At 63.2% G+C, this 115,343-nt stretch carries 106 protein-coding genes, 1 tRNA gene and 3 rRNA genes (1 of these 110 cut by a window edge); 34 read left to right on the top strand and 76 right to left on the bottom strand.

Annotated elements, in window-relative coordinates; all coding sequences use genetic code 11:
• The 18 genes from hflX to AB1384_01945 form a co-directional block, all read left to right on the top strand.
• Positions 1-485: the 3' portion of a GTPase HflX gene (gene hflX / locus AB1384_02030; protein ID MEW6553050.1), read on the top strand. Its footprint begins 814 nt before the window's first position; only the last 485 of its 1,299 coding nucleotides appear in the window; its start codon lies off the left edge, out of view; its stop codon occupies positions 483-485.
• A gap of 184 nt (positions 486-669) precedes the next feature.
• The gene (locus tag AB1384_02025) at positions 670-2,748 is read left to right on the top strand and encodes a diguanylate cyclase (GenBank protein ID MEW6553049.1); all 2,079 of its coding nucleotides are present in this window, start codon (positions 670-672) and stop codon (positions 2,746-2,748) included.
• Positions 2,749-2,854: 106 nt separating this feature from the next.
• Positions 2,855-2,932 (top strand) — tRNA-Pro (locus AB1384_02020).
• Positions 2,933-2,999: 67 nt separating this feature from the next.
• Positions 3,000-3,614 carry a CDP-diacylglycerol--glycerol-3-phosphate 3-phosphatidyltransferase gene (gene pgsA, locus AB1384_02015; GenBank protein MEW6553048.1) on the top strand — a complete coding sequence of 205 codons (615 nt, stop codon included), beginning with the start codon at positions 3,000-3,002 and terminating at the stop codon, positions 3,612-3,614.
• A 101-nt stretch (positions 3,615-3,715) separates the two neighbouring features.
• On the top strand, positions 3,716-4,399 hold the full coding sequence (locus AB1384_02010) for an MBL fold metallo-hydrolase (GenBank protein ID MEW6553047.1): 684 nt from the start codon (positions 3,716-3,718) through the stop codon (positions 4,397-4,399).
• Between the two features lie 20 nt (positions 4,400-4,419).
• Positions 4,420-6,918, top strand: a complete 2,499-nt coding sequence (locus tag AB1384_02005) for a sugar phosphate nucleotidyltransferase (protein ID MEW6553046.1) — start codon at positions 4,420-4,422, stop codon at positions 6,916-6,918.
• A gap of 19 nt (positions 6,919-6,937) precedes the next feature.
• Positions 6,938-7,471 carry an isochorismatase family cysteine hydrolase gene (locus AB1384_02000; protein MEW6553045.1) on the top strand — a complete coding sequence of 178 codons (534 nt, stop codon included), beginning with the start codon at positions 6,938-6,940 and terminating at the stop codon, positions 7,469-7,471.
• Positions 7,468-8,316, top strand: coding sequence for a biotin/lipoate A/B protein ligase family protein (locus AB1384_01995; GenBank protein MEW6553044.1), 849 nt, complete (start codon positions 7,468-7,470; stop codon positions 8,314-8,316). Before AB1384_02000 ends, AB1384_01995 begins: the two co-directional genes overlap by 4 nt.
• Positions 8,317-8,418: 102 nt before the next feature.
• A complete protein-coding gene (locus tag AB1384_01990) occupies positions 8,419-8,727 on the top strand; it encodes a hypothetical protein (protein MEW6553043.1) in 309 nt (102 codons plus the stop codon).
• Positions 8,728-8,881: 154 nt separating this feature from the next.
• The gene (locus AB1384_01985) at positions 8,882-9,355 is read left to right on the top strand and encodes an FHA domain-containing protein (protein ID MEW6553042.1); all 474 of its coding nucleotides are present in this window, start codon (positions 8,882-8,884) and stop codon (positions 9,353-9,355) included.
• A gap of 12 nt (positions 9,356-9,367) precedes the next feature.
• Positions 9,368-10,099: a MerR family transcriptional regulator gene (locus tag AB1384_01980; GenBank protein ID MEW6553041.1), complete on the top strand. Its 732-nt coding sequence runs from the start codon at positions 9,368-9,370 to the stop codon at positions 10,097-10,099.
• 70 nt (positions 10,100-10,169) lie between these two features.
• A complete protein-coding gene (gene mgtE, locus AB1384_01975; GenBank protein MEW6553040.1) occupies positions 10,170-11,966 on the top strand; it encodes a magnesium transporter in 1,797 nt (598 codons plus the stop codon).
• Positions 11,967-12,069: 103 nt separating this feature from the next.
• Complete coding sequence (locus tag AB1384_01970) at positions 12,070-13,479, top strand: D-alanyl-D-alanine carboxypeptidase family protein (protein ID MEW6553039.1); 1,410 nt, start codon at positions 12,070-12,072, stop codon at positions 13,477-13,479.
• Between the two features lie 30 nt (positions 13,480-13,509).
• Entirely contained in the window at positions 13,510-14,055 is a 546-nt protein-coding gene (gene hpt, locus AB1384_01965) for a hypoxanthine phosphoribosyltransferase (protein MEW6553038.1), read from the top strand.
• 146 nt (positions 14,056-14,201) lie between these two features.
• Positions 14,202-14,672, top strand: coding sequence for a bifunctional nuclease family protein (locus AB1384_01960; protein MEW6553037.1), 471 nt, complete (start codon positions 14,202-14,204; stop codon positions 14,670-14,672).
• A gap of 140 nt (positions 14,673-14,812) precedes the next feature.
• Positions 14,813-15,868 carry a potassium channel protein gene (locus tag AB1384_01955; protein MEW6553036.1) on the top strand — a complete coding sequence of 352 codons (1,056 nt, stop codon included), beginning with the start codon at positions 14,813-14,815 and terminating at the stop codon, positions 15,866-15,868.
• A 119-nt stretch (positions 15,869-15,987) separates the two neighbouring features.
• A complete protein-coding gene (locus AB1384_01950; protein ID MEW6553035.1) occupies positions 15,988-17,010 on the top strand; it encodes an RlpA-like double-psi beta-barrel domain-containing protein in 1,023 nt (340 codons plus the stop codon).
• A gap of 51 nt (positions 17,011-17,061) precedes the next feature.
• Positions 17,062-17,427: a hypothetical protein gene (locus tag AB1384_01945; protein MEW6553034.1), complete on the top strand. Its 366-nt coding sequence runs from the start codon at positions 17,062-17,064 to the stop codon at positions 17,425-17,427.
• Positions 17,428-17,516: 89 nt separating this feature from the next.
• Here the strand turns inward: AB1384_01945 and AB1384_01940 are convergent, their stop codons facing one another.
• Complete coding sequence (locus tag AB1384_01940) at positions 17,517-18,212, bottom strand: helix-turn-helix domain-containing protein (protein MEW6553033.1); 696 nt, start codon at positions 18,210-18,212, stop codon at positions 17,517-17,519.
• A gap of 90 nt (positions 18,213-18,302) precedes the next feature.
• Between AB1384_01940 and AB1384_01935 the strand changes: the two genes are divergently transcribed.
• From AB1384_01935 to AB1384_01910, 6 genes are all read left to right on the top strand, one after another.
• Positions 18,303-18,599 carry a hypothetical protein gene (locus tag AB1384_01935; protein ID MEW6553032.1) on the top strand — a complete coding sequence of 99 codons (297 nt, stop codon included), beginning with the start codon at positions 18,303-18,305 and terminating at the stop codon, positions 18,597-18,599.
• A 93-nt stretch (positions 18,600-18,692) separates the two neighbouring features.
• Entirely contained in the window at positions 18,693-18,911 is a 219-nt protein-coding gene (locus AB1384_01930; protein ID MEW6553031.1) for a DUF1858 domain-containing protein, read from the top strand.
• A 176-nt stretch (positions 18,912-19,087) separates the two neighbouring features.
• On the top strand, positions 19,088-19,846 hold the full coding sequence (locus AB1384_01925) for a glycerophosphodiester phosphodiesterase (protein ID MEW6553030.1): 759 nt from the start codon (positions 19,088-19,090) through the stop codon (positions 19,844-19,846).
• 23 nt (positions 19,847-19,869) lie between these two features.
• Positions 19,870-20,967: a GAF domain-containing protein gene (locus tag AB1384_01920; GenBank protein ID MEW6553029.1), complete on the top strand. Its 1,098-nt coding sequence runs from the start codon at positions 19,870-19,872 to the stop codon at positions 20,965-20,967.
• 571 nt (positions 20,968-21,538) lie between these two features.
• Entirely contained in the window at positions 21,539-23,260 is a 1,722-nt protein-coding gene (locus AB1384_01915) for an AMP-binding protein (protein MEW6553028.1), read from the top strand.
• Between the two features lie 575 nt (positions 23,261-23,835).
• Positions 23,836-24,894, top strand: coding sequence for a hypothetical protein (locus AB1384_01910; GenBank protein MEW6553027.1), 1,059 nt, complete (start codon positions 23,836-23,838; stop codon positions 24,892-24,894).
• Between the two features lie 120 nt (positions 24,895-25,014).
• On the opposite strand, the gene AB1384_01905 is transcribed toward AB1384_01910, so the two are convergent.
• From AB1384_01905 to cmk, 21 genes are all read right to left on the bottom strand, one after another.
• The gene (locus AB1384_01905) at positions 25,015-25,431 is read right to left on the bottom strand and encodes a Zn-ribbon domain-containing OB-fold protein (protein MEW6553026.1); all 417 of its coding nucleotides are present in this window, start codon (positions 25,429-25,431) and stop codon (positions 25,015-25,017) included.
• Between the two features lie 4 nt (positions 25,432-25,435).
• Positions 25,436-26,701, bottom strand: coding sequence for a hypothetical protein (locus tag AB1384_01900; protein ID MEW6553025.1), 1,266 nt, complete (start codon positions 26,699-26,701; stop codon positions 25,436-25,438).
• A gap of 91 nt (positions 26,702-26,792) precedes the next feature.
• Positions 26,793-27,200 (bottom strand): cobalamin-dependent protein, encoded by a 408-nt coding sequence (locus tag AB1384_01895; GenBank protein MEW6553024.1) that lies wholly within the window; start codon positions 27,198-27,200, stop codon positions 26,793-26,795.
• Between the two features lie 15 nt (positions 27,201-27,215).
• Positions 27,216-28,889: a methylmalonyl-CoA mutase family protein gene (locus AB1384_01890; protein MEW6553023.1), complete on the bottom strand. Its 1,674-nt coding sequence runs from the start codon at positions 28,887-28,889 to the stop codon at positions 27,216-27,218.
• A 76-nt stretch (positions 28,890-28,965) separates the two neighbouring features.
• On the bottom strand, positions 28,966-30,105 hold the full coding sequence (locus tag AB1384_01885; GenBank protein MEW6553022.1) for an acyl-CoA dehydrogenase family protein: 1,140 nt from the start codon (positions 30,103-30,105) through the stop codon (positions 28,966-28,968).
• A gap of 81 nt (positions 30,106-30,186) precedes the next feature.
• A complete protein-coding gene (locus tag AB1384_01880; GenBank protein ID MEW6553021.1) occupies positions 30,187-30,945 on the bottom strand; it encodes a 3-oxoacyl-ACP reductase family protein in 759 nt (252 codons plus the stop codon).
• 37 nt (positions 30,946-30,982) lie between these two features.
• Positions 30,983-31,405, bottom strand: coding sequence for a PaaI family thioesterase (locus tag AB1384_01875; protein MEW6553020.1), 423 nt, complete (start codon positions 31,403-31,405; stop codon positions 30,983-30,985).
• A 215-nt stretch (positions 31,406-31,620) separates the two neighbouring features.
• Positions 31,621-32,271, bottom strand: a complete 651-nt coding sequence (locus AB1384_01870; protein ID MEW6553019.1) for a TetR/AcrR family transcriptional regulator — start codon at positions 32,269-32,271, stop codon at positions 31,621-31,623.
• Positions 32,272-32,295: 24 nt separating this feature from the next.
• Complete coding sequence (locus AB1384_01865) at positions 32,296-32,886, bottom strand: PadR family transcriptional regulator (protein ID MEW6553018.1); 591 nt, start codon at positions 32,884-32,886, stop codon at positions 32,296-32,298.
• Positions 32,887-32,998: 112 nt separating this feature from the next.
• Positions 32,999-33,631, bottom strand: a complete 633-nt coding sequence (locus tag AB1384_01860; protein ID MEW6553017.1) for a DUF3786 domain-containing protein — start codon at positions 33,629-33,631, stop codon at positions 32,999-33,001.
• Between the two features lie 33 nt (positions 33,632-33,664).
• Entirely contained in the window at positions 33,665-33,880 is a 216-nt protein-coding gene (locus tag AB1384_01855) for a hypothetical protein (protein MEW6553016.1), read from the bottom strand.
• A gap of 117 nt (positions 33,881-33,997) precedes the next feature.
• Positions 33,998-34,717 (bottom strand): anaerobic ribonucleoside-triphosphate reductase activating protein, encoded by a 720-nt coding sequence (locus tag AB1384_01850; protein ID MEW6553015.1) that lies wholly within the window; start codon positions 34,715-34,717, stop codon positions 33,998-34,000.
• Positions 34,718-34,719: 2 nt separating this feature from the next.
• Positions 34,720-34,965 carry a hypothetical protein gene (locus AB1384_01845; protein ID MEW6553014.1) on the bottom strand — a complete coding sequence of 82 codons (246 nt, stop codon included), beginning with the start codon at positions 34,963-34,965 and terminating at the stop codon, positions 34,720-34,722.
• Positions 34,940-37,723, bottom strand: coding sequence for an anaerobic ribonucleoside-triphosphate reductase (nrdD, locus tag AB1384_01840; GenBank protein ID MEW6553013.1), 2,784 nt, complete (start codon positions 37,721-37,723; stop codon positions 34,940-34,942). The genes AB1384_01845 and nrdD overlap by 26 nt, the downstream gene beginning before the upstream one ends.
• A 57-nt stretch (positions 37,724-37,780) precedes the next feature.
• On the bottom strand, positions 37,781-38,245 hold the full coding sequence (gene nrdR / locus AB1384_01835; GenBank protein MEW6553012.1) for a transcriptional regulator NrdR: 465 nt from the start codon (positions 38,243-38,245) through the stop codon (positions 37,781-37,783).
• A 201-nt stretch (positions 38,246-38,446) separates the two neighbouring features.
• A complete protein-coding gene (locus tag AB1384_01830) occupies positions 38,447-39,124 on the bottom strand; it encodes an LmeA family phospholipid-binding protein (protein MEW6553011.1) in 678 nt (225 codons plus the stop codon).
• Positions 39,125-39,443: 319 nt separating this feature from the next.
• Positions 39,444-40,481 (bottom strand): NAD(P)H-dependent glycerol-3-phosphate dehydrogenase, encoded by a 1,038-nt coding sequence (locus tag AB1384_01825; GenBank protein ID MEW6553010.1) that lies wholly within the window; start codon positions 40,479-40,481, stop codon positions 39,444-39,446.
• Complete coding sequence (gene plsY / locus AB1384_01820; protein MEW6553009.1) at positions 40,481-41,113, bottom strand: glycerol-3-phosphate 1-O-acyltransferase PlsY; 633 nt, start codon at positions 41,111-41,113, stop codon at positions 40,481-40,483. The genes AB1384_01825 and plsY overlap by 1 nt, the downstream gene beginning before the upstream one ends.
• A gap of 94 nt (positions 41,114-41,207) precedes the next feature.
• The gene (der, locus tag AB1384_01815; protein ID MEW6553008.1) at positions 41,208-42,551 is read right to left on the bottom strand and encodes a ribosome biogenesis GTPase Der; all 1,344 of its coding nucleotides are present in this window, start codon (positions 42,549-42,551) and stop codon (positions 41,208-41,210) included.
• The gene (locus AB1384_01810) at positions 42,551-43,885 is read right to left on the bottom strand and encodes a DUF512 domain-containing protein (GenBank protein ID MEW6553007.1); all 1,335 of its coding nucleotides are present in this window, start codon (positions 43,883-43,885) and stop codon (positions 42,551-42,553) included. Before AB1384_01810 ends, der begins: the two co-directional genes overlap by 1 nt.
• Positions 43,882-44,592 (bottom strand): (d)CMP kinase, encoded by a 711-nt coding sequence (gene cmk / locus AB1384_01805; GenBank protein ID MEW6553006.1) that lies wholly within the window; start codon positions 44,590-44,592, stop codon positions 43,882-43,884. Before cmk ends, AB1384_01810 begins: the two co-directional genes overlap by 4 nt.
• 57 nt (positions 44,593-44,649) lie before the next feature.
• Here cmk and AB1384_01800 point away from each other — a divergent pair, with 57 nt between their 5' ends.
• Positions 44,650-45,459, top strand: a complete 810-nt coding sequence (locus AB1384_01800; protein ID MEW6553005.1) for an SDR family oxidoreductase — start codon at positions 44,650-44,652, stop codon at positions 45,457-45,459.
• Between the two features lie 7 nt (positions 45,460-45,466).
• Here the strand turns inward: AB1384_01800 and aroA are convergent, their stop codons facing one another.
• From aroA to AB1384_01660, 28 genes are all read right to left on the bottom strand, one after another.
• Positions 45,467-46,750, bottom strand: coding sequence for a 3-phosphoshikimate 1-carboxyvinyltransferase (gene aroA / locus AB1384_01795; GenBank protein ID MEW6553004.1), 1,284 nt, complete (start codon positions 46,748-46,750; stop codon positions 45,467-45,469).
• A gap of 51 nt (positions 46,751-46,801) precedes the next feature.
• Positions 46,802-47,929, bottom strand: a complete 1,128-nt coding sequence (locus tag AB1384_01790) for a prephenate dehydrogenase (protein MEW6553003.1) — start codon at positions 47,927-47,929, stop codon at positions 46,802-46,804.
• Positions 47,930-47,957: 28 nt separating this feature from the next.
• Positions 47,958-48,968: a 3-deoxy-7-phosphoheptulonate synthase gene (gene aroF, locus AB1384_01785; GenBank protein ID MEW6553002.1), complete on the bottom strand. Its 1,011-nt coding sequence runs from the start codon at positions 48,966-48,968 to the stop codon at positions 47,958-47,960.
• Between the two features lie 202 nt (positions 48,969-49,170).
• A complete protein-coding gene (aroH, locus tag AB1384_01780) occupies positions 49,171-49,533 on the bottom strand; it encodes a chorismate mutase (protein MEW6553001.1) in 363 nt (120 codons plus the stop codon).
• A gap of 75 nt (positions 49,534-49,608) precedes the next feature.
• Positions 49,609-50,337 (bottom strand): pseudouridine synthase, encoded by a 729-nt coding sequence (locus AB1384_01775; GenBank protein ID MEW6553000.1) that lies wholly within the window; start codon positions 50,335-50,337, stop codon positions 49,609-49,611.
• Positions 50,338-50,356: 19 nt separating this feature from the next.
• Positions 50,357-51,157, bottom strand: coding sequence for an SMC-Scp complex subunit ScpB (gene scpB, locus AB1384_01770; GenBank protein ID MEW6552999.1), 801 nt, complete (start codon positions 51,155-51,157; stop codon positions 50,357-50,359).
• Positions 51,147-51,881 (bottom strand): segregation/condensation protein A, encoded by a 735-nt coding sequence (locus tag AB1384_01765; GenBank protein ID MEW6552998.1) that lies wholly within the window; start codon positions 51,879-51,881, stop codon positions 51,147-51,149. The genes scpB and AB1384_01765 overlap by 11 nt, the downstream gene beginning before the upstream one ends.
• 11 nt (positions 51,882-51,892) lie before the next feature.
• Positions 51,893-52,873 (bottom strand): tryptophan--tRNA ligase, encoded by a 981-nt coding sequence (gene trpS / locus AB1384_01760; protein ID MEW6552997.1) that lies wholly within the window; start codon positions 52,871-52,873, stop codon positions 51,893-51,895.
• Between the two features lie 106 nt (positions 52,874-52,979).
• Entirely contained in the window at positions 52,980-53,522 is a 543-nt protein-coding gene (locus tag AB1384_01755; GenBank protein ID MEW6552996.1) for a hypothetical protein, read from the bottom strand.
• A gap of 12 nt (positions 53,523-53,534) precedes the next feature.
• Positions 53,535-54,179, bottom strand: coding sequence for a site-2 protease family protein (locus AB1384_01750; protein MEW6552995.1), 645 nt, complete (start codon positions 54,177-54,179; stop codon positions 53,535-53,537).
• A gap of 4 nt (positions 54,180-54,183) precedes the next feature.
• Positions 54,184-56,814, bottom strand: coding sequence for a CBS domain-containing protein (locus tag AB1384_01745; protein ID MEW6552994.1), 2,631 nt, complete (start codon positions 56,812-56,814; stop codon positions 54,184-54,186).
• Between the two features lie 28 nt (positions 56,815-56,842).
• Complete coding sequence (locus AB1384_01740) at positions 56,843-57,805, bottom strand: hypothetical protein (protein MEW6552993.1); 963 nt, start codon at positions 57,803-57,805, stop codon at positions 56,843-56,845.
• A gap of 330 nt (positions 57,806-58,135) precedes the next feature.
• Complete coding sequence (locus AB1384_01735) at positions 58,136-59,488, bottom strand: radical SAM protein (GenBank protein ID MEW6552992.1); 1,353 nt, start codon at positions 59,486-59,488, stop codon at positions 58,136-58,138.
• Between the two features lie 264 nt (positions 59,489-59,752).
• The gene (xerD, locus tag AB1384_01730) at positions 59,753-60,667 is read right to left on the bottom strand and encodes a site-specific tyrosine recombinase XerD (protein ID MEW6552991.1); all 915 of its coding nucleotides are present in this window, start codon (positions 60,665-60,667) and stop codon (positions 59,753-59,755) included.
• 27 nt (positions 60,668-60,694) lie between these two features.
• Complete coding sequence (gene ald / locus AB1384_01725; GenBank protein MEW6552990.1) at positions 60,695-61,852, bottom strand: alanine dehydrogenase; 1,158 nt, start codon at positions 61,850-61,852, stop codon at positions 60,695-60,697.
• A gap of 22 nt (positions 61,853-61,874) precedes the next feature.
• Positions 61,875-62,429, bottom strand: a complete 555-nt coding sequence (locus AB1384_01720; protein ID MEW6552989.1) for an NUDIX hydrolase — start codon at positions 62,427-62,429, stop codon at positions 61,875-61,877.
• A complete protein-coding gene (locus AB1384_01715) occupies positions 62,426-63,553 on the bottom strand; it encodes a M20/M25/M40 family metallo-hydrolase (GenBank protein MEW6552988.1) in 1,128 nt (375 codons plus the stop codon). Before AB1384_01715 ends, AB1384_01720 begins: the two co-directional genes overlap by 4 nt.
• 133 nt (positions 63,554-63,686) lie before the next feature.
• Entirely contained in the window at positions 63,687-65,327 is a 1,641-nt protein-coding gene (locus AB1384_01710) for a CTP synthase (GenBank protein ID MEW6552987.1), read from the bottom strand.
• A 277-nt stretch (positions 65,328-65,604) separates the two neighbouring features.
• A complete protein-coding gene (locus AB1384_01705) occupies positions 65,605-66,540 on the bottom strand; it encodes a HAMP domain-containing protein (GenBank protein ID MEW6552986.1) in 936 nt (311 codons plus the stop codon).
• 170 nt (positions 66,541-66,710) lie between these two features.
• A complete protein-coding gene (locus tag AB1384_01700) occupies positions 66,711-67,535 on the bottom strand; it encodes a metal ABC transporter permease (GenBank protein MEW6552985.1) in 825 nt (274 codons plus the stop codon).
• Between the two features lies 1 nt (position 67,536).
• Positions 67,537-68,352, bottom strand: a complete 816-nt coding sequence (locus AB1384_01695) for a metal ABC transporter ATP-binding protein (protein ID MEW6552984.1) — start codon at positions 68,350-68,352, stop codon at positions 67,537-67,539.
• Positions 68,349-69,272 carry a metal ABC transporter substrate-binding protein gene (locus AB1384_01690; GenBank protein MEW6552983.1) on the bottom strand — a complete coding sequence of 308 codons (924 nt, stop codon included), beginning with the start codon at positions 69,270-69,272 and terminating at the stop codon, positions 68,349-68,351. Before AB1384_01690 ends, AB1384_01695 begins: the two co-directional genes overlap by 4 nt.
• A gap of 83 nt (positions 69,273-69,355) precedes the next feature.
• Positions 69,356-69,790 carry a Fur family transcriptional regulator gene (locus AB1384_01685; GenBank protein MEW6552982.1) on the bottom strand — a complete coding sequence of 145 codons (435 nt, stop codon included), beginning with the start codon at positions 69,788-69,790 and terminating at the stop codon, positions 69,356-69,358.
• A 101-nt stretch (positions 69,791-69,891) separates the two neighbouring features.
• Positions 69,892-71,595, bottom strand: a complete 1,704-nt coding sequence (recN, locus tag AB1384_01680) for a DNA repair protein RecN (protein ID MEW6552981.1) — start codon at positions 71,593-71,595, stop codon at positions 69,892-69,894.
• Between the two features lie 31 nt (positions 71,596-71,626).
• On the bottom strand, positions 71,627-72,499 hold the full coding sequence (locus AB1384_01675) for an NAD(+)/NADH kinase (protein MEW6552980.1): 873 nt from the start codon (positions 72,497-72,499) through the stop codon (positions 71,627-71,629).
• Positions 72,484-73,281 carry a TlyA family RNA methyltransferase gene (locus AB1384_01670; protein MEW6552979.1) on the bottom strand — a complete coding sequence of 266 codons (798 nt, stop codon included), beginning with the start codon at positions 73,279-73,281 and terminating at the stop codon, positions 72,484-72,486. Before AB1384_01670 ends, AB1384_01675 begins: the two co-directional genes overlap by 16 nt.
• Positions 73,282-75,177 carry a 1-deoxy-D-xylulose-5-phosphate synthase gene (dxs, locus tag AB1384_01665; GenBank protein ID MEW6552978.1) on the bottom strand — a complete coding sequence of 632 codons (1,896 nt, stop codon included), beginning with the start codon at positions 75,175-75,177 and terminating at the stop codon, positions 73,282-73,284.
• Entirely contained in the window at positions 75,177-75,338 is a 162-nt protein-coding gene (locus AB1384_01660) for a hypothetical protein (GenBank protein MEW6552977.1), read from the bottom strand. The genes dxs and AB1384_01660 overlap by 1 nt, the downstream gene beginning before the upstream one ends.
• Before the next feature lie 266 nt (positions 75,339-75,604).
• On the opposite strand from AB1384_01660, the gene AB1384_01655 reads away from it, so the two are divergent.
• On the top strand, positions 75,605-76,849 hold the full coding sequence (locus tag AB1384_01655) for a M28 family peptidase (GenBank protein ID MEW6552976.1): 1,245 nt from the start codon (positions 75,605-75,607) through the stop codon (positions 76,847-76,849).
• A gap of 49 nt (positions 76,850-76,898) precedes the next feature.
• Here AB1384_01655 and AB1384_01650 read toward each other — a convergent pair whose 3' ends face one another.
• From AB1384_01650 to AB1384_01620, 7 genes are all read right to left on the bottom strand, one after another.
• Positions 76,899-77,285: a hypothetical protein gene (locus AB1384_01650; GenBank protein ID MEW6552975.1), complete on the bottom strand. Its 387-nt coding sequence runs from the start codon at positions 77,283-77,285 to the stop codon at positions 76,899-76,901.
• A 161-nt stretch (positions 77,286-77,446) separates the two neighbouring features.
• Complete coding sequence (locus AB1384_01645; GenBank protein MEW6552974.1) at positions 77,447-77,866, bottom strand: secondary thiamine-phosphate synthase enzyme YjbQ; 420 nt, start codon at positions 77,864-77,866, stop codon at positions 77,447-77,449.
• A gap of 23 nt (positions 77,867-77,889) precedes the next feature.
• Complete coding sequence (locus tag AB1384_01640) at positions 77,890-78,321, bottom strand: ACT domain-containing protein (GenBank protein MEW6552973.1); 432 nt, start codon at positions 78,319-78,321, stop codon at positions 77,890-77,892.
• Positions 78,322-78,332: 11 nt separating this feature from the next.
• A complete protein-coding gene (locus tag AB1384_01635; protein MEW6552972.1) occupies positions 78,333-79,631 on the bottom strand; it encodes a phenylacetate--CoA ligase in 1,299 nt (432 codons plus the stop codon).
• An 84-nt stretch (positions 79,632-79,715) separates the two neighbouring features.
• Positions 79,716-80,174 carry a hypothetical protein gene (locus AB1384_01630; GenBank protein ID MEW6552971.1) on the bottom strand — a complete coding sequence of 153 codons (459 nt, stop codon included), beginning with the start codon at positions 80,172-80,174 and terminating at the stop codon, positions 79,716-79,718.
• Between the two features lie 64 nt (positions 80,175-80,238).
• Complete coding sequence (locus AB1384_01625) at positions 80,239-81,933, bottom strand: ABC transporter permease (GenBank protein ID MEW6552970.1); 1,695 nt, start codon at positions 81,931-81,933, stop codon at positions 80,239-80,241.
• On the bottom strand, positions 81,930-82,841 hold the full coding sequence (locus AB1384_01620; protein MEW6552969.1) for an ABC transporter ATP-binding protein: 912 nt from the start codon (positions 82,839-82,841) through the stop codon (positions 81,930-81,932). Before AB1384_01620 ends, AB1384_01625 begins: the two co-directional genes overlap by 4 nt.
• A 253-nt stretch (positions 82,842-83,094) precedes the next feature.
• Here AB1384_01620 and AB1384_01615 point away from each other — a divergent pair, with 253 nt between their 5' ends.
• Positions 83,095-84,114: a peptidoglycan DD-metalloendopeptidase family protein gene (locus AB1384_01615; GenBank protein ID MEW6552968.1), complete on the top strand. Its 1,020-nt coding sequence runs from the start codon at positions 83,095-83,097 to the stop codon at positions 84,112-84,114.
• Positions 84,115-84,261: 147 nt separating this feature from the next.
• Positions 84,262-86,001 (top strand): phosphoenolpyruvate carboxykinase, encoded by a 1,740-nt coding sequence (locus AB1384_01610; GenBank protein MEW6552967.1) that lies wholly within the window; start codon positions 84,262-84,264, stop codon positions 85,999-86,001.
• Here AB1384_01610 and AB1384_01605 read toward each other — a convergent pair.
• From AB1384_01605 to AB1384_01560, 10 genes are all read right to left on the bottom strand, one after another.
• The gene (locus tag AB1384_01605; protein ID MEW6552966.1) at positions 85,998-86,768 is read right to left on the bottom strand and encodes a rhomboid family intramembrane serine protease; all 771 of its coding nucleotides are present in this window, start codon (positions 86,766-86,768) and stop codon (positions 85,998-86,000) included. The two genes, AB1384_01610 and AB1384_01605, sit on opposite strands and share 4 nt — an antisense overlap.
• 11 nt (positions 86,769-86,779) lie before the next feature.
• Positions 86,780-87,502: a class I SAM-dependent methyltransferase gene (locus tag AB1384_01600; GenBank protein MEW6552965.1), complete on the bottom strand. Its 723-nt coding sequence runs from the start codon at positions 87,500-87,502 to the stop codon at positions 86,780-86,782.
• Positions 87,499-88,305, bottom strand: coding sequence for an HAD-IIA family hydrolase (locus AB1384_01595; protein ID MEW6552964.1), 807 nt, complete (start codon positions 88,303-88,305; stop codon positions 87,499-87,501). The genes AB1384_01600 and AB1384_01595 overlap by 4 nt, the downstream gene beginning before the upstream one ends.
• The gene (locus tag AB1384_01590) at positions 88,295-88,690 is read right to left on the bottom strand and encodes a tetratricopeptide repeat protein (protein MEW6552963.1); all 396 of its coding nucleotides are present in this window, start codon (positions 88,688-88,690) and stop codon (positions 88,295-88,297) included. Before AB1384_01590 ends, AB1384_01595 begins: the two co-directional genes overlap by 11 nt.
• A 3-nt stretch (positions 88,691-88,693) precedes the next feature.
• Positions 88,694-89,761 (bottom strand): hypothetical protein, encoded by a 1,068-nt coding sequence (locus AB1384_01585; protein ID MEW6552962.1) that lies wholly within the window; start codon positions 89,759-89,761, stop codon positions 88,694-88,696.
• Between the two features lie 45 nt (positions 89,762-89,806).
• Complete coding sequence (locus AB1384_01580; GenBank protein ID MEW6552961.1) at positions 89,807-91,330, bottom strand: radical SAM protein; 1,524 nt, start codon at positions 91,328-91,330, stop codon at positions 89,807-89,809.
• A gap of 189 nt (positions 91,331-91,519) precedes the next feature.
• Positions 91,520-92,692 (bottom strand): FAD-dependent oxidoreductase, encoded by a 1,173-nt coding sequence (locus AB1384_01575; protein MEW6552960.1) that lies wholly within the window; start codon positions 92,690-92,692, stop codon positions 91,520-91,522.
• A complete protein-coding gene (locus tag AB1384_01570; protein MEW6552959.1) occupies positions 92,685-93,443 on the bottom strand; it encodes a 4Fe-4S binding protein in 759 nt (252 codons plus the stop codon). Before AB1384_01570 ends, AB1384_01575 begins: the two co-directional genes overlap by 8 nt.
• 21 nt (positions 93,444-93,464) lie before the next feature.
• Entirely contained in the window at positions 93,465-94,538 is a 1,074-nt protein-coding gene (locus AB1384_01565) for an FAD-dependent oxidoreductase (GenBank protein ID MEW6552958.1), read from the bottom strand.
• A complete protein-coding gene (locus AB1384_01560) occupies positions 94,535-94,843 on the bottom strand; it encodes a (2Fe-2S)-binding protein (protein MEW6552957.1) in 309 nt (102 codons plus the stop codon). Before AB1384_01560 ends, AB1384_01565 begins: the two co-directional genes overlap by 4 nt.
• A gap of 138 nt (positions 94,844-94,981) precedes the next feature.
• On the opposite strand from AB1384_01560, the gene AB1384_01555 reads away from it, so the two are divergent.
• Positions 94,982-95,482 (top strand): DUF6125 family protein, encoded by a 501-nt coding sequence (locus AB1384_01555; GenBank protein ID MEW6552956.1) that lies wholly within the window; start codon positions 94,982-94,984, stop codon positions 95,480-95,482.
• Here the strand turns inward: AB1384_01555 and AB1384_01550 are convergent.
• Entirely contained in the window at positions 95,472-96,401 is a 930-nt protein-coding gene (locus tag AB1384_01550) for a MerR family transcriptional regulator (GenBank protein MEW6552955.1), read from the bottom strand. The genes AB1384_01555 and AB1384_01550 overlap by 11 nt on opposite strands.
• Positions 96,402-96,466: 65 nt before the next feature.
• Positions 96,467-97,768 (bottom strand): DUF1015 domain-containing protein, encoded by a 1,302-nt coding sequence (locus AB1384_01545; protein MEW6552954.1) that lies wholly within the window; start codon positions 97,766-97,768, stop codon positions 96,467-96,469.
• Between the two features lie 457 nt (positions 97,769-98,225).
• On the opposite strand from AB1384_01545, the gene AB1384_01540 reads away from it, so the two are divergent.
• Both AB1384_01540 and AB1384_01535 read left to right on the top strand, forming a co-directional pair.
• A complete protein-coding gene (locus tag AB1384_01540) occupies positions 98,226-98,678 on the top strand; it encodes a MerR family transcriptional regulator (protein MEW6552953.1) in 453 nt (150 codons plus the stop codon).
• Between the two features lie 180 nt (positions 98,679-98,858).
• Positions 98,859-100,574 (top strand): TIGR04190 family B12-binding domain/radical SAM domain protein, encoded by a 1,716-nt coding sequence (locus tag AB1384_01535; GenBank protein MEW6552952.1) that lies wholly within the window; start codon positions 98,859-98,861, stop codon positions 100,572-100,574.
• Positions 100,575-101,011: 437 nt separating this feature from the next.
• Here AB1384_01535 and AB1384_01530 read toward each other — a convergent pair whose 3' ends face one another.
• Positions 101,012-101,275 carry a zinc ribbon domain-containing protein gene (locus AB1384_01530; GenBank protein MEW6552951.1) on the bottom strand — a complete coding sequence of 88 codons (264 nt, stop codon included), beginning with the start codon at positions 101,273-101,275 and terminating at the stop codon, positions 101,012-101,014.
• 227 nt (positions 101,276-101,502) lie between these two features.
• On the opposite strand from AB1384_01530, the gene AB1384_01525 reads away from it, so the two are divergent.
• Complete coding sequence (locus tag AB1384_01525) at positions 101,503-102,291, top strand: enoyl-CoA hydratase/isomerase family protein (GenBank protein ID MEW6552950.1); 789 nt, start codon at positions 101,503-101,505, stop codon at positions 102,289-102,291.
• Here AB1384_01525 and AB1384_01520 read toward each other — a convergent pair.
• Positions 102,288-103,490, bottom strand: coding sequence for a tetratricopeptide repeat protein (locus AB1384_01520; GenBank protein MEW6552949.1), 1,203 nt, complete (start codon positions 103,488-103,490; stop codon positions 102,288-102,290). The genes AB1384_01525 and AB1384_01520 overlap by 4 nt on opposite strands.
• A 152-nt stretch (positions 103,491-103,642) precedes the next feature.
• Here AB1384_01520 and AB1384_01515 point away from each other — a divergent pair, with 152 nt between their 5' ends.
• Positions 103,643-103,843: a DUF2892 domain-containing protein gene (locus tag AB1384_01515; protein ID MEW6552948.1), complete on the top strand. Its 201-nt coding sequence runs from the start codon at positions 103,643-103,645 to the stop codon at positions 103,841-103,843.
• Positions 103,844-104,089: 246 nt separating this feature from the next.
• Here AB1384_01515 and rrf read toward each other — a convergent pair.
• The 5 genes from rrf to tyrS form a co-directional block, all read right to left on the bottom strand.
• A 5S ribosomal RNA gene (gene rrf / locus AB1384_01510) occupies positions 104,090-104,205 on the bottom strand.
• Positions 104,206-104,278: 73 nt separating this feature from the next.
• Positions 104,279-108,309: ribosomal RNA gene (locus AB1384_01505) — 23S ribosomal RNA — on the bottom strand.
• A gap of 158 nt (positions 108,310-108,467) precedes the next feature.
• On the bottom strand, positions 108,468-108,881 hold the full coding sequence (locus AB1384_01500; protein ID MEW6552947.1) for a hypothetical protein: 414 nt from the start codon (positions 108,879-108,881) through the stop codon (positions 108,468-108,470).
• Between the two features lie 437 nt (positions 108,882-109,318).
• Positions 109,319-110,865, bottom strand: a 16S ribosomal RNA gene (locus AB1384_01495).
• Together the 16S, 23S and 5S rRNA genes form the textbook arrangement of a ribosomal RNA operon.
• Before the next feature lie 381 nt (positions 110,866-111,246).
• Positions 111,247-112,482 carry a tyrosine--tRNA ligase gene (gene tyrS, locus AB1384_01490; GenBank protein MEW6552946.1) on the bottom strand — a complete coding sequence of 412 codons (1,236 nt, stop codon included), beginning with the start codon at positions 112,480-112,482 and terminating at the stop codon, positions 111,247-111,249.
• Between the two features lie 268 nt (positions 112,483-112,750).
• Here tyrS and AB1384_01485 point away from each other — a divergent pair, with 268 nt between their 5' ends.
• The gene (locus AB1384_01485) at positions 112,751-115,180 is read left to right on the top strand and encodes a PBP1A family penicillin-binding protein (GenBank protein ID MEW6552945.1); all 2,430 of its coding nucleotides are present in this window, start codon (positions 112,751-112,753) and stop codon (positions 115,178-115,180) included.
• Positions 115,181-115,343: the final 163 nt, after the last annotated feature.

Here is a 115,343-nt window from a genome sequence, read left to right as displayed (position 1 = left end):
ACCAGCTCATCGAGGCCTTCAAGTCGACCCTGGAGGAGGTCCGGGAAGCCGACGTACTCCTGCACGTGATCGACGCCTCATCGCCCGACTTGAAGCGAAAAATAGATGCCACGGGCGAGGTGCTGGAGGAGCTCGGCGCCAGCGACATCCCGACCATCTATGTCCTCAACAAGGCCGACCTGGTGCCGGCGGGTGAGCGCGAGCGCCTTGCCAGGCTGCTGCACCGGGGGGTCTTCACTTCTGCTGTCAGCGGCGAGGGCCTGCCCGACCTGCTGGAGAGGATGTCTGCGCACCTGTCGTCATCCCGCGTGGTGCGCGCCGTTATCCCGCATCACGAGGGAGAGTTGCTGGCCTTCATCTACAGGGTCGGGCAAGTCCTGGAGATAGAGTCCGACGAGGAAGGCCACCATATCACCGCCGATATTCCCGCCGGGGCGCTGCACCGGCTCGCGCCTTACGCCGACACCGCGAAGGACCGCGATTAAGGCCGGCCCCGTTCTCCGCCCTTGCCCGTATACGCCATACCCCACGCGCTCGCACCCGGGGATTGGCTGTAATAGCGGTTGATAATATGATGTAGTAAGCCCGGAGCGGGTCTCCAGGAAGATGAAGAAGCCGACCCGGCGGGTTGCGGCGCCAGCTTGTGGTCTTCTCGAGGACGGGCAGGGGATGATATACGAAACCGATCTCGACAAGTCGGAGACGCGCGGCACGCGCATGCGGGAACTGCTGCTACGGGCGATATTCGCGTTGTTGCTGCTGTCCATCACCCAGCTGGTGCACCTGGATATCTCCCTGGGAGGGGAAGTCGATTTCGTCCCGCTCTACATCCTCATGGCCGCCTACTTCATCTACGCCATCGTCTGCTATTCCTTCCACGATCACCTGAGCCTCAGGGGGCCGTACGCATGGCTGGTGGCCATTGGCGACATCTTCTTCCTCAGCGCCACCATCTATTTCTGTGGAGGGGTGGAGAGCTACACCTTCCTCTTCCTGGGCGCCGTCCCACTCATCGGCGGCATCTATGACGGGTACCGCGGCGCAGCCTACGCATGCGTCCTCTGCCTGGCGGGGTACACCGCCGTAGTGCTCCTGGACAGCCAGACTCCCCCCGGCTACAACCTCTCCCAGGCCCTGCTGGTGCGGTACTCATATATAGTCGGGGCCACCCTCATCAACATCTTCATCGTGGACTTGATCCTCAAGGACCGTTACCGCCTCAGGATCTTCTACGAGATAAGCAAGAGCTCCAGTAAGAGCCCTGCCCTCTATAACGTGCTCAAGGAGATCACCCAGCGCATGGCCGAGGTCCTCAAGGCGGAAGTGGCCATGGTGTTTCTGTACAACGAGGCCGCTTACACCCTCGATGCCCAACAGCCCTCGCTGGGCCTCGATTACATCAGCACCTCGCAGCTGCGGATGAGCCTGTCCGATCCCGGCGTGCTCTCCGACTGCTTTCTCAGGGCCAAGCCGGTGCTGGTGACGCGGCGCCACTCCGGCGAGATAAAGATCCTGCCTTTCGCCCCCGATTACAACGTCTTCGACCTCGTGGCCTGCCCCCTGGTAGCAAGGGGGAAGAGCATCGGCATCATCGTGCTGGCCAACAAGCTGGACCGCCTGGGGTTCAGGCAGAGCGACCTCGAACTGACGGCGCTCCTGGCCCCACATATCTCGGTCTTCCTGGACAACGCCCTGCTCTACCGCCGCAGCGAGGAGAAGGTCGCCCAGTTGACCAGCCTCATCAGGGTCGTCGATGCCATCAGCACCGTGTCCGGCCTCGACCAGCTATATAACCTGGCCCTGGACGTCATCCGCGGCCTGTTCGCGGTGGAGAAGGCGCTAATAAACATTATCAACCACAAGACGGAACTCATGGAGACGGTGCGCAGCTTCGGTTACAGCGAGGAATACATGGCCCGCCACCTCAGCCACCCCTTCGAGACCGTCAGCGGGTGCTTCGTATTGCGCCACGACGCCACCTACCTGAGCACCGACGTGAGCAACGATTCCCGCTGCCCCAACATGCTGGTGGACCCGGAGACACGTTCGGTGTTATGTGTGCCCATACGCTCCGGCAAGAAGGTCTACGGCATCCTGCACATGGCCAGCCGTTATCACAACGCCTTCGACGAGGAGGACGCCACCCTGGCCAACGCCATCGGCGAGCAGATCGGCCTGGCGGTGGAGAGCGCCCAGCTCTTCGAGGAGATCAACCGCCTGGCCATCACCGACGAACTCACCGGCCTTTACAACATCAGGTACCTCAGGAGGGTGATGTCGGAGGAGGTAAAGCGGTCGATACGTTACGGCCGCCCCCTCTCCTTCATCATGCTCGACATCGATTTCTTCAAGATATATAACGACCAGCACGGCCATCCCCGCGGCGACGAGGTGCTGCGCATCCTCTCGGGGCTGCTGCAGCAGAACACGCGCGACGTCGACACCGTCTTCCGCTACGGCGGAGAGGAGTTCTCGGTGATCATCCCCGAGGTGGGCAGGCAGGAAGCATACCACATGGCCGAGCGTATCAGGCGCGTCATCCAGGAGCACCTCTTCCCTTACGAGGAGGACCAGCCGGGGGGCAACCTCACCGTCAGCATCGGGGTCGCCAACCTCCCCGACGATGCCCGTGAGGGCGACGAGCTCATCGACATGGCCGACCGTGCCCTCTACCGCGCGAAGCAGAGCGGGCGCAACCGCGTCAACCTCTACGATCCCGCGGAGGACAATGGGTCTGCCGGATCCTGAATCACCGGGGTAGCACGGGGTAGCCGAGTCGTAACCGAGTCGTAACCGAGTCGTTGCAAAGGTCGTTTGCGGTCTATAGAATTAGAAACCTGGAAGCAGAGACTTACGGGATGTGGCGCAGCTTGGTTAGCGCGCTTGACTGGGGGTCAAGAGGTCGCCGGTTCAAATCCGGCCATCCCGACCAGGCCACAGGGGCGGGATAGACCTTCCGCCCTTTTTCGTATAAGGGCCGGCAGGAAAGGAGTCACGCTTTGATCAAGAGGAATATAGCCAATTTCTTCACCTGCCTGCGCATCATCCTCATACCGGTGGTACTGTGGCTCATATCCATCATGTCCAAAGAGACGGTGGACGCCGCCCACTACTGGGCGGTGGGCGTGTTCATCTTCGCCGCCTCCACCGACTTCATCGACGGGCAGATAGCGCGCCGCACGAACACCATCTCCGAGTTCGGCAAGCTCGTCGACCCGCTGGCTGACCGCCTCCTGGTAATCTCCGTGCTCATCGCCCTGATGTGGCGCGGTTTTCTCCCAATCTGGATGGGCGTGCTCATCGTGGCCAGAGACGTGCTGATGCTCGCCGGAGCGCCGCTCATCGGGATACGGGACAAGGAGGCGCGGGAGAAGCTGGCCGTGCACTGGACGGGCAAGGCGGCCACCGCCCTCCTCTTCGTGGCCATCTGCCTGTTCATCGCCTGGAACCTGCCCGAGGCCGCGGGAGGAGCTTTCTTCGACAAGGTCGATCCCATCGGTTTCGTGGTCTTCTGCGCGGGTATCGTCTTCTCGTACGTCAGCGGTTTCATCTACATCCGGCGGGGAATAAAGTCATTAAAGGCCGGCGGCACCGAGAGCGGCGAGGAGGGCTAGCTGCCGTTCCGTACGCCGGTGTTGCCCGGGCGGTATTCGCATGAATGGGGGACTGGTCCGGGCGGGCGGCGGCTGAAAACCATAGCTCAGGAGGTGAGACCATGTCCTCTCGCTACACCGAGGAGCAGGACCTGACGCGGGCGGTGCGGGTCAGCTGGCTGGGCCACGCCATGTTCATGCTGGAGGATGGCGCCGGGCACCGGCTGGTCACGGACCCGTACGCCGACTACGTCGGTTACCCCCTCCCCAATGTGGCCGCCGATATCGTGCTCGTCAGCCACGACCATGCCGACCACTCCAACATCGGCCTGGTCAAGGGAGACCCGCTGGTGGTGCGCGACCCCTCGCCCCGCGAAGTCGGCGGTGTGCGCATATCCGGCTTCCCGACCTATCACGACTCCCAGGGAGGCGCCGAGAGAGGGGCGAACATCGTCTACCGCTGGGAGATGCAGGGATTGACCTTCGTGCACCTGGGCGACCTCGGCCATCTTCCAGACAGCGGGCTGGCACGGGAGCTGGCGGGGGCCGATGTCATCTTCGTCCCGGTGGGGGGGTTCTTCACCCTCGCGCCGGATGAGGCCGCGCGGGTGGTAAAGGACCTGGAGCCGCATATTGCCATACCCATGCACTTCCGCAACGACGCCTGCTCCTTTCCCATCGAGACGGAGGGGCCCTTCGTCTCGCATTTCGAAACCGTCGAGAGGGTGGGGAAGGTACCCGTGCACCTCTCCCCTGACGACCTGCCCGAGGCGACCCTCATACTGGTCATGGACTACCTGGCGTGAGCGGCGAGGAAGGTCCGGGCATGAAAGCGGTGATCATGGCGGGAGGGCAGGGCACACGCCTGCGGCCCCTCACCAGCAACCAGCCCAAGCCCATGCTTCCCGTGGTCAACCGCCCGATGATGGAGCACATCGTCAACCTGCTCACGCGCTACGGCTTCACGGAGATGATCGTGACCCTGCAGTTCCTGCCCACGCTCATCAGCAACTATTTCGGCGACGGCGGGGACTGGGGCGCCTCCATAACCTATTCCACCGAGTTCGTGCCCCTGGGGACCGCGGGGAGCGTCAAGAACAGCGCCGCCTTCATCGACGGCACCTTCCTGGTCATCAGCGGCGATGCCCTCACCGACATAGACCTCACCAAGGTGGTCGATTTCCACCGCCATAACGGGGCCATGGCCACCCTGACCCTGGTGCCGGTGGACAACCCGCTGGAGTTCGGCATCGTGGTCACCGACTCGGGCGGGCGCATCGAGCGCTTCCTCGAGAAGCCCAACTGGGGGCAGGTCTTCAGCGACACCATCAACACCGGCATATACGTGCTCGAGCCGGAGGTGCTCGACCTCGTACCCGACGGCCAGTCCTTCGATTTCTCCAAGGACCTCTTCCCCATGCTGCTCGCGCGGGGAGAGCCCCTTTACGGCTATGTCGCCGACGGCTACTGGTGCGATATCGGCAATTTCGAGCAATACATCGCCGCGCACAAGGACATCCTTGACCGCAAGGTGCTCATTGACCCCCCGGGTTTCCGTATCGCGGAGAACGTATGGATGGGTGAGGGGGTGGACGTGGAGGACACCGCGGAGATCAGGGGTCCCGTGGTCCTCGGCAACCACTGCAAGATCGAGAAGGGCGCCGTGATCAGAGAGTACACCACCCTGGGCCACAACGTGGTGGTCAAGCAGGACTCTTTCGTACACCGCGCCCTCATCTACGACAACTCCTACATCGGCGCTAACTCCCATCTCAGGGGCTGCGTGGTAGGGAAGAACTGTGATCTCAAGGGCAACGTCCGTCTCGAGGAGGGCGTGGTGGTCGGGGACGAGTGCCTTATAGGGGAGAATGCCCTCGTCAATCACGACGTCAAGATCTATCCCTTCAAGACGGTGGAGACGGGCGCCACCGTGAACACCAGCATAGTCTGGGAGTCCAAGGGGCTGCGCACGCTCTTCGGCAAGAAGGCAGTCTCGGGGATCATGAACATAGACATCACGCCGGAACAGGCCCTGCGTATCGCCATGGCCTACGGCTCCGGCCTGCTCCTGGGCTCCACCGTGGTGACCTCCCGCGACGCTTCACGCGCCGCCCGCACCGTCAAGAGGGCGATCATCGCCGGCCTCAATGCCTGCGGCGTCAACGCGGCCGACCTAGAGGTATCGCCATCACCGGTGAACCGCTTCGCCATCGGCGTCGAGAGGGCCATGGGCGGGATCGACGTGCGCATCTCCGCCTTCGACCCCCAGTCCATCGAGATACGTTTCTTCGACGAGCTGGGAATCGACATCTCGGAGGCGAGGCAGCGGGACATCGAGAAGGTCTATTACCAGGCCAATTTCAGGCGGGCCTTCATGGGTGAGATCGGGGCGATCCATTTCCCTCCGCGCGTCTTGGAGATGTATACGACCTCGCTCCTGGCCGAGCTGGACCTGGAGCGGCTCAACCGGCGGCGTTTCCGTATGGCCGTGGACTACGCCTTCGGGAGCACCAGTATCATAATGCCCCAGGTCTTCGGCAAGATGGGCTGCGACGTCCTCAGTCTCAACAGCTTTACCGACGAAAAGAAGGTCACCCTTAACCAGGACGAGCTCAACGCCGCCCTCAGGAACCTCTCGCATATCGTCAAGACCTCAGACGCCGAGCTGGGAGTGCTCATGGACAACGCGGGGGAGAGGTTGTACCTCCTGGACGACCTGGGGAGGCAGGTACACCCCCAAGCGGCCCTCATGCTCTTCGTGAAGCTGCTGTGCGAGACCGGGCGCGGGGGGAAGATAGCCGTGCCGGTGAGCATGACATCCCAGATCGAAGAGATCGCCGCCAGGTGCGGTAACGAGGTCATCCGAACCAAGGTCAGCCGCGGCGAACTCATGCGGGCCTCACTGGAGGAAGGGGTGATATTCGCCGGCGCGGGCAGCGGAGGGTTCATCTTCCCCTCCTTTCTCCCGACCTACGACGCCATGGCCAGCACAGCCATCCTCCTCGATAGCCTGAGCCTGCGCGACGTCCCGCTGTCGGAGCTGGTGGATGGCCTGCCGGCCGTCCACATGCTCTCGGTGGAGATCCCGGCCTCATGGGAACAGAAGGGCCTGATCATGCGCCGCCTGGTGGAGGAGCTGAGCGAGGGCAGCCTGGAGCTGATCGACGGCATCAAGGTCTTTCTGGACGGAGGGGCATGGCTGCTCGTCCTGCCCGACCCCGACGAACCCTCGCTGCATCTCATCTGTGAGGCGGAAAATGACACCCGCGCCGCCCTCATCATCGGCGATTTCACCAGGAAGATAGCGGACATCGCGGGGGGATGAAGGGAGAGGAGTGGAAAAGATGACCGTTGCTTTCGAGCCCGAGAGCGCTCTGCTCATCATCGACATGCTGAACGATTTCATCGAGGAGGGAGGGGCCCTGGTGGTACCTGGCGCCAGGAGGATCGTTCCGCGCCTCCAGGTGATCCTCGCCGCGGCCAGGGACCGGGATATCCCGGTCATTTACGTGACCGACAGCCACCGTGAGGACGACCATGAGTTCCGCTACTGGCCGGCGCATGCCGTGTCCGACACCTGGGGTGGAGCGGTCGTGGACGACCTGCGGCCCCGGCAGGGAGATTACATCGTACCCAAGCGCAGGTACAGCGCCTTTTTCGGCACCGACCTGGACAATTACCTGCGCGAGATGGGGGTGCGCAAGCTTTACCTTGCAGGTGTCCTCACCAATATCTGCGTCTACGCCACCGCCCTGGACGCTTCCATGCGCAACTACGGCGTCGCGGTCTTCACCGACGGCGTGGCCTCGTTGAGCGAGGAGACCGACCGTTTCATCTTCCAGCAACTGGAAGAGGTCCTGCACGCGGAGCTGCTTTGAGCGGGAAGTCCGGGATAACGTCCGTGCCCTGGCGCCTTCTTCCCTCGCCGCCAGCGAGTGGCGCAAGGAACATGGCCCTGGACCAGGCCCTGCTAGAGTCCGCGGTCCGCGACGGTTTCCGCCCCACCCTGCGTTTTTACCGCTGGTCTCCGGCCGCCCTCTCCCTGGGACGCTTTCAGTCCGTGGACGATGTCGACCTGGAGGCATGCGCCGCCAAGGGGATCGATGTCGTGCGCAGGCCCACCGGTGGCAAGAGCATCCTCCACTCGGGCGATTTCACCTACAGTATCGTCTTTCCGCCCGGAAGCGGTATGCCGGACGGCGTGGTGGATGCCTATCGCGTCATCTGCAGAGGTATCCTGCGCGCCCTCGAGATCCTGGGCATCGACGCCGACGTCCTGACCCGCGAGGGCGACGACTACCGCTCCGCCGGCGGGGCCTGCTTCGCCGCCAGCACCCGGGCCGACCTGGAATGCGCCGGCCGCAAGCTGTGTGGAAGCGCACAGGTGCGCCGCCACGGTGCGATACTCCAGCATGGCTCCATCCTCCTCGAGGACCACTCGGAGCTGCTCTACGAGCTGCTCAGGTTCGCCGATGATGAGAACAGGGGAAGGCAGCTGCGTAACTTCCGGTCGCGTTGCATGTCACTGGACGAGACCGGCTGCCGCCGCTCCTGGTCGGAGGTGGCGGACGCGTTCCGGCGGGGGTTCGCGGATGCCTTCCAGGCCGTGCTGGAGGAAGGGGGCCTCTCGGCGGAAGAGGGAAAGCGCGCGGACGACCTAACCGGGGCCTATCTCTCACCGCAGTGGCTGTATAACCCCGAATCACGGGCGTTTCCCCGATGACCGGCACGGGTCCCCGCCGGGAACATTAGGTCTTATAGCCATGTGGATATTCTGTTAGAATCAACTTGGAATCAATTCCCGGACATAAGGAGGGTTTTACGGATGGGCGGTAAGAAGGGCAAGGCTCAGGAAGTTCCTCCACATGAAGTTTACATTGACTACAGCAGCAAGAACGACGAGGAGCTCCGCGGCATCCTCGAGGAGCTGCTGAAAGAGGAGAGCAAGGTCTCTTACCAGCGCAGGGTGCTGCATGGAAAGATCGATATTCTCCGTGCCGAGCTGGTGAGGAGGAAGAAGAACGACCTCAAGGACGGCAAGACCATCATCAGCGATGAGGACATCGCCAGACTGAGCGAGATACTGGCCAGCGAGGCCATGGGCATCAACCGCAGCGATCCCACCGCAGATTGACTCGTATATAACCCTAAATGTAAGCCTTCTCTTTAAAATTGATACGATGCATTATATTATGGTTAGCAGGTTCTCGTTTTCGAGAAGACTCCAATCAGCAGGCATGCGGGGGCCGCATAAGCCAGCAGAATGATGCCGGAAGGAGGCATGGGCCGTGTTCTGCACCAAGTGTGGGCATTTCAACCCGGAGAACAGCGTCTTCTGCGCCCGGTGCGGGATCCGCTTCGAGGCGGAGGGAGGACACGGCGAGACCACGGTGGGGCTTCCAGCCGTCGAGAGCGAGATCGAGGAGGAGATCGAGGTCTCGCTTCCCATCGAGTTCCCGGAGGAGGGCGGCGCCATCCTGGTGATCAAGAAGGGGCCGGATGCCGGCATGCGGTTCGCCCTAAACCGCGACCTCATCAGCATCGGCAGGCACCCCGAGAGCGACATATTCCTCGACGATATCACGGTGTCCCGGCGTCACGCCGAGATCCGCCGCGAGGGTGGCGCCTATTCGCTGCTGGACACGGGCTCTCTCAACGGCACTTACCTCAACCGCGAGCGTATAGAGGCATCGCCCCTGGCGGATGGAGACGAGATACAGATCGGCAAATTCCGCCTGCTCTTCTTCTCGGGAAGCGGATGAGGAGGGGGGCTAATGCACGACCAGAAAGACAAGATGAGCATCGGGGACCTGCTGAAGTCCCTGAAGGACGAGTTCCCGGACCTCACCATCTCCAAGGTCAGGTTCCTGGAGAGCGAGGGGCTGATCGAGCCGGAAAGGACGCCCTCCGGGTACCGCAAGTTCAGCCAGGCCGATGCCCAACGCCTGCGCTTCATCCTTAAACTGCAGCGGGAGAAGTACCTTCCCCTAAAGGTGATCCGCGAGAAGATCGACGAGCTGGAGAGCGGCAAGACCCGCGCCGGCAACCTGGTCCCAGGCATGCTCGGTTCCCTGGAGGTCGGCGAGGACCTGGCGGCTTACGACGACTCCGTCCTCCTGCGTGACGAGGTAAAACAGGTGTTGGACATCGAGCTGTCCTTCGTCGCCACCCTCGAGGAGTTCGGCCTCATCTGCGCGCACGACGGCGACGACGGCCCCTTTTTCGACAAAGAGGACGTGAAGATACTCCGCATCGCCAGGGAGTTCTCCCGTTACGGTCTCGAGCCGCGCCATATGCGCATGTACGAAAACCTTACCGACCGCGAGGCCATGGCCTTCGAGCAGATCATAACTCCCGCGCTGAAGTCCAAGGACCCCGAGGCCAGGCGCAAGGCGCTGGACAACCTGCTCCAGCTGGTGAACCTCTCGAGGGAGCTGAAGGATCTCCTGCTCAAGAACCGGGTGAAGGAGTATTTCCTCAAGTCAAACCAACCCGTGCCTTTCTAGCAGGACGAGTCGACCCCGACCTCGCCGCCGCCGATCCGGACCCGTGCGGTGAGGCCGCGTGGAGGTGCAGATGATCTTCTTCTCGGATCTCCAGGAGCGCAAGGTGCTGGACGCCTCGGGCCGCGTGTCCGGCAGGTTGCACGATATCGGAATGGACTTTCCGGGCAACCTGCCGCAGAGCGAATACCTGGTCCTGTCCCGCTCACGCCGCGGCCGCCGGGAAACCGTGGCAGTGCCCTGGGAATGGGTGACCTCCCTGGGCCCCCCCGAGGTCAGGCTCGACCGCGATCGCGACGAGATCTGGAAGAGCGAGCTGCCTCAGACGGGGTTGCTGCTGGGGCGCAACCTCCTCGACCGCCAGATCGTCGACCTCTACGGCAACAAGGTGGTCAGGGTGAACGATCTGCGCCTGGCCGAGTTCGACTCGGCCTTGCGCCTGACCGGAGTGGACGTGAGCCAGAGGGCGCTGCTGCGCCGCCTCGGCCTGGAGAAGACAGCGGTGCGGGCGGCACGGCTCCTGGGCGGGAACCTCCCGGAGAAGACCATTCCCTGGAACTACGTGGCGCCCCTGGAGGTGCAACGGCCGGACCTGAAGCTGACGGTAACGGAATCACAGCTGAGCGAGCTGCACCCCACCGACATCGCCGATATCATCGAGCAGCTCGAGCCCCAGTACCGCGAGAGACTGCTGGACCTGCTCGGGGCGTTCATGGCCGCTGAGTCCCTCTCGGAGGTGGAGCCAGGCATGCAGGCCGACGTCATCGAGGACCTCTCGGAGACAAAGGCCTCAAACCTGCTCGAGATCATGCCCCCGGACGAGGCCACCGATATCCTGGCCCTCCTCCCCAGGGACAAGGCCGAGCGCCTGCTGAACATCATGGGGGTACGCGAGGCCGGTGTCATCCGTGAGCTCCTCGGCTACGAGGAGGAAAGCGCGGGCGGCCGCATGACCCCCGAGTTCCTCTCGGTACCTAGTACTTTCACCGCGCAGGAGACCATGGAGTACCTCCGCCGTAACGCCCCGGACGCAGAGACCTCGTACTACATCTACGTCGAGGACAGCGAGGGCCGCCTCAAGGGCGTGATCTCCCTGCGCGACCTGTTGAGGTCGCCGCCCGGGGAGAGCGTGGAGGAGTTCATGCACCGCGACGTCATCTCGGTCAACGTCTCTGAGGACCAGGAGACCGTCGCCGACGTCATGAGCCGTTACAACTTCCTCGCCCTTCCCGTGATTGACGACGAGAACTCCATCCGGGGCATCATCACCGTCGATGACATGATCGACGTTATCCGCGAGGAGGCCATCGAGGACCTCTCCCATATCGGGGGCCTGGAGCTGGTGGAGACGGGGGCTTCGCCGTCGCTGCGCACCCGCCTGCCCTCCGTCTTCATCACTCTACTGGGCGGGCTGGCGGCCGCCCTGCTCATATCGGCCTTCGAGGACCGCCTGATCCCCCTCATCACCCTCGTCTTCTACCTGCCCCTGGTGCTGAGGGCGGCACAGGACATCGGCATCGTCTCCCAAGCCGTGGTCATCGAGGAGATCGGGGGCAAGGAGCTGAGCGCCCGGGAGATCCTCAAGCTGGCCTGGAGAGAGCTGCGGGTCGTCTTCATCATCTCGCTGGGCCTGGCGGTCCTGGGGGGCGTGGTGGCCGCTCTCTGGGAGGACTACCTGCGCTTCGGCCTGACTATCGGCCTCACGCTCCTCATCACCGTGGTCCTGGGTACTGTGATCGGCATCTGCCTGCCGCTGATATCCCGCCGCGTCAAGGGCGAGTTGCGCTACACCCAGGCACGGTTTTCTACGCTCTTCATAGGCCTTGCCGCCCTGGCCATCTACCTCGGGATGGCCACGACGCTGCTCTGAGGGAACGGGCCCCGCAAGGGACGGCGCCCGCCGCCGCGCCCCGTTCCATGCATTACCTCGGGTTAATGACCATCCCCGCCTCCATCTGCTAAACTCCTCTTTGATGAACGAGATAGACCAGCCAGACAGCCCGCAAACCGCCGCGCCTCGCCGGGCACTGACGGACGAGGAGAGGCGCGTCCTCCTCGAGAAGAGGATAAAGGAGCTGCGCAGGAGGAAGAAACGTGACCTTCGCAGGTCGAACCGGCCGCTCCGCATCACCACCGCCGTCTTTCTCCTGGTCTTCCTCGCGCTCTTCGTCGTATCCGGCATCTATACCCTGGCCGCGAGCGGGGAGAGCGAGCGTTACCTCGCCAGCGTGCTTCCCGCCTCCAACCTTCCGGGCTGGGAGGGACTCCTGCTGGAGACGGAGGACGTGCGGGTGCCCGCGATCAGCGCGGCGGCGGCGATCCTGGTCGACCCCGCCACCGACGACGTGCTCTTCGAGCACAACGCCGACCAACCCCTCCCCATGGCTTCCACCACCAAGGTGATGACCGCGGTTGTGGTCCTGGAGAACGCCTCCTTGCAAGAGAGCGTTACCGTCAGCGCCTACGCGGGAGCGGTGGGGGAATCGTCGGCCTGGCTTGACGCCGGTGAGGTGCTCACGGTGGAGCAGCTCCTCTACGCCCTGCTGCTGCAGTCCGCCAACGACGCCGCCGTGGCCCTCGCGGAACACGTCGGAGGCAGCGAGGGGGCGTTCGTGGAGATGATGAACGAGAAGGCACGCGATATGGGGCTTGGCCACACCTCCTTCGCCAACCCCCACGGGCTGGACGCGCCCAACCACTACACCTCGGCGCGGGACCTGGCGGCCATCACCTGCTACGCCATGGATATCGCCGAGTACAGGAGGATCGCAGAGACCACGACCTACGAGCTGCCCTGGCCCGGTCACCCCTTCCCCCGCGTCCTGGAGAACCACAACAAACTGCTCAAGACCTACCCGGGCACCACGGGGGGCAAGACCGGCTATACGGCGGGCGCGGGCAAGTGCCTGGTGGCATCGTCACAGAGAGAAGGCCGGGAGCTGGTCTCCGTCATCCTCAACGGCGGCGACGGTTACTGGGACCAGACAACGGCCCTCATGGACTACGGCTATGACTACTTCACGCCGGTTGAGTACGCCTATAGCGGCCAGCCCCTGGCCCGGGTGGAGGTGGGCGATTTCCCGCGGCGCGAGGTCGACGCCACGTGCCTGGAAGACCTCGTTTTCACGGTGCGCAGGGACCGCCTCGAGGGCTACGAGGAGGCCACGGTGAACAGCCTGGAGTGGGTGGCCTACCCCGTCGCGGAAGGCCAGGAGATGGGGCAATTGGTCATCGCGGCAGGCACGCCCCACGAGTCCGAGGAAGCACTGGTCGCCAGCGAGGCCAGGCGAACGCCCAATCTCGCGGTGCGCATCCTCGCGTTCATCGCGGCGGTATTCGGGACCTTGTGGGCCGGGATAAAATGGATCATACCGGGCCTGTAGGTCCGTGACCCGACAGGGAGGTGTAACGGTTTGCGCCCCGAGGGGTTCGAGCGGGTCGTCTTCAGCGCGGAGGAGATAGCGTCTCGCGTGCGTGAAATGGGAGCGCAGATAACCGCGGAGCTGCGCCAGGAACCCGGCGACGTCCTGGCGGTGGTGGGCATGCTAAAAGGGGGTTTCGTTTTCCTCGCCGACCTCCTGCGCGCCGTCGACATCGACCTCAGCGTGGATTTCATGGCCATATCCAGCTACCGGGAATCCACCCCTTCATCCAGCGGCGTGCGTATCGTGAAAGACCTCTCGGAGAGCATCCTCGGCCGTGACGTGCTCATCGTGGAGGACATAATCGACACCGGCTTGACCCTCAGTTATATCCTGCGCAACCTCAGGGAGCGCAGTCCCCGCACCATCAGGGTCTGCACCCTCCTTAACCGAACGGTGAGCCGCATCGCCCCGCTGCACATCGATTACAGCGGCTTCGAGGTAGGGGAGGACTACCTGGTTGGATACGGGCTGGACCATCTCCAGAAATGGAGAAACCTGCGCTATATCTGCTCGGTCAGCGGCGTGGTGGCATGAAACAGCCGGCCGGAAGCGGCCCCGCGAAGCCGGTGTTCGCCGTCAGTGAACTTCGCGCGCGGCTCGGGTAAAATAGAATCGAGGCTGATTGACAGACGATAGAGGGTACTATAGTTTAGCCTTGAAGTCGGAAGGGTGTGATGGTCATGGTCGAGCTGACACTGATAGGAGTACGGGTGGAGCTTCCCGCCAACCAGCCCATCGTCCTCCTCAAGGAGAAGACGGGAGACCGCTTTCTGCCCATCTGGATCGGTGCCTTCGAGGCCACTGCCATCGCCTTCGCCCTGCAGGGCATCGAGACGGCCCGCCCCATGACCCACGACCTCATGAAGAACATCATGGACCAGCTCGGCATCACAATGAAGAGCGTCGTCATCTGCGACCTGCGCGAGGGCACCTTCTTCGCGGATATCACCATGGACTACGGCGGCAAGCCCTTCAAGATCGACGCCAGGCCCAGCGACGCCATCGCCCTGGCGGTGCGGACCGGCGTGTCCATCTTCTCGGACGAGCACGTGCTCAATGAGGCCAGCGTCTTCATCCAGACCGAGGACGAGGACGAGATCGAGCGTTTCCGCGATTTCCTCAAAGACGCCAAGCCCGAGGATTTCATGTAGCTGATGCGGCCCGGGCCGGCGGCGGCGCCAGGGGTTGCCTCCTTCCCCCACCCCGGGGCATGGATTATAGCTAGCGGCAGTCAAGTACGATACTATTCTTGATGACCGGTGGCTTGTCCGATGGAAAGGGAAGGAAGGGTTTGACAAGAGACCGCCTCAGAAACCTCGAGAAGGCCGGCCTGCTCCTGATCTCGATCATCGTGATCGGCATCGCCGGTTACATGCTCATCGAAGGCGCCAGTTTCCTCGACTCCCTGTACATGGTGATCATCACCATCACCACCATCGGCTATGGTGAGGTATTTCCCCTGGGGACCGGCGGGGAGGTCTTCACCCTGTTCATTATCATCGCCGGAGTGGGAACCGTAGGCTATACCCTGGTCAGTACGGTAGAATTCATGGTGGAGAACAGCCTTTCCGGCTTGATGGAGAGGAGAAAGATGCGCAAGGATATCGAATCCATGATCGGCCACTATATATTATGCGGATACGGCAGGGTCGGCCAGCACATCGCCGATGACCTCAAGGACGCCGGCGCCAACTTCGTCGTCATCGAAAAGGACCCGGTGGCGGCGGAGAAGGCCGAGGGGCTCGGGTTCCTGGTCATCAGGGACGACGCCACCAGCGACGAGTGCCTCAAGGCGGCCGGGATAGAGAGCGCCAAGGGACTGGTCTCCGCCCTGTCCGGCGACGCGGAGAACCTCTATATCACCCTTACCGCCCGCGAGCTCTGCCCGCACCTCTTTATCGTCAGCCGCTCGGACAGCGAGGAATCCGAGCCCAAGCTGCGGCGCGCCGGGGCGGACAGGGTGATATCGCCCCACTCCATCGGAGGCAGGCGCATGGCGGCCATGCTCTTAAAACCCACGGTCTGGGACTACCTGGACCTAGTCACCAGGGGGCAGTACATAGAGTTCAACATCGAGAACCTCGAGTGGCGTATTGACGACGTGGAGGTCCAGGCCAACTCCTACCTGGACGGGAAGTCCATCGACGAGGCCAAGATATACTCCATCTCGGGAGCGCTGGTGCTGGCGGTGAAGAAACGTGGCCTCGGGTTCAACACCAAGCCCGCGAAGGATACCCGCCTCGACCCGGGCGACTATATCGTCGCCATCGGCACCGTAGACCAGCTGGCCAAGCTCGAGCAGGTAGCCACGTCGAAGGCCTGGTCCCAGGGCGGACGTTACACCTAGAAAAGTCCTTTCCCTCAACCTTACATCTAACTCGTGCCGGTAAACCTGTGCTTCATGTAGATGTATTTTGATATTATTGTGGGTGTCGAGACCGTCGTCGGGAAGAGAAGATCGTGGTGATGACTTTGGCCGACCGGGTGCGCGGAATCACGCTTACAGCCATCTTGGCGCCAGTGATCCTCTCCTGCCTGCTGTTTCCCGCCCTTGCGCCCGCCCAGGGTGAATCCGCAACGCTCTCAGACGAAGCCGACCGACTCTCCTACGAGGTCCTGGAGCTCAAGGCCCGCCTGCGTACGGCGCAGGGCAACCGCGACGCCATGCTCGCGGAACTGGCGGGGCTCGACACCGCCATCGCTTCCTCGGAAATGGAGATCGCCGGCCTCAACGAGGAACTCGAGGCCTGCCAGCAGGCCTATGACCTCTCGCTGCGCGCCCTCTACAAGCGTGGTACGGTGAGCGAGATGGAGGTCATCCTCGGAGCGCGTGAACTCGAAGAATTGTGGGAAGACAACGCCTACTTCGACCGCATAATGCAGTCGGACATAGACACCCTCGAACGCCTGAAGTCCAAACTGAACGAGGTGGACCTCAAGAGGCGAGAGCTGCGTGACCAGTACGCCCAGAGGAAACGCATGGCCGAGGCCCTGGATACGGAGGGCCTGGAGGCCAGGATAAGCGAACTGCAGGCCCGCCTGAGCGAGGTGGACGCGAGCCTCCGCTCCCTGGGCGACGGCGGGACCTCGCGCAACGCTCCCTCCGGACCTGCCCAGGGGTGGACGGTCCCGGCGCCGGGTGAGCTGCTGGAGCGGGTCCCGGTGATGCCGCCCCTCTCCGACTTCGAGCGCACCGGGATGGTCTTCTCCGGATACACCACGTGCTACGGAGAGGAGTTCGATGGCAACCCCACCGCGAGCGGGGTCATCTTCCATATGTACGACTATACCTGCGCCCACCGCACGTTCCCCTTCGGGACCTGGCTCCTGGTCACCTTCAGGGGCAGACAGACCATCGTCCAGGTCAACGACCGGGGGCCCTTCGTGCCCGGTCGCGTTCTGGACCTCTCCTACGGCTCGGCCCAGAGCATCGGCCTCGATGGAGTGCAGTGGACCGATTTCGAGATACTCGTCCCCAGGGAGAGATGAGGCGGGCGGTTTCCGGTAAGAGTTGTCACGGCGAGAGACGGTGGAGCCCTGATGCAGGGAACGGAATACCGGCGTTGGGATGAGGTGCGCTTTGCCCACCGCAGCGAACAGGAGTTCGCGCGCCTGCTCGACTTCTACGACATCAGGTGGCTGTACGAGCCGACGAGCTTCGATATCGAGTGGGACAAGAAGGGCAACGCGGTCTCGAAGTTCACCCCCGATTTCTTCCTTCCCGAGTATGACCTCTTCATCGAGATCACGACCATGAACCAGAAGCTGGTAACAAAGAAGAACCGCAAGATACGACGGCTGAAGGAGCTGTATCCCGAGGTAAAGTGCAAGATATTCTACCGCAAGGATTACCAGCACTTGCTCCTCAAGTACGACATCAACCTCGACGAGCATCCGGCTTCCTGAGGGCGGGGACAGAAGGCCTCGGCGGGCTTCAGGCACCCTGAGGGCACGTATGGCGTGGTGGGGGAGGGGAGAGGCCCGACCCGAACCCGTCACTCCGGTCCGTCGTCACGCATGACGAAGACGCAGCTCTCTCCGGTGGCCTCCAGGATGAACCGGCCGCCCAGGCTCAAGAAACCCTCCTCCATACGGCGGTGTATCTCGCATACAAGGCCGGGGTAATTGCGGGAGAACTCACCGAAGGGGCAGGTTATAAACCTGGCCTCCACGTCGCCGCCGGCCAGGTGCTTGAGGGTCGCCTTATGGCCCCTCCTCTCTATCTCCTGCGACCAGGCTTCGGCGACTTCGCGCATGCCCGCTCCGCGCTTGATGAAGGCCAGGGGAGAGGAGTGGGTGACCGCCTCCTCGCGGCCGCGCGCATAGGCTTCGTCCCCCATGCGCAGGGCCAGCGAGGCGCCTCCGTCCGCCAAGCCCCCGGCCAGCACCTCGGCCAGGAGTTTGTACCTGCGCGGGGGCAGGTTGAGGTCGAGCTCCTCACCGCTGGCATCGTATAGATGGGCCGGGCGGCCCCCCCTTGCGCCACGCTGGCGTACGATCCTGAGCAGGCCTCCCTTGACCAGCTTGTCCAGGTGCATCCTGGCGGCGTTGGCGTGCAGCCCGAAGAAGTCTGCGACCTCACGCACGGAGAGCGGGGAGTCCGAGCGCAGGACATATTCCATGATCTCACGGCGGGTCGGGTCCGCAAGAGCTGTGGATACCTGGGCGATCTGATCGCTGTAAGTCTTCATCAGCCTTCCGTCATCCGGTACTTGACGTAGTTATTATAACATAATATATTTATACCGTAAATATTGTATAATATGTGTAAAGGAGGCGTGATGGTAAAGGTCAAGTCTCGTTGCTGCAACTGCGGAGAGGTAGCCCTGTCCCTGGAAGACATCCTCCTGGTCGAGCACGGAGACGGCGAAGGCACCTTTTACACCTTTATCTGCTGTACCTGTGGGGGGGCGCAGGCCTATCCGGCAGACAGTCGTTTCATCGACTTCATGCGCATGAACGGAAGCGAGCCCGTAGTGCTCGTGCACCCCATCGAGATGAAACAGGCGGAGAACGATCCGCCCATCTGCTGGGACGACCTGCTCGATCTACACCTGCTGCTGCAGGAGGAACCCTGACCTGCGTCATGTCCGCAGCGAAAAAATCCCTGGCCTCGGAGGAATATTATGCTTAAACTACACTATAGAGGCATCGAATAAGGAGGTGAGAACATGGCGATTACCAAGGACATGACCATCCAGGAGGTGGTCGAGAGCAATCCGGAGACCATCAGGGTCTTCCTGGAGCACGGCCTGCACTGTATCGGATGCGCCGTTGCGCGTTTTGAGAATATCGAGCAGGGGGCCATGGCCCACGGCATAGATGTAGACGCTCTGATCAAGGACCTCAACGAGAAGACGACCGGAAACAACGGAGAAGGCACGCAATAGGGCAGGATGTCCACGGCGTAGATGATCGAGCAAAAGACCGCTAAAGGCGGTCTTTTTCTCTTGCCCACCCCACCACCACGGGCCGCCGGGCCGCACCAGGGGAGAGCCGGGCGCTGACCGGGATGCTTAAAGTAATGGGCCGCCCCGTGCCGAACTTTACAACAGAGGTGAGGCAATTGCTTATAAGGACAGGGAGCGGCGAGGGAGCGAGCAGGGAGCTCGCCCTCATCAGCCACCGGGGAGGCAAAGGTTTCGGACCCGAAAACACCCTGCAGGCCCTGCAGGCGGCCCTGGACCACGGCGTGGAGATGGTCGAGACAGATGTGCGCATGACCGCGGACAGGGTCCCCGTCATCCATCACAGCCCCTTTATAGGCCTGCACCTGATCTCCCGCATGGACGCGGATGAGCTGGCGGAGAAGGCGCCGGAAGTGCCCACCCTCGAGGCCTTCCTCACCCTCGCGGCGGACCGCTGCGCCGTCAACCTGGAGGTAAAGAAGTGTGACGCCGACGTCCTGGCCGCGACCATCGCGGGCGCCGCCCTGGCCCACCCTATACTGGTAAGCTCCTTCGACGCGGAATTCCTCCGGGACTTCAGGGAGACAGCATCAGGGGCCGAACTGGGGCTGCTCAGCCAGTACGAGCTGACCGCGGAGCGCATGCTCAGGGACGCCGAGCGCTGCGGCGCCACCACCCTGCTGCCGGCGAGCTTCACCGTCCGGCGGAACCTGGTGGAGGAGGCGCACACGGCGGGCGCCAGGGTCATCGCCTGGACGGTCAACTCCACCCAGCTACTGGGGGAGATGGTCGCAGCGGGAGTGGACGGGATCATCACCGACGCCTACAGCGAGATGAAGTCGTTCCTGGAGGCAGCGCCGGGTATACGGGAAGCCGCTGAAGCTGTGGCCGCGTGCGGCGCGGATAATCCAGCGTGAAACGTGAAAAGGAAGGGCAGAACATGGCGAACAGAAAGGGAGCCAGCGCCGACAGACCGGTGAGCGTATTCTCACTCGTGCTCATGATCCTCATGGTCGTGGTCATCATCTTCCTGGTCCTGGTGCAGAACGTGGACAGCTTCTCGGAGTTCTTCGGGGGCACGACCTTCAAGATAATCTTCGATATCGCCATCGTGGCCGGACTGGTCCTATTCGCCGCCTACCTGTTCACGCGCAGCTCAGAATACAACCGGCGGCTGGAGGCCATGATCGACCGTCTCGAGAGGTCCAATATGCTGCTGCAGGTGCTCAACAGCATCCAGGAGAGCGCGAACGCGAACCTCGACGCCCAGGGCCTGCTGGAGAGGTCGCTGGAGGCGGTGATGCCGCTCACCTCGTCCCTGGGCACTATCTACCTGCTCGACGAGGAGACCTCCCGCCTCGTGCCGCGTGCCCGCTACGGCACCGAAACCCCCCTGCGCGACCTTCCGGACTTCGCCATCGGAGAGGGGATAGTGGGCATGGTCGCCCAGTCTGGCGAGCCCGTCGAGGACAGGGGAGAGGGTCCGCGCTCACCGGGGATGGTCCGCTACGCCCTGCCCATCAGATCGGGCAACAGGCTAATGGGCGTGCTGGTGGCGGGCACCGGCAAGGGCGCATACACCGAGGAAGAGAAGACGCTGCTGCAGGCGGTATCCGAGGTACTGGGCAACTCGTTGACCAACGCCAAGCTCTTCAACCTGACCAAGCGCGCACTGGAGACGACCAGGAAGACGCAGGGTTACCTGGAGAGCTTCGTCCACGAAGCGCGCATGGGGGTGCTGGTGCTGGACGATCGCGGCGCGATGATGATCATCAACCAGGAGGCTGGGATGTACCTGGGCGCGGAGAAGGGCGACCTGTTGGGACGCAACGCCCTCGAGGCCCTGGATGCGCTGGGCACCAGGGGGCAGGACCTCGCCAGGGGATTCAGGGAATGCTACCGCGATATGCAGAGCTCCCATTACACCCAACCCGTATACGACGACACCACCATGCAGACAGCGGTGGTCAACATCTTTCCCCTCTTCAAGGAGGGCGGAGAGCTCATCGGGGCCGCGGCTACCATCAACAGCACCTGAGGGCCGGTTGCGAAAACCATGCGACCCCAACTATCCCGCTTTTCCCCAAATTGGAAGCAGCTGACCTGAGGGGCCAGCTGCCTTCCGGGTGGGGCGTTGGACTTTAAAAGTCCTATACATATTGTCGGCCAAAGTACAACAGCTTTCCATCGACCTTTGGTATTAGAGAACCTGCGCTTTTATGAAGGATCGCCTTTTTTGGTAGTATTGCTTACCCGCGCGGAGCGGGGCGGGACCCCCAGGAGTCTGCGCGGGCCGGGTGTGTGGGCGCCCGGTGCAAGCCGGGCAGGTGACCGGCACTACGGCGCATAGGGAGGCGGCAGGCCATACGGTTTTGAAAGGCCTTTGCTTTTGGGTTATGATACCTTTACCGTTCCCGCCACGTTGATCGTGGCACCTGCAAGAGGGAGCGGTGGGGTAGAGGCGCTGAGAAACGGCAGGCACAAGCACGCTGACGACATCTCTTACTGTTCCCGCCTGCTGACCGGCGGGGATGCTTCCGGGGGTCGGGGACGGGGTAATCAGCAGGCTTGTCCGGTAGGGTAAACGGAGTCTATGGGGGAGGGAGACCATGGAAAAGAACTTCAAGTACTGGCCCAAAGGTGTTTTCAGGAACCTGAGCTACCCGGAGGTGCCGATCCAGCAACTCCTGCGCTCAGCGGTGCTGCAGTGGCCCTGGCGCAACGCCATCATCTTCGGTGGCATGGAGATGACCTACCAGGAACTTGACACCCTGTCCGACCGCTTCGCCACCGCCCTGGCGGCCTTGGGGGTGAAGAAGGGGGACCGGGTGGGCGTCCACCTGCCCAACTCTCCCCATTTCGCCATCGCCTACTACGGGCTGCTCAAGGCCGGTGCCATCTTCGTCCCCATGAGCCCCCTGCTGGCGGACCGGGAGATCGACTTCGAGCTCAACGACGCGGGGGTGGAGACCTTCATCGGCCTGGACATGCTCTTCACGGTGCCACAGCAGGTGATCCCCAACAGCCCGGTGAAGAGGACAATCCTCGTCAGCCTGGCGGATGCCTATCCGCCCCTCACCGCGCCCGTGAAGATGCTTCAGAAACAGCCGGTGCCCGAGGGGACCCTCGATTTCGCGGCCCTGCTCGCCGAATATCCGGCCGAGCCGCCCGAGATAGAGTTCAACCCCAAGGAGGACCTGGCCCACATCGCCTACACGGGCGGCACCACCGGCACGCCCAAGGGCGTGATGATCACCCATTATAACGCGGTGGTGAACTGCTGCCAGTTCGCGTACTGGTTCTTTGGCGGAGATATCGACTACCAGGACGGCAAGTTCATGACCAAGCGCATGGAAGGCGACCGGGAGGAGGACCATATCCTGGGGCAGGGAGTAGAGGTCTCTCTCATCGTCGTACCCTGGTTCCACGCCATGGGCGTCATCGGCTACCTCTCCATGCAGCTCAGTGGCGGCAATACCCTGGTGGTATTCCCGCGCTTCGAGCCCACGGAATACCTGCAGGCCATACCCAAGTATGGCGCCACCGTCTTCGGGGGCGCCCCCCAGCTCTTCGTGCCCCTGGTGGAGAACCCGTTGTTCAAGGAGACCGACATGAGCGGGGTCAAGCTGGTCGTCTCCGGGGCGGCCCCGATACCGCAGCACCTCCTGGAGACCATGCAGGAGAAGATACCCGGTGTCATCTGCGAGGCCTACGGGCTCTCCGAGTGCACCATGGGCTGTTGCGCCAACCCTCCCAGCCGGGAGGGTTTCCGCCTCGGCTCCGTCGGGCTGCCCATCCCGGACACCGAGATCGTACTCAGGGACGCCGAGGACGGCGTGACCGAGGTGCCGGTGGGCGAGATAGGGGAGATCTGCATCAAGGGGCCGCAGGTGATGCAGGGATACTGGAACAGGCCGGAGGAGACGGCGCAGGTGCTCAAGGACGGCTGGCTGTACACCGGAGACATCGGCCGCTTCGACGAGGACGGCTATCTCTACATCGTCGACCGCAAGAAGGACATGCTCATCTACAAGGGCTATAATGTCTACCCCCGCGACCTCGAGGACGTCATCAACGACCACCCCGCCGTGGCGCAGTCCGCCGTGGTGGGGAAGTACGACGAGCGGGCCGGAGACATCCCCGTCGCCTTCGTAGAGCTCAAACCGGGTGCGCAAACCAGCGAGGAGGAACTCCTGGAATACGCCAACGCCAAGCTGGCAGCCTATAAGAAGATCAGGTTGATACGTATCGTCGAGGCCCTTCCCGCAAGCGGAGCGGGGAAGATCCTCCGCAGGGAACTGCGCGACCAGGCCCAGGACTTCAAGATCTGAGCCTGCTCGCGCGGCACGAGAATGAAGGGAGGCCCGGCCCGGCCGGGCCTCCCTCAAGAATATAAACTTTACATAAGATATATTATCGGCGTTATCGAGGTGGGCGTCGCGTCCACTCTAGCTTCAGCAGCTAACCTCCCGGGGGCCGTTAGGAACTGACCGTCGGCTTCTCGACCGCTCTCTCCTGGCGCGCCACCCCTTTTTCACGTATGTCCACGGACATAATAGCCGTGTTGCCTCCCGGCGGGGCTTTCACGCATCGCCTCCATCTCGGCTCTCCTGACCGTCACCGGCCCTTTCGTTGCAGACCGCCGCTCCGCCACCCGGACCGGCACCGCCTTCCGCTCCCGCCACGGCTGAAGACATCGCGGAGCGGCAGCCCTTTTTGCTTTGCGTGGGACGGGACGGCCCATTAGTCCCTGAGACGACGCTCAAAGCATCAAAACGTACGATATATACAGACATGTATATATGTAACCCCTTTTATTTCAATACCGGAGAGTAACGCTTATACTGGTTCCTATCAGGGCCGGGGCGCCTCATTGATGGGCGACATCGTCTGCCGGGAGGAGAACATGGCCAAGGTAAAGGTTTGCGGGAGCTGCGGGGTACCCAGGGAGTTCTCCCGCGAACACGACTGGAACTCCGACGGTTCCATATCCCAGAAGAAGAACCCGGACCACCGGGTCATATTCTACGAGACCGAGGGCATCAACCTCCTGCTCGCCAACATCTCCGAACTGGTGGGCATACCCATCGACCGTATCGCCATCGAGGGCAAACGCAAATCGACCTTCAACTACGCCAGCGGCATGTTCTCGGGGATGAAGCTGGTGATCATCAAGGCCCTGCTGCGCCGCAAGGTCTACGAGACCATCGCCAAGCGCGGCGCCCTCCTGGGTTACGGCCACTACGAGTTGCTCGACTTCAAACCGGGAGAGTTCCTCGAGATCCATGCGCGCAATACCTACAGCCGCATCTTCTTCAGCGGGGACATAGCGGGGGTCTTCAACGTGGTGGAGGGCCTGCCGGCCGAGGTCACTTACGAGGAGCGCGATGACGGCCTGGCGATACGGGTCGTCCCCGGCGCCGAGGTTGAAGAGATGGCGCAGCGCCTGGAGCGCGTCGTCCTGCCGCGCAAGCCCGGCGCCATCTCCTACCAGCGCTGCCCGGAATGCGGCCTGCCCCTCGACTTCAAGGACTATCGCTGGGACGTCGATGACGGGTCCATCACCGACAAGGCGACGGGAAGGCGCATGGCCATCCTGGGAGCAGAGGGCGTGGAATCCGTATTCCGCGAACTGGAAGCGGAACTGGGCGAGGAGTTGCCCAGGACCATCGTCGAGGCGCAGCGACGATACGTCGTGGAGGTCCTTGGCCAGGAAGAGGTCCGCCGGGACCCGAGTTACCTGACCCGCCAGGTCGCACTCCGCGGCATGGGCAACGTGGTCGAGTTCGAACTGGAGCGCGGCAGCCTCCGGGTGGTGGTGGAGAACGCCCTCCCTCCCCTGCTGGTGGCCGGCATGCTGCAGGGCATCTTCGATCTCCTGAGCGGGGGCAGCTCGGATCTGGCCTACCGGCGCGACGGCGGCACCTTGATCTTGAGCCTCAAAGCTTCCCGGGAGGCCTCCTGACGCGCGGCCGAGCCGGCACCTTCTCCCTGCCTACGAGACCGGCCTGAAAGCCCCCGGCAGCCATATCTCACTCGCGGGCCGGGCTGCGGCCTACGTCCAGCACCGTTTTCTATGCCGGTCTCAGCTGGGCCTGAAGGCCAGCAGGGTCTTGGCCCCTTCCCCCTCGCCCAGGCGGATGAAGTCCGACTTCATTGGGGTGCCTATGGCGATGGACTCCGGCCTGGCCGCGTCGACCCCCTCGATGCGGGCTACGATCCTCGGGCCTTCCTTCAGGGTGACGACCCCGGTGCAATAGGGGTTCCTGCGGTCATAACCCAGTTCGACCATGTGGGGCGGCGCCACGAATATGCAGGTGAAGGCGGCCAGCTCGCCTTCCCCGACCATCTCGTGCCACTCCATGTCGTCACTGCGGCAGGCGATGCAGAAATGGCGCGGCGGCACGTAGAGCTCGCCGCACTTCCTGCACCTGGATCCCATGAACTTGCCCTCGCTCAGGAACTGCCGGTAAGAGATATCGCTGAAAGGACGCTCTTCCATCGCCCTACCTCCTCTCGAAGATGGTGAAGGTGCAGGTGCCGCCGGTGCCGCCCAGGTTCTGGGTGGCACCGATATAGAGATCCCTTCCCGGGATCTGCCTCTCCCCCGCCTCTCCCCGCAGTTGCTTCCATATCTCGAACATCTGGGCCGTGCCCGTGGCCCCCACGGGGTGCCCTTTGCACTTAAGCCCCCCCGAGGTGTTGATGGGCATGCGCCCGTCCCTTCTCGTCTCGCCCTCGGCGATGGCCTTGTACCCCTCCCCCGCCTCGAAGAAACCCAGGTCCTCGATGTGGATCAGCTCGGCGATGCTGAAACAGTCGTGCACCTCCGCGAACTGGATGTCCCGTGGCTTCAGCCCGGACATGCCGTAGGCCTCCTTGGCGGCGTTCTTGTTGGCCTCGAACGAGGTCAGGCTGGGGCAGGCATGCAGGCCCCTGCCGCTGCCCTGGCCGAACCCCACCACGTAGATGGGATCGTCCGTGAAGTCTTTGGCCAGCTCCTCGGCGACCATGAGCACGCAGCTTGCCCCGTCGCTGATGGGGCAGCAGTCGTAGAGGTGCATGGGCCAGGCTACCGGCGGATTGAAGGCCGGGTCCCACAAGGCCTCCTTCTCGTCGGCCCAGCCGGGGACGGGCAGCCCCTTCTTCTCCGCCTTCGCCTTTCTGGCCTCCATGAGGTCCTTGATGGTCTGCTTGAACTGGCCCTTGGGATTGAGGGGGGCGTTCTCATGGCTCTTGATGGTGATGTTCATGAGGTGCTCGCGCCCGGCCCCGTACTTGTTGAAATATGCCGTGGCCAGGGCCCCGAAGACCCCCGGGAAGGTATAACCCGCATCGCCCTCATAGGGGGAGGTGGCCAGGGCCAGGCCCTCGGTGACCTCCTCCGTCGTACACTTGGACATCTCCTCCACCCCTCCCGCCAGGACTATATCGTACATGCCGGAGGCGATGGCCATGAGGCCGTCCCGCATCGCCAGGGTGCTGGAGGCGCAGGCACCCTCGGTCCTGGTCACAGCCTTGGGAGCGATGCCCGTCAGGTCGGCGATTATCGGCCCCCAGTGCGCCTGGTGCACGAAGAAATCGTTACTGAAGTTGCCGATCCAGGCGGCCTGAATGTCAGCGGGGTCGAAGCCCTTGTCCACGCCGGCGATCATCTCGCTGAAGGCCTCGGCGAAGACGTCCTTGGAGTCCTTGTCTGGGAACATGCCGAAGTTCGACATGCCCGCTCCGACGATCGCGACTCCCCTGCCCAACTTTCTCTTACCTGTCATCAGCCGACCTCCTTAAACCTGGTGACCAGACTTGCATCTGCCGTCTGGCCCCGCCCGTATGGTGGCAGCGCCCGTCTGGCGGCGGCCCGGGTCATACGGCCTCCCTCTGCCTGAGCCTTTCCATTATGAAATCGACGATGTCCTGGGTGGCCGTGGCGGGTCCGAAGACCCCGTCTATACCGATCTCCCGTAGCTCGGCATGGTCCTGCTCGGGGAAGACCCCCCCGATGAGCAACAGGAAATCATCGCGCGCGCCCTGTTGCTCGAGTTCGGTGACGATCTCGCGGCTCCATTCCAGGTGTGCCCCGGAATGCACGGAAAACCCTATGACGTCCACGTCCTCCTGTATGGCCGCCTCCACTACTCCCTTGACGTTCTTGAAGCCGAAGAAGATGGTCTCCATGCCGGCCTCGGAAAGCGCCTTGGAAACGGTCATAATTCCGCGCCAGTGCCCGTCCAGGCCCGGCTTGAACAGCAGTACCCTGATCTTCCTATCCACGTATCCACCCCCTATTCAAGCCACGAAAGGCAACTGCCAGATGCCCCATATCTCGCGGTACACGCCGGTTATCTCCCCCAGGGACGCGCCGGCAGCGGTGAGTTCCCTGACCACCGGCAGCACGTTCTCCCGCTTCTCGCAGACTGATCGAAGCTGGTCGAGGAGGACCGAGACCTTCGCATTGTCCCGCTCAGCGCGCAGGTCCGCCAGCCTCTTCTTCTCTATCTCGGCGGCGCGGGGGTTGGTGCGGAAAGGCGGCGTTGGGTCCTCCCCCTCCATGACGTAACAGTTCACCCCGATGATGCTCTCCCTGCCGCTCTCCTGGTCGCGCCGGCGCTTGTTGAAAGCCTTGCTCATCTCATTGAACAGCCAGCCCGTGTTCAGGGCCTCGACCACGCCGCCCATCTCCTCGATGCGCATGAAGTATTCCCAGATGCGCTCCTCCAGTTCCCTGGTGAGGGATTCCACGTAGTAGGACCCCGCCAAGGGATCGACGACCGAGGCCACCCCGGTCTCCTCCTGGATCAGTTCCTGGGTGCGCACGGCCAGGCGTACCGACTCCTCCGACGGCAGGCAGATGGCCTCGTCGTACGAGTTGGTGTGCAGGGACTGCGTGCCGCCGAGGACCGCCTCCAGGGCCTGGTAGGCGGTACGGATTATATTGACCATCGGCTGCTGGGCGGTGAGGGAGCTTCCGGCGGTCTGCACGTGGAAGCGGAAGCGGTAGGCGTCGGGGTTTTCAGGCTGATAACGCTCCTTCATCAAGCGGTACCAGAGCTTGCGCGCGGCACGGTACTTCGCAATCTCCTCGAAGAAATCGCGGTGAGCCGAGAGGTGGAATGCCAGGCGGTGTACGAAATCGTCGATCTTCCAACCCCGCCGCAGCAGCTCATCGATGTGCGCCACGGCGTTGGCCAGCCCCATGGCTATCTCCTGCACCGCATCTATGCCCCCCTCGCGGTAGTTGTAGGTGGTGAAGTTGATGGGGTTCCAGCGCGGCGCCTCGCCCATGGCGGTGCAGTACTCGATGAGATCGCATGCCAGCTTGAGCAGGTCGGCGGGCCTCAAAGAGCCCCAGGGGATGTAGCCGATGGTCATGGTGAGGATATCGTTCTGGGTGGTGCCCGAAAACTGCTCCTTGCGCAGGCCCCGTTCTTTGAGGACGTTGAAGTACATGGAAGTGATGGCCGCCGAGGTCATGGGCTCCACCACCAGGGCTACGCTCATCTTGTCCAGCGGCAGGTCTTCGGCAAGGGCCTTCATCCCCCGTATGGAAAAGAGCGGCACTCCTTCCTTCCCTACCTCGTGCGCGGCTCCTTCAACCTCCTGGTCCGGGTCCACGCCCGAGAAGGTCAGCGAATCGACGGCGGCTGAGAACCCGGTCTCCCCTTCCTCATAGAGCATCTTCCAGCGCTGATTGGTCTCCTCCGGCGTGCCGTGGCCGGAGAACATGCGAATGGTCCAGAGCCTGCCCCGGTACATGGTCGGGTACACGCCCCGGACGAATGGTGGCTGGCCGGGAAACCCGATGTCCTCGAGGTAGTCTATCCCCTCCGTGTCCAGGGGCGTATACAGGTCTTTCACCTCGATACCGGCGTCGCTCACGAATTCGTCCCTGCGCTCGGCCCACCGCTCTTTGTCCTTCTTCCATTCCTCTTCCGCCTGCCGGATCTTATCGTTCTCCTCCATCCTCACCAACCCCTTTTATCTCGTACCGCCCCGGCTTCTGCCATGCGGCCTTCGATCGCTCCCCGGGCTCTCCCGCTCAACCCTTGAGAAGCGACCTGGATATGACCAGGCGCTGTATCTGGTTAGTCCCCTCGTATATCTGGGTTATCTTGGCATCGCGCATCATGCGCTCCACGGGGTAGTCCTTCATGTAGCCATAACCCCCCATGACCTGCACGGCATCGGTGGTCACGCGCATGGCGGTGTCGGACGCCTTCATCTTGGCCATGGCCGAGTAGAGAGAGAGGTCTGGGTCCTTATTGTCCGCCATGGCCGCCGACCTGTAGACCAGCATGCGAGAGGATTCCACCTCGGTCGCCATGTCCGCCAGCATGAACCCGACCCCCTGCAGCAGGCCTATGGGCTTTCCGAACGACTTACGCTCGCGCGCCCAGCTGACAGCGCTCTCCAGGGCCCCCTGGGCCAGGCCAAGTGCCTGCGCTCCAACCAGGGGGCGCGAGTTGTCCAGCGTTTTCATGGCCGTAACGAAGCCGGTACCCTCCCCGCCCAGCATGTTTTCCGCCGGCACCCGGCAATCGTCGAAACGCAGCTCCGTGACCTGCGCTCCCCGCAGCCCCATCTTGTCCTCGACCTTCCCCATGCTCAGGCCCTCTCCCGCTTCCACACAGAAAGCGCTAATGCCACGGTAGCCTTTCTCGGGATCGGTCATGCAGAACACGGAATGCACCTTCGCCAGGCCCCCGTTGGTGATGAAGCATTTCTCCCCGTTGATCAGGTAATCGTCACCGTCACGCCTGGCGATGGTCTTCGTCGCCCCGGCGTCGGAACCGGAGTCCCGTTCGGTCAGGCAGAAGGCCGCCAGCTTGTCCCCCGTGGCGGTGGCGGGAAGGTACTTGCGCTTGGTCTCGTCCGAGCCGGCGGTGACGATGGGGTACACGGCCAGCTTCTGCACGACGAAGATGAGAGAGCTGGTGCCGCATACCCTCGCCAGCTCCTCGCCCACAATACAGCAGGACAGCAGATCGGCGCCCGCGCCGCCGTATTCCTCCGGTATGGCGTAACCCAGCAGGCCCTGGGAGGCCAGCAGTTGCTGGATGTCCCAGGGGTATTCGCCGGAACGGTCGATCTCGGCAGCACGCGGGGCGATTTTCTCCTCCGCCAGCCGCCTGATCTCCTTGCGCAGCGCCTCCTGTTGCGGTGTCAGATAGAAACCCATGTCTTTCCTTTCGCTTATAACGTCCGCCGCATGGGGCAGCTTCGTCCCATCCTCTGCCGCGGCGGCCGTTCCGCGCAACTTCTAGAACGTGAACAGGCTTATACCGCCGCTGACCTCGATTGCCTCACCGGTGACGAAGCTGGCTTCATCGGAGGCGAGAAAGGCTATGACCTCGGAGAGTTCCCTCGGATCACCGGAGCGGCGCATGGCCACACGCTTGATGATGCGCTCCCGGAAGGGTTCGGCCACGTCATAGAAACTGCCGGCGTCGAACACCCCGAGCACCACGGCGTTGCAGGTGATGTTCTTCCGCGCGCCCTCCAGCGCCACCGTTTTGGTCAACCCCAAAAGACCCGCCTTGGTCGCGGCGTAGCTGCACTGGCCGAAGCCGCCCATGGTGCCTGTCACGGAGGATACGTTGATGATCCTCCCCCAGCCCTTCTCGGCCATGCCGGCGAAAACCGCCTTGATGAGCAGGAAAGGCCCCGTGAGGTTGATACCGACGTCCGCGTCCCAGTCCTCCTTGCTCATGTCGGTGATGGTAATCGCCCTGACTATTCCCGTGGCGGCGTTGTTGACCAGTATATCCACAGGCCCCAGCTCCCCGACTACCTTCGCCACCCCTTGCTTGACGCTGTTTTCGTCGGCCAGGTCTATCCCGACCGCCATGGAGCGTCGTCCCTTCGCCCCGATCTCCTCCACCACCGCCAACGCTTTGGCCTCGTTGCTGTTGTAGGCGAGCGCCACATCCGCCCCGTGCTCGGCCAGCACCAAGCCGTGTACCCTTCCCAGGCCCCCCGATCCCCCGGTGACCAGCGCAACCTTTCCTTCCAGAGACATCCATTTCCCCCTTTACGATCGCCGCTCCCGACAGTCCCTACACCTCTTCTTCCAGCGGTTTGCCGGTATGATATGCCCAACCGTGACAGCGGGCCACTTCTCCACCATCCGCGCTGCTCACCACCATGCGGTAAAAGCCCATTTTTCCCGCCCTCTTGATCAGTTCGACCTCCGCATACAGTTCGCCCTGTTGGGGCGGCGCCGCGAGGAAGTCGATCCCCACCGACAGGGCCATGGCCCTCGTGCCGAACGAATTCGCAGCCGCCCCGAAGGCCACGTCGGCCAGGGAGAAGATAACCCCGCCGTGGATCATGCCCATGAAGTTAAGGTGCCCCGGTCCAAGTCTCAACCTGACCCTGGCCCACCCCTGCCTCAGCTCCAGTAGCTCGGCCCCCAGGGTATTCGCGTACGAGTCACCCTCTATCCGTTTTCTGGTTTGCGCGGCGACCTCATCGACCATCCCACACCCCCATCCTGCGTCTCATGAGCGTATCTGTCATTCCCTGCTGCCCGCCTGCGGTTTTTCTCTCCGGTCGCCGTCTTCATGCCCGCTCACCGCCGTCTGGGGCATAAACGGTGAAGTCCTGCTGCCGAAAACGTCGCTACCCCTGGGAAACTGAAAAACTCAATTGCGTTTACGCGTTTAATACATTCAAGCACCATGCATTTTACCTGTCAAGAAGCGTCCAGCGGCTCGCCGCTCCGCCCCCCGACCCGCATCCTTTGCCCCGGCTCCTCCCGCCCGTCTCCCCTTGACGAGGGCGTGACGATCCCCTCCATGAGGATCTTCATGAATGCGGCATAGACGTCCTCCAGGCTGAGCCCGCTTTCTATCAGGAGGTAGGGGTTTCGCGAGATCTCCACGATCCCCTGCACCATGTAGGCTAGCACCACCGGGTTGACGTCGGAGCGGAATTCTCCGCTCCTCTCCCCCTGTTCTATGATGCGGATGAGCGTGTTGACGATCTTCTGGTAAAAATCGCCATAGATGTCGAATACGTCCGGGAAATACGTCTCCACTTCACTCACCAGGGATGGCTTGATGTGGGAGACCTCGTCGATGACATGCTTGCTCATGAGGTAGAGCTTGGTCATGGCGTCTTCGTCGAGTTCCAGTATCTCCTCCGCGCGCCGCAGTATCTTGGCGGCCCTGCGGTTGAGCGCCAGCGCGAAGAGCTCGTCCTTGGAGCCGAACGACTCGTACACCGTCTTCTTGCTCATGCGCAGCCGGCGCGAGAGGTCGTCCATATTGAAACGCCGGTAGCCGACTTCGAAGGCGAGTTCCTCCGCTTCCTGCAGTATCTTTTTCCGCTTGTCGTCGTTCATCTCAGCACGGCTTTCCCGGAGGGACTATCCCTTCTTGCCCGATGACCTTCCCTTGCGATCCAGCCCCGATCCACGCCTGCGTTCACCTTCGCCCTCTATTCTAGCAACAATACCGCCGATCCAGCGCGACTCTTCTCCATATGCGGATTGTTCCCTGGCCAGTATGTCCAGAAACGTCTCGTCCGCTATCCCGTCCAGCAGCTCCCTCTCCCTCGCCAGTTGCCTGGCCTGGGCGGCAAGAAACTCGCGGCGCTGCCGTAAGGCATCCGCCGCCTCCTTTTTGTCCAGGCAGTCAAGGAAGAATACTCCGACCGCGGTGCTCATGCGTATGGGCTCCCGGCTCGAGCAGATGGAATACACGAGGTCCCGCAACCTCTCCTGGCCGGCCGCGGTGATAGCATAGACCCTCTTTTCCGGCAGGTTCCCCTCCCTCTCGGTCCAGGAGGTCAGGCACCCCTCCTCCTGCAGGCGCGCCAGTGCCTTGTAGACGCCGACCTTGCTGGCGCGTGCCCAACGCAGCATACCCCTTTCCCCCATCTCGCGCACTAGGTCGTACCCGTGCCTCTCTCCCTGCGCGAGCAGCCCCAGGACCATGGCCGCCACCCTGGAGACCATGTCCCCACCTCCTTATAGTTAACTGTTTATCGGTTAACTGTTAACTATTATATGGCGCCGCCTCAACACCGTCCACGCTGGCGTGAAGACATCCATCGTGGCCCCCCACCGCTCATCGCGGCGGGGGTACCTCCAGCTTCCCGTCGGCGATGCGGATAAGGCGGTTCACGACCTCGCCGCAGAGCATGCGCAATTCGAAAGCGTTGAGGTAAGAAGTAGCCGAGACATCGAAGAGGATTCGCGCATTGGGCGCGAACTCCTCGTCTCCCCTCCAGATGATGAAGAGGAGCGGCAGGCGCGGGAAGGTGCCGATCACCATGCCCAGGTCGCCCTGGTCCACCTCCCGCCCGCCCAGTTCAAGGCAGGCGGCCCGCATCCCCTCCAGGTCGGCACCGAACCTGCGGCATACCCTCTCCTCCACGGTGTCCGAGAAGCTCTTGGTGTAGAAGAGTCCGTCCTTCAGCTCGCGGTACGGCACCCACTGGTTGGCCAGGGGGACCGCCGTCGCGTTGGCCATGTACAGAACGGCCAGGAGTTTGACCACGTATGTATCGAGGAACGGGGGCACCTCAAAGGACAGTTCCGGGTAGCGGATGCGCATCTCCCAGCGCATGATGCCCAACCTGAACTCGCCGCCCTCGCAGGGGATGCCGGTCCTCTCGGATATCTCCTCCGCGCTCCCCGCCTTCAGCGCCCGGCTCGGTTCCGCGAAGGGGTCCTGCGCCCGTGGTCCGTCCTCTGCCATGTTCCGTTCCTTCCCTGCTTTTGCCGTGGCCTGCTACGGCCATCGCTGGCCGGCACCGCGGTCGCGCATCTTCTGTGGTGCAGCCGCCACAACACCTGGCCGGGCCGGGCCGGAGCCGCTCAGGTCGATGGACTCGCCCCCCGCCAGCCTGGCCAGCGGCGCCGGCTGAGGCGCTCCCCCGGCATCGCATCCTTTATACACCAGTCGCATGCTGTGGCGTGACGCGGCGGGGTATATGGTCTCGCTCACGCATAAAGACTTTCCCGCCTGAGCGGCTGAGGTCGCACGCTCTCCGCTGCGATCTTGCGATACTGCGCCCATCTTATCTCCTCGGGGATCAGCCCTCGGGCTGGAACCTCCGGCCCTTCAGCGCGCCGCCCCCACCAGGCCCCTCACCCGTGTGGGCACGGTGCGTGACAGCTTTTCCGACCAATCCAGCAACACCTCGTCCGCGTAGCCCTTCCTGCCGGCATAACCCGGTTCCAGGGTGCGTTCGGAGCGGAACTGCTGCAGCACCAGGGACGCCGCGCCCTCCAGCCGCCGGGCCAGCGATTCGAGGTCCTCCAGCCCCACCAGTCCCGGCACCACCGTGCAGCGGAACTCGTGCTCGACGCCGCTGGCGATTATGGCCCTGATGGACTCTCCTATTCTCCCAGGGTCAACCGGCCGCCGCACCACCTGGGGGTACCTAGCGAGCGAGGCCTTGAGGTCCATGGCCACGAAGTCCACCAGGCCGTCCGAGAGCATCTCCGCAAGCAGGCGCGGGCGCGAGCCGTTGCTGTCTATCTTCACCGCCATGCCCATGGCCTTGAGCCGCCCGCACAGCAGCGGCAAGTCGTCGTGGATGGTCGGCTCTCCCCCGGTGATGGAGACCCCGTCCAGCCAACCGGAGCGCTCGCGCAGGAAAAAGGCGAGGTCATCCCAGGCGATCGTCTCCGCCGGGCCGCCCTCCGCCAGCAACTCGGGGTTGTGGCAGTAAGGGCAGCAAAAGTTGCAGCCGCCCAGGAAGAGTACGGCGCAGATCTTCCCCGGCCAGTCCAGCATGCTCGAGGGCAGCAGGCCCCTCATGTTCTCGAAACAAGCCATGTTCAGACGAGGTACTCGGATACGTCCCTGGGGCTCGGCACGGAGCAGCGCCAGGCGAACACCTCGCTCCCGCTCTCATCGACGACCACTATGGACGGGGTGCACAGTACGCTGTAGTAGGCGGCTTCCGCCAGGCCGTCCGGCTGCTCGATGTCGTATATCTCCGTCTCCGGGAAGCTGCTCGCTACCTCCTTGGCCGCCGGACACTTCTGGCAGTCCTGCTTAACGAAGACCTTGAGATGCTGCATGCTCCCAACCCCCTTTCAGGTCCGTCCTTACGCGGTCTTTCAGCTCCCCCACCTTCCCCTTGTTCCAGGTGGTCACCTTGGAGAAGTAGCCCACGATGCGGGTGATGCCGTAGGTGTTGTCCGAGCCGCACCGCGGACACTCCTCGTGCAGGCCGCGGTGGGTGCGCCTGCAGTCGTTGCACACCGTGAACTCCGGGGAGAAGGCGATCTGCGACGACTGCGTATTGTGGAAGGTCTTGATGACGAAGTTCTTTATCGACGCCGGGTCCGGCTCGCTCTCCCCCAGCCATATATGGCAGATGGCCCCCGCGTCGATGAGCGGGTGGAATAGGCTCTGCTTGTGCACCCGCTCGATGTAGTCGAGGTCCGCTTCCACGTTGAGGTGTACGCTGTTGGTGTAGTAGAACTCGTCCTTGTCCAGCCCGCCCTTGAGCACCCGCAGAGCCTGGGTGGGATAGTACTTGGTGTCCAGCTTGGCCAGGCGGTAGCCGCTGGACTCCGCCGGCGACTCCTCGAGCACCAGGTTGATGCCGTACTCCTGGGAGAGGCGCTTACAGGTCAGGTTCATGTGGGCGACCACCTTGAGGCCAAACTTCAGCGCTTCCTGGGACTGGTGCAGCTCCATGCCCGTGTGGTACTGCACCATCTCGTTGAGGCCGAGCAGGCCCGCGAGATAGGTCAGGCGCTCCAGCCGCAGGTAGGGCTCACCGTCCTTGGCGTCACAGAGGACGGAGAGGGGCCCGCCCACACCCTGCTCGAGGAGAGTGCCGATGAACGCCTTCTTCTGGATGTGCGCGTTGGCCACCAGTTGCAGCGCCTTCTCCAGTTCGTGGAAGAGCACCTCGTCCGACCCGTTCGCCTTGTAGGCGATGCGCGGCAGGTTTATGGTGATGTTCTGCAGGGCGGAGAAACGCATCCTCTCCGGCCTCATGGCCTCCTGGAGGTCTTCCTCGTTGAGTTTCAGTTTCAACCGGCAGCACTGGGAGACGGTGATCTCGTCGCCACGGTCGAAGACGAAATAGGTTATCCCCTGGCGCGAGGCCACCCTGCAGGCTAGGTCCAGGAACTCTTCGTGGCCCTCGGTACGGAAGAAGTCGTCGTTGATATGTAGCAGCGGCTTGGGAAAGACGAAGGTCTTGCCCATGGCGTCTCCCTCCAGGTAGACCTCGAAGAGGGCGGTGAGGAAGGTCTGGGCCTCCTTCTCGTAGTCCTTGTAGGTCTTGCCGGTGTACTCTCCCCCGGGGCCGATGGCCGGGGCGTCCCGGAAGTGGCGCGGGATACTCCAGTAGAGGTTGAAGTCGGTGAAGACCACCTGGCTCCCCCGGGCGCCGGCGAGCTGGTTGAACTCGTAGATAAGCATCTGGGCCAGCTGCTTTATGCGCTCGTAGCCCAGCCCCACCAGGTAGGGGGCGAAGAACATGTTCACCGCTTCCCAGCCGATGGCCCCCGCGTAGTGCGACTGCAGGGTGGAGGCCATCTTCACCATGTGGCCAATGAGCACCTCGGGGTGCTTGGCCGGCCTGGACGTGCTGGTGATGTTGGGCAGCGAGATGCCGTACTTCTTGATATAGTCCAGGCTGTGTCCGCCACAGTTGTGTGAATAGATGCCGTTGGCGATGAGGGTCCCGCTGTCGGTGGTGACGTCGTAAATGTATACGTCCAGCACCTCGACGGGCTCCGCCATGATCACCCTGGCGCGCCGCGATGCCGGCGCTGGTTCTCCCCTCCCGTGCTCGCGGCCGCGCCGTACGCGCGTCCCCATGGAGGCTTGCGCCGCCTCGGAGACCAGCTCCTGCAGCCTCTGGTGGGCGACGAAGACGTCCTCCGCGTTGAAGCGGAACTTGAAGGAGGTGGCATTGGCCTCGACCAGGTGGGTGATGTTTATCTCCTCCAACCCCCGGGTGCGGCCCTCCTCCACGTCCAGGGTCTCCATCTCCTCCCCCACCTCGACCAGGGAAGCCGGCTTGATGTCGTCAGAGGTGATCACCGGGTGGTCGTGGGTGACCACGCAGTATTTACCGTCCGAGGTGGCCAGAAAGACCATGCCCTTGCCCAGGCGGTCCTTCTTCACCACGCGCTTGATGTCCGTCCAGTTGCCCCCGCGGTCCAGCATCTCCAGCCTGCCGGGGTATTTGACCCGCACCGTCGGCTCCGGCCACGTCTCGCCGGGCAGCAGGTGATAGAGCTGCTCCATGGTGGTGGTGAAGACCAGTTGCGTGCCCTTGACCCTCCAGTGCACCACCGTGTCCCCCAGGTAGGAGTAGGGCCTGATGATGAACCCCAGGTCGTGGAGGTGGATGTCCCCCACCATGTGCGCCCGGGCGATGTCCTCGCTGAAGACGTTGCGCAGTGCGAACTCCTTGAGGATGGCCTCGGCCAGGGTGAGGTTGATGGACTCCGGGTTGTGGGTGGTGTTGGAGTTCTCCTTGTTGGCGCTGGTGATGATCTGCTCCACATCGTACATGGGAAGTCCGATGTGGGAGTGCTTCTTGTGCATGGTCCCCAGGCCCCGTTCCAGGAGCTCCAGGTCCACCAGCTCGCGGATGATGGAGGTGGTCACGGTGTTGATGTGGCCCTGGATTATGCGCTCCTCCACGCGGTCCGCGATCTCCCGGGCCAGCTCCGGGGTGGCGTCGGTCTCCAGGACCAGCGAGTTCACTATCTTGTCCTTGTCCCAGAGGTTGATCTCCTCCTTCGAGGAGGTGCTCACCAGGAGAGCTATGTCGGTGGCGTCGCTCGCCCGGTCGTTTCTCTTCAATACTCTTATGTTGCTTGCAGCGGACACCTCTAATCCCCCTCTCTCGTGCGAGACCGCTTAAAGGTCTTCCTTTTTCTCCAGCAGTTGCCCCAGTTCACTCTGGAATTCGCTGATATCTTTGAAGTTCTTGTATACCGAGGCGAAGCGGAGATAAGCTACCTCGTCTATCTCCTTGAGTTTCCTCAACACTGCCATGCCGATATGGCTGGCGCTGATCTCTTTCTTGCCTTCCTCACGCAGTTCGGCCTCTATCTCCGAGGCCAGGTCCTCTATCTGCTGGCTGGTGACAGGCCTCTTCTCGAAAGCCTTTCCCAGCCCCACCAGTATCTTCTCGCGCCTATAGGGTTCCCGGTCCCCGTTGCGCTTGACCACCGTCACCGGGAACTGCTCGAAGCGCTCGAAGGTCGTGAACCTCTTCTTGCAGCCCTTGCATTCCCTTCTCCGCCTGATCACCTGCCCGCCATCCGCACTTCGTGAGTCGATCACTTTGCTGTCCGGGTCTCCGCAAAAGGGGCATTTCATCGCTTTCCCCCTCCCCGTACAGGATATCCCACATATTGTGCTTTACATGGACTATAAACCACTAAATGTTGAGTTGTCAAGTCTTTTAGCGAAAATTCTACCATTTTATTACTATCTATTTACTTTATGTTTATACTGCCGACATAAACCTTTAATGAACCTTTACTTTAAGCCGTTTTCGTAGAGCTTCACTTCAGAAAATCAGAGATAACCCTCCCACTGTGGTATAGACATCTCTAGGATCACCATTGACCCCTCGACCCTGGCATTGAGCAGCTCAGCGTCCACGGGAAGGGACGGAAAGACAACGGTGTGGACCGTGTCATCAGGGTTGTGGCCTGAATCTTTACTGTTCATATAGTCCTCAAGGGGCTCAATGGCCACCCCGTTGACGCCGCTCGCCTTGACCACGCATTGAGTCTTTTTTCCGCCCTCAGAGAGGTACAAGCGACCTCCTTCGGCTTCCAGGGCGTCGCCGGGCAGGCCCATTGCCTTTCCGATGTCGGATATCGAGATGGCCATGGACGCCCTGTGGCGGGAGACCTCCCTGACCTCCAGCCTTCCGGTGAGAAGAGCCGGCATGTTCAGCTCCAGATCATAGAGGTTAACGCTGCCCCTGTACGGCAATCCCGCCAGGGCGCCCTCCCCGGCCTGGTACCCCAGTTCACCCTCCCAGGTCAACTGCAGCTCACCGATGTGGTTGCGGGCAAGGCTCACCAGGAAAGGAAAGGAGTTGATGCTCGCCTCAAGGCTGTCCGGCAGCTCGTACTGGGAGCGCAGCGCCCTCTCCATGCCTTGCTGGCTGAGCAGGGTCACCCCCACCTCCGCCGCGAGGAGAAGTGCCAGAACGGTCACCACCGTGAAAAGCAACTTGCGCAAAAACATCCCTCCTGTCCGTGCAAAAGATATTTTAAGCGCCGGCGATGACATCCCTTTGCCTGCCCGTGGACGTCTCATTCACACACCGAGCAGGCACGAAGAGATCCTTTTCAGGTGGTGAGATGAACGTTCATCGATATGAGCGACCATCGCGGTTGCCGTATCGGGATACTTCCTGTTGGACCTCTCGGAGAACGCCCTCGCGATGTCTGGCATGGTTTATATTCCGATATGGCGAAAGCGTTTATGAACAACCCTAAACCCATGCCCCCAGATCTCCCCCGACCAGGCTCCGTAGAGACCCTTAACCGGAAGACGGTTATGTCCTCTTCAACAGGAAGTCGCGGTAGAGGGCCTCCTCGGACTCCTCCTTGAGGCTGCGGGTCATGAGCCCCATGAGCATCTCGGCGGGAGGGACCCCTTCCTCTATGACCGCATGCACCCCCAGGGCGATGGGCGTCTCCACCCCGAGCTTCTCCGCCAGACCGACCACAGCCCGCGTGGCGTAGACGCCCTCCACCACCATGCGGCCCTCGGCGAGCACCTCCGGGGCCTTCCCGCCCGCTCCCAGTCTCTCCCCGAAACCGCGGTTGCGGGAGTGGCGGCTGATGCAGGTGACGATGAGGTCTCCGACGCCAGAGAGGCCGGAGAAGGTGATGGGGTTGGCTCCCATGGCGCTCCCGAAGCGCGCCATCTCCGCCAGCCCCCGCGTAATGAGGGTGGCCTTGGTGTTGTCCCCGAGGCCGAGGCCGTCCAGGAAACCGCAGGCGATAGCGATGATGTTCTTGCAGGCCCCGCCCACCTCCACCCCGATCACGTCGCTGTTGGTGTAGACGCGGAAGTACGGCGAGCTGAAGGAGGCCTGCAGGGAGCGGGAGACCTCACCGTCGCCGCAGGCGATCACCGTGGCGCTGGGCACCATCCTCGCCACCTCCTCGGCGTGGTTGGGCCCCGAGAGCACCGCTACGCCTGTCGCCCTGTCCCTGCCCAGTTCCACCGCGATGGCCTCGGAGAGGCGCCACCCGCTGTCGTAGTCGAAGCCCTTTGCCAGGTTGAGGACGACGGCGCCGGCAGGCATATACGGTGACGCCGCCGCGGCCACCTCGCGTGTCCAGCGCGACGGCACCGCCATCACCGCCACCTCCGCCCCGGCCAGAGACCTCTCCAGGTCGATGTCTGCCGCGATACCCGGGGCCAGTTCCACGTCGCTGAGGAAGAGGGGGTTCCTTGCGTCGCGGTTGATGCCCTCCACCACCTCCGGCTCCCTCGCCCACATGCGCACCTCGTGGCCCAGGAGGGCCAGGTGAGAGGCCATGGCCGTGCCCCAGCTGCCCGATCCGACGACCGTTACCTTCATCACTCCGCCTCGACAGATTGCGCCTTGCGCCGTCCTATCTTCGGTTCTTCCCCCTTGAGCAGGCGCTTGATGTTCTCGCGGTGCTGGTAGATGGCGAGGGCACTGCCCACCAGCGCGATGACCAGGAAAGGCCACTTGTCCCATTCGCCCCAGAAGACGATGAAGGTTGCCACGGTGAAGGTCACCGCCGCGCTAATGGAGGCCACGGACATGATGCGGGTGAGCAGCACCAAGAGGACGAAGACGCCCAGGACCACCACCGTCACCTGCCAGGGGTAGGCGGCGATGATCACTCCCCCGCTGGTGGCGATGCCCTTGCCGCCTTTGAACTTCAGGAATATGCTCCAGTTGTGCCCGGCGATGGATGCCAGCCCCGCCACCAGGGAGAGGTTGGGGCCAAGCCCCAGGGCCCTGCCGATGGCCACGGCCGCCACTCCCTTGGCCATGTCCAGGAGCATGACGGCTATGAAGGGCCGGACGCCGAAGTTGCGCAGCACGTTGGTGGCGCCGATGTTCCCCGAGCCCAGCTTGCGCAGGTCCTGCTTGAAGAGGAAGATGGAGACCAGCAGCCCGAAGGGTATCGAGCCGATGACGTAACTCGCGAAAATCCAGGCTACCGCCGTCGCGTCCAAGCCGACATCCCCCTTACACTCTGCTCTGCACAGAACATCCGTTGACTATAACACATCGGGGCTGAAGCGGTTTCATACCGTCGCGGCACGGCCCCTAGCGGCCCTGCCGCTTCTCCAGGGCACGGCGCGAGCGCAAGGCGATGCGTATGGGCGTCCCCTCGAAGGCGAAGGTCTCGCGGATCTTGCGCTCCAGGAACCTCTCGTATGCCGGGGTGGCCAGGTCGGGGCGGTTGACGAAGAAGACGAACTGCGGCGGCGCCGTCCGTGCCTGGGTGAGGTAGTACATCTGCAGCCGCTTGCCGCGCCGCGAAGGCGGCGGGGTCTGGGTGATGACACGGTGCAGCAGCTGGTTGAGGTGGGCGGTCTGTATGCGCGATTCCCAGGTCACACGCACGCGGTCCACCACCGGCAGCAGGCGGTTCACCCCCGCGCCGCTGAGGGCGCTCACGCGCAGGAAAGGGGCGTAGGAGATGAAATGGAGTTTATCCATGGCGTCTTCGTAGACCACCTGCGCGTTGCCGGCGGCCTTCACCTGGTCCCACTTGTTGAGCACCACGGCGCATGCGCGCCCGTCGTCCTTCACCCTGGCCGCGATCCTCTGGTCCTGCTCGGTTATGCCCGTGGACGCGTCGACCACCAGCAGCACCACCTGGGCGCGGTCGATGGCTTTCCACACCCTCACCTGGCTGTAGAACTCCACCCCCTCCCTTATCTTGGTGCGCTTGCGCCAGCCGGCGGTGTCGATGAAACGGTAGGTGGTCTCCCCCACGGTGAGCACCGTGTCCACCGCGTCCCGCGTAGTGCCGGGTATGTCGCTAATGATGGAGCGCTCCTCGCGCAGCAGGCGGTTGAAGAGGGTGGACTTTCCGACATTGGGCCGGCCCACGATGGCCACCACCGTCTCCGGCCCTTCCTCCTCCTGTTCGAGCGGCGCCTCGGGGAGGCCGGCCACGATCATGTCCAGCAGGTCGCCGATGTTCCTGCCGTGCATGGCCGACACCGGCCACGGCTCCCCCATGCCCAGGGAGTACCATTCCACGGTTTCGTCCTCCTGGCGCTGGTTGTCCACCTTGTTGGCGGCGAGCACCACCGGCTTGCCGCTGCGCCGCAGCACCTGGGCTATCTCCTCGTCGCCGGCGGTCACCCCTTCCGCCGCGTCCACCATCATCAGCACCAGGTCCGCCTCCTCCACCGCCTGCATGGCCTGCCGGCCTATGGCCTTGACCAGCTTCTCCTCCGCCACCGGGTCCATGCCTCCGGTGTCCACGATGCGGAAGTCCCTCCCCCTCCAGTTGGCGGTGAAGTAGTTGCGGTCGCGGGTCACGCCGGGATCGCTTTCCACGATGGCATCTCCCTTGGCCACGATGCGGTTGACCATGGTCGACTTGCCCACGTTAGGCCGGCCCACCACCGCCACCAGCGGCTTTTGCGATGCCATCAATCCGTTCCTTCCTCTGCCAGCAGCGCGTGCAGCAGCGCGCCGCCCTCCACCGCCACCGGCAGCAGCCGGTAACCGGTAGCGCGCTCCACTTCTGCGGGGGTCATGTCGTCGATGAACATCCCCTCTTTCAGCATGCTATCAGGGATGAGCAGCTCACGCGAGGCCGGCCCCGCCTCCCGCAGGGCCGCCGCTATATCGGCGCCGCCCAGCAGCGCGCTGACTGTTACCGACTCTCCCAGGAGGCGGTTCTCGACCTCTACGACCTCCACGCCGCGCAGACCGGCCAGATCGAGGGCCGCGTTCAGGACCCGTCCGCCCGCGGCCCCGGTGACGATGCCGCGCCGTGACCCGATGTGTCCCACGCACGCAAGGGCCCCCTCCTTCATTTCTTCCATGAACTTCCTGGCCATGCCGATACCGTTCTCAAGTTGCGGATAATCATCGTAGTCCCCGGCGGGCGGGAAGCCCTCTCCAGCCAGGAGATAGAACTCGTCGGCCGCGAAGAAGGTGCGCCTGCCGTGGCGTTCCTGGGCGAGCGCTTGGTATTCACGCACCGCTGCCAGCACCTCGCGTGCCGTGCCGCGGTCGTGTCCCTTGAGGCGCTGCGGCAGCCGCCCCACGTGGCGGGTAAGCCCCACCGGCACCACCCCCAGGGAAGCCGGCGCGTAACCTTCGAGCGCCTCCCGCAGGGTGCGCCGCAACTCCTCGCCGTCGTTTATACCGGGGCACACCACCACCTGCAGGTGCAACTCCAGCCCCTCAGCGGCCAGTTCCTCCAAAGCCGCCAGGCCGGCGCCGGCGTCTCCGCCCATGAGGAGACCGCGCAGTTCGGGGTCAGTGGAGTGCAGGGAGACGTAGAGCGGCGACAGGCGCAGCCTCTTTATCCTCTCCAAGTCATCGCGCGAGAGGTTGTTCAAGGTCACGAAATTGCCGTAGTAAAAGGAGAGGCGGTAGTCGTCGTCCTTGATGTACAGCGACGGCCGAAGCCCCTCCGGCAGCTGGTCCACGAAGCAGAAAACACAGCGGTTGCGGCAGCGCCGTACCCCGTCGAAGACCGCTTCGTCGAAGACCAGTCCCAGGGGGGTCCCGCTCGTCTTGCGTATCCTGTGGGTGACGGATTTTTCTCCGCGGCGCAGCTCCAGGGTCACGCGTCTCGCTTCAGAGGCCTGCAGGCAGTCGAGGATGTCCAGGGGCCTCATACCGTCGATGGCCACCAGGCGGTCACCCGGATGCACTTTACCGTGGCAGGGCGAGGAGGGCCTTATCTCCATGATGCGGGGAGGAGGCCAGTGCCCGGGCGGAGGCAGCCGGCGCGCCGGTCGCAGGCTCACCGCGCTCCCGTCCGTTCCCTTATCGCCTCGGAAAGCCTTCCCACCACCTGCGCGACGTCCTCGCCGGTGGTGTCGATGAGCCTTGCATCGGGAGCGCGCTTGAGCGGGTTGTGCCGGCGCGTGGAGTCGAGGTGGTCCCTGCGCACCATCTCCTGCTCCACGGCATGCAGCGATACCTCGTAGCCGTCCTTGATCATCTCCCGATAGCGCCGGAGCGCCCGTTCCTTGGGAGTGGCGGTGATAAAAAACTTCAGGTCCGCCCGGGGGAATACCACCGTCCCCACGTCCCTGCCCTCCACCACCATGTCCCCGCCCGCGGCCAGGCGGCGTTGTTTTCTAACCATCTCCTTGCGTACGCAGGGATGCGAAGACACCTGGGAGACGTGGACCGAGACCTCCCGCGAACGGATGCCCCTGGTCACGTCCTCGCCGTCCATGAGCATACGGAAGGGAGGCCTGCGGCGTGGGGCATAGACCATCTCCAGGTCCATCTCCGCGGCCAGGGCGGCCAGCCCCTTATCGTCGTCAAGGTCGATATGGTCACGCAGAGCACGCAGGGTGAGGGCGCGGTACATGGCCCCGGTGTCGAGGTAGCCGAAACCCAGGCGCCGCGACAGTTTCTGCGCGACGGTGCTCTTGCCAGCCCCTGCCGGACCGTCTATGGTTATGATCAGACTGCGGGCAGCGGGACTCTTTTCATCGTTCATGATTAGATTATAATTACGCGTGCGGGGAGTTCACAATCGCACTGGGAGGTGCCCACCATGAAGGATCTGCGCGGAAAGAACGTCTTGATCACCGGAGGTGCCCTGGGGATGGGAAAGTCCCTGGCCCGGCTGCTCCTCCACGAAGGATGCCACGTGGCCATCGTGGACATCCGCGAGTCCGACCTCGAGCAGGCCCGCGAGGACCTCGCCCGTAGCGGCGATATCGCCTCCTACGTCTGCGACATCTCCGACCGCGGCGCGGTCTACGCCATGGCGGAGATGGTGCGGGAAGAGTTCGGGCCCATCGACATCCTGGTCAACAACGCCGGCGTGGTCAAGTCCAATCCCTTCCTGGACAAGCCCGACGAGGTCATCGAGCGCACGGTGGCCGTGAACCTGCTGGCACATTTCTGGACCATGAAGGCCTTCCTCCCGGACATGGTGGCGAAGAAAGAAGGCCACGTGGTAAACATGGCTTCCGCCGGAGGGCTGCTGGGCGTACCCTACATCAGCGATTACTGCGCCACCAAGTTCGCGGTCATCGGCCTCACCGAGTCCCTGCGCCAGGAGTTCAAACTCAGGAGACTGCGTAAGGTGCGCTTCACCTACGTCTGCCCCAACACCGTGGGCACCGGCATGTTCGCGGGCGCCAGACCCGTGAGGGGGACCAGGCTGCTCACCGCCGAGGACGTCACCGGGAAAATCCTGCAGGGTATAAAGAAGAACCGCTCTTTCATCGGGGTGCCGCTCTCCGTCTACCTGGTCCCCCTAACCAAGGCCCTGACGCCCATCCCGGTGCTTGACCTCTTCAACCGCGCCATGGGCATCGCCACCTCGTCCGAGACCACCGTCGGCCGCGGCGACTGACCCGTTTTCACGCAAGGCCGCGCAGGACTTCCGCGAAGCCCGGGAAGGAGATGTCGACGCATTCCCAACCGGAGATGACCGTATCCCCGTCGGCGCATAGGGCGGCCACGGCAAGGGCCATGGCGATGCGGTGGTCGCCGTGGGAGTCTACGCGCGCGCCATGCAGTGATACCGGCCCGCGTACCTCGAACCCGTCCGGCGATTCCTCTATCTCAGCCCCCATCTTACGCAGCTCTCCACAGATGGCCGCTATGCGGTCGCTCTCCTTGACACGCAGCTCTCCGGCCCCCCTCACCACCGTGGCGCCGCGGGCGCGGCAGCCCAGCACGGCCAGCAGGGGCACCTCGTCGATCATGGCCGGTATGCGGTCTCCCTCCACCTCTATACCGTTGAGGGCGGCGGACCTCACCTCGAGGTCCCCCCGCGGCTCGTTGGCAGCCTCGCGGTAGCGCGACTCCATCACCAGTGCCCCCATGGTGTTGAGTACCGAGAGGAAGCCCGCCCGCGTCGGGTTGAGTCCGGTATCCACCAGGGTCAGGCGCGAGCCGGGCACAAGTACCGCCGCCGCCAGCAGGAAGGCGGCACTGGAGATGTCGCCGGGGACCTCGATCTCGCTCCCCGCGAGGGCCGAGGGCCTCACGGTCATGGCGTCGCCGTCGCCGAAACGGAGGTCGCCTCCCATGAGCAGCAGCATCCTCTCGGTGTGGTCGCGCGAGGAACGTCCGCCCCGGATGGTTGTCTCGCCCTCCGCCTGCATCCCCGCCAGCAGCAGGGCGGACTTTACCTGGGCACTGTCCACTTTCATCGCGAAGTCGATGCCTTTGAGCCCCCCGCCCGTGATGGTCAGGGGGGGCCTGGTGTCATCGTCCCCACCCGTTATCCTCGCCCCCATGGCGCGCAGTGGCGCGATGATACGTCCCATGGGGCGGCCGCGCAGCGAGGCGTCGCCGTCGATGACGCAGGTAAAGTCCCGTCCCGCCAGGGCCCCCGCCAGCAGCCGCATGGTGGTGGCGGAGTTGCCGGCGTCGAGGACGCCCGTCGGCTCTCTCCAGGCCTCCGGCCCCCTGCCGTCGATGGTCAGCACCTCGCCGTCGAGGTCCAGCCCGACCCCCAGCTCGCGCAGGCAGGCGAGGGTGGACAGGCAGTCCGCCGAGCGCAGGAATGGCCGCGCCACCGTCCTTCCCTCCGCCATGGCCCCGAGGATAGCGGCGCGGTGCGATATGGATTTGTCGGGTGGGACCCGGACTTCGCCAGCGAGCCCTCGCGCGGGTCCCCTCCAGGCCTCTTCCATGTCTCTACTCCCCTCGAGTCCATGCACGGCTCCCGTTGCGGCCGCCGCTCCTTATTCCCCCCCCAGGGCCCTGCCGATGTTCGCGCGGTAGCCCTTTTGCCTCAGGGCCTCCGCGGCCCGCAGGGCGCTCTCCTCGCCGCTGATGGTGAGCCGCAGCAGGCCCATCCCGCTCTCCAGCGGGTGCACCAGCTCGATGTCCTCGATGTTTATGCCCATCTCCCCCACTGTGAGGGTCACGTCGCTGATCACGCCCGGCCGGTCGTCCACGGCCAGGATGACGCTGTAGAACCCCGCCAAGGATTCCCCCAGCACCGGCGCGATGCTCTGGCGGCCGCTGCTGGCGCTGTGCATCCAGCGCACCAGCCCCTCCTCGTCCCCCGCCGCCAGCAGGTCCGCTATACGGCGCATGGACTCTATACATTCCGACAGGGACTCCCCCACCGCTTCGCGGTTCTCCATGAGAATGTCCAGCCACAGCGAGGCGTCCGAAGCCGCGATGCGCGTCATGTCGCGAAAACCTCCCGCCGCCAGGCGCAGCAGGGGGTACTCCTCCGCGCGCTCGAGGGCCAGGTTCATCAGGGACATGGCCATGACATGGGGCAGGTGGCTGATGACGGAGACGGCGCGGTCATGCTGCCTCGGCTCCATGGCGATGACCCTGGCGCCCAGTGAGGCCAGCAGCGCGTGCAGCCTGGAATACACCGCGGCGTCACATTCCCCGCTGGGGGTGAGCACATAGTAGGCATCGCGGAAGAGCTGGGGGTCCGCGAAACCGACCCCACGCTGCTCCGAGCCCGCCAGGGGGTGGCCGCCGATGAAATGGCAATGGCGCGGCAATGCCTCCGCGGCGGCGGCGACCACGCGTTCCTTCACCGAGCCGACATCGCTGACGGTGGTGCCGGGGCGCAGCGCGGGAGCGGCTTCCCGCAGCACCGCGGGTATCGCCCGCACCGGCACCGCAACGAACAGGAGGTCGCAGCCTGCGGCCAGCTCCTTGACGCCCGCCGCCGTATCCTCGATGGCTCCTCTCTTCAGGGCACCCGAGAGCATCTCGGCATCGGCGTCGCAGCCGACGACCCTGGCGGCGGCGCCTTCGCTGCGCAGGGCCAGCCCGAGGGAGCCGCCGATGAGGCCGGTACCCACTATACCGATGCACTGATACTGGGTCTTCTGGTCCATCCCGCCGTACGCCTCCTCACCCCAGCGTCTATCCCCTGCCCAGGAAGGCCGCCAGCTCCGCGAGCTCGTCCATCATCGCCTTGAAGCCGTCCACGGTCATGGACTGCGGGCCGTCGCACAGGGCCTCGCGGGGGTTGGGGTGCATCTCCACCATCACCCCGTCCGCCCCGGCCGCCAGGGCCGCCTTGCAGAGCGGCGAGACCAGGTCTCGCACGCCGGTCGCATGGCTGGGATCGACGATGATGGGAAGGTGGGAGTAGTTCTTCACCGCCGGCACCGCGGAGATGTCCAGGGTGTTGCGGGTCCCGGTCTCGAAGGTGCGGATGCCCCGCTCGCACAGGATTACGTTCTTGTTCCCCTCCTTGAGGACATACTCCGCGGCCATCAGCCACTCCTCCACCGTGGAGCTCATTCCGCGCTTGAGCAGGACCGGTTTGTCCTGGTATCCCAGGTCCCTGAGCATGAGGAAGTTCTGCATGTTGCGCGCCCCCACCTGAAGGACATCGGCGTAACGCGCCACCACCTCTATGTCCCTCACATCCAGCACCTCGGTGACGACGGGCAGCCCCGTCTCCTCGCGCGCCCGCGCAAGCATGGCCAAGCCCTCCTCGCCCAGTCCCTGGAAGCTGTAGGGCGAGGTGCGGGGCTTATAGGCGCCGCCCCGGAATAGGGACGCCCCGGCGTCCCTGGCCGCCCGCGCCGCGGTGATCACCTGTTCCTCGCTCTCCACCGAACACGGCCCGGCGATGACCGAGAAGGAGCCGCCACCGATGCGCGCCCCCGCGACCTCTATCACCGTGGGCTCGTCCCTGAACTCCCGGCTCACCAGTTTATAGGGCTTCATGATGGGGACGACCTTCTCCACGGCGGGATAGGCCTCCAGGGGTATCTGCATCACGCGCTCGCGGTCACCGATGACCCCGATGACCGTGCGGAATTCGCCGCGCGATACGTGAGCCTCGGCGCCCACCTCATGCAGCACGTCCACGAGTTCCGTGATGTCCGCGTCCGTCGCGCCCTCGTGCAGTACGATCACCAATTCCACCACTTCCTTCCGGTCATGACCCCGCCTGCCGCCCGGGATACCCGCCCCGGGGCGGAGCCCGCTTATCCTCTCCGTCCCTTTCCAGCGACGGCATCCGCCATGCGCCCGCCGTCTTCCTTCTCCCGTAAATCCAAGGAGTTCGAGCCCCGGGCTCGAACTCCCCTTATCCGCTATGTGGTTGTGAGGCGCTGCCGGCTTACTCGGGGAGGTCAGTCCTCAGCTGGCGCGCCCCCTCGAGATAGGGATGGCGCAGTTCGTGCGGATGTTTTCGCGTGTAGAAATGCATGAGGACCCTGAGGCACATGGGCGCGGAATCCTCGATGGACAGCTCTCGCGCGCACAGGAGCGGCACATGGGTCAGCCCGATATGGCGCGCCGCCGCCGCCGGGAACTCCGCCGTGAGGTCCTCGGTGGCGGTGAAGATGATATCCATTATGTCCTCCGGGCGGATGTCGTTGCGCTTGATCATCTCCCGCAGCAACTCCGCCGCCCGCTCGGTTATCTCCTCTTTGGTGTTCTCCTTGCAGAGGGTAGCCCCCCGCAACGCTCTCACCTGCATATCCCGCCTCCTCCTGGTCCAGACATCATATTACCATAACCCCAGCCGGACGGTCTTGGTCTTTTCGGCCGTGCATCAGGGCAAACCTTCCGCGACCTCGCGCAGGGCACGCAGCTCCTCCCCGCTGAGGGGCCGGTAGCTCCCCTCCTCCAGCCCTTTTAGGTCCAGAGGCCCGAAGCGGGTGCGGATGAGGTCGGTCACCTCCAGACCCACCGCCGCGCACATCCGACGTACCTGCCTCTTGCGCCCCTCGTGGATGGCCATCTCGAGCAGGCAACCGCCGGCGTCACGCGAGAGCACCTTCACCTTCGCAGGCGCGGTGTTCCCTTCCTCAAGGGGGATGCCCTTGCGCAGCCTGGACAGCCCCCGCGCGGAGAGCTGCCCGCTGGCCCTTACCACGTAGGTCTTCTCGACACCGCGGCTGGGGTGGAGCAGCCTTTGTGCCAGGTAGCCGTCGTTGGTGATGAGCAGCAGCCCGCGCGTATCGCGGTCCAGGCGCCCCACCGGGAAGAGCCTCGCCTCCTCGTGCAGCAGGTCCATGACCGTGGGGCGGCGCCGGGTATCCTTTACGGTTGTTATATATCCCGGTGGCTTGTTGAGGAGAAAGTAACGCTTCTCCACCTCAAGGTCGATGGGTACGCCGTCGACGCTTACACGGTCGTGTTCCGTGTCGACGCGTTCTCCCAGGGCGGCCGTGCGGCCGTTGACCTGTACCCTCCCGGACCCGATCATCTCCTCGCAACGGCGGCGCGAGCCCAGCCCCGCCGCGGCCAGCACCTTCTGCAACCGCTCGCCCTCAGGCATGGATCACCAGCCCCGCGCCTCAATCCGCCGCCGCTCCGGGGACCTCTTCCTCCCCAGCGGGCCGGTCCCGTCGCTCCTCCTCGGCGGCATCCGTGGGCACCGCCGCCGGGGCCTGCAACACCACCGCCTCCGCAACGTCGTAGGACGCACCGTCTTCCATGTCGGCCTCAGCGTCTTCTTCACCGCCGCTCTCCCGCGGCTGGCCCGACAGCGACTGCGCTATACGCTCCACCGTCTCACGGCCCGGTTCGAAATCCTCCAGGGGCGGCAGCTCGTCCAGGCTGTTGAGGCCGAAACGTTCGAGGAACTTTTCCGTGGTGGCGTACAGGACCGGGCCGCCCGGCGACCTCTCCTTGCCGGCTTCAGCCACAAGGCCCTGTTCCTCCAGCACCTTGACCATGCTCTCCGACTGTACCCCCCGCAGATTGGCGACCTGTCCGCGGGTGATGGGCTGCATGTAGGCGATGATCGCCAGGGTCTCCACGGCGGCCCGCGTGAGGCGGGCCCGCCGCGAGGAGAGCAGGAGCTTCTCTATCTGGGATGCATAGGCCGGGTGCGTATGCATGCGCCACCCACCCCCCACCTCCCGCAGCTGCATCCCGCGATTGTAGGAGGCGTATTCGTCCCGCAGCTCCTGCAAAGCGGAGACCACCAGGCCTTCGTCGCAGTCCAGGACATCGGCCAGCCGCCGCGGCGCGAGAGGGTCATCGGCAACGAAGAGCATGGCCTCCAGCGCCCCCTTGATCTCCTCCATCTCGTCGATGTCGTCCCGGCCCTCTCCCGTCCTCCACAACTTACCGCCTATGGGTTTAAAATCCATGGTCCTCATCTCCCATCGCGCACACCTCAATGTCCCCGAAACGGGCGGCCTGGTTCATATCGATCTCCTCGCGCTTGTACAGCTCCAGAAGTGCCAGGAACACGGCGATGAACTCCACGCGCAGCACGCAGTCCGCGGTCAGCTCACGGTAGCTGGTGCTCTTCTTCGCCGCCAGGACCTCTCGCACCCGCGCCATGAAATCGTCGATGTTCACCTTGATCTGAGCGATGTAGGAGACGTCCAGCTCCGTCTCCAGCTCCATCATCTCTCGAGCGGCCCGTGCCAGCTTATCCAGGGTCATGCCGCGCAGGATATCGGGCATGACGTGACGGAAAGGTTCCTCCAGGTCGACCTCGCGGTAGTAATACCTCTCCTCGCGGTCCAGCCTCTTTCCGAGTTCCGAGGCGGCGTCGCGGAACTTTTGATATTCCACCAGCCGCCACAGCAGTTCCTCCCGCAGCTCCGCCGGTCCCAGCTCCTCCACTTCCTTCTCCGGCTCCGGCAGGAGGTAATCCGATTTCAACTTGAGCAGGGTGGCCGCTATGAGCAGGAACTCCGTCGCCACCTCCAGGTCCAGATCCTGCATGGCCTCCATATAGGCGATATACTCGTCGGCTATCTCGGCGATGGAGACCTCATAGATATCTATCTCGCGGCGTCCGATGAGATGGAGCAGGAGGTCGAAGGGCCCCTCGAAGATCTCCAGCTTCACCTGATAGGGCAAGTCCTACCCCCTCAACCTATGCCGATACGCGACCGCACCTCGCCGAGGACACTGCGTGCCAGGGGTTTCACCGTCTCCAGGCCTTGAGCCATCACCTCCCAGGCGTAACCGGGCCTGGCCTCCAGCGCCCGGCGCCTCTCCTGGAAGGGCAGCAGCGACTCCACCACCCGGTCGGCGAGGATACCCTTGCACTCCACGCAACCCCAACCCGCGGTGCGGCATTTCTTGGCAACCTCGTCCAGGCGGTCCATTGTGTGCACCTTGTGCAGGGCGTAAGCGCTGCACTTCTCAGGGTCGCCCGGGTCCTTGCGAGTGCGCCGCGCCGGGTCCGTGATCATGGAGAGGACCTTCTTCCTCAACTCGTCCGGAGAGTCGGTCAAGGAGATAAAGTTGCCGTAGCTCTTGCTCATCTTGCGCCCGTCGGTGCCCGGGATGCGCGGGCTGCGGGAGAGCAGTGACTGCGGCTCCTTGAAGGTCTCTCCGTAGAGGTGGTTGAAGCGGCGCACGATCTCCCTCGTCAGCTCCAGGTGGGGGAGCTGGTCCTCCCCCACCGGCACCCCGTCCGCCCTGACCATGAGGATGTCCGCGGCCTGCAGCACCGGGTAGCCCAGAAAACCGTGGGTTGATATTTCCCTGCCCTGCAGCTGTTCCTGCTGCTCCTTGAAGGAGGGCACCCTCTCCAGCCATCCCAGGGGCGTGATCATGGACAGGTAGAGCGACAGCTCGGCCACCTCCGGCAGGTCGGATTGGCGGTAGACCGCCGCCTTGCCGGGGTCGATACCTGCCGCGAGCCAGTCCAGGACCATGTCCTCGGTGTACTCGCGCATGCGGGAGGGGTCCTGGTAATCGGTGGTTAGAGCGTGCCAGTCGGCGATGAAGAAGTAGCATTCCGCCTTCTCCTGCAGCTCGATCATCTCCTTGAGGTTGCCGTGCAGGTTGCCCAGGTGCAGCTTGCCGGTGGGACGGTATCCGGTGAGTATCCTCTGCGCCAAATGTCTCTCCTCTCCAGCTGTCCGCTCGCCATACAATAGCCGTCTTCTCCGCACATGTCATTATTATATACGCCTGCGCCATATGCCTCTCATCCCGCCATGGCGGTCACAGGAAGTCGTCGGCCTCGCGCAGCCGCCGTTGCCTGGCGTCTCTTGGCTCGTCCTGGTGGGACCCCACCAGCTCTACCAGCTCCCTCTCACTCCCGGCGCGCGCCAGAAGCTCCGCGGCGATCTCCGCGTGGTGGAGCTGTACGTAGAGCCCCCTGCGCCATCCCCGGGGCAGGCTATGCATGCGCCCAAGGACCCCGCTTCCCGATACCTCACCCTCCACGCGCTGCGCCAACGCCACCAGACGCGAAGGATAGAATATCTCCAGGGCGGTGTACAGCCAGCGCGAGAACAACCCCAGCTCGCCGCGGAGCTTGCCGGTATCGTGCAGGAGCCCGGCCCGGCGCAGAATGTCTTCGTCTCCCAGCCGGGAGGCTACGGCCAGGGAGTGGGCCAGGTCGTAACGGCTCATGGCCAGGAAGAGCGCTCGCTCGCCGCCGGAGAGCCCCCGCGCCGCGCGGCGCGAGCGCGCGCGCAGCCGCGGGTCCAGGGACGCCAGGGTCACATAGATCTTGCCGGGGAGGTTACGCCAGGTGTTCATCGCATACCGTCGTCACAATCCGAACAGACGGAGGAGTGCATCCAGTAACGCGTTCACCGGACCGGAAAGGAAGAAACCGAAAAGCCAGAACAAGGCGATGATGATTATGAAACCATATTGCTCAATCGAGTCATAAGCACGCTTTGCGTTACCGCGCAGATAGTATCCGACGATACGAGAGCCATCGAGGGGAGGTATTGGTATCAGATTGAACACGAAGAGCACGATGTTTATATAGCCGATAACGATCAGGGTGTCGATCACCCTGATCATCGTCGTTGTATCACTCACCCTGTTAAGGATTCCGGCAGCACCGAGGAACACCAGGCTAAGCGCAAAATTGGAGAGGGGTCCAGCCAGGGAAACCCAGATGATGGCACGGGCTTTGCGGAAGAGGAATGGGTTGATGGGCACCGGCTTGGCGTAACCGAAGATAAAGCCGCCATAACCCATGATATTCATGAGGAGTAGAACTCCTGGGAGAATCAGGGTCCCGAAGGGGTCGATGTGAGCCAGGGGGTCAAGGGTCAGCCTGCCCGCCCGCTTGGCGGTGGTATCTCCCATGCGGTAGGCCACGTAGCCGTGCATGTACTCGTGGACTATGACCCCGATGATCAGGCCCACCAGCATGTAAATGGCTTGTTCCCAGTTGCTCACAAGGTCATCCGCCCTTCCGCCGTTCCTTCACCAGGCGCCGCGCCAGCGCCAGCTCCTCCGTGCGGCCTTTTACCTTTCCGTCCAGCCTCTCGGCCCTCACCGCGGCCAGTATCTCCCCATAGGCCCGGGAAGGACGCAGCCCCATCTCCGCCAGGTCGTTGCCGTCTATCTCCGTCTCCATGTCCTTCCATGATCTTATATAGGAAGTGACCTTATCCCGCGGGGTGGGGCCGGCGAGGACATAGAGATATGCTAAGGCCTCGTCTGTCAGGGGGTCAAGGAAATCCACCACCCTGCTGGGGGCCGCCCCCCGCGCGCCCAGGGCCTTCATGGCCCCCGGCACCCGCTGCAGGCACTGCAGGATGGCCGCGCTGTCCTCGCGCCTGAAGCGCATGAGGTGGCACCACTTCTCCGCCTCGCGCGGAGGCAGCTCCTCGAGCATTGCTGCCAGGGAGGGTATCCATTTCTTCATCTCCCCCCCGAGCAAGGCTACGGCCCTGGGAAGCAGCTGCTCCATACGGCGGTAACGCTTGCGCATGGCATCGCTCACCGCCAGGTCGGGGTGGAGGGTGTGCAGCGCCCCCAGGTCTTCCAGTCTCTCCACCGCCGCCAGCGGCAGTGGACAAGGCTCGGAGAAGATGTCGATGAGCTCGTCCCGGACCCTGGCGTTGGTGAGCTTGCCCACTATCTCCATCTCCACTGCCCTGCGGGCCAGCATCTCGGTCTGGCTCTCGAGCTGGAAACCATAGCGCTGCTCGAAACGGACGGCCCGGAAGATGCGTGTCGGGTCCTCCACGAAGCTCAGGTTGTGAAGGATGCGCACGTGGCGGCGCTCCAGGTCGCGCAGGCCCCCGAAGAAGTCGAGCAGCTCCCCGAAGCGTTCCCCGGTCAGCGCGATGGCCATGGCGTTGATGGTGAAATCGCGGCGGAAGAGGTCCTGCCTCACGGAGGAGACCTCCACCGTGGGCAGGGCCGCCGGGTATTCGTAGAACTCGGTGCGCGCGGTGGCCACGTCGATACGGCGCCCGTTCGGCAGGATGACCACCGCGGTCCCGAACTTGCGGTGGCTCCTGATCCTCCCCTTCAGGGCGCGGGAGAGCATGCGTGCGAACTCGATCCCCTCCCCCTCCACCACGATGTCCAGGTCCAGGTTGGGCACGCCCAGCAGCAGGTCCCTGACCACCCCTCCCACGAGATAGACGCGGTAGTCTCCGCTCTCCGCCGTCTGCGAGATGACGCGCAGCAGCGCCTGCATCTCCCCCGGCAGCGTCCGCTGCATCAGCTCCAGCACCTCGGCGCGGGAATATCCGGGGGCCTTCCCCGGCGGAGCGAAGCCGCGCAGGTACCCCGGTCCGTGCAGCGCGCGGATCACGTCCTTGCGGGTGACGATGCCCATCACCTTGCCCCCCTTGACCACCGGCACGCGCCCGATGGCGTTGGAGGTCATCAGGGCCTGTATCTCCTGCAGCGGTGCTTTCTCGTCCACCGCGATGAGGTTACGTGACATGAAGCCCTTCACCGGGGCGTGCCCCAGGCCGTGGTGCCCTGCCTTGTCCAGGTCCTTGCGGGAGATGATCCCAGTGAGCCTTCCCGCCTCGTCAACCACCGGGAACGCGGTGTGTCCGGTGCGCTCCATGCGCCGTGAGGCCTCGGAGATAGGGATGTTCTCTGACAGGGTTTTCACGGGGCCGCTCATGATCTCCCCTGCGGTCACCAGGGGCCTCACCCTCTCCTTCAGTTGCTCGAGCAGTTCCGCCTGCGCGCGTTCCAGCGTATACCCCTTCATCACCGCGGAGCCCGCCTTGGCGTGCCCCCCTCCGCCCAGCCCTCCGAGAACACCGTCCACATCCACCTGGTCCAGGCGGGAGAGACCGACCACCACCACCCTGCCGTGCATCTCGGACAGGGTAAAGAGTACGTCCAGGTTCTCCAGCTCCGCCAGCTTGCTGGCGATGAGGGAAGCTCCCTCGACATACTCGTCCATCTTCGCCGTCGCCACCGCCACCAGGACCCCCCGCTCACGGCGGAACTCTAGTCCCGCCAGCAGCCTCTTCATCAGTTCGTGTTGGGCCGGCGTGAGCGGAGGGCTGAGGAAATGCATGATCACACCCAGGTTGGCGCCCTGGCGCATGAGGTACGAGAGCGTTTCGGCGTCCTCGTAGGTGGTGCCGGCAAAGGTGAGCGAGCCGGTGTCCTCGTGGATACCCAGCGCGAACAGGGTCGCCTCGAAGGGGGTTATCTCCAGGCCCTTGTGTCGGATGATCTTTGCGAGCACGGTGGTGGTGGCTCCCAGCAACTCGCTGTGGTCCTTGACGCCGGCCATGTCCTGGGGGGAAGGTGGATGGTGGTCGTACACGAAGACCTCGACCCCGGGGCGGTCCGGCACGTCGCGGAATTCCCCCAGCCTTTCGGCGATACGGTTGTCCACGACGATGAGCCGGGTGACGGCCTCGGTATCCAGGGCTCTGGGCTCCATGAAGTCCATGACGTCGCCGTGGAGGGCGATGAACTCGCGCACGTTGCGGTTGACCGAGCCGGCGAAGACCATCACCGCTTCCGGGTAGAGCTTCTTCGCCGCCACCATGGACGCCAGGGCATCGAAATCAACGTTCACGTGCCCCAGGATCACGTCCACGGCTGCCGGCCCCCGACATCCATCTACATCAGCCTACCCGCAGGCCCATGTCCCCCAGAGCCGACTCCATGGTCTCGATGTAGACACGCCCCTCCTCGGGGCTGATAACGCCGTCTCCATCGCGCGACACGGAGACGAGGTGGTCGGCCGCCCTTCTCAACTCCTCGGCATCGCCGAAGTTATCGTACAGGAGGTCGACCCGCTGCAGGAGCTCGCCCCCTGTCAGCCCCGCCAGCCCCAGGGCCTCTTCCAGTACCTGCAAGGCCTCGAAGGCGGCCGCCGGTATATCGCCGTCGTCCCTGAGCTGTTTGACCGTCTCCCACAGGAGCACGAAGCGCATCCCCACCTCCGGATTGGCGGCGTTGAGGAGGTGGAGCTCCAGGAGGTCCCGGGCGAACCGCGTCGCCATGGTCGCGAAACCGTCCGCCAGCTCTATCTCTCTCTCGATATCCTCTTCCTCTGCGTACTCGGTGTCCTCCAGCGCCGCCTGGCTCGCGCGCAGGTCCTCGAGGTCCTGTTCCAGGCGCTGGATCAGCTCCAGGGGCTCTTCCCCCCACACCCTGGCCCCCCAGCTGGCCAGCAGACGCCGGGCGTCATTGATCATCTCCAGGCTGATCACTGCGTCAAGGTCGTCGTCGGACTCGATGAGTTCCCTGAGGTCCTCCGGGGGATGCAGGATCTTCCTGATCTCACGGCTCCGAACCATAAACGGACTGAAGGGTTTTTCAAGGGCGGCTCTTTCCTCCCCCAGCATTTCGGACAGGATCTCGACGGTACCGTCCAGAGAGATCATAGCGCCTTCCAGGGCTTTTCCCACTTCTCCCTCGGAGAGCGCCCGATCGATGCTGGACCAGTCCGCTTCCCACGTGCCCTTTTTCTGTTCCACCAGGGACTGGATCTTCTTCCTCACCCTGTCCTTGATGCCGGCAGGCACGCGTGCCTGCTTCAACAGGTCCGTCAGCCAGCCATCGCCAAAGAAAAGGTCCTCCATGTCTGATGTCGCCTTCCTCCTCGGCCTTTTAGACTATTTTATCATTCTCTCCTCTCTGGCATTTCCCTCCCCTGCCGTAACGTCAAAGGACGCCGGCCCTGGAAGTTTGGACCCGCAATGCAGGTCGGGTATCCATAGATCCAACCTCGGTCTTATGTAATGGCGACTGGGGCCAGTATAAATGCTGGCCCATACCCTACGGGGAAAAGGCGGAGCAGGGCTGGAAGACCGGCGGATAAACAGGTCGGGGCGTATGGCCGTTTTCTTTCCGTCTGAGGGACAAAGAGTGAAGGGCCGCCCACGGGCGGCCCTTCTTGATCGTCTCAAGCGTCAGGCGATGCCGAAGCGTTTCAGTTCCACTGCGGTCTCCTGGAACTGCTCTTCCCAGATGGGATCGGCCAGTCGGCCGTATTCCTCGCCGTAACGGTCGAGGTCGGGGGCAAGATCGTCGATGACCCCCTCCGCTTCCGGATGCGTCGGCCGGGCTCCGAACCGCTCCACGCACTCGCGCAGCACGTGCGGATGGTCGATGACCATGCAGGGCCGCAGCAGGTTGGGGTGGTAGGGGGCACGCTCCCTGATGCCGTGGAAGAAGTCAGATTCCAAGGCCTCTATGAGGGTCTTTTCCTTGATGTTGTCCACCGCGAAGTGGACAAAGACACACGGCTCCACATCCCCGTTCTGGTTGATGTGCAGGTAGCGTCTCCCCGCGGCCAGGCATCCCCCGACCAGCGGACCGTCACACCAGAAATCCGAGATCAAGGCCCTCTTTTCCCTGCGCATGCGGGAGATGCGCTCCAGACGCTGGACACGCTGCTCCGGCGTGGTCATGAGCTCGAGCGACGGCCGCGTCCCGATGGGCATGTACTGGAAGTACCAGCCGATGAAGCAACCCTTCTCGTCCATGTAATAGTCCACGAACTCGTCCGAAGTCAGGGCGTCGGTGTTGTAACGGGTCACGGTGGCGGAGAACCCGTAGAGGGCCCTGGCCTCATTGAGGTTGTCCATGGCCTGGATGACCTTGTCGTAGACCCCTTCCCCTCTCCTGGCATCCGTCTCCTCGCGGTACCCCTCCACGGATATGCAGGGGATGATGTTACCGGCCTCGGCTATCTGGTAGGCCAGCTCGCGGTCGATGAGGGTGCCGTTGGTATAGACCTGGAAGGTCACATCGTGGTGTTTCCTGCACACGTCCAGCAGTGGTTTGTAATGGAAGGGCTCTCCCCCGGAGATGACGTTGAAGTAAATACCCATCTCCTTGGCCTCGCAGATGACACGTTCGAAGACGTGCACCGGAAGGTCGTCCTTCCTGGAGTACATCCCCGCGTAGCAGCCGATGCATTTGAGGTTGCAGCGCATACTGGGGCTGATGACCAAGAGCAGCGGCGGGCTGTAGCCATGTTCTTTCTCATACTCTTCCCGCACCCTCGCCTTGTAGAAGAGGGCATCGGTGAGGAAGTTCATGGCCCCTCGCCTTACGTTCTTGTGCAGTTCTGGCAGGCGATTCTTTACCTGCAGGATAAGGGACCGCATGAATTCCTGCCCCTCAGGCCAGGTGATGCCCGTGACGAACTTCTCGGCGAATGCGAGGAGCTTGTCGTCGGGGATGTTGGGAAGAACGTAGATTAAGCCGTTTATCGTCTTCTTGATGGCATAGTCCCTTATCACGGATACGTCCGGCATTTTTTCACCTCCTCTCTGTTTTCCTCGCGCACATTCACTTACCGTCGCGCGCACAGGGACGCCGCCCCTGGCGCTACTGGTCCCTTTGCTCATAACTTATTCCCCGGCTCCAAGACCAAGAAACCAGATGATACGGAAACGGTTACTCTCGACGGTCAGTTCCGCCATGGCGTTTCCCTCGCAGTGCTATAGCCGGATGCAAGCTCTCTTCTTTGATCCGGTATTTGTCCATTTTATCACGGGCATCTGACAAACAAGCATGCGTCACGCGTGGGGGTGTGCTCTCAGGTACTCCTCACGCAGCCTCGCCTTGCTCACATGCGTATATATCTGCGTCGTGCTGATGCTGGCATGGCCGAGCAGCTCCTGTATGTATCTGAGGTCGGCCCCGTTCTCCAACAGGTGGGTGGCATAACCGTGGCGCAGGGTGTGGGGGGTCATCCTGCCCTCGAGGCCCGCCCGCCTGGCATACTTCTTCACCAGCTCCCAGGCGCCCTGGCGGGTCAGCCTGCCGCCCCTCTGGTTGAGGAAGACGGCCCTCTGGCTGGCGGTGCGTGCCAGCCTGGAGCGCCCCACCGCCATATACTCGCGCAGGGCAGCTGCCGCAGCGCTGCCTATGGGGACCACGCGCTCCCGCGACCCCTTGCCCAGCACGCGCAGCTCCCCCTCCGCCAGGTCCACATCCTCGAGGTCCAGCCCGGTCAGCTCGGATATACGGATGCCCGTGCCGTAAAGCGTTTCCAGGATGGCGCGGTCGCGCAGGCCGGGGGGGTCCTCCGCCACGGGCTGTTCGAGGAGCCGGCGGGTCTCCTCCTGCGAGAGCACCCTCGGCAGGGCCCTGACATGCCGCGGTGACGGCAGGTCCGCGCCCGGCAGCTCCCCGTGGACTTCCTCCTCTGCCAGGAAGCGCTGAAAGCCGCGCAGCGCGGCGACCATGCGCGCCACGGAACGAGGCGATAAGCCCTGGCGCCGCAGCTCCTCCAGGAAAATGGTGATATCGCCGCGCTCCACCTCCGCCGGAGATGACCTTCCCCGCGAGCCCGCGAAGTGGACCCACCTGCGCAGGTCCCTGCCGTAGGCCTCCACCGTACGCGGTGACAGTCCCTTCTCCACCCTTATGTAGACCAGGTAGTCGCTCAGCAAAGCGTTCCAGATGGCTGCGGGATCATTTTCTCCCACGGGATACCTCCCCCGCTGTGTCCCGTGTCAACCTCCCTGGCGCCCGAAAAGCTGTCCACTGTCGACATCGATGGGCAGGATGTGTTCCAGGGGCTCGAACTCCAGGCCGTGAGCCTCGGCGACGGGGCGGGAGGTGACCCGACCCTCCACCGTGTTCACTCCCTTCGCCAGGCTGCCATTGCGCCTCACCGCGTCCTTGAGCCCGTACTCCGCTATCTCCAGGGCATACGGAAGGGTCACGTTGGTGAGGGCGAAGGTTGAGGTCCTGGGGACCGCGCCCGGTATGTTGCCTACGCAATAGTGGAGCACGTCGTGCTCGATATACACGGGGTCGGAGTGCGTGGTCATGCGCGAGGTGGTGATGCACCCCCCCTGGTCGACCGAGATATCCACCACCACGGAGCCCGGGCGCATGCTGTGCACCGTATCGTCGTCGACAAGCACCGGGGTGAGGGCCCCGGTCACCAGCACCGCCCCGATCACCAGGTCCGCCTCCCTGACCATCTCGCGCACGTTCATCTTGTTCGAGACCAACGTGGTAACGCGGCCGTGCAGGATATGCTCGAGATAGCGCAGCTTCTCCAGGCTCTTGTCCATGACGATTACGTGCGCGTCCATGCCCGTGGCCAGGATGGCTGAGTGCGAGCCCACTATCCCCGCCCCCAGGATGACCACGTTTGCCGGGGGCACACCGGTGGCGCCGCCCAGCAACATGCCGCGCCCGCCGTTCATCTTCTCCAGGTAATGGGCCCCCACCTGGGGAGCCATACGGCCCGCCACCTCGCTCATGGGCGCCAGCAGGGGCAGGCTGCCGTCCGGTCTCTCCACCGTCTCATAGGCAACGCCGACCACCCTGCGCCTTATGAGCTCCAGCGTCAGTTCCCTGTGGGCCGCCAAGTGCAGGAAGGTGAAGACTATCTGTCCCTCCCGCAGCAGGTCGAACTCCGACTCCTGAGGTTCCTTCACCTTGAGGATGAGCTCCGCCTCGGAGAAGACGTCCTCCGCCCCCGGCACGACCTCCGCACCCGCGGCCAGGTAATCGGAGTCCGAGATGCTCGACCCCTCGCCTGCACCCTTCTCGATAAGCACCCTGTGGCCGTCCACGATGAACTCGTGGGCCCCCTGGGGGGTGACGGCGACTCGATACTCCTGGTCCAGTGTCTCCCTGGGCACTCCTACGATCATCTCTCCTCCAGACCGGTGGGCCTCATGCTCTCCCGTACTCTCCCTTGACGTAAAGGACCGTCAGGGCGAGCCCGGCGATGGTTTTGGCGTCCACTATCTCCCCGCGCGAGACCATGCGGACCGCCTCGGCCAGGGGGACGCGCATGACCTCCAGGAACTCGTCCTCGTCCGCCTTCGCATGCGCCGGATGCAGCTCCCTTGCCAGGTAGAGGTGGAGTATCTCGTCGCTGAACCCCGGCGAGGTATAGAAAGAGCTCAACCTGGTCCACTTCCTGGCATCGAACCCGATCTCCTCCATGAGCTCGCGCCGCGCACATGTTTGCGGGTCCTCGCCCTCCGCCAGCTTGCCGGCAGGGATCTCCACCAGGTCCGCTGACGGCGCGTGCCGGTACTGGCGCACCAGGTAAACCCCCCCTTCTTCGTCCAGGGCGACCATGCCTACCGCGCCGCGGTGCAGAACCACCTCCCTCTCGGCCTCCATGCCGTTGGGCAGGCGCACTCTGTCCAGGTACAGGCGTAGGACCTTGCCGTCGAATATCTCTCTGCGCTCCAGCGTCTCGTGTCCCCCGGCGCTCAAGGCGTGCTCCTCAACCTGCCCGCCGAGCCCGCTATGGCCGAGCAGAACCGCAACAGCCGGTGCAGTTCGTCCACCCCTATGTGCTCATGGGTGGTATGGGGCTCCATGACCCCCATGCTCAATACCAGCGCCTTGATCCCCGCTGCATTGAGGATGTTGGCGTCGCTGCCCCCGCCTGATGGCTTTACTTCAACCCTCATCCCCATGGACTTGCCCGCCTCCGACGCCAACTGGATGACGGGGTCGGCGGGATCGATGAAGAACCCCTCGTAGGCGCGCTCTACCTTCACCTCGACCCCGACGCCCACCGCCACTTCCGCCTCCATCGCCGCCCTCATCATCGACTGCCTCTGGCCCTCCAGCTTGTTGGGGTCCAGCGACCTCACCTCTCCGGCCACTATCACCCGGTCCGGCACGATGTTCACGGCGCGGCCCCCCTGGATGACCCCGATGTTCGCGGTGGTCTCGCTATCGATGCGGCCCAGCCGCATCAGGCTTATCGCCCAGGAAGCGCCGTGGATGGCGTTGACGCCCTTCTCCGGCTCCACGCCGGCGTGTGCCGCCCTGCCCTTGAACACGAACTCCAGGTTCTCCTGTGCGGGAGAGGCGTTGATGACCTCGCCCACCCACCCCGCTCCATCAAGGACGAAAGCATGGCGCGACTCTATTCTCTCCCAGACCAGGTTCCTCGCGCCCTGCAACTGCTCCTCCTCGGCGACGGTGAAGATGAACTCCAGCGGGCCATGTCGCAGCTCCCCCAGGGAGGAGAGACGCATGAGTTCCATGGCCACGGCGGTCCCAGCCTTGCAGTCAGCACCCAGCACGGTGTCCCCCCCCGAGGTCACCACGCCCCCCTTGACCACCGGGTCGACACCCTTACCGGGGCTCACCGTGTCCAGGTGGGCCGAGAAGATGATGGGCGGAGCGCTCACCCCCGCCGCCGGCACCTTGACGTAGACGTTGCCGGCCTCGCCGCCCAAGGCCTTTGCGGCGTCGTCCACGAAGGGATCGAGTCCGCATTCCCTCGCGACCCCGCAGAGGTGATCGACCACCGCTCCCTCATGACGGGATTCGCTATCGATCTTCACCAGCTGGAGGAAGGTCTCGAGCAGTCTGTCTTCCATCTGATCGCGCTCCTGTCTGCTTCGTGGATCGCCAATACGTGATCCGCCACGGCCGAACGCTCCCGCTAGGAAAGACCCGCCTTCTCCCCCCCGCTGCCGTTGTCCCTTGCCGCCACCGGGCACGCAGGCGTCGCTAGCCCACGACCTTCAGGTCCGGCGTTTCCTGCTGGCCAAGGCGGCGGCGTAGTGCGGCCCCGACGAAGTCCCGGAAGAGGGGGTGGGGGCGGTTCGGCCTCGACTTGAACTCCGGATGGAACTGGCCGGCGATGAACCAGGGGTGATCGCGGCGTTCTATTATCTCCACCAGCCGCCCGTCCGGCGACAGCCCCGAGAAGACCAGGCCAGCCTCCTGCAGGACGGAGCGGTAGTGATTGTTGACCTCGAAGCGGTGGCGGTGCCTCTCGTAGATGACCTCATCCCTGTAGCAGGCGGAAGCCAGTGTCCCCTCCTCCAGCTTGCAGGGATAGAGTCCAAGGCGCATGGTGCCTCCCATCTCATCGACGTCCCGCTGCCCGGGCAGAAGATCGATGACCGGGTCCGGCGTGGCCGGATCGAACTCCGAGCTGTTGGCCTTGGGCAGGCCGCAGAGGTTGCGCGCCGTCTCGATCACCGCGCACTGCAGCCCCAGGCAGATTCCGAGGAAGGGCACCGCGTTCTCGCGCGCGTAGCGGATGGCTTCCACCTTGCCGTCCACCCCGCGCACCCCAAACCCCCCCGGTATGAGGATGCCGTCCAGCTCGGACAAAAGCTCCCCGGCGTTTTCCGGAGTGATGTCGTCAGAGGTCACCCAGCGGATATCCACGTTGGCGGAATGGGCAAAGCCGCCGTGCTTGAGGCTCTCGATGATGGACAGATACGCATCGATGAGGTCCACGTACTTACCGACCACGCCAATGGTGACGTCGTCCCTGGCCGACTTGATGCCCCGCACCATCTCCTCCCATTCCGTGAGGTCCTCCTCGTGCCCCTCCAGGCCGAGATGGCGGGCGACCACGTCCCCGAGTCCCTCGGCGTGCAGGAGAAGGGGCACCTCGTAGATGCAGTCGGCGGTGTGGGCGGAGACCACGGCATCGATATCTATGTCGCAGAGGAGGGAGATCTTGTCCTTGAGGTCGACCCCGATGGGTTCCTTCGAGCGGCAGACGATGGCGTCCGGTTGAATGCCCATGGAGCGCAATTCCTTGACGCTGTGCTGGGTGGGCTTGGTCTTCATCTCCCGGGTGGTCTCCAGGAAAGGCACCAGGCTGACGTGGATATACATCACGTGCTCCGGCCCCACGTCCTTCTTGAACTGCCGGATGGCCTCGAGGTACGGGAGGCTCTCGATGTCCCCCACCGTGCCGCCGATCTCGGTTATCACCACGTCCACCTCGCTGGAGCGGGTAAGGCGCAATATGCGCTCCTTGATCTCGTTGGTCACGTGGGGGATCACCTGGACCGTGCCACCCAGGAACTCGCCCTTGCGCTCCCTGGTTATGATGGACCAGTAGACACTGCCGGTGGTGACGTTGTTCTCCCTGCCCAGGTGCTCGTCCACGAAACGTTCGTAATGCCCCAGGTCGAGGTCGGTCTCGGTGCCGTCATCGGTCACGAAGACCTCGCCGTGCTGGAACGGGTTCATGGTCCCGGGGTCCACGTTGATGTAGGGGTCCATCTTCTGCATGGTCACCTTGAGCCCGCGTGACTTCAGCAGCCTCCCGATGGACGCCGCCGTGATCCCCTTCCCCAGCGACGACGATACTCCCCCCGTCACGAATATATATTTCACCGGCATCTCTTCAACCTCCCCTGGCTTGCGGGCGCTTTCCTCAGGTATTCTCCAAAAAGAGACGGAATCCCTACGTTTATAAGGGATTCCGCTATTCACCTTTTTGCGGGATTTTTCCGGCTCCTCTTTATCGCCGGTCACCTCCCGGTCGTCTTTATCCGCTTCAACCACTGCATTTCAGTATAGTCCATGGCCGTCCCGGTCTTCAATACGGTTATTCCTCCCCCACGGACCCCCGAACCGACGCGGGAAGTGCGGGCGCTTCAACCGGTCTTCAGTACGGTTATTCCTCCCCTACGGACCTGTTGATATATTTCCTGAGGCTCTCCACCATCTCCCTGAAGGCGCGCTCCAGCCCCTCGAACTCACCGCCCTCGTGCACGGTCACCTCCACGTCGAGGTTCCCATCCATGACCTCTTCGGCGGTGGCGGCGAGCTGGTCGATGGGCTCGGTGATGCGCTTGCGCAGCAGGAAGCTGAGCACGAAGAAGCAGATGACCGTGGCTCCCACCGCGGAGAAGATCACGGTCAGCCACAGCACCATGCTGGTGTTGTCGCGCTCTTCCTCGTAGAAGGCTTCTATCGCCGCGACCTGGTCTCCCATGGGTTTCACGAACACGTAGCCCACTTCCGTGCCCGAGGTGGGGCTAATCCCCTTGTTGGCGATGATGGCGTGGGGGCCCTCCAGCCCGATCTCCGGAAAGCCTTCCTCGCTGTAGATGTAGCCGCCCCCCTCGTCGATCACGTCCATGACGTAATCGGGCACCTCCCAGCCGTAGATCAGGGTCTCGTCGCTGGCCGCTATGACCATGGCGTCGGGGTTGAACGCCGACGGCAGCATGACGATGGAGACCGATGACAGTCCGAAGAGGCCCGAATCCACCATGCCCTTCATCTCGTCGATGATGAAACGCTGACCCTCGGTGAGCTCCTTGTTCAGGAGCGCCAAGATCAGCTCGGTGGGAGTGGCCCCGCTTATCTTCTCCTCGAAGGTGGGCAGGAGCAGGTCCGCTATGTACGCGCTCGCCGACACCAGGTTCTCCATCTCCGTCTCGATCATCTTGTCGATGCTCTTCTCGATGAGCCGGTCCTGCGAGGAACGGAAGAGCAGCATGGTCACCAGCCCGAAGGCTATGAACACTACGATGATCAACGCCGTGATGAGGAAGAGTATGCCGGATCTCTTTCTCCTGAAGCGGTCGGACGCCCTCTTTTTCATGGCAATCACCCCTTATCATGGACGTATACCCAGCGATATGTTCACTTCCGCGATCTTCTTCGGCCGCTTCGTCATCGGGCTTGAGCAGGGACGCGGGGCATCGAGAATGCGCGGCCGCACGCGAACCATATCGGTCCCGATCAACAGCAAGCCGGCTCGATATGCAGGTCTCAGTTGGCGCGCCTGGTCAGCCTCCACATGTAAGCCCGCCGCGGAGACAGGGCCATGGACACCAGGAAGAAGGCGAACATGACCAGCACGATGGTGGCCCCCGAGGCCACGTCATACCAGAAACTGATGTATAGCCCGAGCACCACGGATGCGACCCCCACCACCAGCGCCGCTACGAGGGCGCCGCGGTAGTTGCGGAAGAGCTGCATCCCGGCGGCGCCCGGGATCACCAGCAGTGCCGACACGAGGATGATGCCCACGAGCTTGATGGACACCACCACGGTAAGGGCCATGGTCAGAAGCAGTCCGTAGTAGACGGACCTCACCGCGAGGCCGCTGGCCACCGCGGTCTCCTCGTCGAAGGAGATGAACAGCAGCTCCTTGAAGAAAAGGACGATGAAAGCGGCCGCCAGGAACGCGATGGCGGCGGCGGCGGCGACGTCGGTCCAGCTCATGGCGAGGATGCTGCCGAAGAGATAAGCCATGAGGTCCAGGTTATAGGCCCCCGCCATCCTCACCAGCACCACCCCCATGGCCATGGCGGTGGCGAAGAGGATGCCGATGACGGTGTCCTCGTGGATGCGTCCCTTGCGGCTGAACCACCCGATGCCCATGGCGACGGTGGCGCAGAAAGCGCCCGCCGACAGCAAGGGGTCGATGCCCGCTGCGAGGCCGATGGCAACTCCACCGAAGGCGGCATGGGAGATCCCCATGCCCACGAAGGCCAGGCGCCTGACCACCACGAAGAACGAGATAAGCGAGCACAGAAGGGCGATGACGATGCCGCCCACCAGCGCCCTCTGCGCGAACCCATAGGCCAGCAAGTCAGTCCTCCCGCCTCTCCCGTCCGCCGGCAGCCGCCAGGAAGTCGAACTCGCAGCGGTAGGCCTCCTTCAACCTCTCGCTGCCCAGGACCTCCAGGGGTTTTCCGTGCAGGTGCATGGTGCGGTTGATGCAGGCGATCTCGTCCGCGAACCGCGCCAGCACCGCCGCGTCGTGGGAGACGAAGACGACGGTCAGCCCTTGCTCTACCTTGAGCCCGCTCAGCAGGTCCATGAAGTTCTCCTGGGCCTCGTAGTCCAGCCCCGCCGTGGGCTCGTCCAGCAGCAGGATGCGCGTCTCCAGGCACAGTGCCCGTGCGAGAAAGGCCTTCTTCTGCTGGCCACCGGAGAGTTCGCCCACCGGCCTCTTCTCCAGGCCCCCCAGCCCGACCGCTGCGATGCTCTCCAGGACCGCCTCGCGGTCGGAACGGCGCGGGAAACGCATGGCGCCGATACAGCAGGTGCGTCCCATCATCACTACGTCGTACACCGATACCGGGAAGAGCGGGTCGAAGAGGACCTGCTGCGGCATGTAGCCGATGTGGTGGAGTTCGTGTTTGAGTTCACCCGGGCTCATCCCCATCACCAGCACCCGTCCCGCGTCCGGCCTCACCAACCCCAGGATGACCCTGATGAGGGTGGTCTTGCCCGCCCCGTTGGGACCGATGATCCCCAGGAAAGTCCCCTCCCCGACGGAGAAGGTGATGTCCTCCAGCACGGTGTGGCCGTTCAGGCTCGCCCACATCTCCTCGAGGACGATGACCTCTTTGGGGCCCTCCCCTTCCGCCGCGAAGAACTCGCTGACCCGGCATTCCCTCATCGCAAAGCCTCCCCCATGACCTCGACGTTTCTTCTCATCATCTTCAAGTAGGTATCGTATTCCGGGTCGTCGGGATCTCCCAGCGGGTCCAGTATCTTCACCACGACCCTCCCCCCCGACTCCTCGGCGATGGCCTCGGCCGCCCTGGGACTGAACTGTGGCTCGGCGAATATCACCCCCACGCCCCCCGCCTCGACCAGCGCGACCAGGTCCGCGATCTCGCCGGCTGAGGGTTCCTTGCCGGGCAACTCCTCTATGACGCCTACCTGCTCAAGTCCATAGCGGCGGGCGAAGTATACCCAAGAGGAGTGGAAGGCGACGAACTCACGCCGCGAGAAGAGCGCCGCCTTCTCCGCGATCTCCGCGTCCAGTTCCGCGAGGTTCCGTATATAGTCCTCGGCGTTGGCGCGGTATGCGGCGGCATGTGCGGGGTCGGCTTCCGCCAGCCCTTCGCCGATGGCCTCCACGATGCCCATGGCGAGGACGGGGTCGAGCCATACGTGTGGATCGTATAGCCCGCGTTCGTGTCCCCCTGTCTCCTGTTCGGGCCCGCTACCCTCGTCCCCCGCTGCGATAAGCTCTTCCGCTGGGACGGCTTCCCCCGCCACAACCCTGGCAGTGCTGACGTCCACCACGTCCGCGAACACCTCCTCCGCCCATGGGTCCAGATCCATCCCCACCGTCACCAGCACCTCCGCCTCCTCTAGGAACCTCATCTGCCCCGTGGTCAACTCATAGGAATGGGGGCTTGCACCGGGAGGGACCATGGTCTCCACCTCTACCAGGTCGCCGCCCACCTGCTCGCAGAAGTCCGCCATGGGCACGATGTCCGCCGCCACCTTCAGCCGGCCGTCTCCGCCCCCCTCCGCCGCACAGCCAGCGAAAAGGGCGGAGAGCACGAGTATAACGAGAGCGGCCACCGCACCCACATCTCTGGCCTTGCCGGTTTTATCGATAATATATTTCAAATATTGCACAACGCACCTCCCGGCGGGCTCGCGTATCATCCCCCCGTTTCCCGCCCCTTTTTCAGGCAAGCCTGGCAATAACCGAAAAGGCTCATGCAATGAGAGGTGATGAGAAAGTCGCTGCCGTCCTTCACCCGTTCCACCAACTCGTCGATGAGGCACTCCTCCAAAAGCTCCACCTCGCCGCAGGAGAGGCATTCCATATGGTGGTGGTGCTTCCCTGAATCCAGCTCGAAATACCTGTTTCCTCCGCGCAGGTGTACGGGAAAGGCTATCCCCAGCCCGCAGAAGAGGTCCAGGGTGCGGTAGACCGTGGCCAGCCCCAGTCCGCGCGATTTCGCTACCGCCCTGGCGTGTATGTCCTCGGGGGTGAGGGGACGGCCTTCGTTCTCCTCCAGCACCGCCAGCACCGCCTCCCGCTGCGGGGTGAGGCGGTGGCCCCTCGAGCGCAGCCTCTTGGCCAGGTCCATTTCCACTCCTTATTGATAATAATTATCAATATTATACTACAGGAACACCGACTCCATCAGCTCTTATTGCCGGGTCACACAGGACGGGGAGCGGGTGGGCCTCAGGGGTCGGTGGGGGTGAAGGCGAGCCGCCCATCCTTGCGGTCTTTGAGCATGGCCCTGGCATGTTTGCGCGCGGTGGCCCCGCTTCCCCCCAGCATGCGCGCGAGTTCGTCGACGCGCCGCGCCTCGTCCAGCCGCTCCACCTCGGTGATGATGCCGTCCGGCGTCTCGCTCTTGCTCACCACCATGTGGGTATCGGCCATGGCCGCGATCTGGGGGAGGTGGGTGATGGAAAAGACCTGGTGATAACCGGATATGCGCGAGAGCTTGGCCGCCAGGATGTCGGCGGTGTTGCCGCCGATGCCCGCATCCACCTCGTCGAAGACGAGGGTGGGCACGTCGTCGGCACGCGCAAGCGAGAGCTTCAGGGCCAGCATGATGCGGGACAGCTCTCCCCCCGAGGCGATGCGGGCGATGGGCTGGTAGGCCAGCCCCTTGCCCGGCGACACCTTGAACTCGACACGGTCCCGACCGCGGGCGTCGAAGTCTCCGCTGTCCTCTATCTCCACGCTCAAACGCATCCCCGCCATGTTCAGCTCGGAAAGTTCTCCGTTTACCTCGCGGACCAGCTTCTCGGCGAGCCGCGACCGCGACGCGGTCAGCCGCGCGGCCGCCCCTGCCAGCTCCGCCCGCCTATCCTCCACTTCCGCCTCCAGTTTCTCCCTTCTCTCGTCCAGCCCCTCGAGCTCGGCTAGGCGCGCCCGCGAGCGTTCCAGGTGGTCGAGGATGAGTGCGGTGTCCCTGCCGTACTTACGGGCAAGCTCCGAGATGGCCCGCAGGCGCAGCTCCACCTCCTCCAGGCGGCCGGGCTCGAAGTCGAGCGACTCCCCGTAGGCCCGCAGTTCGCGGGAGAGGTCAGCCAGCAGTCCCTGTGCCTCCCGCAACCTCGCCACCCACGCGGACAGCTCATCGTCGTGCGAAGCCGACTTCTCCAGGACCGTCTCCGCCGCTCCCACGCGGTCCAGGGCTCCCTCCTCGCCGCCGTCACCGCCGATGCAAGCGTACGCCTCGCGCACCGCGTTGAACAGCTCCTCGCGGTTCTGCATGCGCTTGCGTTCCCTGAGCAGCTCCTCCATCTCCCCCGCGTGGAGCCCGGCCGCCTCTATCTCCCGCACCTGGTAGCGGAGCAGGTCCATCTCCCGCAGCCGTTCCGCCTCCTCCATGGAGGCCTCCTCCAGCTCTCCGGAGACCTTGCGCCATGCGGTATAGAGTTCGCGGTAGAGGAGCAGCCCTTCAGCGTGGTCGCGGGGGCCACTGGCGTCCAGGTATTCGAGGTGACAGGCTGGGCGCAGCAGGCGTTGGTGGTCGTGCTGGCCATGTATGTCCACCAGGTGCTCCCCCAGCCGTGCCAGTGTGCCCACCGTGCATATGGTCCCGTTCACGTAGCACCTGCCCTTGCCCTCCGTGGTCATGACCCGGCGCAGGACCAGCTCCCCGTCGCGCGCGAGGTCCAGTCCCTCCTCCGCGGCGGTGGCGATGAGGCCATCTCCCAGAGCGTCGAAGGCCGCCTCCAGCTCCAGCCTGGCCGACCCCTCCCGCACCAGGCCGCTGTCGCCCCTGCCCCCGAGGAGCAGGCCCAGGGCGCCCACGAGCACCGTCTTGCCGGCGCCGGTCTCTCCCGTAAGGACGTTTAGGCCGCGGCCGAACTCGAGACTCGCCTCCTCGATGAGCGCCAGGTCTCGCACGTGCAGTTCCCGCAGCATCTATCACCTCGCCTTGCAGAGCGGCCGTCCGCTACTTCTCGCTGCCCGGGAAGTCGAACTTGTCCCGCAACAGGTTGTAGAAGGAATACCCCTGCAGCTTGATCATCTTCAGCCGCCTCCCCGCTTTGCGTATGAGCACCTCTCCGCCCCGCGGCAGTTCGATCTCTTCGCGGCCATCCAGGGAGAGGGAAGGGAGTACCTTCTCCCTCTCCACCAGCACCTCGATGGTGCTGTGCGGGGAGATGATCACCGAGCGGTCCATGAGGGAGTGGCTGCATATCGGGGTAAGGATGATGCAGTCCAGCCCGGGGTCCACGATGGGCCCGCCCGCGGAGAGCGAATAGGCGGTCGATCCCGTCGGCGTGGAGAAGATGACGCCGTCACCGGCATAATAATGGAAATAACTACCATCTATATCCACCTCGAGCCGTACCATCCTCTGCAGCTCCCGTTTACCCACCGCTATCTCGTTGAGGGCGAAGTGGGAGGTCCCCGCGGCGTCATCCCCCAGCATGCACTCCAGCAGCATGCGTTCCTGCAGCTCGAAACGGCCGGCCAGGATCTCCTCGAGGCCCGGATACATGTGTTCTTCCTCCATGGCGGTGAGGAACCCCTTCTTGCCCAGGTTGATGCCCACCACCGGCGTGTCCGCCTCATAGGCGGCGGCGGCGGCCCTGAGCATGGCCCCATCCCCGCCAAGGGATACGATGATGTCCAGGCCATCCAGGTACTGCGCGCCGTCCGACCCCTTCTCCGGGCGGCCCATGGCTATCGCGTCCTCCCGCGGGATCCTGGCCGTTATGCCCCTCTGCTGCAGCCAGTCGGCCAGCTCTCCGGCGACGTGCAGGGACCGCGCCTTACGCGCGTGGGGCATGATCCCCACCGTCTTTATCTCACTGCCCATGCTTCCTCCACCGCCTTCTCGACCCGCGAGGCCGCATCGGCCCCTTCCCCGTGACCGCCTCCGCTCCACCATGCGAAGAACTCGATGTTCCCGTCAGCCCCCTTGAGCGGCGACGGCGCTATATCGCGCAGCACGAACCCGTGGCGTGAGGCCTCCATGGTCACCGCGGTCAGGACCTCCCGGTGCACCGCCGGGTCCTTCACCACGCCTTTTCTTCCCACCTTGCCTTTTCCCGCCTCGAACTGTGGCTTCACCAGCGCTACAAGCTCCCCCCCCTCCCCCAAGACTCTCGCCAGCGCCGCGAAGACAAGGCGCAGGGAGATGAAGGAGAGATCTGCGACGATCACCTCGGGGGTGAAAGGAAGGTCGCTCGCTTCGAGGAAACGCACGTTGACGCCCTCCATGACCGTGACCCGCCCGTCCCGCCTCAGGTCCCAGTGGAGTTGACCCCTGCCCACGTCGAGGCAGACGATACGGGACACTCCCCTGCGCAGAAGGCAGTCGGTGAAACCGCCGGTCGACGCTCCAGCATCCAGGGCCGTGCGGCCGGAGACCTCTATCCCCCAGCGCTCCATCACTCCATCGAGTTTATCACCGCCCCGTGACACGAAGCGCCTGCCGCTCTTGACGATGACCCTGTCCCCGGGGCCGAGCCTGTAGCCCGCCTTGAGTGCGCTCCCCTTGCCCTCGATCTCCACCTCTCCCGCCATGACCGCCAGGCGGGCACGCTCGCGGGAGGGGTAATGCCCTTCATCCACCAGCCACTGATCGAGCCTCTTCATCTACTGCCCGTGCCCGCCGCGCAGCGCTTTTTTAACCACCGCGGCAACGGAGGCGGCGTCCAGGCCCTCGATGCGGAAGAGCTCCGGGACCTTGCCGTGGCCCACGAAACGGTCGGGCAGGCCCAGGTTGATGACCATGCACGCGCTGCCCGCCCTCTTGAGCAGGGCGGACACGGCCTCGCCAAAGCCGCCGCTCAGGCAGTTATCCTCCAGGGTCACCAGCAGGCCGCGCCGCGCGGCGTGCGCCAGGATCCCCTCCTCGTCCATGGGTTTTACGAAGCGGGCGTTGACCACCGCGGCTCCTATCCCCTCCTTTGCCAGCACCCCCGCCGCATCAAGGGCGACGTCCGCCATCCTGCCCACCGCGACCAGACATACCTCACCGCCCTCGGCCTCCACGAGGGTGGCCGCCCTGCCAACCGGGATCTCCTCGGGTCCGGGCGCTACCTCCAGGGAGCTGCCCGCTCCGCGTGGATAGCGGATGGCCACCGGTCCCTCCACCCGCAGCGCCGCCCAGAGCATATCGCGCAGCTCCTCCTGGTTGCGGGGGGCCATGACCGTCATCCCGGGCATCATGCGCAGGTAGGTGAGGTCGAAGGCGCCGTGGTGGGTGGGTCCGTCCTCACCCACCAGACCGGCGCGGTCAATGGTGAAGACGACGGGTAGCCCTGGCAGGCAGACCTCCTGGATCATCTGGTCGATGCCCCTCTGCAGAAAGGTCGAATATATGGATACCACCGGCCGGTAGCCGCCCAGGGCCATGCCTGCCGCCAGGGTCACGGCGTGCTGTTCCGCAATCCCCACGTCGAAGAAACGGCGCGGATAGAGCCGCGCGAAATCGTCCAGGCCCGTCCCCAGCTTCATGGCCGCGGTTATGGCTACCAGGCGCGGTTCCGCCCTGGCCATGTCGCACAGGATACGCCCGAAGGTTGCGGTGAACGATGGCGGCCCCTTGGCCTCCAGCGAAACCCCGGTGTCGGGATCGAAGGGGCCTATGCCGTGGAAGAGGTCGGGGTCCCTCTCCGCCGGGGGGTATCCCTTGCCCTTGCTTGTCAATATATGGATGAGGATGGGCCCCTCGGCGGCCTTCGCGAGTTTGAGGTCCCTTTCCACCGCCTGGATGTCGTGGCCGTCGACTATGCCCACATACTGGATCCCCAGCTCCTCGAAGATGAACTCCGGGATGAGGAAGTTTTTAAGGCGTTCCTTGAAGGAATGGATGATGCGGTCCGTGGGTGCGCCCACCACGGGGACGCTCTCTATTATCTCCTTGACCTCGTCCTTGACCCGCGTGTAGCGGGGGTTGAGGCGGAGTTGTGTTAGATAGGTGGACATGGCGCCCACGTTGCGCGAGATGGACATTCCGTTGTCGTTGAGCACGATGATAAGGTCTCTTCTCAAGTGCCCGGCCTGGTTGAGCGCCTCGAACGCCATGCCCCCGGTGAGTGCCCCGTCCCCCACCACCGAGACCACGTGAAAGTCATCTCCCGCGAGGTCGCGGGCGATGGCCAGGCCCAGACCGATACTGATGGAGGTTGAGGAATGGCCGGCGTTGTTGACGTCGTGGGGGCTCTCCTCGCGGCGCGGGAAGCCGCTGCAACCTTCGGAGCAGCGCAGGTGCTCGAACTCCTTGCGTCGGCCGGTCACGAGCTTGTGAGCGTAGGCCTGATGGCCCACGTCCCAGACGATGCGGTCACGCGGGCTGTCGAATACCCTGTGCAGGGCCAGGGTCAGTTCCACCACCCCCAGGCTGGACGCCAGGTGTCCTCCACACCTGGCGGTGGTCTCCACGATAACACGCCTGATCTCCTCGGCGAGCCTTGCCAGTTCGTCGTAGTCGAGCGACTTGAGGTCGGACGGACCCGAGATGTTGTCCAGGAGGGAGGCGGCGCTCATTACCCCGCTTCCTCCAGGCTCTTCCCGAGTTCCTCCACTTCCGAGACGGCCTCCTCGAGGAGGTCCAGCGCCTGGTCCGGCTCGAGATCCTCCTCCAACCTGCGCGCCTTATCCTCCATGCGGTCCAGCGCTTCCTCCAGGTCCTTCTCATCCGCTGGCAAGCTCCGCAGCCCCCTTTCGTGTGGTTAAAAAGACAGAGGACCCGCCGCTCGGGCCACTCCCTCCCTGATCTCCTCTTATTATACCTGGATTCTATCTGACGCTTTTACGGGGCCGCAAGTTCGTGTAAGGTCCTGCAGGTAGGGGGTATAGACGCGTTGAAATATTGTATGATATTCACGGCCGGCGCCTGCCGCCTGGCGGATGTCCGGATTTCGTGGTCTTCACGCGAAGAAGCGCACATCATTGCGCAGAGGTTGGAAGTACCTTGGACGGAAGCGAACACATCCTGCACCATACCGTCAGCGGGGGCGAAGGCACCAGGGCCAGGCAGAGGGAAAAGGGCTTGACCTGGCCCGCGCGCCACCTCGCCAGGGATATCGGCCCCCGCGCCCCGGGAAGCCAGGGAGAGAGGTCCGCCGCGCGCTTCATAGAGAAGGAGCTGGGGTCCATGGGCGTCACCACCGAGGCCCACAGGTTCCGATCGCCCGCCACCACCGCCTGGAGCGAGATGCTCGTGCACCTCATGGTCCTGTTCGGAGCGGTCATCTTCCCCGCCAACCGGTACGTATCCTATGTGCTGATCTGCGCGGGTTTCTTCCTCTACCTCCTTGAGTATAACGGGCGCAGCCCCTTTACCTGGCTGCAACCCTACCGCCGCTCCGAGAACGTCATCGCGAGGGTGAGGCCTTACCGGGAAGTGCGCAAGGTGCTGGTGGTCGTGGCGCACATGGACTCTCCCCGCGCGCCCTTTTACCACCTGCCAGCTTTCCTGTGGTCGCTGCGCGCCACTTTCCTCTTCGATTTCGTGTGCATGTCCGCACTCTTCATGCTCTACACCGTGGCCTTCGGCGGCTATCTGCTCAGCATGGAGGAGACGGCGCTGACCCTGTTCTGGCACATCGGCCTGATCATCGCCGCCGTCCCGGCGCTGGCCGCATTCGCCTTGTTCATCAAGGCCTGCAGCGGCTCGACCCCCGGCGGCAACGACAACGCCACGGGCGTCACCGTCCTTTTGGAGCTGGCCCGCGTCTACACCCGCCGCCAGCCTTACAGCATGGACTTGTGGCTGGTCGCGACGGGCGCCGCGGACGCTGGCGGCGTGGGAGTGAAGAGGCTGCTGCGGAAGTACCGCCGCGAGCTCAAGGGGGCTTACTTCATCGTCATGGACGGTATGGGCCGTGGTTTCCCGGTCTGTTTCCGGCGCGAGGGGCGGCTGATCCCTTTCCGCGCCAGCCGCAAGCTCACCTCCGTGGTCAAGGATGTCAGTGGGGCGCACGGCCATTACACCGTCGGCTTCAGGAAAAACGGCCTGTACCTCGGCGAGAGCTTCCAGCTCCTCTCGCGCGGTCGCAAAGCGATCACCGTGAGCACCCGCGAGGAGACGCGCCATCCCCGCTACTGGAGGTGCGCCAGGGACGATTACGACAACGTCGACCTCCGTTCCCTCCGGCTCTCCATCGACTTCATGACCGCCCTGCTTGATACCATCGACCGCGGCGACCTCAAGTGAACCTCCCCCGGGAGGCAGGCGGGCACAGCGGCGCAAGCGCCTTCATCGCTCATGCGCCTTCTTCGCCGTTCTTCCTGTGTCTCCTGTTCGCCGCGCGCCTACGTCGGCCTGCGGCCGCCCTGCCGCCCCACCAGGACGCCGCGATGAAAACGGCGAAGAGCACCGCCACCGAGCCGATACGCGCCCAGGCCGCGCCCGATGCCGATATGCCGCTCAGCACCGACCAGGAGCCATCGCCGCTCGCCGCGAAGATGGCGCCCAGCACCAGCGCCACCACGAGGTAGCAGGCGAAGGACTCAACGCCCCTCCAGACGGGATGGTAGTAACCCCTCCTGCTCCACACGAAGGGCGGTATGGCGCAGAGGACGAGATAGCTGAAGAAGACGGCGGTCAGGGCGAGGGTATCCGCTAGGCCGAGGGTCTGCCTCTCGAGCATGTCTTGAATGAACCCAAAAAAGAGATAGCGATAGAGAACGAGGAGCACGGTGTAGTAGATGAGGCTCCAGGCCCAATAGGGGACCGCAGAGAGCCTTCTCCTCCATACGCTCGTCCCGCGCCGGCCTCCAGCCTGTTTATTCGTTATCGCGTGCTCCTTCGCTATTCCCCCATGATCTGGAGGATCAGGACCCGTCTGCGGGGGCGACTGTCGAAGTCCACGAAAGCGATCTGCTGCCACGTCCCCAGGGTTAGCCGCCGGTCCTTGAAGGGCACGCTGAGCGAGGGCCCGGCCAGGGACGCCCGTACGTGCGAGTGGCCGTTTCCGTCCTTCGATGCGCGGTCATGATGATATGCCGCATCCCGCAGCGCAAGGTGCTCGAAGGCCTCCTCGAGGCCCCGCGCCAGCCCCGGCTCGAACTCCAGGGTTGTCACGCCGCCGGTGGAGCCGGGAACGAAAACGGTCACCAGGCCGTCGCTGAAGGGCGAGCCAGAGAGCTCTTCCTGGACCCGGTGGGTGATGTCGATGATGTCCGAGTCCCCCTGGGTTGAGAACTCCAGCATTGTGGTATGAAGCGGCATCTCCGTCTCCTCCCTGCTTCGCGTCAGATACGGTAGACGTCTTCTTCGCGCATGACCGTATACCCGCCACCCTGCAGGGCGCGGATGGCCGCGTCCAGTTGCTCGACCCTGAACACCACGATGGCGCTCTGCCCGCTCTTCTCGACGAAGCAGTAGAGGTACTCGATGTTGACGTTGCCTTCATAGAGCGGTCCCAGGACCCCCGCGAGGCCACCGGGCTCGTCCGGCACCTCGACCGCGATGACCTCGGTCTCGCTCACGGTAAAACCGCTCTCCGCCATGGCCCGCATGGCCAGGTCGGGATTGCTTACGATGAGCCGGAGCACGCCGTAGTCGGCGGTCTCGGCGATTGAGAGGGCCCTGATATTGACGCCCGTCTCCGCCAGGCGTTTGCACACCTCGTAAAGCCGGCCCGATTTATTCTCGAGGAACACGGAAACCTGTCTTACCTTCACCCCGCAACCTCCTAGATCTTCCTGTTGTCTATGACCCTGACCGCTTTCCCCTCGCTCCTCTGGATGGAACGCGGCTCCATGAGGCGCACCCTCACCCCCACGCCGAGATAGCTCTGCACCTCATCGCGTATCCTTTTCTCCAGCACCTCCAGTTGCTTGATCTCATCGGAGAAGACCTCCGGCGAGACCTCCACCTGTACCTCCAGTACGTCCAGGTTGTCGACGCGGTCCACCACCAGCTGGTAGTGGGGGCTCAGCCCCGGCACCTGCATAAGCACCATCTCCACCTGGGAGGGGAAGACGTTTACCCCCCTGATGATCAGCATGTCGTCGGTGCGTCCCGTCACCCTCTCCATGCGCACGTGGGTGCGCCCGCAGGGGCAGGGCTCGACAAGCATCCTTGAGATGTCGCGGGTGCGGTAGCGGATCAGGGCCAGCCCCTCCTTGTTGATGTTGGTGAAGACCAGCTCCCCTTTTTCTCCCGGTGGCAGCGTCCTGCCGCTCTGGGGATCGATGATCTCAGGGATGAAGGAGTCCTCGAAGATATGCAGCCCGTTCTTCTCGGAACACTCTATGGACACGCCCGGGCCTACCACCTCGGAGAGCCCGTAGATGTCATGGGCGGATATCTTCAGTTCGTCCTCGATCTGGCGGCGCATCTCGTCCGACCACGGCTCCGCACCCAGGATGGCCGCCTTCAGCTTGATCTCCTCCCGCCCCACGCCCATCTCCCGCATGACCTCCGCGATGTTCAGGGCGTAGGAGGGGGTGCAGCAGAGGATGGTGCTGCCGAAATCGACCATCATCCGCACCTGGCGCTTGGTGTTGCCGCCGGACATGGGCAAGGCGGTGGCTCCCAGCCGCTCGACCCCGTAATGCAGCCCCAGCCCGCCGGTGAAGAGGCCGTAGCCGTAGGAGACGTGGACAATATCATCGGGCGTCCCTCCCGCCGCGACGATGGTGCGCGCCACCAGGTCCGCCCAGACCGCTATATCCCCCGCGGTATAGCCGACCACGGTGGACTGTCCCGTGGTGCCCGATGAGGCGTGTATCCTGACGATGTCCCGCATGGGTACCGAGAAGAGCCCGAACGGATAGTTGTCTCTCAGGTCGTCCTTGTACGTGAACGGGAGTTCCCGGAGATCGTCCAGGCTCTTGATGTCGCCCGGCTTGAACCCCGCTTCCTCCAGCCTGCCGCGGTAGAACGGCACCTTCTCGTAAAGACGGTCGACGGTCGCGCCCAGGCGCTCCAGCTGGAGCTGTTCCAGGCGTCCCCGCTCCCAGGTCTCCACCTCGTTGAAATGATCCATCGCTCTCCCCTCTTTCCACGGCTGAAACTCAGGGTAATTTTAACATATGGCATCGGCGCCCCGGCAATCGGTCGGGACGCGTCTTCACTCGTATCCCAGAAGGTCCGGGGCGCAATACGCGATGTCGTGATGCTCTCTTCTTACCGGCTGCGCCGCACCGGACGGGCAGTAAAGGAAGCGCCGTCCGCAACCGTGGCACTTCCCAGCATCGGCGTATGCCTTGCCGTCGCGCACCTCGATGGCCGCGAAGAAGCAGCGGGAGCGGCGGTCCAGGGAACACGCCTCCGGCCCCACGCACAGCTCTGGATCGATCACCGCATGATGGTATCCCCGGCTGAACATCCGGTCCCTCTTTTTTGAACTGGTTACGCGGCGGCATGCAGCGTGCGGGACCGCGGTGCGTGAGCGATAGATCCATTCTGCATCGGTGAGATGCCCCGGGACCTTCATGGCCACGTACTCGTACTTGCTCCCGAGCAGGTTGAGCGGGAACGGAATACGGGAATGCAGCCTCAGGCCGCGTGTATCGATGTGTGCGAGCATCACTCAGTCCTCTCTCCTCGGAGCGCGCGCGGGCGTCCGGCGCCTCGCGCTCGCGCGGACGGTTTCAGATCGACCTCCTCCGGACCAGGATGGAGCCCAGGGTTAGCAGGCCCGCCCCGAAGGCGGCCAGCGCTACCAGTTGCCAGAGGACATCGGCCAGCGTCTCCCCCCTGAGCATCACCCCCGCCAGGGCCTCGACGGCATAGGTGAGAGGTATGGCCCTGGCGATCCACTGCATGAAGGCCGGCATCTGCGAGAGGGGGAACACCACCCCGGTCATGAAGATGAGCGGGAAGCACACCAGCACGCTGAGGATCACCGCTGCCGCCACCTGTCGGGCGAAGGCGGCGATGACCAGGCCAATCCCGATGCAGGAAAAAGAGGCCGCGGCGATGATCAGCAGAGACAGCGGCGCATTGGAAGAGAACGCGCCGAAGACGGCCACCGCGAGCGCCAGCATCACCGCCGACTGCACGAAGACCACCGCGGTGGCCAGCAGCAGCTTCGAGCCCACCAGGGACAACGGCCCCATCTCGGTCAGTCCCAGCCTGGTGCGCATGCCCTCCTCGTATTCCACGACCATGAGGATGGCCCCGCAGAGCACGCCGGTCCAGAGGATGGAGAGCGCGATGAGGGAGGGCACCACCGCGTCCTTGGCCGACAGTGGACGTCCCGCGACGGACGACACCTCCAGCGCAATGGGAAGTGCCGTCCCCCGCAGGTATGCCGCCGCCTCCTCGATATCCCCGATCACCGTATCGGCGAGGTCTATCCCCACCTCGACCTTCTCCTGCAGGTCGGGGCGGTCCGCCAGGGCCTCGTTTAACTCCAGCAGGTTGTCCCTGATCTGCTGCAGGCCCACCACCTCGGTGCCGAAGAAATCGCCCCCGCTCACCAGAACGTAGAGCCCGGCCACCACCGCCTCCGTCTTGTTCTCCACCACCCCATCCTTGATGCGGGAGAGGAAACCGCGGATGCTCGTCTCGGCGAACTCCGCCTTGACCAGGTTTGACTGGTCGATGATCACCGGAACCTGCGCCACCTCGTCCAGGGTCTTCAGGGAATGCACGAAACCGCGCGGCAGCACGATCACCGCGTCCGCCCTCCCCTGCCGCAGGGCCTCCCTGGCCTCCTCCCCGGATGCAAAGACCTCTATCTCCGTCACGTCCTGCCCGAACTCCGTCACCAGCCCGAGGGCATCGAAGTTCTGGTCCTCCAGCCATATGGTCTCCCCCAGGTAGGGGTATTCCTCCTCAGGCACCGCGAAGAGCACCGTGTCGCGCCCCTCCCGCAGCGATGACGTGGCCTCTCCCGCGGTTGCGTATTCGTGCCATTCGTCCGCCTCGCTCTCCAGGTCGAGCAGGGTCGCGGCGATCTCCTCGGCTGTGAGCTCCGCCCCCAGCCACCGCGGCGCCCCGCCTTCGGTGGCCACTGCCAGCAGTGAATTCACCTGCCCGGCCGCGAGGGACGCCACCGCCTCCTCCCCATCCGCGTACTCGTTTGCCCTTACGCCCCGCCGGCGGAAGCGCCGCTCCAGCCCCTCCGCTTCCGCGGTCTTCACGCCCGTCCAGGCGATCTCTCCGGCATCGGCGCTGTCCAGGTTCACCAGGGCGATGGGGACCGGGCGGCCGACGCCCGAGAAGGCCGCGCCGATGACGCCCATGATGATGAACGGGTAGATGATGAGCACCGCGAAGAGCAGGCGGTTGCGGTAGATGAGCTTCCAGTCCTTGAGGAAGAGCGCCTTCATGCCCTTCATGTCTTTACCTCGTGCATGAAGCGGAGAAAGGCGTCCTCCAGCGTGACCTCGCGGTAGTGTAGGTTGCGCACCGCGCCCGCCAGGCCGGAGGCGATCTCCGGCAGCTTGTCCGGCAGCTCCGGGCCGGTGATGATCACCGTCTCCCCCTCCTTTTTCCAGGCCAGGCCCAGGCGTTCGCAGAGAGCGTCCATATCGGAGGAGCGGTCCGCGAGCATCACCGCCTCCACCCGGTCGGTCCCAAGCAGTCCCTTGATGTGCACGGGCGTGCCTTCCTCCCGCAGGCTCCCTCCGATGAGGATGGCCACCCGGTCGCAGATGCGGTCCGCCTCCTCCATGTTGTGCGTGGTGAGCAGGATCGACCGCCCTTCCTCCGCCAGGCGCAGGATAAGGTCCCACAGGGAAAGCCGCGCCTCCGGGTCCAGCCCGGAGGTGGGTTCGTCCATATAGATGAGTTCAGGCCGGTGCACCAGGCCCATGGCCAGGCTCAACCGCTGCTGCATGCCGCGAGAGAAGAACCTGACCTGCTTCGCGGCGTGCCCCTCCAGGCCTGCCCACGCCAGCAGCTCCGCCACCCTTTCCGCCGAATCCTCCCTGGAGATGCCATGGAGCCCGGCCAGCAGGGCCAGGTTCTCGTGTGCCGTGAGGCGGCCGTAGAAGGCGGGTTCCTGGGGGACGAGCCCGATGCGCAGCCGGTAGCGGTCCTCGCGGGGATCGACCATTTCGCCATCGAGGAGTATCTCTCCCCCGCTGGGGGCCGTCTGTCCCGTCAGGATGCGGACAAGGGTGGTCTTGCCGGCCCCGTTGGGGCCGATCAGGCCGAAGGTCTCGCCTCTGTCGACATCCAGGGAAACGCCGTCAAGCGCCTTGAACCCGTCGAACTCCTTGCTGAGGCCTCTTACAGAGATCACACGCTTTCCTCCACCACTGCTCCCCGGAGATCAGATTGTAGCAGATGCGGGCGACCGCCCTGCCCCTCCACAAAATTCTCAGAAATTGACTTTATCATCATAAATATGATTTAATAACTTTAGATTATTTTAACAACAAACATGTTAAAGGTACAGCCCGAAAGGCATGATATATTAATTATGCTGAACAAAAACGCCCGCAAGAGCCTCTAAGGACAATAGTATTAGGTTGAGAGGTCGGACGGTGGCGAGGATGTCCAGGAAAGCAATGGTCGCGGGGACGCTCATCGTGTTGCTGGCAGCGGCCTTTCCCGTGTCCGCGTTCTCCGCAACCCTGGAGGAGAAACAGGCGGAGGCCGATAAGGTCAGGCAACAGATCGAGGCCATGAAGGCCGAATCACAGCAGCTGGCCCAGGAGTACAACACGGCCCTAAGCGAATACGAGTCCATCCGCTCCGAGGTCGAGATCAACCGCGAACAGCTGGAGAAGGCGCAGAACGATTACAAGCGGGCGCGCACCATCCTCCACGAGCGCTTGCGCTCCATCTACAAGTCCGGCGAGGTCTCCTCGCTGGAGGTCCTCCTGGAGTCCACCAGCCTGGACGACTTCCTGACCCGCTACGACTTCTTCTCCTACATCGGCAACCGCGATTTCGAGATCTTCGATGAGTTCAAGCGCCTGCGCGAGGAGATAAGCGAACGCCAGCGCTCCCTGGAGGAGCAGGAGGCGCGCTCGCGGCAGATACTGGGGTCGGTAAACGCCAAGCGCCAGGCCATGGAGACCTCCCTGCAGGAACAGCAGGCCTACCTCGACTCCGTAAACAAGGAGATACTGCAGCTACTGGCCACCACCGGGGGCGGCGGAACGCCGGTGCAGACGATAATCGGTTATTTCGTCTTCCCGGTGAGGGGGCCACACTCTTTCTCCAACGACTGGCATGCCCCGCGCACGGGGCACCTGCACCAGGGGTGTGACGTCTTCGCCGCCATGGGTACGCCCATGGTCGCCTGCGTCTCTGGGACGGTAAACCAGGGTGAGGGGAAGAACGCCGGCCTCTACGTCCGCCTGGCGGGCGACGACGGCAACGTCTATTACTACATGCACTGCCAGCGCTTCGGGGCCACCGGCCATGTCACCGCCGGCACGGTCATCGCCTACGTGGGCGACACCGGCAATGCCCTGGGGGGCCCACCCCACCTCCATTTCGAGGTCCACCCCGGGGGCGGCGCCGCCATCAACCCATACCCCATACTCCTCGCCGCCGACCGTTGACAGGCCTGGCAGCGGAGCCAGCGCCGAGGACGTCTTTCCGTCTGCTCCGGTGTATCGCATGGCCTGCGGCACCCCGGATTCCCGCCAGGCGTACGAGCTGGGTTATACTATCCCTTACAACCACTTTCGAGCGAGGAGGTTAGCCGCTTGCACAAGGTCATCCTTTCCGCGCAAGACCTCTGCCGCACCCCCGTAGAGCTCCTGGGCAGCGAACTCTTCGCGGACATACTGCGTTCCTACATCGATGGCCTCGCGGCAAAGGATTCGGGGCTTTACCGCTTCCTGCTCGATCGTGGACTGCTGGCCATCACGGAGGACAAGGTGGACGCAACGGCCCTGGTCTCCCTGCTCACCCTGCTTTCCGCACGATCCTTGGAGGACATCTCAAGCACTCATCCCGAGCACGCAACCCTCATCGGTGGTGCCGAGGCACTGCACGACATCGTCGAGGACCTCTACAATTTCTGGCGCAAGCTGGAGCGCTATATCGTTGTCAAGGAGAAGTACCTGGCCGCCAACATCATGAGCGCCGATTACCACAACTGGTTCATCGAGACCGCCCAATCCTTCGAGGCGCTGGTGCGCGAAACCTACCGCCGCATCGCATTCAATATAAGCGGCGAACTCCCCCGGGTTTACCGCCAGCTGCCCAGCGGCGCCGGCGCGGGGGCGCTCATAGAGAGGATACCCTGGGACTGCCCGCCTCAGCCTTATGGGGCGTTAGCGGACATCCCCTTCATCCAACTGGTCGTCATCGAACCACCGCTAATACTCTACCCGCACAGCAACTTCCGCAGGGGGGCCATAAGGGAGCTTGAAGAGAACCCGCTGCGCTTCCTCGCAGGACTGCAGGGCGACTGGTACTGCTATCCTGCCAGGGTGGGGCTGCTGCGCATATTCATCTTCTTCCAGGCGACCTTCCTGCACCTGGGGATCAGCCTGTGCAACCTTTTCGAGATGATGTCAGGCGAAGAGATACACTCCGGCACCCCCGACGGCATCCTGGTCTTTGGCGGCGAGGCCGCGGGGCTCCCGGAAGACGAGACCTTCTATCACGAGGACAACGAACACAACCTGGCAGTTGCCTATGTCAGCGGTACCGGGGAGCACGACTACTTCGGTTACCTGAAGAAAACCGCCCTTACTCTGCACAACGTGATCATGCTCAAACGCGGCATGCTCCCCCTGCACGGCGCCATGGCCCACATACGCATAAGTTCGGGCAGGGAAGCGAACATCATCATCGTGGGAGACAGCGGCGCGGGCAAGTCCGAGACGCTGGAGGCCTTCCGGGTCATGGCGGGCGAGGAAAACGTGGACATGCGCGTGGTCTTCGACGACATGGGAGTGTTGGGAAGCGACAACTCCGGGCGCGTGCTTGCTTACGGCACCGAGATAGGTGCCTTCGTACGCCTCGACGACCTGCAGCCCGGTTACGCGTATTCCGAGGTGGACCGCTCGATATTCATGAACCCGCAAATGGTCAACGCCAGGGTCGTCATCCCCATTACGGAGTACGGTTACATCACGCGCGGGCACACCGTTGACGCGCTCCTCTATGCCAACAACTACGAAGAGGTCGACGAGGACCACCCCATCCTGGAGTTCTTCTCCACCATCGAGGAGGCCCTGCCCGTTTTCGAGAGCGGCGCCCGAATGGCCAAAGGCACCACCGATGAAAAGGGCCTGGTGCACTCCTATTTTGCCAATCCCTTCGGCGCCGCGCAGAAACGCCGCGAACACGACGCTGTCGCGAAGTATTTCTTCGAGCGCCTGCTCGCATCGGGGGTCCGCATCGGAACCTTGCGGACGAGGCTGGGCATTAGCGGTTACGAGATGCTCGGCCCGCAGGAGGCCGCTCGCGCCATCCTCGAGTCTTTTTTCTAGACCCTGTCCCCGCCTTGCCCCCTCCCCCACCAGGACTGCTCGGGTAGGACGGCGAGGGCGTCCCGCCGCCGCCTCAGGACGGGATAGAAGATGCCCGTGATGATCAATCCGATGACCACGCCGCCAAGGTGGGCGAAGAACGCCACGCCCACGGAGCCCGATCCAACGGACGTTAGGCCCTGCACGACCTGCAGCAGTATCCAGAACCCGATGACCGCGAAAGCGGGTATCGGCAAGATGAAGAGGAAGACCCAAGTCCACACCCAGGCGCGCGGGTAGAGCAGCAGGTAGGCTCCCAGTATCCCGGATATGGCCCCGCTGGCCCCCAGCAGGGGGTTGATGCTGTTGGGGTAGATGGCCACATGGGCCAGGGTCCCGAATAGACCACACGCCAGGTAGAAGACGAGGAAGGGCAGATGCCCCATGACGTCCTCTACGTTGTTGCCGAAGATCCACAGAAAGAGCATGTTCCCCAGGATATGCAGCCAGCCCTCGTGCAGGAAGAGGGAGGTCAGCAGGGCCAGGTAGACCTGTTTAGAGGGCACCGTCGCCAGGGAATACCCGAAGAGCTGCTGCAGACCCGACGGGGGGAGCTGGCCGGCATGCACTATCTCCCAGGGGACCACCGAGAAACGGTAGATGAAGAGCTCGTACTGGGAGCCGCTGAGGAAGAGCATGTATGCGAAGACGGCCGCGTTCGCGAGGATCAGGGACAGGGTCACCACCGGGACCTTGCGGGTGGGGTTCCTGTCGAAGAGGGGGAGCATGGCACCGTCACCTATCTCCTGACAGCCGCCGCCACGATGAACCCCTTCGCGTTAACCGCCCGCGTGCGCTGCGCGGCGATCTCGTAAGCCACCGCCAGCGCCCCCAGCGGCCTGCACACCGCGCTCGCCGCGTAATCGCTGTAGGTGCCCAGGTGGACCACGCGGTAACCTGCCCCCTCGAGATGGTTGCGGAGTCGGCGCGGGGTATTGCAGCGGTAGTGGACCGGAAAGATGTCCGCCTGTTGCCGGCCGCTGAAAAGCCCGACGATACGCATGCGCCTCTCCTGCATCAGCAGGCGGGAGAGGGCGAAGTTGATCGCATACGGGTAGTAGAGGATGTTGGGGGTCATGATGACCAGGTGCCCGCCGGGACGCAGGGCGGCACGCACCTGCCGCAGAAACGTCGCAGGGTCCTGGAGGTGCTCGACCAGGAACTTGCAGGCGGCGAGGTCCACGCTCTCCTCATCCACGGGGACAACCCGGTCCAGGTCGGCCTGGAGATAGCTGTGGTATGGGCCCCGCATCTGACGGTGATCGATCCCCACCACCTCTCCCGCCCTTTCCATCAGGCATGAGAGGTAGCCTTCCCCGCCGCACCCCAGGTCGATCACCCTCCCCCCGGGCGGACACAGCGAGGCCGCAAGTCCGAGAAAAGCGGCGTAGGCATCCGGCTCTCCGGGCAGGAAGCGGCGGTAGAGCTCCGCGGTCCAGGCACGGGAAGCATCGCGGTTCACAACAGCTCCAGGAGGCTTTCCACGACCAGGTCAGGTTGGGGATGGAAACCCTCGAGGTCCTCTCGCCGGGCAACTCCGCTCAGCACCAGGCAGGTGTCGAGGCCTGCGCGCCACCCCCCGAGGATATCCGTCTCCAGACGGTCGCCTATCATCAGGGTCCTGTCGGTCTTGCCTCCGGTCAAGGCCAGGGCCGCGTGCAACATGTAGACATTGGGCTTCCCCACCACTTGGGCTTCCCTCCCCGCCGCGGTCTCGAGGGCCGCCACTATGGAGCCCGCCCCCGGCCACAGCCCGTCCGGGGCCGGGAAGGTAGCATCGCTGTTGGTCGCTATGAAGCCCGCCCCCGCATGCAGCGCCAGACTTGCGATGCGCAGCTTGTCGTAGGTGAGCTCCGTGTCCCATCCCACCACCACGAAGTCGGCGGCGGTGCCTTCCTCGCCCCTGAGCACGCGCAGCGGCGTCCCCAGCAGGGCCTCCTCCAGGCCCCTCCCCCCGATGTGGTACACCGACTTGCCCTCGAGGTCGTAGTTCTCCTCCAGGAAGGAGGCGGTGGCCACGGAAGCGGTCATGAAATCGCCTTCTCCGCATGCGATACCCATGCCGGAGAGCTTTTCCTTATATTCGGACCTGGTGTACTTGGAGTTGTTGGTGAGGAAGAGGACCTCCTTGCCCTTCTCCCGCAAACGTGCGATGAACTCGACCGCATCCGGTATGGGCTCCTGGTCCAGGTAGATAACGCCGTCCATGTCCAGCAGGAAATCGCTGTATCTCTCCACGGCCGGCGCGGCGCTCTCATCCGTCAAGGCCTCGTCCTTCCGCCGCCAGTGGCCCACCGCCGCCATAGCGGCGCAGCGCTTCCACGTACATCTCCACCTCAGGGGCCATCACCGCAGCCAGCCTGGCCTGTCCGATGGCCATCTCCACCATGCCTCCGCGGTAGAGACAGCGGCTCAGCCCATACCTGGCGAAATGGTTGCTCGGGTCCACCTCCAGTGCCTCCTCGAACTCCCGCATGGCAAGCCGGGGAAGGCCGCTGTTGTAGTAGGCGATACCCAGTGTCTCCAGGACGGACCCCCGCCGCGGTTCGAGGCGTTTCACCTCCTGCAGCAGGGATATCGCCTCCCCGTACCTTCGTTCCTGCAGCAGCTCCCTCGCTCGCTGGAACAGCTCGTACGCGCCGTCCGACAACCGTTAAGGCTCCTCTCGCTCGCTCTTTTCCCCGCGCTCCGGTCCCCTGCGTTCGGAGACACGGATCAAGCCCGCGAACCCAAGTATAGCGCCCAGGAGCACCATGGCGTAAGCCGGCCAGAGCGTCTGGCGCTCGAACTGCGGGGGCAGGTATTCCACGCTCATCCCGGCCTTCTGTACCGCCGCGCTGAGAAACCTGCCGTTGGAGGCGACGATGATGAAGAGGAGAACGCTGAAGAGAATCCCGGCGGCTATAAAGACCACGCCGAAATCGACGGCCGTGAACACGCCCTTGAAGACCCAGGTGGCCACCGCGTAGAGCATGGCGATGATGGCGATGGCCATACATGCGTAGGTCATGGCCCCCAGGTCCGCCCCCGTCACTTCGACCGTCTGTACACTCGCTGCATCTCCCGCGCTCCACGAGATCCTCGCCCAGGGCTGGAAGGAAAGGATTATGATCGCCAGCACCGCGAAAGACGCCATGGCCACGGCGGCGAGGTCCTTGCCGTCGAAGGGACGGTCCCTGTATGCTATCGCCTTGCTGAAGCCACGCTTGTCTTTCGCGCCCCTGCCGCCAGCGGTCACCGCCTGCAGCCTTGGCCTGCCCGTTCCTGCCCCGATGCGCGGCGCCCGGCGGGAGCGTGGCCTGTACGGCCCTGTCCCCTCCATCTCCCGGCCGGGCGCCGCGCCCGCACCCCCACCGCCCTTCCTGAGGCGGGAGAAGGCCGCGTAGGTCCTCTCGCTGAAGGAAATGGTGACGGTGAACCTCTTCTTACCCGCCTTATCCTTCGCCGCCCTGTCCGTGCCCGGTTTCATGGAGATGACCTTCTTGCTGGAGGTGGGGGTGAGGGTGCCGCTGGCCTTCTTTATCGGCACCACCGTCTCCGCGATGGCCGCGTCGGGCGGCGCCGTTTCCTCCTGGGACGCTTCACTCGCGGTTGGCGGCTGCCGGGGCGGCCGCGGCAGGTCCGCGCTGGGCCCCCGCTTGCCCTTCATCTTCACGTAACAGTCATCGCAGAAGAACTTGCCGGCAGGCACCGCTCTTCCGCAGCTCACGCACTCAGACATCGCGGCCTCCGTTCACGGGCCAGCAGTCACGGCGCACCGTGCCCCCTACTCCTCTCTTTCGACCCCGCGGACCCGGTCCCTGACCCAGAGGAACAGGCCCGGGAACCTGCGACGGAAGAAGTCCTTGCTCCCGTTCCACAGGCTCTCTCCGCACGCGGCGATGGCCACCAGGGCCTTGTGCGGCAAGTGCCTGCTGACGAACGCCCGGTCCACCGCGGCCTCCACCCGCCGCGCCAGCGGCGCGGGCAGCCTCTCCAGCGCCCTGTAGATATGCACGAAGGTGCGGAAATAATGCCGCACGAAATAGAGCTGGTCCCGGGGCAGGCTGGGCTGGTCCACGAAACGGTCCTCGCGGTAGTCGTACACTCCGGGGACCCACCCCTCCCGCACCGCCGTCTCGAACAGCACCGTATCCGGGTAGGGATAATAGATGGGGCTCAAGGAGTGGTCGGCCCTGATCTCGGCGTTGAGTTTTACGGTGTCCAGCACCTTCGTCTTGTCCTCGTAGGGAAGTCCGACCATGTTGTAGGCAACGGTCTTGATCCCCGCCTCGTGGCAGGCCTCAAAGGCCTGGGAGATCTGGTTGCGGGACATGTGACGGTTGAGTACTTCGTTGCGGATGAAGTCGTTGCCGCTCTCCACCCCGAAGAACATCTGATAGCAGCCGGCCTTGCGCAACATGCGCACGATCTCCGGGGTGACGAGGTTGGCACGGTAATTGCAGATGAAGGGGAGCCCGATCTCTTCGCGGTACAAAGCGGTGAACCTCTCCAGCCAGCCGCCCTTCCAGGGCAGGATATCGTCGCGGAAGTTGAGATACTTGACCCCGGGATAGGTGGCCAGGAGCTTCCTCAGGTATTCTATGCTGTACTCGGGGCTGTGAAAGCGCGAGTAGCGGTTGCGGTTGGGGTAGATGTCGCGCATGCGCTTGTTTGAGCAGTAGGTGCAGCTGTATGGGCATCCCCGGGAGAGTATCACGACCCCGGTGTTGATGCGCGTCGAGAGGAGCTTGGTGAAATCGAAGATGGAGAAGTCGGGCAGGGGCAGGACGTCTATGTCCTCTATGAGCGGCCGCACCGCGTTGCGGTGTATGGACCCGCCTTCCTTCACCCAGATGCTCTCGGTTCCGGTGTAGTCCTCCCCCGCGTCCATGCGCCTGACCAGCTCCAGCAGGGCTTCCTCCCCCTCTCCCCGGCAGAGCATGTCTATTCCCTCGGTGGCGATGACCTCCTCCGGCAGGGTGGTCGGGTGGTAGCTGCCGGAGATGACGGGCACATCGAGAGCGTCCTTGGTCCATAACACGTACTCCTTGACCTGGGGGTATTCCCTGGTCATGGTAACGAAACCCGCGAGGTCGGGGTGGTATGCGCGCAGGGCGCCCTGGAACTCGTCACGCCCGACGGGGCTGGTCATATGGTAGAGGTCGGCCTCGTGCCCAGCCTGCCGCAACACCGCGGCCAGGCTGGCCACCCCCTCCATGTACCAGCCGCCCTCGTCCACCCCGGTCGTCCGTCCCGTCTGCGGGTCGATGTTGACCTTGTAATCCGGATATATGAAGAGAAACCTCAAACCCCTCTCCTTCCAGGCTTTATTCGATTATAGAAGACTTCCCACCGCGCAACCAACACCTAGCCCGGGCGCTTCACGCGGCCTTCTGTCATGGGTTATCCATGAGCTGCCGGGGCCGTCCGTCACGCGGGACACGACGGAAACGGGCACGCGCCCCGCGTGCCCGGTGGCCGTATGTTTCCGCCCCGGCTATTTGAATCTATACAGCGAGAAGGGCTCTATGTCCATGCTCGTCTCGCCATCGAGCACCAGTTCGCTCATGAGCTTGCCGGTTATCGGGGCCAGGCATATGCCGTCTCCGGCGTGTCCGGTCGCGATATAGAACCCCTTGACCCCCTTTACCGTGCCCAGTATGGGCATGCCGTCGGGGGAACACGGCCGTAGGCCGGCAAAGGAGCGGATGACGTCGAGGTCCTTTATCCAGGGCAGGAACTCGATGGCGTTCCTGGCGATGGCGTTTATCGCGTCCGGCGTGGTGTTGTTGTCGAATCCGGCGAACTCCCTCGTGCTCCCGATGAGGATATTGCCGCTGGCCGTCTGCTCCGCCGTGAACCCCAGGCCCAGTTTCTGGGCTTCCTCGTCCTCCGGCATGAACTCGGCCAGGTTGGCCTTGGTCCCCAGGTACTCGGCTCCCGATACGATATGGTCCAGCAGGCGGTCCCTGGACTCGGTGACCAGGATCTGGCCGCGCTGCGGCAGGATCGGGATGTCCACGATGATCATCTTGCCTATCTGGTTGGAGCCGGTACCCGCGGCGCAGACCACGCGCCGGGAATGGATGCTCCCCAGGGAAGTGTCGACCTCGCGCACGCGGTTGTTGGTCACCACGATATTCTCGACCTTGCAACCCTTGAGGATGGTGGCTCCCATCTCCTGGGCTCTCTGTGCCAGCCCCAGGGTGAGCTTATAGGGGTTGACCTGGCTGTCTTCCGCGCAGAAGGAAGCCCCCTTGACGTTCTTATCGACGTCGGGCAGGCGCTCTTTCAGTTCGGAAGGGGACAGGGTCTCCACGTCGAGGCCCGCCGCCTTCAGCTTTTTTGCCCTGGCCTTCAGCTCTTTCAGCTGTTCCGCCGTGCGGGCCAGCATCAGTCCGCCGCAACGGTTGTATTCAATGTCCACTTCCAGTTCCTCTACGATGGAGGGGAACAGCTGAGAGCTCTCGCGCGCCATCTCAAGGTGGCCTCCCAGCTGTTTCGTCTGCAGGGACACGAAGCCGTCGCATGCTCCGGAGGCCCCGCTGGAGAGATCGTCGGCCTCGACGATCATCACCTCGGCGCCTTCCTTGCAGAGAAAATACGCGGTTGCGGCCCCGATGACACCACCGCCGATCACCACGACCTCTGAACTCAGAACATCAGCCATCTTCTCCCCCTAACCGACTGAGCTTGACCGGCCTGACCGGAGGCCGGACCCTGAACGTGCCCACTTCCTCCGGTGTCCTGGACGTCGCCTCCTGCAACTCGCCCGCCAGCATTGTCTGGCAGAACCTTCCCTGGCAGTAACCCAGACCGATACGCGAGTACCTCCGGAGCGCACCGAGGGAACGGAAACCCATGGCCGCATATGCCTGCGCCTCCGCACAGGATATCTCCTCGCAGCGGCACACCGTGCGGCCCTCATCCCGCGAGGGCATCTCCGCTTCCTGCGGCGCCTCTAATGACATTACTCGGACTCTAAGTCCTTTCACCTTTAGGGACCACTCCTCCGGTACCTCCAGGGTAACCAGCATCGCGGCGTCCTTCCTGCTCGCCTTCGCCGTCCTCACGATCCTTCCCTTGCCCAGCGGCACGCCCTCCGCGTCCAGGGCCCAGGCCTCTCCGCCGGCCTCCACGGCATCCCGCATCTCGTAGGGCAGGGTTACGCGTGCCCTGCCTCCTCCCGGGCTGCGGTCGAGCAAGACCACCGCCATACCTGGACATATGGCGACGCAACGGCCACAGCCGTCACAGCGGGAGGGGTCATACCGGGGCGGCGTGCAGATATCTTCGCCCACCACGATGGCCCCCCTGCGGCAGGCTTCTTCGCAGGGGTTGCATGGGATTTGCTCCCGGCACACCAAGACCGCCACCGCGCCTTTCGCGGCCATCTCCCATACCTCCCTCATCACTTCCATGCCCTTCTCGTCCCCGCCGCTTCAATCCCCATGGATACTGACCTTTGCCGCCAGCTTGCCGGTGCCGTACGGCCCGCCGCGCAGGCCCTCGAGGCGGCGCTGCACCGCCTTTCTCTTCGCCCCCGCCCTGCCACCGCTCAACAACCCGAGCTCCTCCGCCGCTGTGATCCCGGCCATCCGGCCCTCCTCCATGGCCACCGAGGCTTCCTCTATCCCGGCGGCGTCCCCGGCAACGAAGACCCCGGGACGGTCGGTGCGCATCCACGCGTCGTGCCAGGGCAGAAAACCCCCGAGCTCCTCGCGGTAGACCATCCTGCAACCCCGCATCGCGGCCAGTTCCACCAGGGGCGAGAGCCCCAGGGCCAGACACAGGCAATCGACCTCGAAACGGTACGCTTTACCGCCGCCGGCGTCCCCCACCAGCACGGACTCGACGCTCCCCGTTCCCTCCGCCGCCAAGATGCGGTGGTTGAGGTATACGGGCACGCCCTCACGGGCCACGCGTTCCAGGTGGACCTCGTACCCGCCCACGCGGTCCGCTATGTCTATTATCCCCACAACTTCAGCGCCGGCCTGCAACAGCTGATAGCTGACGATGAGCCCCACGTTGCCGGAACCGGCCATGAGGACACGCCTTCCCGGCAGGACGCCGTATACGTTGACCAGGGTCTGGGCCGCCCCCGCCCCCATAACGCCCGGCAGCGTCCATCCCGGAAAGGCCACGCACCTCTCGGAGGCTCCCGTGGCGATGACCACGGCGCGGGGGCGGACGAGATAGACACCGCCCGGCGCATCCACCATAAGCTCCCCGCCCTGGAAAAAGCCCAGCACGGTCGAGGAGAGCCGGACCTCCACCCCGGCCTGACGGCATTCTCCCGCCAACTGGTCCGCGATGACGAAACCCCTCTTGCCGGCGCCGTGATGGCGCGACCCGAAGAAGCGGTGGACCTGTTTGAACAGCTGCCCCCCCGCGCGGCTGTTCTCATCCAGCAGTACGGTATGCACCCCCGCCCTCACGGCCTCCAGGGAGGCGCAGAGCCCCGCGGGTCCGGCTCCGACCACCACCAGGTCCGCGGTCTCCAGGGGGAGGTTCACGGCTTTTTCCTCCCCGGGGTCTCCACCTCCATGCCGTCGCGCACCGCGGTGAGGCAGGTACGCACGTTGGGGACACCGTCCACGGTCATGGCGCACTCCGTGCACCGACCGATCATACAGAACGGGCCGCGCGGCTCGCCGGATCGCGGCGAATAGCGCGTGGTCCTGATACCCACGGCATAGAGGGCCGCCGCGACGGGTTCCCCCTCGCGTGCGGGGACGGGTTCTCCGTCCACGTAGATGGTAACCGGGCGCCCCGCCTCCATCTCTCCCAACACCGCGTGTCTGCCCACCCTCAGATTCATTGCGCGCCGCTCCCTGTCAGCTCAACCTACGCCCGCGGGCAGCCGGGCCGCCCGGCGGTAAAGGCCTTTTATCTGCCCCGCGTTCCTATGGATAATATAATCGATTGACGGCACATCGACATCAGCAGAGGAGGCGCCTTGGATATTGACGACGGACAGATGCAGCAGTTGCGACAGGGAGCGCTCACCGCCATCGACGGGCTCTGGTTCATGGCCGTGGAGAAGAAGTACGGCTTCGACGCCGCCCTGGAACTAGACCTGGAGGTGTGGAAGGATTACGGCAGGGTGCTCCTCAAGAGGATCTCCCGCATGCTGGGCTTGACCATCGACCCGGCCGATCCGCCCGACCTGGCCACCATCAACTTCCTGCTCGAGAAGGTCTGCCACATCGACGGCACCCGCTGTGCCGGGGAAGTGCGCGAAGACGAGATCGTCTTCCGCGTGCACAGTTGCACCTGGTGGGACAACCTCAACCGGTCAGGCCGGGAGGACCACGTGCCCTGCGAGTTCGTGGACAACACCATCTTCCGCGACTGGCTCGAGGCCATCGATCCCGATGTGAGTTTCGAGATAACGCATTCTCTGCCCCGGGGGGACGACCATTGCGAGTGGGTGATCAGAAAAGCGGTCAGGGACTGAGGGCGCGCGCGACGAACTCCATGGTCTCCCGGGTGATCTCCTCCATGTTGTGTTTGAGGGGGTCCTCCATCCAGTAGTTGGCCAGCCGCACCAGCTGGCCGATGATGGCGTTGGCGGTGATGTCCGGGTGCAGCCGGCGGATGGACCCCTCCTTCACCCCCCGTATTATGGTCATCTTCAGGTCCTTCACGATCAGGGCCATGATCTGGGCTAGCTTACGCTCGTACGATGCGTCCGAAAGCACCGATCCCTCCATGTACAGGGTGTAGATCTCGCGGTTCTCCACGATGACCTGGAATGCGACGGGTATGGAGATGCGTATCCTCTCCAGCATGTCCGGCACCGACGCGATCTCCTCGGAGACCCTCTTGCGGAATACCCGCACCCCTTCCTCGGCCAGGTCGAGAAGTAGATCCTCCTTGCTGGAGTAGTACTCGTAGAACTCCCCCATGGAGACCCCCGCCAACTCGACCAGGTCCTCGTCGCTGGTGGAGTAATACCCTTGGCGCGTGAAGAGGCGCCTACCCGCGGCCATGATCAGCATGCGCTTGTCCTGCCCGTCCGGCCTTCCCGTATCCTCCTCCGCGAACACCTCGTTGGCGAAATGCTTCCGGCTGCCGCTCATCTCACCCCAGATCTCGACCTTCTTGGCCATGATCTCCTTTATCCTCTCCAGGGGAAGGTGCTTCTGGAGCTGCAGCCTCTTCACGTAGTTGATCATCTGGATATACGAGGGGTCGTAATAGGCCATGTTCTTGTGCGTCTTCACCGGGGGCGGAAGCAGGCCGATGCGCACGTAGTAATTGATCGCCGACGTGGAGACCCCCGTCGCCCGGGAGAGCTGCGACACCTTGAGCAGCGTCTCGAGGTCGGGGTGTTTATCGGCTTTTTTCTTCTGCTTCTTCGTCTGCTCCACCATATGTTAAGTATAGGTTAACACTAAGCGAAGGGGAATACCCCAACCTACGGCTGTTTACGGCTGGCTCAAGCCAGCGCGGTCTCGTGGTCATAGACGATCAGCCCTGAAGCGAGCTTGGGATAGAAATAGGAGCTCTTATGGGGCATACGCTCTCCCCCTTCTGCTATCTCCCAGATCTCGCCCATGGAGATAGAGCGCACAAGAAAGGCGGCTTCCGCCTCGCCGCTCCCCAGGGCCGACATGGCGGTACTCTCCCAGGGGGTGAAGGATATGTCGCCCCTGTCGACGAGGTCCACGGCATCAAGGCCAAGGCACCGGGTCAGCGCCAGCTCATGCAGTACAGGGACGTCCAGTCCCTTCCAGCGTACGCTCTCCTGCCCCGGCAGCTCCGCTGCCACGTCCACGCCCTCTCTCAACACCAGCAGCGCCGCGCCGCCAGAGGTGAGCATGACGAATGCGGGGCGCCGCTGGGAAGCCAGCCGGCCCGCGAACATCCCGGTACGCTCCGCCAGGCCTTCCTGGATCACCTCCACATGGAAGCAGGTCTCCAGCCTCCGGTAGGCTTCGGCCGGCTCCATCGGCAGCCGGCGGAGCAAGCGGTGGACGGGGAGCACGGCCAGGCCTGGGTCCTCGGACCTCAGCATGACCACCGACACGTAGGCCGCGGCCTGGGCGGCCTCGGCGGAACGGTGGCTTTCTTTGCTGTAAGCGAGGGCGGTCTCGTAGCGGTGGTGGCCGTCCGCGATCATCAGCTTCCTACCCCGTATGGCCTCCGTCAGCGCCCTGGACGCTTCACCCTCCCCGATGCGCCATAGCTGGTGCGTGACCCCTTCGTCATCGTTTAGGTCGAGGAAAGGCGCGTCAGCGGTCGCGTCCTCGAGGATGGCCAGGACTTCCTCGCCCTCGTCGCGGAAGACGGTGAAGATCTGGCTGAAGTTGGCGTGGCAGGCTCGCAGGAGGTTCAGTCTCTCCGTCCGGGTGCGCGGGAAGGTCAGCTCATGGGGAAGCACCTCTCCACTCGAGAAATCCCTGCAGCGAAGCAGGGCCACCACCCCGGTCCTGCCGATCCTCCCCCCCCGGGGCATATCGAAGACCTGGCGATACAGGTAGAAGTTCGCACCGCTGTCCACTTCCAGGACATCCCCCTTCTTCCAGGCCTGGAAGAGGGTGGCCGACCTGGTCCAGAAATCTCCACTCCCGCCAGGCGGTGGCAGGATCAGGCGTACGATGTTGTACGGCGAGCGCGCCAGCAGCGCCTCTTTCTTCTTCTCGTCGATGATGTCATAGGGCGGCGCTATGGTACGCGACAGGCTCTCAACCACGTGAGGATTATAAAAAGTGCCCTTAAAGGGCCTTATGTCCGTCAACTTCTTTCTCCCATTTATTTCCAAACCGGTGGGACTTATCAAGGCGCTACCTGAAACATTATAGCCCGTGCTCGACCCCTTGTATATTCGTTCCACGCTTCAGCACCTCCATCTCTTTCCAAGGGCCAGCCTGCGGGTACGCGCCCCGTGCCCGAATTACCCACAAAGACGCCCGGCGCGCAGCTCCCGACTACGATGTTGCTTTCGGCGGCGGCCTTGCGCATACCTTTATTTCGATGCGTTCCGATACGGCATCTTCCCCTCCCATACATATCAATGGACTGTATTCAGTAAAACCCGCGCCACCGCCGCGGCTCGCATAAAAAGTATGAGAATTTAGGCTATTGCTATTGAAACTGCGCTCGCTGATGTATTAAAAATATTCTTACCGAATACCAGAGACCCACTCGCACCTTTCGGCTCTCATTGTTATCTATCCGGCCCCTGGGAGGGCGATATGACCTTCAACGCGGAACAGGCCGCGTGCCTATGCGGTTGCTCGCAGCGGCAATTACGCTACTGGAAGGATACCGGCCTTATTCAGCCGTCTCAGACCGAATACGATGAATCGGGTCTTGCCAAGGAGCGCTATGACTTCGGCAACCTGGTTGAGCTCAGGACCATCGTGGGAATGCTGCAGAGGGGCATCAGCCTGCAGAAGATCCGCAAGACCCTTGCTTACCTGCGGGAGAACACGGACTACTCGCGCCCCCTGGCGCAATGCAAACTGGTCACCGACGGGTCCACCATATTCGAGATCTGCGACAGTGACGCGAGCATCCTGGACACCTTGCGGCGCGGGCAGGTAGCCCTGTGCATCGCTGTCGACGGCATCTGCGAGGAACTCTCGGCGCGCCTGGTGGAGATGGACCGCGACCGCCGGGTCTTCGTGGAGAGCCTCAAGGCGTGAATTGACGGCGCGATGGCTCAACAGCGCCGGGAAAGCCGCCTTGCTAGCCGTATGGCCAGCGTTTATCATTCATAAGTGGCCGACTGTACATCCTTGGTGGGACGATGCCTATCCGGAGCTGACAGAACGCTTGCGCATCCCCACATAAGGGGCCGACCAGGGTGAACGCAAGGTGGGAACATGATCTTTTCCAAGCCGGACATAGCATTGCTGCATCCTCCCAGCATATACGATTTCAGGCACCTTACCGTGGTTCCCAGCCCCATCAGCGATCTCATACCGTCTACCCCGGTCTTCGAGATGTATCCCATAGGCTTCACCTACCTCGGCGAATACCTGGAACGCAACGGCATCAATACCCGCATCATCAACATCGCCCAGCGCATGCTGGAGAGCGACAAGTTCGATGTGCCCGCGTTCCTGTCCCGCGTCGAGCCGGCCGCCTTCGGTATCGACCTGCACTGGCTCACCCACGCCCAGGGAGCCCTGGAGCTGGCCCGCGTGGTCAAGGGCGTGCACCCTCACATCCCGGTGATCATGGGCGGCTATTCGGCCACCTACTTCCACCGCGAACTCATGGAATACCCCCAGCTGGATTACGTGCTGCGGGGGGACTCCACCGAGGAGCCGCTGCGCATGCTCATGGAGACCATCATGCACGGAGGCTCCCTCGAAGCCATTCCCAACCTCACCTGGCGCTCACCGGAAGGGAGCGTCATCGAGAACCCCCTGACCTATTCCCCGGCGAGCATGGACTACCTGGGCAACAACTACAAGTATATGATCCAGTCCGCCTTCAAGTACGGGGACTGGAAGAGCCTGAGGGCCTTCTGGAACTGGTGGAAATACCCCATCACCATGGTCCTTACCTGCCGGGGATGTTCGCATGACTGCGGTTTCTGCGGGGGTTCCCGGGAGGCCATCGCCCATTTCTGCGGCCGCTCTCAGGTGGCGTTCCGCGCGCCCGAGAAGATCGCCTACGACGTGGAGCTGCTCTCCAAGTTCACCACCGCCCCCATCTTCATCGTCGGCGACCTGATGCAGGGCGGCAGGGACTATGCCCTGGAGACGCTGGAGTTCATCAGCCATATCGCCCCCAAGAACCATATCGTCCTTGAGCTGTTCTCCCCGGCGCCCCGGGACTTCTTCGACCGCATAGCCTCGAGCCTCGAACACTTCGACTTCCAGTTCTCCCCCGAGACCCACGATGAGAGGATAAGGGAGGCGACGGGCAAGCCCTACAGCAACGAGGACCTGGAACGCAGCATCTCGTGGGCACTGGAGGCGGGGTGCGATAAGTTCGACATCTTCTTCATGATCGGCCTGCCCGGGCAGACCAGGGATTCGGTTATGGAGAGCGTCGACTATTGCGCGGAGCTGTTGAAGAGGTTCGGCCCTCGCCTCAACCCCTCCATCGGCCCACTGGCCCCTTTCATCGATCCCGGGTGTTCCTACCATCTAGAATCCGAACATTTCGGCTACCGTCTTATCCACAGGTGCCTGGAGGACTACGCGCGGGCGTCCCTCTCCCCCCACTGGCGCGACCTGCTCGGATATGAGACGAGGTGGATGACCCGTCAGGACATCGTGGACGTGACCTACGAGGCCATGCTGGCGCTCAACGATATCAAGGCCAACAACGGCCTGATCTCACCCGAGCACGCTTCCATGAACGACCGCCGCATCCGCGACACCATATCCCTGCTGAAGATGGTCGACGATATCCTGAGCCTGGGCGATCCCAGGATCCAGGCTGCGGAGCTGGATAAGCTGCACCGGGAGTCGGAGCGATTGAAACGCCAGCTCCACCTTCCCAAGGAGGAGCTGATGTGGCCGCTGACGGGGGCGCGCTTCCGGCGCATCAACATCCTGCGCATCCTCATGAACTGGATCTGAGGTTCCCGAGACCGGGGCATGAGGTCCTTGCTCTATGTGCTTTTCCGGCCCAGGCCTCTGGGTAACGGTCTCCGCTTCGCACTCGCAGGTTGCAGATCCATTCGCAGCTTTCTTGCAGATATACTGCTCGCGATGTCGCTCCGACCGACCCAGTAGTTCCTGGGCTAGCGGCAGCGCAAACGATTGCTCAGTCCTATCCCCGGATTTCGTGAAGAGGATTTTAATATAGTCGACACCCGGGCGGGATGCTGCTCCTTTTTCCACCCGTATGCACGTATCCGCTTATTTTCCACGAGAGTCGCTTCATATCGACATCATGATCTCTGGAAGGGGTGTTTTTACAAACGACACCAGCAGGCGCTTGTTCTATACAGCCGCCCGTATGGATGTTCCTCAGGATGCTTCGCGGGTTCGTTCGCTGCGGGCCAAGGGGCCGGTCAGGGAGTGAAGTCCTCGTCCATGATCTGCTCCGCCTTCTCCCGCAGCTGCTTGAAGTCGCGCTTGGAGCGGCTGCTCTCCGGCAGCAGTTTGTCGGTGGCGTTGAAACCCCAGCCCTCGTATTTAACCGCTATACGGGCGCTGAACACCCTTTTCGCCGGCGCCCCGCACTTCTCGCAGTCGGCCACCTTCTCGGCGTCCATGGGCTGCATGAGGTCGAAGGAATGCCCGCACTTCTTGCACCTGTACTCGTAAATGGGCAAAACGACTCACCTCCAGATAGACATTATAACAACATGCGCGGGATCGCGGTGCCTTTTCGCGCTGCGGGATGAGCTCACCGGTGGACGGCACGGAGGCGGGGCGCCCGGCCCTGCGCTCTCACCCGCGGTATCCATCGCCTTCATGTGGCTTTCCGTGGTAGCCTAACAGGGTAGAGTGACAGCCGTCTGTAAACGTAGTCGCGTTTTCGCAGGAGGGAGGAGACGAGATGGCTTACGAGACGTTGAGCATCGAGAAGAAGGACGGGGTCGCGGTCCTGACCCTCAACCGGCCCGAGACCCATAACGCCATGAACCACACCATGTTCCTGGAGTTGGGCGTGGCGGCCAGGGAGCTGCAGAACGACCCCGAGGTGCGGGCCGTGGTGATGACCGGGGCCGGCAAGTCGTTCTCCAGCGGCCTCGACCTGGGGAGCTTCGTCGGCCTGGGCCAGCTGAGCGCACTGCAGATCCACGGCTTCCTCAAGGACGTGCAGGGCACCTTCCTGGCCTATGAGATGATGGATAAGCCGGTGATCGCCGCCGTCAACGGCCTGGCTTTCGGCGGCGCCACGGAGATCATGCTGGCCTGCGACATCCGCATCGCCTCGGACGACGCCAAGTTCAACCTCATGGAGATCAAGTTCGGGATCATCCCCGACCTGGGCGCCTGCAAGCGCCTGGCCCGCCTGGTGGGGAACGGCCGCGCCAAGGAGATCATCTTCACCGGGGACACCATCGACGCCGACGAGGCCTACCGCATCGGCATGGTGGAGCACGTCTACCCCAAGGACCAGGTACTGCCGGAGGCCATGAAGCTGGCCCAGCGCTTGGCGGACGGGCCCATACTCGGCATCGCCCTGGCCAAGCAGGTCATCAGCAGGTGCTGGGACTCAGACCCGGAGACGGCGCTGGAGTTCGAGGCCATCGCCCAGACCCTGTGCCTGGTATCCGAGGACCACCAGGAAGCCATCAAGGCCATCGCAGAGAATAGAAAGCCCCAGTACAGGGGGCGTTAACTCTTAAGTTCCTGCAGCTCGATGCGGGCCAGGGTGCCGGCTTCGCCGTCGGGGTCCAGCTGCACGGCCTTGCCCAGGGAGAACTCCGCCTCCCCCTCTTTTCCCTGCTTGAGGAGGCTGGTCCCCAGGATGTAGTAGGCCCAGGGGTCTCCGGGGCAGAGCTCGATATAGCGGCGCATGCTCGCCTCGGCTTCCTCGTACTTCTCTCCCCTGGCCTGCAGCCTTCCCAGCGAGAACCAGGCCAGCGGGTAGTCGCCTCTGACCGCGAGGGCCCTGCCGTAATACTCCTCCGCCTCCTCGGGCATCTCCCGCATGGCATAGGCGGCCGCCAGGTTGCACATGGTCTCGATGTGTTCGGGGTGGAGGCCGAGGGCGCGCTCCCACACCTTAACCGCCTCGTCCCACATGCCCATGTGCATGGTCGCCACGCCGAGCAGGTTCAGGACGTCCGGCTCCAGCCCGCCGCCCTCGAGACGTGACTCCGCCCGCAGCAGCAGCCGCATGGCCTCCCCGTACCTGCCTTCCCCCAGCAGCAACTGGGCGGCGTTGGTGTAGGGCAGGGCGAAGCCGGGGTCAGCGGCGATGGCCTTGAGGTAAAAACGCAGCTTGGCTGAGGGGTCGGCGGCGATGCGCAGCGCATAGACGAAGTAGCCGACGGCGCGGTCCGAATGGGACAACCCCTCGCCTATCCTCTCCAGGCGCATCCTCCCGCCCGCGAGGCCCACCATCTCCACCAGGGCCAGAAGCATCTCCTCCACCAGGTCCTCCAGGGCCGCGGTGTCGATCTCCAGGGTCCCCGTCCGCACGTCGCCTTTTAGGGCGTCGAAGGTGAACCGCCTTTCCCTGGCGCCCTCCTCGTCGCCCGCCTTGAGTGCCACCAGCACGACCTCCATGCCCTCTATGAGCGGGCTGCCGTCCGGGGTGAAGTGGAGGGCCCCCCACAGGGAGATGTCCGCTCCGGTGCGCTGTGAGGCCTCCCTGACCTCATCCACCGAAAAGGTGCGGGTGAGGCTGAGGACTTCGCCGTCGCGCACCGGCGTGGTGAGGTCCAGGACCCGCAGGCCGGCCGCTTTCTGCAGGGCGTTTATGAGGTAGAGAGAAAGCATGTTCTCGACCATAGCCGGGACCTTGCCCACCGCATTGGTCGCGAACTGGAACAACGCTATGCTGATCGCTTTCTCATCCGCCTCGATGGCCATCTGTGCGCATGTTCCTTTCCTGCCGTGCCCGGCGCCTGCTCCTCCCATTGTAGCAAAGACGGCTTTTTGCCTTGCGTGCCGTCCCCTATGCGGCTAACCTAGGGTTTGAAGTGCGTCTTCGATACAGGCATACACTAGTGGAGGTGTTGCTCATGCAGCAGAACGTCGGCACCCTGGACAAGGTCGGCAGGGCCGCCTTCTCCGTGGCCCTCATCGCCATGGCCTGGAAACGCCAGGACAAGCCCGGCGTCCTGGCGGCTGTCCTCGCCGGGATGCTACTGTCCTCCGTCGGATCGGGCTTCTGCCCCCTCTACAAGGTCCTCAAGGTCAACACCGTGGGCAAACCCTTCTGAGCAGAGGGCATAACGGGGATTGATGTCTGGAGCGCTTGCCGGTGACTGGTCTCGTTGCGGAGCTGGCCCGGGACGGACTGGAGATGAGCATCAGGGGACAGTGGTCCCAACCATATATGGTAGCGGGTTGTGGCACGGGCCGGGGTTGACCCCAAACGTGCCAGGTAGCGGGTTGTGGCACGGGCCGGGGTTGACCCCAAACGTGCCAATTGAAAAAGGCCGCTTTCGCGGCCCTTTTCAATAGTGTTCCGGCAGCGACCTACTCTCCCACACGGTCCCCCGAGCAGTACCATCGGCGCTGGAGGGCTTAACTTCTGTGTTCGGAATGGATACAGGTGAACACCTCCGCCATGGCCACCGAGAACATTTATATTCTCTTTTCAAGATGCAGCTCTTCCTCGTACCTTCAAAACTGCACAGCAATCTCCGAGGTTTAAGACCAAGCCCTCGACCTATTAGTACCGGTCAGCTGCACACGTTACCGCGCTTCCACTTCCGGCCTATCAACCTTGTGTTCTACAAGGGGTCTTACCCGGTTTCCCGGTGGGAGAACTGATCTTAGGGCCGGCTTCCCGCTTAGATGCTTTCAGCGGTTATCCGATCCGAACGTGGCTAACCAGCCGTGCTCCTGGCGGAACAACTGGCACACCAGAGGTCCGTTCACCCCGGTCCTCTCGTACTAGGGGCAACTCCCTTCAATTCTCCTACGCCTGCAGCGGATAGGGACCGAACTGTCTCACGACGTTCTAAACCCAGCTCGCGTACCGCTTTAATGGGCGAACAGCCCAACCCTTGGGACCTACTCCAGCCCCAGGATGCGATGAGCCGACATCGAGGTGCCAAACCTCCCCGTCGATGTGGACTCTTGGGGGAGATAAGCCTGTTATCCCCGGAGTACCTTTTATCCGTTGAGCGACGGCTCTCCCACATGAATGCCGCCGGATCACTAGGCCCTGCTTTCGCACCTGCTCGACTTGTGAGTCTCGCAGTCAAGCTCCCTTCTGCCCTTACACTCTACAGCTGATTGCCGACCAGCTTGAGGGAACCTTTGGGCGCCTCCGTTACCTTTTAGGAGGCGACCGCCCCAGTCAAACTGCCCACCTGACACTGTCCCGCAACCGGATAACGGTTGTCGGTTAGAGCCCCAGCACATCAAGAGTGGTATCCCAAGGATGGCTCCACGAGGACTGGCGTCCTCGCTTCAAAGCCTCCCACCTATCCTGCACATGATGAACCAAAGCCCAATATCAGGCTGCAGTAAAGGTTCACGGGGTCTTTCCGTCCTGCTGCAGGTAGCCCGCATCTTCACGGGCAATGCAATTTCGCCGAGTCCCTCGTTGAGACAGCGCCCAAGTCGTTACGCCATTCGTGCAGGTCGGAACTTACCCGACAAGGAATTTCGCTCACGTGTTCCCCATGTCGCCATGGGGCGTGGACTATATCTTCATCTTCCCAGGGGAAGATGGCCGGCGTGTAGTCTCTGAGGGGTCACTAGGACTTCCCTGCTGATTGTCCGCACTCCAAGGATTGTCACTGCCTCCCCGTTGGAGGCGAGTACCTGGAGATACTCGGGTGTTCCAGCATATAGCCGGCTGCACCGTCACCGTCACCGATGACGGGGGCAACGATAGTCACCTTAGGCACTTGTTGTTACTCCCAGCTCATTCGGGCTGGTGGCCAGGTCATTTCTGCCTGGCTCTCCATGTCGCCATGGAGGTCGGACTATATCTTCACTCAGCGTATCTGGCGTATTTCATCCTACTCGGCTCTCGCATTCGACTGTTCACTTTCGCTGAGCGCCTGGCGTGTAGTCTCTGAGGATTCCAGGAATCGCGATGGTTTCCGGCGGTTCATGCTCTGCGATATCGTCGCAATGAGCTTGAGACCGTCCAAATCGTGGTGCTCATACCGCTTTATAAGGTCTATGACCTCGGCGAACTTCTCGAAGTCCGCCCTTTTCGCGGTTATCAGATGGTGTTCCTCGAAGAAAGGCACGATGACCTCACTCAGATCCGAAAGGCTTCTGACGCAGTACCTTGCGACATCCTCACGATGGTTGTCCTTTCTGCGGTTCAGATAGATCATTCCACATTTGAAGTAACTTCTTATAACATGCAGGGCTTCGACGCCTCTGCATCCCTGAGTCACTACGAACTCCGGAAAGACCTGCCATCCAAGAGACATTGTCCGGTTACGAAAAACGCTTACCGAAAACGTCCCTTCGCCATCCACAAACCCCACTATCCAATCGGCAATCCCTGGTCTTTCCTGCTGATTGTCCGCACCCGTCGCATTTTTACCTATCTTCTTCATCATGCATATCACCACTATTAATATAGCGGCTCCTGCTGACAGGTAGCGCGGGATACTCGGGTTTTCCAGCATATAGCCAGGTTTTGTAACGGCCCATGAAGATAGACCGTTATAGTTACGGCCGCCGTTCACCGGGGCTTAGGTTCAAAGCTTCGCGTGCCGGCCGAAACCGACCGCTAACCCTTCCCCTTAACCTTCCGGCACCGGGCAGGCGTCAGCCCCTATACGTCGTCTTACGACTTTGCAGAGACCTGTGTTTTTAGTAAACAGTCGCTTGGGCCTGTTCACTGCGACCCCCTCACGCTTAGGGAGCGGATCCCATCACGCTAACGGGGTGCCCCTTCTCCCGAAGTTACGGGGCTAATTTGCCGAGTTCCTTAACGAGGGTTATCTCGATCGCCTTAGTATTCTCTACTCGCCCACCTGTGTCGGTTTGGGGTACGGGCACCAGACAGCTCCCTAGGGGCTTTTCTCGGCGGCATGGATTCGGCGACTTCCCCTAAAAGCGGGTCGGCATCGCGCCTCAGGCTTGTGTGCCGCCAAGCATTTGACTCGGCAGCGCCCTACACGCTTACCCGCGGTCGACCAGCGCCGCGGTTCGCTTATCCTTCCGCGTCCCCCCAATCGGTCAAGCACTGACTGGTGGTACCGGAATATAAACCGGTTGTCCATCGACTACGCCTCTCGGCCTCGCCTTAGGTCCCGACTAACCCTGGGTGGATTAACCTTCCCCAGGAACCCTTGGGCATTCGGCGGACGGGTTTCTCACCCGTCTTTCGCTACTCATACCGGCATTCTCTCTTCCCTGCGGTCCATCGATGAATCCCATACGGGAAACCCTTACGGGTCGACTTCGCCCCCCAGGGAATGCTCCCCTACCCATCATGCCCGAAGGCACAATGCCGCAGCTTCGGTATCGGGCTTGAGCCCCGCTACATTATCGGCGCGAAACCACTTGACCAGTGAGCTATTACGCACTCTTTCAATGGTGGCTGCTTCTAAGCCAACATCCTGGTTGTCTGGGCAATTTCACATCCTTTCCCACTTAGCCCGAATTAGGGACCTTAGCTGGCGGTCTGGGCTGTTTCCCTCTCGACCATGGAGCTTATCCCCCACAGTCTGACTCCCGGGTTCTGGAGCCATGGCATTCGGAGTTTGACTGGGTTTGGTAACCGGTGAAGGCCCCTAGTCCAATCAGTGCTCTACCACCATGGCTGAACACCCGAGGCTAACCCTAAAGCTATTTCGGGGAGAACCAGCTATCTCCGAGTTTGATTGGCCTTTCACCCCTACCCACAGGTCATCCCCTCCGTTTTTAACCGAAGTGGGTTCGGTCCTCCACGAGGTCTTACCCTCGCTTCAACCTGCCCATGGGTAGATCACTCGGCTTCGGGTTTACGGCACGCAACTGAATTCGCCCTGTTAAGACTCGCTTTCGCTTCGGCTCCGGGACTATCCCTTAACCTCGCTGCGTACCGGTAACTCGCCGGCTCATTCTACAAAAAGCACGCCATCACGGCCCGTAGCCGCTCTGACGGTTTGTAAGCATACGGTTTCAGGTACTATTTCACTCCCCTCCCGGGGTACTTTTCACCTTTCCCTCACGGTACTGGTTCACTATCGGTCGCCAGGGAGTATTTAGCCTTGCGGGGTGGTGCCCGCAGATTCCGACGGGATTTCCCCGGTCCCGCCGTACTCAGGATACCCTCCGGGAGATCCATTCCTTTCGCCTACGGGGCTGTTACCCTCTGTGGCGGATCTTTCCAGAATCCCTCGACTAGAAATGGATTTTGTAACTCCCCGGTGCCTCCGCAACGACACCTGGAAGGTCCTTCAACCCCTGACGGACAACGCTCGCGGGCTATCACATCCGCCAGGTTTGGGCTGTTCCCGTTTCGCTCGCCGCTACTCAGGGAATCGCGGTTGCTTTCTTTTCCTCGGGGTACTTAGATGTTTCAGTTCCCCCGCTTGCCTCCTCACGCCCTATGTGTTCAGGCGTGGGTGCTGGCGCATTACCACCAGCAGGTTCCCCCATTCGGAGATCTCCGGATCAAAGCCTGTTAGGCGGCTCCCCGAAGCTTATCGCAGCCTGCCACGTCCTTCATCGGCTCCTGGCACCTAGGCATCCACCGTATGCTCTTAGTAGCTTGGTTAAAACAACCTCTTCGATCACTGTGCAGTTTTCAAGGTACGATTCCGAGCTAAGAGCGCACCATAATGGTGCGCCCAAAAAGACATCCTATAATAATTATAAGCCCGCGGTCAATAGCTATTCCACGACCTTTTCGTGCTTTTTTGACCTTTCCGTCGCTCAGCTTTCCTTCATCTTGATGAAGGCACCGGCTATGGGCGCCAGGGAAAAGACAATGGCCAGTATCCATACTATCCAGTTCATCTTCACGAACTCCCAGTCCCCTGGACGGATGACGATGGCCAGCAGGGTGAAGAAAGTCCCTACAATTGACCAGACCATGTAGATCATTCCAAGAGGAAGGTTGATATCGATGAAGTTAGCCATGGCATTGATTATAAAGAATCCCGCGAATATCAAGAGGAAGATATAGATGATCATGGGCCAGTTTTGATAGCTTCCCCTTCCGGTTCCCCCACCGAATCCGAATACCTCGACTTTGTACCAGGCAAGAAACGTGAATATCATGGTGATGAGCGCGCCGCCCGCCACGATGATATCTGCTATCGGCAGGTTGGAGGTGTCCAGCTGCACCTTGGGGGGACCCGCAGGTGCCTGCGGAGGCTGTCCCGGCGGCGGAGGGGGCGGCTGCATTCCTCCCGGAGGGGGTCCTGGCGGTTGCTGTACCATCATAGGCTCCTTTCTTCCCAGTTCAAACTGGATCGAATCGTGATCTTACCGACCAACCGTCGTCTTCGGTCACCGTGCCAACGAATTCCCCGCAGTCGAGGTCCTTAACACTATATTTTTACCACATCGCGGCGCTTCTAACTCTCCTTTTATCGAGTTTCACGCCGCATGACCGGTATCGTCCGGATCGGGTTGCCCCCCGGGTCCGCGATCGCACCGGCCACCAACCCATTTCCGCACATAAATAATTCGGCGCCCATGAACCCATTCCTTCAAAACTAAACAGCGCACGTCGAGAGAAGGATACTTGGTTCGCCGTAGTCAATACGGCGTTTCCCTAGAAAGGAGGTGATCCAGCCGCACCTTCCGGTACGGCTACCTTGTTACGACTTCACCCCAATCGCCGACCCCACCTTCGACAGCTGCCTCCCCAAAGGGGTTAGCCCACCGGCTTCGGGTGTTGCCGACTTTCGTGGTGTGACGGGCGGTGTGTACAAGGCCCGGGAACGTATTCACCGCGACATTGCTGATTCGCGATTACTAGCGACTCCGACTTCATGAAGGCGAGTTGCAGCCTCCAATCCGAACTTAGACCGGCTTTTTGGGATTCGCTCCACCTCGCGGTATCGCAGCCCTCTGTACCGGCCATTGTAGCACGTGTGCAGCCCAGGGCATAAGGGGCATGATGACTTGACGTCATCCCCACCTTCCTCCGGTTTGACACCGACAGTCTCGCATGAGTTCCCGGCATAACCCGCTGGCAACATGCGATAAGGGTTGCGCTCGTTGCGGGACTTAACCCAACATCTCACGACACGAGCTGACGACAGCCATGCACCACCTGTGCACGCGTCCCGAAGGAGGACCATGTTTCCATAGTTTTCGCGCACATGTCAAACCCTGGTAAGGTTCTTCGCGTTGCGTCGAATTAAGCCACATGCTCCGCCGCTTGTGCGGGCCCCCGTCAATTCCTTTGAGTTTTAGCCTTGCGGCCGTACTCCCCAGGCGGGGCACTTAATGCGTTAGCTTCGGCACGGAGGGATTTGGTAACCCCCCACACCTAGTGCCCATCGTTTACGGCTAGGACTACCAGGGTATCTAATCCTGTTCGCTCCCCTAGCTTTCGCTCCTCAGCGTCAGTACAAGCCCAGGAAGCCGCCTTCGCCACCGGTGTTCTTCCCGATATCTGCGCATTTCACCGCTACACCGGGAATTCCACTTCCCTCTGCTTGACTCTAGCCTGCCAGTATCGAGTGCAATTCCTCGGTTGAGCCGAGGGCTTTCACACCCGACTTAACAGACCGCCTACGAGCTCTTTACGCCCAGTGATTCCGGACAACGCTAGCCCCCTACGTCTTACCGCGGCTGCTGGCACGTAGTTAGCCGGAGCTTCCTACCGAGGTACCGTCACGGACAAGTCCGCTTCGTCCCTCCTGACAGGACTTTACAACCCGAAGGCCTTCGTCGTCCACGCGGCGTCGCTGCGTCAGGCTTTCGCCCATTGCGCAATATTCCTCACTGCTGCCTCCCGTAGGAGTCTGGGCCGTATCTCAGTCCCAGTGTGGCCGTACACCCTCTCAGGCCGGCTACCCATCGTCGCCTTGGTAGGCCGTTACCCCACCAACAAGCTAATGGGCCGCGGGCTCATCCCGAAGCGGAAGCAAAGCAACCCTTTCTTGGTCCCATCATGCGGTGAAACCAAGGTATCCGGTATTAGCACCGGTTTCCCGGAGTTATCCCGGTCTTCGGGGTAGATTACCCACGTGTTACTCACCCGTTCGCCGCTGACCTGTCCCATCTCCGAAGAGACGGGGTCGGTCCGCTCGACTTGCATGTGTTAGGCACGCCGCCAGCGTTCGTCCTGAGCCAGGATCAAACTCTCCAAAGAAAATGCAGTCCTTGCGGACTTACATGCTTTTGAAGTGTGTATCCAGGCTCCATACTGACCGTGTCCCACCTTGCGGTGGATACGGACGGAATTGATTGGAGCTCATTTTCTCTCTCTGTTACGCTGTTTAGTTTTCAAGGAACACGGTACGAGCACCGAATTACACAATGCTACAAGGTAGCACCCATGTTATAGCCTGTCAATGAAGCGGCATCAAAAAGGCCGCTCTTCCAGCGGCACCCAGACTTAAGACCCCCCAACAATCCCTAAGTATCCGGAATACCGCCTCCTTTATCAATCGGGATAAAACCCGGCGGCTCTGCCGCAAACTTCATGATAACACTCGAAAAATGCCATGTCAAACGGGGTTTTTTGCGCCCCTCAAGCCCTTATCCTGCGAAAATGGCGCTTGCCCTTCTGGATAACCGATCCGTCAAGCTCCTTCGCGCTCAACATTAAGTCCGCATCCTCCACCACCACATCCCCCAACTTCACGCCCCCCTGGGAGACGAGGCGCCTGCCCTCGCTGGTGGAAGAGGCCAGGCCGGCGAGGACCAGGAGCCGCGGTAGCCATATCCTCCCCTGCTTGAACTCGCCGGGGCCGATGGCCACCTCCGGGATGTCCTGCGGCTGCTCCCTCTCCACGTGCACGCGGTCGAAGGCCTGCTCTGCCTCGCGCGCCGCCGGCTCGCCCCAGTAGAGGCCGACCACCTCCGCCGCCAGGCGCCTCTTGGCCGTGGCCGGGTGCAGGGTATCCGCCTCCAGCTCGCGCAGGATGGCGTCCACCTCGTCGGGCCCCAGGGCCGTGGTGAGCCTGAAGTAGTCGGGCATGAGCTCGTCGGCAAGGGACATGAGCTTTCCGAACATCTCCTCGGGCGGATCGGTAAGGCCCACGTAGTTTCCCAGGCTCTTGGACATCTTCTTCACCCCGTCGAGGCCCACCAGGATGGGCAGGGTGAGCACGCTCTGGGGTTCCTGCCCCAGCACCCGCTGCAGCTCCCGCCCTGCCAGGAGGTTGAATATCTGGTCGGTTCCGCCGATCTCCACATCCGCCTCCAGGGCCACAGAGTCGTAGGCCTGCATCACCGGGTAGAGAAACTCGTGCAGGCCGATGGAGACGTTCTCCGCGTAGCGCTGGGAGAAGTCGTCCCGCTCCAGCAGCCGGGCCACGGTGAAGTGCGCGGTGAGGCGCAACAGCTCCTCGAAGTTTATGGGCGCCAGCCAGCGGCTGTTGTAGTCGAGGACCGTCTTTTCCCTATCCAGGATGCGGAACGCCTGCTCCGCGTAGGTGCGCGCGTTGGCCTTGACCTCCTCCACCGCCAGCTGGGGCCGGGTCACGTCACGCGCCGACGGGTCGCCGACAAGGGCGGTGAAGTCCCCGATGAGCAGGATGGCCGTATGGCCCAGGTCCTGGAACTGCCGCAGCTTGCGCAGGGGGACGGCGTGGCCCAGGTGCAAGTCGGGGCGGGTGGGGTCCACCCCGAGCTTGACCCTCAAGGGGCGGTCTTCAGCGATGGCCCTCTTCACCTTTGACGCGAGGTCTCCCTCGGGCAGGCATTGCGCCGTCCCCGAGAGGATGACCTTCATATGATGCTCTGGATCCTTGACCAGGGCCATGCGATGTCTCCCTTCACGTCGAGACAAGGATACTTCAAGCACGCGCGAGTGGTAAAGGGAGCGGGAGCTGGAGATCGAGCCGAGGCGATCATGCATGCCTTGCGGGACTTCACGCGACTCCGACAATCCCGGCCGCAAGAGGAAAAGGACGCCGGGCGGCGAAGGAAGTTCCAGGTTAAAGGGAACAAAACGTCCTTCCGAGGATGTCAAACGAAGAGTAAAATCTTAGCAGGAAGCGGAAGTCCGACATAGTTGTTCGGGGTGTTCGATGCGGATATTCTTGCGCATAGCCATGGTCTTCGTGCTATGCCTTGCACTACTTGCGGGCGGCTTCTTCTTCTGGTTCTACACCGGCATGGGACTCCCCCGCCTGGAGGACCTCGAGAACCACCAAATGGCCCAGACCTCCAAGATCATCGCAGCCGACGGCACGATCATCACCGAGCTGCACGGGGAGCAGAACCGCGAGAACGTGACCCTGGACCAGATCTGCCCCGCCCTCGAGAACGCCGTCATCGCCATCGAGGACGAACGTTTCTACCAGCACGGCGGCGTTGACTGGGAGGCCATCGCCCGTGCCTTCTGGACCAACGTGGTGCAGGGCAAGGTGGTGCAGGGCGCTTCCACCATCACCCAGCAATACGTCGACATCGCCCTGGCGGGGCGGGAGAGGACCTACTGGCGGAAGATCGAAGAGGCGCGGTTGGCGAACCAGCTGGAGCGGCGCTACTCCAAGGACAAGATCCTCGAGATGTACTTGAACGAGGTCTATTTCGGCCAGGGGTGTTACGGCGTCAAGACGGCCTCCCAGACCTTCTTCGGCAAGCCACCCTCGGATCTGACGCTCGAGGAGGCGGCGTTGCTGGCCGCTGTTATCAGGATCCCCAACTACTACTCGCCTTATCTAAACATCGAGGCCGCAAAGGAGCGGCGCAACGTGGTCCTGGACAAGATGGAGGAGCTGGGTTATATAACCGCGTCCCAATGCGCGGAGGCCAAGGCCAGGGAGGTGGTCGTGCAGCCGGTGGCGGAGGAAGCCCCCAGCCCCATCGCCCCATATTTCGTGGAGTACGTGAAGAAATACCTCTATAACGTCTTCGCCGCCGACCCCGACCTGCGGGCAAAGTTCGGCGACCTCTCCCCTGACGACATCATCTTCCGCGGCGGCCTGCGCGTCTACACCACCATCGACCCTAACCTGCAGAGATATGCCGAGGAGGCCATAGCCGATACCCTCGACCAGCCGGGCGACCCCAGCGCGGCCATCTGCGCCGTAGACCCCCGCACGGGCGAGATAAAGGCCATGGTGGGAGGCAAGGACTACAGCGACCAGCAGTACAACATCGCGGCCCAGGGGGGCCGGCAGCCCGGTTCCGCCTTCAAGCCCTTCGTGCTCACCACCGCCATCAGCAATGGCATCTCCCCCTACAAGTCCTACGATTCCTCCCCCACCACCCTCGAGTTTCCAGACGGCACCAAGTGGAAAGTGGGAAACGCCGAGGGGTCGAGCTACGGCACCATCAACGTCTATACCGCCACCGTGCGCTCGGTGAACGTGGTCTATGCCCGCATCATCAGGGACGTGGGGCCGCAGCGGGTGGCCCAGATGGCCCAGGCCATGGGCATCACGTCCACCGTCCCGCCCTATCCTTCCATAGCCCTGGGCACCTGTGAGGTAAATCCGCTGGAGATGGCGAGCGCCTTCGGCACCCTGGCCAACAACGGCACCTACGTCCCGCCCATCTGCGTGAACAAGGTGACGGATGCGGAAGGCAACGTCATCTTCGAGAACAATCCCAAGGGAAAGCGCGTGGTACGCGAGGACGTGGCCGCCGTGGTCAACTCCATCCTCCAGGACGCGGTGAGATACGGTACGGGCCGTGCCGCCCGCATCGACCGCCCGCAGGCGGGCAAGACCGGCACCACCGACGACTACGCCGACGCCTGGTTCTGCGGCTATACCCCCGACCTCTCCGCTGCCGTGTGGGTCGGCTATCCCCAGGGCCGGGTGTCCATGCGCAGCGTGCACGGCATCACCGTCTATGGCGGCACCTTCCCCGCCCAGATCTGGAGGAAGTTCGCTGAAAAGGCCCTGGCCGACGTGGCCCCCACCGACTTCCCCGAGGCGGAGTTCGGGGGCGAGGATGAGGATGAGTCGGAGTGGGTCTCGGTGACCGTATGCACCGATAGCGGTATGAAGGCCACCCCCTTCTGCCCCCACACCGAGACCAGGTCCTACCGGCGCGGCGAGGAACCCACGGATCCCTGCACCATCCACAACACCCAGACGCAGCGGGTCACCGTGCCGGGGGTCGCGGGCATGACCGAGGCGGGCGCCGTGGCCGCTATCCGCGGAGCAGGGCTGAACCCTTCGGTGAACTATGCCTATTCGAGCGTGGTGGCCAGGGGGATAGTGATCACCCAGTCACCCCTCGCTGGGACCTCCGTGGTCACCGGGTCGTCGGTATCCATCACCGTGAGCCAGGGTTCCTCACCGCAATCCAGCGTGCCCGGCGTGGTGGGAATGAGCGAGACCGCCGCCAAGGAGACCATCACCGCGGCCGGGTTCTCGTACAAGGTGGTCTACAGCCCGGCGGATGCGTCGCAGGTAGGGATAGTCATCAGCCAGTTCCCGGGGGCGGGAGCCACGGCCGCGCCGGGATCCCAGATCATCATCACCGTCGGCAGTTCTCCCTAGGGTCTTCTTGTTTGTTGCGTTCCACCAGAGGCCGTTAACTCGACCCGGGTCAGGCTTCTTGTTTGTTGCATTCCATAAATGGCTGCTACTCCGATCCGGGCCGTACGAATGCAAGAAACAAGACCCCCAAACGGAGAGCCCGTTTCTCCATGGATCCGGCGCC

This window comes from Actinomycetota bacterium (assembly GCA_040757835.1).
Classification (GTDB): domain Bacteria; phylum Actinomycetota; class Geothermincolia; order Geothermincolales; family RBG-13-55-18; genus SURF-21.
Note: the sequence above shows the minus strand (reverse complement) of the source record. Positions and strands in the feature narration are given on the sequence as shown.

Bases quoted from the DNA above. Each gene is read 5' to 3' on its own strand.
- AB1384_02025 (MEW6553049.1), top strand. From the start codon at position 670: ATGATATACGAAACCGATCTCGACAAGTCGGAGACGCGCGGCACGCGC.
- AB1384_02010 (MEW6553047.1), top strand. From the start codon at position 3,716: ATGTCCTCTCGCTACACCGAGGAGCAGGACCTGACGCGGGCGGTGCGG.
- AB1384_02005 (MEW6553046.1), top strand. From the start codon at position 4,420: ATGAAAGCGGTGATCATGGCGGGAGGGCAGGGCACACGCCTGCGGCCC.
- AB1384_02000 (MEW6553045.1), top strand. From the start codon at position 6,938: ATGACCGTTGCTTTCGAGCCCGAGAGCGCTCTGCTCATCATCGACATG.
- AB1384_01990 (MEW6553043.1), top strand. From the start codon at position 8,419: ATGGGCGGTAAGAAGGGCAAGGCTCAGGAAGTTCCTCCACATGAAGTT.
- AB1384_01980 (MEW6553041.1), top strand. From the start codon at position 9,368: ATGCACGACCAGAAAGACAAGATGAGCATCGGGGACCTGCTGAAGTCC.
- mgtE (MEW6553040.1), top strand. From the start codon at position 10,170: ATGATCTTCTTCTCGGATCTCCAGGAGCGCAAGGTGCTGGACGCCTCG.
- AB1384_01970 (MEW6553039.1), top strand. From the start codon at position 12,070: ATGAACGAGATAGACCAGCCAGACAGCCCGCAAACCGCCGCGCCTCGC.
- AB1384_01960 (MEW6553037.1), top strand. From the start codon at position 14,202: ATGGTCGAGCTGACACTGATAGGAGTACGGGTGGAGCTTCCCGCCAAC.
- AB1384_01950 (MEW6553035.1), top strand. From the start codon at position 15,988: ATGACTTTGGCCGACCGGGTGCGCGGAATCACGCTTACAGCCATCTTG.
- AB1384_01945 (MEW6553034.1), top strand. From the start codon at position 17,062: ATGCAGGGAACGGAATACCGGCGTTGGGATGAGGTGCGCTTTGCCCAC.
- AB1384_01940 (MEW6553033.1), bottom strand. From the start codon at position 18,212: ATGAAGACTTACAGCGATCAGATCGCCCAGGTATCCACAGCTCTTGCG.
- AB1384_01935 (MEW6553032.1), top strand. From the start codon at position 18,303: ATGGTAAAGGTCAAGTCTCGTTGCTGCAACTGCGGAGAGGTAGCCCTG.
- AB1384_01930 (MEW6553031.1), top strand. From the start codon at position 18,693: ATGGCGATTACCAAGGACATGACCATCCAGGAGGTGGTCGAGAGCAAT.
- AB1384_01920 (MEW6553029.1), top strand. From the start codon at position 19,870: ATGGCGAACAGAAAGGGAGCCAGCGCCGACAGACCGGTGAGCGTATTC.
- AB1384_01915 (MEW6553028.1), top strand. From the start codon at position 21,539: ATGGAAAAGAACTTCAAGTACTGGCCCAAAGGTGTTTTCAGGAACCTG.
- AB1384_01910 (MEW6553027.1), top strand. From the start codon at position 23,836: ATGGCCAAGGTAAAGGTTTGCGGGAGCTGCGGGGTACCCAGGGAGTTC.
- AB1384_01905 (MEW6553026.1), bottom strand. From the start codon at position 25,431: ATGGAAGAGCGTCCTTTCAGCGATATCTCTTACCGGCAGTTCCTGAGC.
- AB1384_01900 (MEW6553025.1), bottom strand. From the start codon at position 26,701: ATGACAGGTAAGAGAAAGTTGGGCAGGGGAGTCGCGATCGTCGGAGCG.
- AB1384_01890 (MEW6553023.1), bottom strand. From the start codon at position 28,889: ATGGAGGAGAACGATAAGATCCGGCAGGCGGAAGAGGAATGGAAGAAG.
- AB1384_01885 (MEW6553022.1), bottom strand. From the start codon at position 30,105: ATGGGTTTCTATCTGACACCGCAACAGGAGGCGCTGCGCAAGGAGATC.
- AB1384_01880 (MEW6553021.1), bottom strand. From the start codon at position 30,945: ATGTCTCTGGAAGGAAAGGTTGCGCTGGTCACCGGGGGATCGGGGGGC.
- AB1384_01875 (MEW6553020.1), bottom strand. From the start codon at position 31,405: ATGGTCGATGAGGTCGCCGCGCAAACCAGAAAACGGATAGAGGGTGAC.
- AB1384_01870 (MEW6553019.1), bottom strand. From the start codon at position 32,271: ATGAACGACGACAAGCGGAAAAAGATACTGCAGGAAGCGGAGGAACTC.
- AB1384_01865 (MEW6553018.1), bottom strand. From the start codon at position 32,886: ATGGTCTCCAGGGTGGCGGCCATGGTCCTGGGGCTGCTCGCGCAGGGA.
- AB1384_01860 (MEW6553017.1), bottom strand. From the start codon at position 33,631: ATGGCAGAGGACGGACCACGGGCGCAGGACCCCTTCGCGGAACCGAGC.
- AB1384_01850 (MEW6553015.1), bottom strand. From the start codon at position 34,717: ATGGCTTGTTTCGAGAACATGAGGGGCCTGCTGCCCTCGAGCATGCTG.
- AB1384_01845 (MEW6553014.1), bottom strand. From the start codon at position 34,965: ATGCAGCATCTCAAGGTCTTCGTTAAGCAGGACTGCCAGAAGTGTCCG.
- nrdR (MEW6553012.1), bottom strand. From the start codon at position 38,245: ATGAAATGCCCCTTTTGCGGAGACCCGGACAGCAAAGTGATCGACTCA.
- AB1384_01825 (MEW6553010.1), bottom strand. From the start codon at position 40,481: ATGAAGGTAACGGTCGTCGGATCGGGCAGCTGGGGCACGGCCATGGCC.
- der (MEW6553008.1), bottom strand. From the start codon at position 42,551: ATGGCATCGCAAAAGCCGCTGGTGGCGGTGGTGGGCCGGCCTAACGTG.
- cmk (MEW6553006.1), bottom strand. From the start codon at position 44,592: ATGAACGATGAAAAGAGTCCCGCTGCCCGCAGTCTGATCATAACCATA.
- AB1384_01800 (MEW6553005.1), top strand. From the start codon at position 44,650: ATGAAGGATCTGCGCGGAAAGAACGTCTTGATCACCGGAGGTGCCCTG.
- aroA (MEW6553004.1), bottom strand. From the start codon at position 46,750: ATGGAAGAGGCCTGGAGGGGACCCGCGCGAGGGCTCGCTGGCGAAGTC.
- AB1384_01790 (MEW6553003.1), bottom strand. From the start codon at position 47,929: ATGGACCAGAAGACCCAGTATCAGTGCATCGGTATAGTGGGTACCGGC.
- aroH (MEW6553001.1), bottom strand. From the start codon at position 49,533: ATGCAGGTGAGAGCGTTGCGGGGGGCTACCCTCTGCAAGGAGAACACC.
- AB1384_01775 (MEW6553000.1), bottom strand. From the start codon at position 50,337: ATGCCTGAGGGCGAGCGGTTGCAGAAGGTGCTGGCCGCGGCGGGGCTG.
- scpB (MEW6552999.1), bottom strand. From the start codon at position 51,157: ATGGATTTTAAACCCATAGGCGGTAAGTTGTGGAGGACGGGAGAGGGC.
- AB1384_01755 (MEW6552996.1), bottom strand. From the start codon at position 53,522: ATGAACACCTGGCGTAACCTCCCCGGCAAGATCTATGTGACCCTGGCG.
- AB1384_01740 (MEW6552993.1), bottom strand. From the start codon at position 57,805: ATGGAGGACCTTTTCTTTGGCGATGGCTGGCTGACGGACCTGTTGAAG.
- AB1384_01735 (MEW6552992.1), bottom strand. From the start codon at position 59,488: ATGCCGGACGTATCCGTGATAAGGGACTATGCCATCAAGAAGACGATA.
- ald (MEW6552990.1), bottom strand. From the start codon at position 61,852: ATGATCGTAGGAGTGCCCAGGGAGACACTGGACCAGGAGTATCGAGTC.
- AB1384_01715 (MEW6552988.1), bottom strand. From the start codon at position 63,553: ATGGAAGACAGACTGCTCGAGACCTTCCTCCAGCTGGTGAAGATCGAT.
- AB1384_01710 (MEW6552987.1), bottom strand. From the start codon at position 65,327: ATGCCGGTGAAATATATATTCGTGACGGGGGGAGTATCGTCGTCGCTG.
- AB1384_01705 (MEW6552986.1), bottom strand. From the start codon at position 66,540: ATGAAAAAGAGGGCGTCCGACCGCTTCAGGAGAAAGAGATCCGGCATA.
- AB1384_01695 (MEW6552984.1), bottom strand. From the start codon at position 68,352: ATGAGGGAATGCCGGGTCAGCGAGTTCTTCGCGGCGGAAGGGGAGGGC.
- AB1384_01685 (MEW6552982.1), bottom strand. From the start codon at position 69,790: ATGGACCTGGCCAAGAGGCTGCGCTCGAGGGGCCACCGCCTCACCCCG.
- recN (MEW6552981.1), bottom strand. From the start codon at position 71,595: ATGCTGCGGGAACTGCACGTGCGAGACCTGGCGCTCATCGAGGAGGCG.
- AB1384_01675 (MEW6552980.1), bottom strand. From the start codon at position 72,499: ATGGGCAGTGAGATAAAGACGGTGGGGATCATGCCCCACGCGCGTAAG.
- AB1384_01670 (MEW6552979.1), bottom strand. From the start codon at position 73,281: ATGAAGAGGCTCGATCAGTGGCTGGTGGATGAAGGGCATTACCCCTCC.
- dxs (MEW6552978.1), bottom strand. From the start codon at position 75,177: ATGAGCGCCGCCTCCCTCCTGGACAACATCTCGGGTCCGTCCGACCTC.
- AB1384_01650 (MEW6552975.1), bottom strand. From the start codon at position 77,285: ATGCTCGAGAGGCAGACCCTCGGCCTAGCGGATACCCTCGCCCTGACC.
- AB1384_01645 (MEW6552974.1), bottom strand. From the start codon at position 77,866: ATGCCGCTTCATACCACAATGCTGGAGTTCTCAACCCAGGGGGACTCG.
- AB1384_01635 (MEW6552972.1), bottom strand. From the start codon at position 79,631: ATGGATCATTTCAACGAGGTGGAGACCTGGGAGCGGGGACGCCTGGAA.
- AB1384_01630 (MEW6552971.1), bottom strand. From the start codon at position 80,174: ATGCTCGCACACATCGATACACGCGGCCTGAGGCTGCATTCCCGTATT.
- AB1384_01625 (MEW6552970.1), bottom strand. From the start codon at position 81,933: ATGAAGGGCATGAAGGCGCTCTTCCTCAAGGACTGGAAGCTCATCTAC.
- AB1384_01615 (MEW6552968.1), top strand. From the start codon at position 83,095: ATGTCCAGGAAAGCAATGGTCGCGGGGACGCTCATCGTGTTGCTGGCA.
- AB1384_01605 (MEW6552966.1), bottom strand. From the start codon at position 86,768: ATGCTCCCCCTCTTCGACAGGAACCCCACCCGCAAGGTCCCGGTGGTG.
- AB1384_01585 (MEW6552962.1), bottom strand. From the start codon at position 89,761: ATGTCTGAGTGCGTGAGCTGCGGAAGAGCGGTGCCTGCCGGCAAGTTC.
- AB1384_01575 (MEW6552960.1), bottom strand. From the start codon at position 92,692: ATGGCTGATGTTCTGAGTTCAGAGGTCGTGGTGATCGGCGGTGGTGTC.
- AB1384_01570 (MEW6552959.1), bottom strand. From the start codon at position 93,443: ATGGAAGTGATGAGGGAGGTATGGGAGATGGCCGCGAAAGGCGCGGTG.
- AB1384_01560 (MEW6552957.1), bottom strand. From the start codon at position 94,843: ATGAATCTGAGGGTGGGCAGACACGCGGTGTTGGGAGAGATGGAGGCG.
- AB1384_01550 (MEW6552955.1), bottom strand. From the start codon at position 96,401: ATGGTGGAGCAGACGAAGAAGCAGAAGAAAAAAGCCGATAAACACCCC.
- AB1384_01540 (MEW6552953.1), top strand. From the start codon at position 98,226: ATGACCTTCAACGCGGAACAGGCCGCGTGCCTATGCGGTTGCTCGCAG.
- AB1384_01535 (MEW6552952.1), top strand. From the start codon at position 98,859: ATGATCTTTTCCAAGCCGGACATAGCATTGCTGCATCCTCCCAGCATA.
- AB1384_01525 (MEW6552950.1), top strand. From the start codon at position 101,503: ATGGCTTACGAGACGTTGAGCATCGAGAAGAAGGACGGGGTCGCGGTC.
- AB1384_01520 (MEW6552949.1), bottom strand. From the start codon at position 103,490: ATGGCCATCGAGGCGGATGAGAAAGCGATCAGCATAGCGTTGTTCCAG.
- AB1384_01515 (MEW6552948.1), top strand. From the start codon at position 103,643: ATGCAGCAGAACGTCGGCACCCTGGACAAGGTCGGCAGGGCCGCCTTC.
- tyrS (MEW6552946.1), bottom strand. From the start codon at position 112,482: ATGGCCCTGGTCAAGGATCCAGAGCATCATATGAAGGTCATCCTCTCG.
- AB1384_01485 (MEW6552945.1), top strand. From the start codon at position 112,751: ATGCGGATATTCTTGCGCATAGCCATGGTCTTCGTGCTATGCCTTGCA.